Annotated in this window: 95 protein-coding genes, 1 tRNA gene and 2 pseudogenes; 13 read left to right on the top strand and 85 right to left on the bottom strand. The window is 46.4% G+C overall.

Features of this window, described 5'->3' with window-relative positions:
• Together BUB85_RS04015 and BUB85_RS22405 are read left to right on the top strand one after the other, a co-directional pair.
• A partial coding sequence (locus tag BUB85_RS04015) for an IS66 family transposase (RefSeq protein WP_143160656.1) occupies positions 1 to 320 on the top strand: 320 nt, incomplete at its 5' end.
• A gap of 17 nt (positions 321 to 337) precedes the next feature.
• A pseudogene (locus tag BUB85_RS22405) lies at positions 338 to 517 on the top strand (6-phosphofructokinase); the annotation flags it as partial.
• Positions 518 to 767: 250 nt separating this feature from the next.
• On the opposite strand, the gene BUB85_RS20920 reads toward BUB85_RS22405, so the two are convergent.
• The 6 genes from BUB85_RS20920 to ttdA form a co-directional block, all read right to left on the bottom strand.
• Positions 768 to 3,269: an Ig-like domain-containing protein gene (locus tag BUB85_RS20920; protein WP_084533904.1), complete on the bottom strand. Its 2,502-nt coding sequence runs from the start codon at positions 3,267 to 3,269 to the stop codon at positions 768 to 770.
• Entirely contained in the window at positions 3,242 to 4,633 is a 1,392-nt protein-coding gene (locus BUB85_RS04000) for a protein kinase family protein (RefSeq protein WP_073105509.1), read from the bottom strand. Before BUB85_RS04000 ends, BUB85_RS20920 begins: the two co-directional genes overlap by 28 nt.
• 580 nt (positions 4,634 to 5,213) lie before the next feature.
• On the bottom strand, positions 5,214 to 5,612 hold the full coding sequence (locus BUB85_RS03995; RefSeq protein WP_073105505.1) for a GtrA family protein: 399 nt from the start codon (positions 5,610 to 5,612) through the stop codon (positions 5,214 to 5,216).
• An 8-nt stretch (positions 5,613 to 5,620) separates the two neighbouring features.
• Positions 5,621 to 5,791: a hypothetical protein gene (locus BUB85_RS21395; protein ID WP_159434615.1), complete on the bottom strand. Its 171-nt coding sequence runs from the start codon at positions 5,789 to 5,791 to the stop codon at positions 5,621 to 5,623.
• A gap of 135 nt (positions 5,792 to 5,926) precedes the next feature.
• Positions 5,927 to 6,553 carry a L(+)-tartrate dehydratase subunit beta gene (gene ttdB / locus BUB85_RS03985; protein WP_073105498.1) on the bottom strand — a complete coding sequence of 209 codons (627 nt, stop codon included), beginning with the start codon at positions 6,551 to 6,553 and terminating at the stop codon, positions 5,927 to 5,929.
• Complete coding sequence (gene ttdA, locus BUB85_RS03980) at positions 6,553 to 7,452, bottom strand: L(+)-tartrate dehydratase subunit alpha (protein WP_073105495.1); 900 nt, start codon at positions 7,450 to 7,452, stop codon at positions 6,553 to 6,555. The genes ttdB and ttdA overlap by 1 nt, the downstream gene beginning before the upstream one ends.
• A gap of 159 nt (positions 7,453 to 7,611) precedes the next feature.
• Between ttdA and BUB85_RS22575 the strand changes: the two are divergent.
• Together BUB85_RS22575 and BUB85_RS03975 are read left to right on the top strand one after the other, a co-directional pair.
• A pseudogene (locus tag BUB85_RS22575) lies at positions 7,612 to 7,710 on the top strand (helix-turn-helix domain-containing protein); the annotation flags it as partial.
• 36 nt (positions 7,711 to 7,746) lie between these two features.
• Complete coding sequence (locus BUB85_RS03975; protein WP_334293100.1) at positions 7,747 to 8,469, top strand: LysR family transcriptional regulator; 723 nt, start codon at positions 7,747 to 7,749, stop codon at positions 8,467 to 8,469.
• Here the strand turns inward: BUB85_RS03975 and BUB85_RS03970 are convergent.
• The 16 genes from BUB85_RS03970 to glf form a co-directional block, all read right to left on the bottom strand.
• Positions 8,466 to 9,101, bottom strand: a complete 636-nt coding sequence (locus tag BUB85_RS03970) for a helix-turn-helix domain-containing protein (RefSeq protein ID WP_073105487.1) — start codon at positions 9,099 to 9,101, stop codon at positions 8,466 to 8,468. The genes BUB85_RS03975 and BUB85_RS03970 overlap by 4 nt on opposite strands.
• Complete coding sequence (locus tag BUB85_RS03965) at positions 9,082 to 9,750, bottom strand: DUF3990 domain-containing protein (RefSeq protein WP_073105483.1); 669 nt, start codon at positions 9,748 to 9,750, stop codon at positions 9,082 to 9,084. Before BUB85_RS03965 ends, BUB85_RS03970 begins: the two co-directional genes overlap by 20 nt.
• A gap of 215 nt (positions 9,751 to 9,965) precedes the next feature.
• Positions 9,966 to 11,684: an urease subunit alpha gene (ureC, locus tag BUB85_RS03960; RefSeq protein ID WP_073105479.1), complete on the bottom strand. Its 1,719-nt coding sequence runs from the start codon at positions 11,682 to 11,684 to the stop codon at positions 9,966 to 9,968.
• A gap of 37 nt (positions 11,685 to 11,721) precedes the next feature.
• Positions 11,722 to 12,087, bottom strand: coding sequence for an urease subunit beta (gene ureB, locus BUB85_RS03955; RefSeq protein WP_073105476.1), 366 nt, complete (start codon positions 12,085 to 12,087; stop codon positions 11,722 to 11,724).
• Between the two features lie 15 nt (positions 12,088 to 12,102).
• Entirely contained in the window at positions 12,103 to 12,417 is a 315-nt protein-coding gene (gene ureA, locus BUB85_RS03950) for an urease subunit gamma (protein WP_073105473.1), read from the bottom strand.
• Between the two features lie 21 nt (positions 12,418 to 12,438).
• Positions 12,439 to 13,068: a cytidylate kinase-like family protein gene (locus BUB85_RS03945; protein WP_073105470.1), complete on the bottom strand. Its 630-nt coding sequence runs from the start codon at positions 13,066 to 13,068 to the stop codon at positions 12,439 to 12,441.
• Positions 13,069 to 13,095: 27 nt separating this feature from the next.
• Entirely contained in the window at positions 13,096 to 14,178 is a 1,083-nt protein-coding gene (locus BUB85_RS03940) for a response regulator (RefSeq protein WP_073105467.1), read from the bottom strand.
• Between the two features lie 16 nt (positions 14,179 to 14,194).
• Positions 14,195 to 14,887, bottom strand: a complete 693-nt coding sequence (gene urtE / locus BUB85_RS03935; RefSeq protein ID WP_073105464.1) for an urea ABC transporter ATP-binding subunit UrtE — start codon at positions 14,885 to 14,887, stop codon at positions 14,195 to 14,197.
• Positions 14,874 to 15,659, bottom strand: a complete 786-nt coding sequence (gene urtD, locus BUB85_RS03930) for an urea ABC transporter ATP-binding protein UrtD (protein ID WP_073105458.1) — start codon at positions 15,657 to 15,659, stop codon at positions 14,874 to 14,876. Before urtD ends, urtE begins: the two co-directional genes overlap by 14 nt.
• Positions 15,660 to 16,739 carry an urea ABC transporter permease subunit UrtC gene (gene urtC, locus BUB85_RS03925; protein WP_073105455.1) on the bottom strand — a complete coding sequence of 360 codons (1,080 nt, stop codon included), beginning with the start codon at positions 16,737 to 16,739 and terminating at the stop codon, positions 15,660 to 15,662. It abuts the gene before it with no gap.
• Between the two features lie 12 nt (positions 16,740 to 16,751).
• The gene (gene urtB / locus BUB85_RS03920) at positions 16,752 to 17,645 is read right to left on the bottom strand and encodes an urea ABC transporter permease subunit UrtB (RefSeq protein WP_073105451.1); all 894 of its coding nucleotides are present in this window, start codon (positions 17,643 to 17,645) and stop codon (positions 16,752 to 16,754) included.
• Between the two features lie 24 nt (positions 17,646 to 17,669).
• The gene (gene urtA, locus BUB85_RS03915; protein ID WP_073105447.1) at positions 17,670 to 18,902 is read right to left on the bottom strand and encodes an urea ABC transporter substrate-binding protein; all 1,233 of its coding nucleotides are present in this window, start codon (positions 18,900 to 18,902) and stop codon (positions 17,670 to 17,672) included.
• A gap of 191 nt (positions 18,903 to 19,093) precedes the next feature.
• A complete protein-coding gene (locus BUB85_RS03910; protein ID WP_073105444.1) occupies positions 19,094 to 19,849 on the bottom strand; it encodes a response regulator transcription factor in 756 nt (251 codons plus the stop codon).
• Positions 19,850 to 19,854: 5 nt separating this feature from the next.
• Positions 19,855 to 22,605: a hybrid sensor histidine kinase/response regulator gene (locus tag BUB85_RS03905; RefSeq protein ID WP_073105441.1), complete on the bottom strand. Its 2,751-nt coding sequence runs from the start codon at positions 22,603 to 22,605 to the stop codon at positions 19,855 to 19,857.
• 162 nt (positions 22,606 to 22,767) lie between these two features.
• Positions 22,768 to 26,238, bottom strand: a complete 3,471-nt coding sequence (locus BUB85_RS03900) for a C1 family peptidase (protein WP_073105437.1) — start codon at positions 26,236 to 26,238, stop codon at positions 22,768 to 22,770.
• A gap of 27 nt (positions 26,239 to 26,265) precedes the next feature.
• The gene (gene glf, locus BUB85_RS03895; RefSeq protein ID WP_073105434.1) at positions 26,266 to 27,363 is read right to left on the bottom strand and encodes a UDP-galactopyranose mutase; all 1,098 of its coding nucleotides are present in this window, start codon (positions 27,361 to 27,363) and stop codon (positions 26,266 to 26,268) included.
• Between the two features lie 215 nt (positions 27,364 to 27,578).
• Between glf and BUB85_RS03890 the strand changes: the two genes are divergently transcribed.
• On the top strand, positions 27,579 to 29,504 hold the full coding sequence (locus tag BUB85_RS03890; protein WP_073105431.1) for a bifunctional metallophosphatase/5'-nucleotidase: 1,926 nt from the start codon (positions 27,579 to 27,581) through the stop codon (positions 29,502 to 29,504).
• 142 nt (positions 29,505 to 29,646) lie between these two features.
• Here the strand turns inward: BUB85_RS03890 and BUB85_RS03885 are convergent, their stop codons facing one another.
• The 25 genes from BUB85_RS03885 to BUB85_RS03765 form a co-directional block, all read right to left on the bottom strand.
• Complete coding sequence (locus BUB85_RS03885) at positions 29,647 to 30,738, bottom strand: DUF3048 domain-containing protein (protein WP_084533902.1); 1,092 nt, start codon at positions 30,736 to 30,738, stop codon at positions 29,647 to 29,649.
• 121 nt (positions 30,739 to 30,859) lie between these two features.
• Positions 30,860 to 31,810 (bottom strand): glycosyltransferase family 2 protein, encoded by a 951-nt coding sequence (locus BUB85_RS03880; protein WP_073105424.1) that lies wholly within the window; start codon positions 31,808 to 31,810, stop codon positions 30,860 to 30,862.
• Between the two features lie 61 nt (positions 31,811 to 31,871).
• Positions 31,872 to 34,328 (bottom strand): YfhO family protein, encoded by a 2,457-nt coding sequence (locus BUB85_RS03875; RefSeq protein ID WP_073105421.1) that lies wholly within the window; start codon positions 34,326 to 34,328, stop codon positions 31,872 to 31,874.
• Position 34,329: 1 nt separating this feature from the next.
• Positions 34,330 to 35,958: a DUF6020 family protein gene (locus tag BUB85_RS03870; protein WP_143160655.1), complete on the bottom strand. Its 1,629-nt coding sequence runs from the start codon at positions 35,956 to 35,958 to the stop codon at positions 34,330 to 34,332.
• 299 nt (positions 35,959 to 36,257) lie between these two features.
• Complete coding sequence (locus BUB85_RS03865) at positions 36,258 to 38,084, bottom strand: hypothetical protein (RefSeq protein ID WP_073105413.1); 1,827 nt, start codon at positions 38,082 to 38,084, stop codon at positions 36,258 to 36,260.
• Positions 38,085 to 38,181: 97 nt separating this feature from the next.
• Positions 38,182 to 41,490: a DUF4214 domain-containing protein gene (locus BUB85_RS03860; RefSeq protein ID WP_073105404.1), complete on the bottom strand. Its 3,309-nt coding sequence runs from the start codon at positions 41,488 to 41,490 to the stop codon at positions 38,182 to 38,184.
• Positions 41,491 to 41,515: 25 nt separating this feature from the next.
• Positions 41,516 to 42,151 (bottom strand): DUF1919 domain-containing protein, encoded by a 636-nt coding sequence (locus tag BUB85_RS03855; protein WP_073105401.1) that lies wholly within the window; start codon positions 42,149 to 42,151, stop codon positions 41,516 to 41,518.
• Between the two features lie 63 nt (positions 42,152 to 42,214).
• Positions 42,215 to 43,219 carry a glycosyltransferase gene (locus BUB85_RS03850; protein WP_073105397.1) on the bottom strand — a complete coding sequence of 335 codons (1,005 nt, stop codon included), beginning with the start codon at positions 43,217 to 43,219 and terminating at the stop codon, positions 42,215 to 42,217.
• Positions 43,219 to 44,196 (bottom strand): SDR family NAD(P)-dependent oxidoreductase, encoded by a 978-nt coding sequence (locus BUB85_RS03845; RefSeq protein ID WP_073105393.1) that lies wholly within the window; start codon positions 44,194 to 44,196, stop codon positions 43,219 to 43,221. Before BUB85_RS03845 ends, BUB85_RS03850 begins: the two co-directional genes overlap by 1 nt.
• A gap of 40 nt (positions 44,197 to 44,236) precedes the next feature.
• Complete coding sequence (locus BUB85_RS03840; protein WP_084533905.1) at positions 44,237 to 45,412, bottom strand: Coenzyme F420 hydrogenase/dehydrogenase, beta subunit C-terminal domain; 1,176 nt, start codon at positions 45,410 to 45,412, stop codon at positions 44,237 to 44,239.
• Complete coding sequence (locus tag BUB85_RS03835; RefSeq protein ID WP_073105387.1) at positions 45,387 to 46,655, bottom strand: lipid II flippase MurJ; 1,269 nt, start codon at positions 46,653 to 46,655, stop codon at positions 45,387 to 45,389. The genes BUB85_RS03840 and BUB85_RS03835 overlap by 26 nt, the downstream gene beginning before the upstream one ends.
• Positions 46,636 to 47,781, bottom strand: coding sequence for a polysaccharide pyruvyl transferase family protein (locus BUB85_RS03830; RefSeq protein WP_073105384.1), 1,146 nt, complete (start codon positions 47,779 to 47,781; stop codon positions 46,636 to 46,638). The genes BUB85_RS03835 and BUB85_RS03830 overlap by 20 nt, the downstream gene beginning before the upstream one ends.
• Complete coding sequence (locus BUB85_RS03825) at positions 47,781 to 48,800, bottom strand: glycosyltransferase (RefSeq protein ID WP_073105380.1); 1,020 nt, start codon at positions 48,798 to 48,800, stop codon at positions 47,781 to 47,783. Before BUB85_RS03825 ends, BUB85_RS03830 begins: the two co-directional genes overlap by 1 nt.
• A 6-nt stretch (positions 48,801 to 48,806) precedes the next feature.
• Positions 48,807 to 49,853: a glycosyltransferase family 2 protein gene (locus BUB85_RS03820; protein ID WP_084533901.1), complete on the bottom strand. Its 1,047-nt coding sequence runs from the start codon at positions 49,851 to 49,853 to the stop codon at positions 48,807 to 48,809.
• Between the two features lie 15 nt (positions 49,854 to 49,868).
• Entirely contained in the window at positions 49,869 to 51,176 is a 1,308-nt protein-coding gene (locus BUB85_RS03815) for a UDP-glucose dehydrogenase family protein (protein ID WP_073105378.1), read from the bottom strand.
• 177 nt (positions 51,177 to 51,353) lie between these two features.
• Entirely contained in the window at positions 51,354 to 52,748 is a 1,395-nt protein-coding gene (locus BUB85_RS03810; protein WP_073105375.1) for a flippase, read from the bottom strand.
• Positions 52,749 to 52,810: 62 nt separating this feature from the next.
• Positions 52,811 to 53,869, bottom strand: a complete 1,059-nt coding sequence (locus tag BUB85_RS03805) for a glycosyltransferase family 2 protein (RefSeq protein ID WP_073105372.1) — start codon at positions 53,867 to 53,869, stop codon at positions 52,811 to 52,813.
• Positions 53,870 to 53,957: 88 nt separating this feature from the next.
• On the bottom strand, positions 53,958 to 55,439 hold the full coding sequence (locus BUB85_RS03800) for an O-antigen ligase family protein (protein WP_073105368.1): 1,482 nt from the start codon (positions 55,437 to 55,439) through the stop codon (positions 53,958 to 53,960).
• A complete protein-coding gene (locus tag BUB85_RS03795; protein ID WP_073105366.1) occupies positions 55,439 to 56,434 on the bottom strand; it encodes a glycosyltransferase family 2 protein in 996 nt (331 codons plus the stop codon). Before BUB85_RS03795 ends, BUB85_RS03800 begins: the two co-directional genes overlap by 1 nt.
• Positions 56,435 to 56,436: 2 nt before the next feature.
• Positions 56,437 to 57,528 (bottom strand): glycosyltransferase family 2 protein, encoded by a 1,092-nt coding sequence (locus BUB85_RS03790; protein ID WP_073105363.1) that lies wholly within the window; start codon positions 57,526 to 57,528, stop codon positions 56,437 to 56,439.
• A gap of 38 nt (positions 57,529 to 57,566) precedes the next feature.
• On the bottom strand, positions 57,567 to 58,859 hold the full coding sequence (locus BUB85_RS03785) for a glycosyltransferase family 4 protein (protein WP_073105360.1): 1,293 nt from the start codon (positions 58,857 to 58,859) through the stop codon (positions 57,567 to 57,569).
• A gap of 19 nt (positions 58,860 to 58,878) precedes the next feature.
• Entirely contained in the window at positions 58,879 to 59,574 is a 696-nt protein-coding gene (locus BUB85_RS03780) for a sugar transferase (protein ID WP_073105358.1), read from the bottom strand.
• A 244-nt stretch (positions 59,575 to 59,818) separates the two neighbouring features.
• On the bottom strand, positions 59,819 to 61,057 hold the full coding sequence (locus BUB85_RS03775) for a DegT/DnrJ/EryC1/StrS family aminotransferase (RefSeq protein ID WP_073105354.1): 1,239 nt from the start codon (positions 61,055 to 61,057) through the stop codon (positions 59,819 to 59,821).
• 157 nt (positions 61,058 to 61,214) lie between these two features.
• Positions 61,215 to 63,194 (bottom strand): polysaccharide biosynthesis protein, encoded by a 1,980-nt coding sequence (locus BUB85_RS03770; RefSeq protein ID WP_073105543.1) that lies wholly within the window; start codon positions 63,192 to 63,194, stop codon positions 61,215 to 61,217.
• Positions 63,195 to 63,224: 30 nt separating this feature from the next.
• On the bottom strand, positions 63,225 to 64,880 hold the full coding sequence (locus tag BUB85_RS03765) for an LCP family protein (RefSeq protein ID WP_084533900.1): 1,656 nt from the start codon (positions 64,878 to 64,880) through the stop codon (positions 63,225 to 63,227).
• A 263-nt stretch (positions 64,881 to 65,143) separates the two neighbouring features.
• Here BUB85_RS03765 and BUB85_RS03760 point away from each other — a divergent pair, with 263 nt between their 5' ends.
• Both BUB85_RS03760 and BUB85_RS03755 read left to right on the top strand, forming a co-directional pair.
• Entirely contained in the window at positions 65,144 to 66,385 is a 1,242-nt protein-coding gene (locus BUB85_RS03760; RefSeq protein WP_073105350.1) for a 6-phosphofructokinase, read from the top strand.
• A gap of 118 nt (positions 66,386 to 66,503) precedes the next feature.
• Positions 66,504 to 66,577 (top strand) — tRNA-Arg (locus BUB85_RS03755).
• Between the two features lie 181 nt (positions 66,578 to 66,758).
• Here the strand turns inward: BUB85_RS03755 and smpB are convergent.
• From smpB to phnG, 20 genes are all read right to left on the bottom strand, one after another.
• Positions 66,759 to 67,226, bottom strand: a complete 468-nt coding sequence (gene smpB / locus BUB85_RS03750) for an SsrA-binding protein SmpB (protein ID WP_073105347.1) — start codon at positions 67,224 to 67,226, stop codon at positions 66,759 to 66,761.
• The gene (rnr, locus tag BUB85_RS03745) at positions 67,189 to 69,528 is read right to left on the bottom strand and encodes a ribonuclease R (RefSeq protein WP_084533899.1); all 2,340 of its coding nucleotides are present in this window, start codon (positions 69,526 to 69,528) and stop codon (positions 67,189 to 67,191) included. Before rnr ends, smpB begins: the two co-directional genes overlap by 38 nt.
• 590 nt (positions 69,529 to 70,118) lie before the next feature.
• Positions 70,119 to 70,361, bottom strand: coding sequence for a preprotein translocase subunit SecG (secG, locus tag BUB85_RS03735; protein WP_073105340.1), 243 nt, complete (start codon positions 70,359 to 70,361; stop codon positions 70,119 to 70,121).
• 172 nt (positions 70,362 to 70,533) lie between these two features.
• Complete coding sequence (locus BUB85_RS03730; RefSeq protein WP_073105334.1) at positions 70,534 to 71,709, bottom strand: mandelate racemase/muconate lactonizing enzyme family protein; 1,176 nt, start codon at positions 71,707 to 71,709, stop codon at positions 70,534 to 70,536.
• Positions 71,710 to 71,788: 79 nt separating this feature from the next.
• A complete protein-coding gene (locus tag BUB85_RS03725) occupies positions 71,789 to 72,577 on the bottom strand; it encodes an ABC transporter ATP-binding protein (protein WP_242945343.1) in 789 nt (262 codons plus the stop codon).
• Positions 72,541 to 73,320, bottom strand: a complete 780-nt coding sequence (locus BUB85_RS03720; RefSeq protein WP_084533898.1) for an ABC transporter permease subunit — start codon at positions 73,318 to 73,320, stop codon at positions 72,541 to 72,543. The genes BUB85_RS03725 and BUB85_RS03720 overlap by 37 nt, the downstream gene beginning before the upstream one ends.
• Positions 73,321 to 73,389: 69 nt before the next feature.
• Positions 73,390 to 74,499: an ABC transporter substrate-binding protein gene (locus BUB85_RS03715; RefSeq protein WP_073105535.1), complete on the bottom strand. Its 1,110-nt coding sequence runs from the start codon at positions 74,497 to 74,499 to the stop codon at positions 73,390 to 73,392.
• A 77-nt stretch (positions 74,500 to 74,576) separates the two neighbouring features.
• Complete coding sequence (locus BUB85_RS03710; protein ID WP_073105321.1) at positions 74,577 to 75,245, bottom strand: DUF1847 domain-containing protein; 669 nt, start codon at positions 75,243 to 75,245, stop codon at positions 74,577 to 74,579.
• A 519-nt stretch (positions 75,246 to 75,764) separates the two neighbouring features.
• A complete protein-coding gene (locus BUB85_RS03705) occupies positions 75,765 to 76,436 on the bottom strand; it encodes a YkgJ family cysteine cluster protein (RefSeq protein ID WP_073105317.1) in 672 nt (223 codons plus the stop codon).
• 214 nt (positions 76,437 to 76,650) lie between these two features.
• On the bottom strand, positions 76,651 to 78,378 hold the full coding sequence (locus BUB85_RS03700) for a putative 2-aminoethylphosphonate ABC transporter permease subunit (RefSeq protein ID WP_073105312.1): 1,728 nt from the start codon (positions 78,376 to 78,378) through the stop codon (positions 76,651 to 76,653).
• A 62-nt stretch (positions 78,379 to 78,440) separates the two neighbouring features.
• Positions 78,441 to 79,463, bottom strand: a complete 1,023-nt coding sequence (locus BUB85_RS03695) for an ABC transporter ATP-binding protein (protein ID WP_073105308.1) — start codon at positions 79,461 to 79,463, stop codon at positions 78,441 to 78,443.
• Between the two features lie 13 nt (positions 79,464 to 79,476).
• Positions 79,477 to 80,559 (bottom strand): putative 2-aminoethylphosphonate ABC transporter substrate-binding protein, encoded by a 1,083-nt coding sequence (locus tag BUB85_RS03690; protein WP_073105305.1) that lies wholly within the window; start codon positions 80,557 to 80,559, stop codon positions 79,477 to 79,479.
• A gap of 144 nt (positions 80,560 to 80,703) precedes the next feature.
• A complete protein-coding gene (locus tag BUB85_RS03685; RefSeq protein ID WP_073105301.1) occupies positions 80,704 to 81,519 on the bottom strand; it encodes a PHP domain-containing protein in 816 nt (271 codons plus the stop codon).
• Positions 81,519 to 82,232: a phosphonate C-P lyase system protein PhnL gene (locus BUB85_RS03680; protein ID WP_073105297.1), complete on the bottom strand. Its 714-nt coding sequence runs from the start codon at positions 82,230 to 82,232 to the stop codon at positions 81,519 to 81,521. The genes BUB85_RS03685 and BUB85_RS03680 overlap by 1 nt, the downstream gene beginning before the upstream one ends.
• A gap of 9 nt (positions 82,233 to 82,241) precedes the next feature.
• Complete coding sequence (locus BUB85_RS03675; RefSeq protein ID WP_073105294.1) at positions 82,242 to 83,522, bottom strand: alpha-D-ribose 1-methylphosphonate 5-triphosphate diphosphatase; 1,281 nt, start codon at positions 83,520 to 83,522, stop codon at positions 82,242 to 82,244.
• Positions 83,523 to 83,535: 13 nt separating this feature from the next.
• Positions 83,536 to 84,366 (bottom strand): ATP-binding cassette domain-containing protein, encoded by an 831-nt coding sequence (locus tag BUB85_RS03670; RefSeq protein WP_073105291.1) that lies wholly within the window; start codon positions 84,364 to 84,366, stop codon positions 83,536 to 83,538.
• On the bottom strand, positions 84,366 to 85,211 hold the full coding sequence (locus BUB85_RS03665; protein WP_073105288.1) for an alpha-D-ribose 1-methylphosphonate 5-phosphate C-P-lyase PhnJ: 846 nt from the start codon (positions 85,209 to 85,211) through the stop codon (positions 84,366 to 84,368). The genes BUB85_RS03670 and BUB85_RS03665 overlap by 1 nt, the downstream gene beginning before the upstream one ends.
• Entirely contained in the window at positions 85,212 to 86,333 is a 1,122-nt protein-coding gene (locus BUB85_RS03660; RefSeq protein ID WP_073105284.1) for a carbon-phosphorus lyase complex subunit PhnI, read from the bottom strand.
• 11 nt (positions 86,334 to 86,344) lie between these two features.
• A complete protein-coding gene (gene phnH, locus BUB85_RS03655) occupies positions 86,345 to 86,956 on the bottom strand; it encodes a phosphonate C-P lyase system protein PhnH (RefSeq protein ID WP_073105281.1) in 612 nt (203 codons plus the stop codon).
• 3 nt (positions 86,957 to 86,959) lie between these two features.
• A complete protein-coding gene (gene phnG, locus BUB85_RS03650; RefSeq protein WP_073105277.1) occupies positions 86,960 to 87,382 on the bottom strand; it encodes a phosphonate C-P lyase system protein PhnG in 423 nt (140 codons plus the stop codon).
• Positions 87,383 to 87,650: 268 nt separating this feature from the next.
• On the opposite strand from phnG, the gene BUB85_RS03645 reads away from it, so the two are divergent.
• Positions 87,651 to 88,358 (top strand): GntR family transcriptional regulator, encoded by a 708-nt coding sequence (locus BUB85_RS03645; protein ID WP_073105530.1) that lies wholly within the window; start codon positions 87,651 to 87,653, stop codon positions 88,356 to 88,358.
• 3 nt (positions 88,359 to 88,361) lie between these two features.
• Here the strand turns inward: BUB85_RS03645 and BUB85_RS03640 are convergent, their stop codons facing one another.
• The 15 genes from BUB85_RS03640 to proC all read right to left on the bottom strand — a co-directional run bounded on the left by BUB85_RS03640 (position 88,362) and on the right by proC (position 104,545).
• Positions 88,362 to 89,183, bottom strand: coding sequence for a metal ABC transporter permease (locus BUB85_RS03640; RefSeq protein WP_073105273.1), 822 nt, complete (start codon positions 89,181 to 89,183; stop codon positions 88,362 to 88,364).
• Entirely contained in the window at positions 89,176 to 89,886 is a 711-nt protein-coding gene (locus BUB85_RS03635) for a metal ABC transporter ATP-binding protein (protein ID WP_073105270.1), read from the bottom strand. Before BUB85_RS03635 ends, BUB85_RS03640 begins: the two co-directional genes overlap by 8 nt.
• Before the next feature lies 1 nt (position 89,887).
• Entirely contained in the window at positions 89,888 to 90,883 is a 996-nt protein-coding gene (locus BUB85_RS03630; RefSeq protein WP_073105266.1) for a metal ABC transporter substrate-binding protein, read from the bottom strand.
• Between the two features lie 46 nt (positions 90,884 to 90,929).
• A complete protein-coding gene (locus BUB85_RS03625; RefSeq protein WP_073105263.1) occupies positions 90,930 to 91,895 on the bottom strand; it encodes a carbohydrate kinase family protein in 966 nt (321 codons plus the stop codon).
• 46 nt (positions 91,896 to 91,941) lie between these two features.
• A complete protein-coding gene (locus tag BUB85_RS03620; RefSeq protein WP_073105258.1) occupies positions 91,942 to 92,889 on the bottom strand; it encodes a TIGR03943 family putative permease subunit in 948 nt (315 codons plus the stop codon).
• A 3-nt stretch (positions 92,890 to 92,892) separates the two neighbouring features.
• Positions 92,893 to 94,134, bottom strand: coding sequence for a CobW family GTP-binding protein (locus tag BUB85_RS03615; protein ID WP_073105255.1), 1,242 nt, complete (start codon positions 94,132 to 94,134; stop codon positions 92,893 to 92,895).
• Positions 94,135 to 94,397: 263 nt separating this feature from the next.
• Complete coding sequence (locus BUB85_RS03610) at positions 94,398 to 95,150, bottom strand: exodeoxyribonuclease III (protein WP_073105252.1); 753 nt, start codon at positions 95,148 to 95,150, stop codon at positions 94,398 to 94,400.
• A 13-nt stretch (positions 95,151 to 95,163) separates the two neighbouring features.
• Positions 95,164 to 95,910 carry a tRNA pseudouridine(38-40) synthase TruA gene (gene truA / locus BUB85_RS03605; protein ID WP_073105251.1) on the bottom strand — a complete coding sequence of 249 codons (747 nt, stop codon included), beginning with the start codon at positions 95,908 to 95,910 and terminating at the stop codon, positions 95,164 to 95,166.
• A gap of 79 nt (positions 95,911 to 95,989) precedes the next feature.
• Positions 95,990 to 96,442: a transcriptional regulator NrdR gene (gene nrdR / locus BUB85_RS03600; protein WP_073105248.1), complete on the bottom strand. Its 453-nt coding sequence runs from the start codon at positions 96,440 to 96,442 to the stop codon at positions 95,990 to 95,992.
• Between the two features lie 97 nt (positions 96,443 to 96,539).
• Positions 96,540 to 96,797: a PRC-barrel domain-containing protein gene (locus BUB85_RS03595; protein WP_073105527.1), complete on the bottom strand. Its 258-nt coding sequence runs from the start codon at positions 96,795 to 96,797 to the stop codon at positions 96,540 to 96,542.
• Positions 96,798 to 96,931: 134 nt separating this feature from the next.
• Positions 96,932 to 98,755, bottom strand: a complete 1,824-nt coding sequence (locus BUB85_RS03590) for an ICP22 family protein (RefSeq protein WP_073105245.1) — start codon at positions 98,753 to 98,755, stop codon at positions 96,932 to 96,934.
• A 354-nt stretch (positions 98,756 to 99,109) separates the two neighbouring features.
• Entirely contained in the window at positions 99,110 to 100,027 is a 918-nt protein-coding gene (trxB, locus tag BUB85_RS03585) for a thioredoxin-disulfide reductase (RefSeq protein ID WP_073105238.1), read from the bottom strand.
• Positions 100,028 to 100,129: 102 nt separating this feature from the next.
• Complete coding sequence (locus BUB85_RS03580) at positions 100,130 to 102,496, bottom strand: ribonucleoside triphosphate reductase (protein WP_073105233.1); 2,367 nt, start codon at positions 102,494 to 102,496, stop codon at positions 100,130 to 100,132.
• A gap of 391 nt (positions 102,497 to 102,887) precedes the next feature.
• Positions 102,888 to 103,583, bottom strand: a complete 696-nt coding sequence (locus BUB85_RS03575) for an anaerobic ribonucleoside-triphosphate reductase activating protein (RefSeq protein WP_073105227.1) — start codon at positions 103,581 to 103,583, stop codon at positions 102,888 to 102,890.
• Positions 103,584 to 103,744: 161 nt separating this feature from the next.
• Positions 103,745 to 104,545, bottom strand: coding sequence for a pyrroline-5-carboxylate reductase (gene proC / locus BUB85_RS03570; protein ID WP_073105522.1), 801 nt, complete (start codon positions 104,543 to 104,545; stop codon positions 103,745 to 103,747).
• Between the two features lie 402 nt (positions 104,546 to 104,947).
• Here proC and BUB85_RS03565 point away from each other — a divergent pair, with 402 nt between their 5' ends.
• Positions 104,948 to 105,550, top strand: a complete 603-nt coding sequence (locus BUB85_RS03565; protein WP_073105209.1) for a cytidylate kinase-like family protein — start codon at positions 104,948 to 104,950, stop codon at positions 105,548 to 105,550.
• A 123-nt stretch (positions 105,551 to 105,673) separates the two neighbouring features.
• On the opposite strand, the gene BUB85_RS03560 is transcribed toward BUB85_RS03565, so the two are convergent.
• The 3 genes from BUB85_RS03560 to BUB85_RS03550 are packed head-to-tail and all read right to left on the bottom strand — an operon-like array spanning position 105,674 to position 107,550.
• Positions 105,674 to 106,327: an ABC-2 transporter permease gene (locus BUB85_RS03560; protein ID WP_073105203.1), complete on the bottom strand. Its 654-nt coding sequence runs from the start codon at positions 106,325 to 106,327 to the stop codon at positions 105,674 to 105,676.
• Entirely contained in the window at positions 106,324 to 107,172 is an 849-nt protein-coding gene (locus BUB85_RS03555; protein WP_073105517.1) for an ABC transporter ATP-binding protein, read from the bottom strand. Before BUB85_RS03555 ends, BUB85_RS03560 begins: the two co-directional genes overlap by 4 nt.
• Positions 107,173 to 107,178: 6 nt before the next feature.
• Positions 107,179 to 107,550 carry a GntR family transcriptional regulator gene (locus BUB85_RS03550; protein WP_073105199.1) on the bottom strand — a complete coding sequence of 124 codons (372 nt, stop codon included), beginning with the start codon at positions 107,548 to 107,550 and terminating at the stop codon, positions 107,179 to 107,181.
• A 414-nt stretch (positions 107,551 to 107,964) separates the two neighbouring features.
• Between BUB85_RS03550 and aroF the strand changes: the two genes are divergently transcribed.
• From aroF to BUB85_RS03530, 4 genes are all read left to right on the top strand, one after another.
• On the top strand, positions 107,965 to 108,978 hold the full coding sequence (gene aroF / locus BUB85_RS03545) for a 3-deoxy-7-phosphoheptulonate synthase (protein WP_073105192.1): 1,014 nt from the start codon (positions 107,965 to 107,967) through the stop codon (positions 108,976 to 108,978).
• A gap of 119 nt (positions 108,979 to 109,097) precedes the next feature.
• Positions 109,098 to 110,162 carry a 3-dehydroquinate synthase gene (gene aroB, locus BUB85_RS03540; RefSeq protein ID WP_073105185.1) on the top strand — a complete coding sequence of 355 codons (1,065 nt, stop codon included), beginning with the start codon at positions 109,098 to 109,100 and terminating at the stop codon, positions 110,160 to 110,162.
• 211 nt (positions 110,163 to 110,373) lie between these two features.
• Positions 110,374 to 110,571, top strand: a complete 198-nt coding sequence (locus BUB85_RS03535; protein ID WP_073105183.1) for a helix-turn-helix transcriptional regulator — start codon at positions 110,374 to 110,376, stop codon at positions 110,569 to 110,571.
• Between the two features lie 84 nt (positions 110,572 to 110,655).
• Positions 110,656 to 111,078 (top strand): hypothetical protein, encoded by a 423-nt coding sequence (locus BUB85_RS03530; RefSeq protein ID WP_073105180.1) that lies wholly within the window; start codon positions 110,656 to 110,658, stop codon positions 111,076 to 111,078.
• The last annotated feature ends 416 nt before the right edge of the window (positions 111,079 to 111,494 follow it).

Genomic DNA, 111,494 nt, shown 5'->3' with positions numbered 1-111,494 from the left:
CAGAAGTCACAACCAAAAAGCGTGGTCGAAAGAAAAAGACCAAGGTACTAAATCTAATTGACAGACTTGTGAATTACAAGGCATCAGTCTGCTTATTTATAAAGAATCTCTGTGTTCCGTTTGATAATAACCTTGCGGAACGTGATTTGCGCATGATTAAGGTTAAAACCAAGGTCTCAGGATGTTTTCGCAGTGAGGAAGGCGCACAGGAATATCTTACAATCATGAGCTATATTGGGACTGCTCATAAGCATGGAATAAATGCTTTTACAGCAATCAGAGAAGCCCTTTTAGGGAATTCCGATATCATCTTTAACTAATGGAGTTCTGAACAGTTACAAAAGATGTAAATAAAATCTGCAATGAAGAAAAAACAGTTCCATTAGACTGGATCAGCAGCGACGGATCCGATGTGAACGAAAAGTTCATCGCATACGCCAGGCCATTGATTCAGGGAGATGTTGAAATTCCCAAAAAGGACGGTATGCCGGATTTCGCTTATCGCAGACAATGTTAGTTTTTTAGCGAAACAGGTGTTCATAATTTATTCATATATCATTAAAAAAACCTTCATCTAATTAACATTAATTCTTCACGACTCTTCAGTATACTAAGTATATCAAATGAAGGAAATAAATTAAAAACACCATTATCTAGTATTACAATACTATTTGGAATAAACTTTTTCATAATACATGCCGGGAATCCGAAAGGATTACCCGGCATCCTCCCTTTCTAGACATTTTTTGTCGGATGACTGCTCACAATTAATCTGCTTTTCTGCTTCTTCTATGCAACAACAGAAAACCTCCTCCCAGAACGCCTCCCAGTATGGCCACACCTATTACTCCATAAATAATTACCCGTGCCAGTATAGAAAAAGAGGACTTTTCCGCCTTTTTTTCGTTCTCCTTTTCTGTCTTTGAAGGACGTCTGGTAAATACTCTTCGAATCGGCTGCACTACCTTCGCCGATAGTACGGACTGCTCCCGGATGCGAAAATGCACGCTCTGCTCTGTACGGTTACCTGCGATATCCTCCGCTTTTACTGCCACCGAATAATTTCCTTTTTCCTGAAACGGGAACCGAAATACCTGGCTGCTTTTATCTATCTGCTGCTTTTCCCCGTCTATCGTAATCTCTGTTATTTTATCAGAAGCATTTTTCAGGCTGACTGCCAGCGTAACATTGTCCTCGTAGACTGCCCCATCCTTTACATTTCCAAACACTACAGAAGGTGCTGTGTGGTCAATTGTAAATTCGGCATGCTTCTCCGCCTCGTTTCCTGCGGCATCTGTGGCTCTGACCTGAAGGGTATGGCGGCCTTCTCCCGTGATTTTCTCCCCAGTACGATAGGCTTTCCCGTCCAGCTGCATCTCATACGTGTAGGAGGTATGATCCTGGATCATTTCTCTCAGCTCGTAGTTCCACTGGAAGTAGCGCAAAAAGTTTCCATCCAGCTGTTCTACATAACGGATGACCGGGTTCTCCTTATCAATGAGAATCTGCCTGTTCTTTGCGACGCTATGACCTGCCGCATCCTCCGCCGATACAGTGATCTGATACACTCCGTTTTCCTCCAGTTTCAAATGTGCAGTCTGTTTTCCTTCCTTACTGTCCCAGATGGCTTCTGGTAACTCTCTGGATGTTTCCTCAACATCCGTCAGACTTCCTTGGACTGATGCACCTTTCAACACATTTTCCTCGCGAATCTCGCAGATGACATCAAGGCTTCTGCTTGTAATCATACAATCCTCCACTTGCTTTCCGTCCTGATCCTTCACCTCAATCTCCGGTTTTTGCTTGTCTATATGCAGTAATTCTGTGTGGCTGTTCACGTTGCCGGCCCTGTCTGCCGCCTCGACAATGACCGGAATTACACTTCCTTTTTCGGAAACCTCCTGAACCGGGATTGCAACAGTCGCGACATTCTCATTCTCCCATACCGGCGGATGATTCTGCGTCACCTGAACACCGTTCACAAAACACTTCACATTCTCCAGCCCTGCTGAAAGTCCGGTATCCTCCACACGCACCTGTATCTGCGTCTCCTGGTCATACCATGTCTCAAATCCTCGCGGTGCCGTCATCGAAATCGCTGGTTGAACCGACTCACAGAGGAATACCACCGAAGTGACCGGTTCACTGCGGTTTCCTGCCTTGTCCAGTGCTGATGCCTGTACCGTTCCATAAAAGCCCAATGGCAGTAAAAGCTCCACTTCCTCATTTTCAGCCAGCTGCTCCGGCTCCTCACCAATCTTATAACAAATTCCCTTCAGGTCCTCCTCATTTCCACTTTTCCGAATCACCAGCCTGGCCGGAGTATTGTAAAATAGTATGCCCTCACTCGGATCCCGCTCATAGCTTAGCGACACTTTGCCCGGGGCTTTAGTATCTATTCGAAATATATGCTGCTGCACACTTTTCTCAACAACTTCCCAGACTATTACCGGGGCAGGATCGGGATCGGGCTTGGGTTCTGGCTCCGGATCTGGCTCTGGATCTGGCTTGGGCTCTGGATCGGGATCGGGCTTGGGCTCTGGGTCGGGCTTGGGATCTGGCTCCGGGTCGGGGGCAGGATTGGGATTGGGCTTGGGCTCCAGCTTTGGGTTGGGAGCCGGGTCGGGCTTGGGCTCCGGTTCCGGATTGGGAACTGGGTCGGGTGCGGACTCTGAATCTGGCTTCGGGTCGGGAACCGGGTCGGGCTTGGACTCCGGCTCTGGGTCAGGTTCTGGCTTCGGGTCCGGTTCCGGCTCCGGGTCAGGATCTGGTTCTGGATCGGGCTCCGGGTCGGGATCCGATATCACCTCATGGGGTGCCTCCATCCATACTTTCAGGCTGTTCTCCCCCTCCTTCATACAGTTCGACGCAATAAGTTTCTTATCTCCTGCACGTTTCAGTTCCCCGCCTACTGTTTTCCCCTCTGCATCTGTAAATTCGTACTTTGTAACTGCCGTATCATCTTTTGTCCGAATCGACACCTCCGGTTTTTCTGTATAATATCCAAAACTGCCCGGCTTTCTGGAAATTTCAAGTTCGTATTGTTTTATCTTTCCAGAGTCCTCATATTCGCTCCTTCGTTTTGTTTCCTGCGCTTTCACGTATCCAACGCAGTTTATGGTGGAGGTACAGGTCATGAGGCATGTCATTCCGATCACCATGTAAAGACAGACCCGTTTTCTGATTTCACTTCTCCCTGGCATCCGTTTTATCTTTTTGTATTTGCGAACCTTTTTTAGTTCTATTCTTTTTCTTCTTTTTCGATCCATACCTTATCTCCTTCCACCTGAACTCCCTGCTCCCTCTGCAGTTTCTGAAATGCTTTCTCCGACAAAATGCCCGGGGCGCTCTCAACAATCTGCTGCAGATATTTATTTTTCTCCTCCACAGACAACGACGTATCACCGCAGATCATGCCTGCGAACCGGACTCCGATTGTTTGCGTATTCTCCAGCTTTTCCATTGCTTCACTGTATGTGCTGCGAGCTTGCTCCGGCTTTCCGGCTTTTTCTTCCAGATCTGCCCTGCGCTGGTAAAGCTGTTCTAAGATTGTTCCATCCGTCTCGATCGCACATGCCTGCCCATACGCTGCAATCGCTTCATCCACCATTTCTTCCCGGTCATAAGCCGTCGCCAGATACCGCAGCAGCTTACTCTCCAGGCTTCTCGCCTGATCAATCACGATCTTGTTATCTGCCGTCGTATTCTGCTGTATGGCCTCCTCGATCTGCTCCAGTTCCGTCTGCATGTTCTTCATTTCTTTCTCGACGCCACTATTTTCTGCTGTTTTACTATCCTGCACTGTTTTGTTGTTCTGCACAGCAGCATCCTGTCCGGTATCCTCCTGCCCGGCATCTTTCTGCCCGGCATCTTTCTGCTCAGCATTCTCCTGCCCGGCATCCTCTGCTTTCGTGATCGTGCTTTCCTCCGGTACTGTCACGGCTGCACCTGTGACTGCACTGCCCTCGCTGTCGCCACCGCCTCTCCCTGTCAGATGATTCACACCTGCTGCCACGACCAACAGCACCAGAACTGCTGCCACTGCCTGTTTTTTTATTTTTTTGATTTTTGGATGTTGGATCCTTGGAATTTCCTTTTGGATCTGATTGAAATCCTGATATGTTCTTTTGGGGTTCTCCCCTAGACATTTTGAAATGATTTTTGATAATTGGTGCTCTTCCGTTCTGCTTAATGGTGGTTCCACCTGCGTGTGTGCAAGAATATACTGCATTGACTTTCCCAAACTGTACAAATCTGTCTCCAGCCTGGGATTGCCACTCATCGTCAGCACTTTTTTCACAAAATGCCTCCGCATGACTCTCTTCTGCATGTCCCGTATGACAAACTCGTTACTGACCGCTGCCAGATCCAGAAACAGCAGCTTCTTGTCCTCCCGCACCAGAATACTCTCCGGATTGAGATAGCGGTAACACTGGTTTTTTCTGCACCTGTGATACTGTTCAATCTGCCTTGCCAGACTCCGCAGCCATTCAAACAGCTGCGCTTTCGTCACCTGGGGTTCCTCCTTCAAATGCCGGATCAGGAGTTGCCCCTTCACAAAATCCATAGACACGTGGCACCTTCCATCATGCTCCAGAAAGCGGATCACCTCATAACCTTCCAGCTCTTCCATGTAAATTCCTCCCTTTATTCCGTTTACTTTACTGCCTTTTGTTTCTGTCTTGATTCTGATTTGAACCTGTCTTGATTCTGATTTGAACCTGTCTTGATCCCGATTTGATCCTGATTAAAACCTGTTTTGAACCTGTTTTCTTCCTGCTTTAAACTTGTTTTTCCCGGTCCTGTCTACATCGCTGGTTCCGTCTACGAAAGATGAACTCCTACGGGTGCTTTCCCTACCAGCCCGCACCCACCACTTCGTGTTCTTCACACTTGAAGTGGGGGACTTCCTTGATGAGGTTAAACAAATAAGCAGGCGAAAACACTCTCGCACCTGGTAAAGTAAACGATCAAAATTTTGCAATGTTTCGTAATGAAAATGCGGATAGAATATCATCCCGATTGCTCCGGCCTTCCGTTTTATGAAAAACGCCTCTGCAATATAATTTGAAAATGCAACTCACTGTGAATGTGAATCGAAGTAATTAGTATATTACTGCAAGCAAGAAAAAAAAGCAAGCACTTTTTTGTGCCTGCTTTTCCCTCTGATTGATTTTATTTAACTAAAATTATCTTTTTTCCAACAAAAGCCTTTATTTTCCGTTTTCCAGAAAAACCTTTCTGGTGATAAAATTATATACCATCACGATTGCAGTTGCACCAATCTTGGTGATCATGTAGTTGATCCCGAATTTCGTGACACCGATCCACATCACCAGTGAATTAATTCCAAGTCCAATAATACTAAGCACGATAAACACTGCAAAATCCTGTTTCTGGCTCCGCTCTCCGGTGACATTGAACACCCATTTGACACTTAATATATAATTAAATATAACCGAAACGGTAAATGAAATGGCACTGGATAACAGGTAGTTGATTCCTACGACTTCTGTCAGGAAGACCATAATTCCATAATCTATGACAAACGCGCCGCCTCCAACGACTCCAAAACGGAGTATCTGCTGAAATAATGATGTTTTCTTTTCCATAATTTGATTTATTTCTCCTTTGCTTTCGCCAGTGCACCGACATATCCACAATGCACACCAGCCACAGCATATAATACACCATTCTTTACCTCTAAGTCAAATTCATTTTTAAGGATTGCCATGTATTCCAGATCCGCCTGAGTATACGTGGTATAGCTTTGATTTCTTGGATCTGCCATTTCGGTAATCCAATCCGTCAAAGAATAAAAGAAATGACTGGTGAATACAAATGACCATGCATAAGAAGTGGCAATTCCTCCCATACATGGTCATTGTGGCAAATTTTGATTGTTTTTCGTTGACTTGTATTACTATTATTTGATAAATCCTACATGTTTACAGATTTCTTCAATTGCTTTATCTTTTTTCTCATTGAAAATCACTTTGTTTTCTTCAAAAAGGTTCCTTCCCTCTGTATCGATTGATACGATCAGTGGCCCAAATTCTTTTACGCGGCAGTGCCATAAGGTCTCAGGCATTCCAAGGTCTCTCCACTGTGCGTCAACAATTTCTTCTACCTCCGTGGCTGCGACAACGGCATTTCCGGCCGAAAATACACAGTGAATTGCTTTGTAGTTCTTGCATGCATATTCTGTATTCGGTCCCATACCACCCTTGCCAATGATTACTTTTACGCCAGTCTGCTCAACAAATTCTTTCTCAAATTTTTCCATACGCATACTGGTTGTCGGTCCTACAGAAACCATCTCGAATTTGTCATTCTCCAATGGACGGATGATGGGGCCTGCATGGAAAATGGCTGCGTCTCTTACATCTACCGGAAGCTCACGTCCCGCTTCCACCAGCCTTCTATGCGCCACGTCTCTGCAGGTAGTCATGCTTCCGTTTAAGTAAATAATATCTCCAATATGAATGTCAGCAAGATCTTCTGCTGAAATTGGCGTTGTCAAAGTTTTCTTTCCATCTTTCATTTCCAACATTATAACGTCATCCCCGAATGTGTTATGATTGTGTAGTTAAGATCCTTATCAAAAATGATGTGTCCACGTCTGTGAGACCAGCATCCTACATTTACAGCAACTCCAATTGCAGATGGATGTCTTGCTGTGTTTTCGATATGAACACCCATAACGGAATAGTTTCCGCCCATTCCCTGTGGTCCTAAACCGATGGAATTGATTCCATCTTCCAGCAGCTTCTCCATGGATGCTGCATTTGCATTGTCATTGTGGCTTCCCAGTGGTCTCATAAGTGCTTTCTTGGAAAGCAGTGCTGCTGTCTCGACTGACGTTGCTACGCCAACTCCTACTAAGAGTGGTGGACATGCATTCAGACCATAAGACGTCATAACATCCATAACGAATTTTGTTACACCTTCGTATCCTGCCCCCGGCATTAATACCATTGCTTTTCCGGGAAGGGTACAACCGCCGCCTGCCATGTAAGAATAGATTTCACACTGATCGCTGTCCGGAACGATATCCCAGAATACGGTTGGTGTCCCTTTTCCAACATTCTTTCCGGTATTGTACTCATCAAAGGTTTCTACGCTGTTGTGACGAAGTGGTGCTTCAAATGTAGATTTTACAACTGCTTCTTTTAACAGTGCCTCTAACTCACCGATCAATGGAAATTTTGTTCCGCATTTTACCCAAAACTGTAATACTCCGGTGTCCTGACAGCTTGGTCTGTTCAGCTCTTTTGCTAAAACCTGATTCTTTTTCATGGTCTCATAGATAACCTTAGAGAGAGGGCTGTCCTCTTTTTCTGCAAGCTCATCTAATTTCTCAATAATGTCATCCGGCAGCACTTTTGCAATGTAAGACACAAAATTGGCCATATAATTGGTAAGCTGCTCTACTTGTTCTTTCTTATCCATTTTTAATCTCCTTCTCTTTTTTATTATTTTTCAAACCACATTCCAAATCCTATAATTTCATCCATCATGGGAAGAATGGAAATGCAATTGGAAGAATAACCATACTCACAACAGTAGCAATAATAATCAGTGGGAAACCCGCTTTTGCATAATCCATAAATTTGTATCCGCCGACATCACAGTATCGCACAGGCTTCCCAGCAATTATTTGTAACACCACCTGCGATTTCAAATGCAATCAATGAATTGGAAAAAGAGTTTTCAGTCAGCCTGTTTACCCGCACAAAGAATCACATGACACTGACAAAAGAAGGGGAACTCTTCTATCAGAAAGCCTCCAGGTTATTGAAGACCATTAATCAGACCTCCTCTGAATTGACTGACATCGGAAAACAGGTGATTCCAATCCGAATTGGGATTCCGCCTCTCCTTAGCACGATTTTCTTTCCGGATATGCTCATTGAGTTTCAAAAACAATATCCGGACATTCCTGTGGAACTGTTTGAATATGGGTCCATTCGCGCGGCAAAGCTGGTGCAGGAAGATGTTTTGGATCTGGCACTTGTTAATATGAATTTTTATGAAATTGATAAATTGAATTCTTATAAGATTTTATCTGACAAGATTATATTCTGTGTCTCACCAGAACATCACCTCGCGGATGAAAAGAGCATCACAATAGAGATGCTGAAAGATGAACCGATTATGATGTATAATACCGACTCTGTACAAAACAGTATGTTCCACAAGCTCTTTGAAAATGCAGGAATCGCCCCCAACATCATCATGCGTGCGAGCCAGCTGCATACCATTCGCAATTTTCTAAAGCATAATCTGGGCGGTGCCTGTCTTTATTCTTTACTCCTTGATACGATGCCTGAAAATATCGGAATCCCGATTTCACCGACAATCGAACAGGAAATCGGGATCGTATGGCAAAAGGGAAAATACGTAAACAGCCGTGTGGAAAAATTTATTGCGTTCACGCAGGATTATGCGAAACGCTGGTTATTCTAGCATACAAGATCTTCCATCCTGCATCCAAGTACGTTTGCCAATGCCCGTATTGTTCCCCCCGCCGCCTTACTTATGTCCTTCGTCTGCGTTTCATACTGTTGGATCATACGAATACTGACACCTGACTTTTCTGCAAGCTCCCGCTGTGAATATCCGCTTGCCTTGCGAAGCTGTTGAAGCTTCGTGGCATAGCTTAACAGCCGGATTCTTTCACTGATTGCACCGATTACTTTCTGCTCCGGTGCTTCATGCAGTGGATGATAGAGATTCGCCAACTCATACATTTTCATATATTTGTAGATTTCCTGAAAAGGCATCCCAATGTTCCATTGATAATAAGCCAATATCCAACCAGACCAATACTCCGGTGAATAGTCATATTCCACCTGTGGCTTAGGAAATTCCATCTCAATTCCTATTTTCCGGAGCACTTCGTATACCAATTCTGTCCCTGAATGTCCACAAATAATCTTCGGATTTCCAACCTCAAAGGAATGTGCATAGCCGCTCACCAAAAACATTTCCCAGAATTCATCGATGTCCAAATGACACGCATTCACTGCATAGTCTACCATCTCACCCAAATTTTCTCTTGCATCATCCAAATAGTGCTCACTGTATGCGTGGGTCATCCCTGCTCACCTCATTTCTGATTAAATCCATCACATAAGTTCCTTCCATATCCGCTTTGTTCATTTCCCTGAAAAAGGCTTCACGTGCATCATCATCTCTGGACTTTCGTTTCACGAAGTACTCTTCCCGTTCTGCCCGAATTGCATCCACAAACTGAATAGTACGAAACGCCTTCTCACTCTTTAATACATATTGTTCTCCCAGTTTTCCCAGTCTCATAGCATAGGACAGCTGCCCAAAAGATATTGTATTATTAAGAAAAGCTCTTGCAAAGCTAAAATAGGAATCATCTGCACGATATCCAATAATCACATCATATTCCTGAATGTCAAGATGATAGTTGCTCTGCAGCCACTGATATGCCTGCTTCATAACCGGTGTGGACAATCGAATCTCCCGGTATTCCGTTAACAACGCAAGCCAGCAAAGCGTCGCATCCTTTTGGGTGAAAAGATTCAGTATTTTCATCTGGTTTAAATCAAACTCATACTTATTTGCATAGCCGTCCTGTTCCTCTGTACAGGCCCATTCTCTGGCTAATTCCATATGCTCTGTACAGTAAAATCCTTTTCCATAATCATTATATTCTTTTCCTTTCCCATATATGGGCTTTTGGATAATCTCACTCGAACCGTGGTATAAAATCATATTGCCGGACTCCCTCCCATAGCTATATAATCGAAAATATGCACATACAACAAGCGAAAGGTTCTCCAGACCTTTACTTCCATGCACGGTAAATAAAAAGACTTTGTTTTTATCAGTATACACCTACAGCTGTATACTTTCAACAAAGTCTTTTCCATTTCAGCGGTGAAGAATTAATTTTATGTTACTGTTTATACGCCAATGTCCTAAACTACTTAAAACAAATAGTATAACTGCGTCATTGGAAGTGTTTTTGCCGGCTCTGATGTAATTTCCACTCCATCTGCCTTCACTTTTTTGGTTTCAGGATCAATCTCAATTTTTGGAAGTGCATCATTAAAAATCATATCTTTCTTACTGATTGCGCGACACCCTTTTACTGGTAACACTACCTTCTCCAATCCCAGTTCTCCTTTGATATCATTCTCGTATGCCAGTTGTGAAACAAAGGTAACACAGGTTTTTGCACGGGCCTTTCCATAAGCACCAAACATCGATTTCATGATAATCGGCTGTGGTGTTGGAATCGAAGCATTGGCATCTCCCATTTTTGCCGCAATCATAAATCCACCTTTGATGATTACTTCTGGTTTCACGCCGAACATATCTGGTCTCCAGACCACTAGGTCTGCCATCTTTCCCACTTCAACAGAACCGATATAATCGGCTGTGCCTGTAGCGAGCGCTGCATTAATCGTATGTTTTGCAATATAACGTTTTACGCGGAAATTGTCATTCCCCTCCATATCCTCCGGAAGTTTACCGCGCTGCTTTTTATTTTTATCTGCAAGCTGCCAGGTTCTTGTAATGACTTCAGCAGGTCGTCCCATTGCCTGGGAATCTGAATTAATGATGGAAATTGCGCCCAGATCGTGCAGAACGTCCTCTGCGGCAATGGTTTCCTTGCGAATCCGCGATTTTCCAAATGCGATATCATCCGGAATATCACTATCCATATGGTGGCAAACCATCAGCATATCCAAATGCTCATCATATGTGTTTACCGTATAAGGAATGGTTGGCGTTGTGGTAGAAGGAATCACATTCGCCTCGCCTGCCATTACCATAGTATCCGGCGCATGTCCGCCGCCGGCTCCCTCTGTGTGAAAGGTATGGATGGTACGTCCATTGTATGCCTCGATCGTATTTTCCACATTGCCACATTCGTTAATAGAATCCGTATGAATCGCGATGGAAATATCATATTGATCCGCAACGGACAATGAGCAGTCGATTGCTGCCGGTGTGGTCCCCCAATCCTCATGAAGCTTTAATCCACATGCTCCAGCCGCAATTTGTTCGACCAGCGCATCCGGGTGTGAGGAATTTGCTTTACCCAGAATCATAAAATTCATGGGCAGCTCATCCACCGCCTCCAGCATTCTTTTGATATTCCATGGTCCCGGTGCGCATGTTGTGGCAAAAGTTCCGTCTGCAGGCCCATCCCCACCGCCATACATGGTTGTCACACCGGAATACAATGCTGTCTCTGCCTGCTGCGGACAAATGTAGTGCACATGAGTATCAATCGCACCTGCCGTGACAATCAATCCCTCTGCCGATAATATTTCAGTTCCGGTACCTATGACCATCTTTGGATCTACACCGTCCTGCGTATCTGGATTTCCTGCTTTTCCAATTCCGGCAATCAGTCCGTCTTTAATACCAATATCGGCCTTATATATTCCTGTATAATCAATCACAAGTGCATTGGTCAGACAAAAATCTAATGCCCCTGCTTTATTTGTCATACCAGACTTCTGTCCCATTCCATCTCGAATCGTCTTGGAGCCGCCAAATTTACATTCTTCCCCATAAACTGTATAATCCTTTTCCACTTCTACAATCAAATCAGTATCTGCCAGTCGTACCTTATCTCCTACCGTTGGTCCATACATTCCGCCATATGATTTTCTGTCTATTGTAAAACTCATATTTTCTGTCTCCTTTCACATTCCGTAAATGAATCATTTACTCCTGAATAAAGCCTTTTAATTTCGCATTTAACATTGCCTGTCTCTTATTACAGTCAGAGATCTGACCATTGGTAAGATTATTCAAGCCTTTCACAACCTGCCTGCCTCCAAATGTAACCAGTCTTACTTTCTTTATCTCCCCCGGTTCCCAGCGAATTACCGTTCCTGATGGAATATCCAGTTTAAATCCAAACGCAGCCTCCCGCTCAAACTGCAAAAACTTATTCACTTCAAAAAAATGCATATGGGATCCAACCGCGATTGGGCGTTTATCTGGATTTTTCACTTCTAATTCGATTGTTTCTCTTCCTATATTCCCTGTAATATCTTCATTTTTATAAAACACTTCTCCTGGAATCATATAAATTTCCCCTTTCTATCCCTGTTTTCTTATGGGATTATGAATCGTAACCTGTTTTGTGCCATCTGGAAATGTCGCTTCGATCGATACGGATGGCAGCATCTCAGCTACTCCTTCCATAACGTCCTCACTGGTCAGAAGTGTCGCACCATACTCCATCAGTTCTACAACACTCATGTTACCGTCACGGACCCTTTCATAAATATCGGCGGAAATGTATGCAATACTCTCTACATAATTCAGCTTCACACCTCTTGCTTTCCTTCTTGCTGCCAGATCTCCCATGGTAGAGACCATCAATCTTTCACTCTCTCTTGGTGTTAAATGCATAATAATAAACCTCCTTTTTGTTTATAAATTCTGTTTTTTCTTTGTATACCATTCCAGAACATCCACACAGTTCTCTCTTCCCACGCGCGCACTGTTGAGTGTCAGGTCATAGTTGACTGGGTTGGTCCACTTTGCACCTCCGGTATAGTAACGGTAATATGCCGCGCGGTAACGATCCGTCTTCTCAATCAGCTGATCCGCCTCCTCCCGGGACACACCCAGCTTTTTGACAATAGAGTCCACACATTCTGTGCGCGGAGCCTCGATGTATGCACTGACCACGTTTGGAAAATCCTGTAGAACATAATCTGCACATTTTCCGACAATCACACAGGATTGCGACTTTGCGAGTGTCTCAATGATGCGTTTCTGGATATTAAATAGATTTACATCTGAGGTAAATTCTTTCATATAAGGTTCTGCTATGGATGTAAAGGGAACCTTCTTTAAATATCCCAGAATCGTTTTTCGCTGCGTCAGTTTTTCATCGGCCTTATAGAACAGAGACTCATTGATTCCACTGTACTCCGATGCCATTTTGAGTATCTGCGACTCATAGCAGGGAATCCCCAGTCTCTTTGCAAGTTTATTTCCGATCTCTTTTCCACCGCTGCCAAATCCTCTGGCTATCGTAATAATATAATGCTCCATACACATATCCTCCTTTTCGCTTTTCTTTTATACATCGCTTGGAAAGATGAGCCATACGCTGGTTCCTTTCCCCGGTTCTGATTCGATCTTTACATTTCCGCCATGACGGAACATGATTCGTTTTACTGTGGCAAGTCCGATTCCTTCCCCCTCATATTCTTCCGGTGAGTGAAGACGTCTAAAAATCTGAAATACATCTTCCGACTCTGTCTGCTTCATGCCGATCCCATTATCGGTGATACCGTATTTCACACAATCATGCGTCTTCCTAAAACTTACAGAAATACGCGCCACCTCACATGTTCTCGTAAATTTTAATGCGTTACTCAGTACATTCTGAATTACCAGCCTGACCAGCACAGAATCACCCATCAATGATGGAAGCACTTTTTTCTCGAATTGAATTTCCCGATTTTCTTCCAGCATCGACAGTTCTTCATAAACCTCTTCAAAAATTGTATCCATATCCACTTTTGTTTTATCAACCGTCTCATAGAGTGCTTTTGAAAAATGATGCAGACCATCGGTCATATTCGCTGCCCCGGTCGCCTTTTCCAGAATCATATTGCTGATCTTGACTGCTTCCTCCGGATCTCCGCCACTGACTTCATTCTTTAGAAGTTCGGCAAGCTGTCTGATCACATAAAGCGGGGCCCGGATATCATGAGACAGGGTATAGCAGAATTTATCCAGCTCCGCATAGGCTTCCTGAAGCTCAATTCGCTTTCTGGACAGCCGGATACGAACCTTCACACGCTCTAAAAGCTCTTCCCGGATAAATGGTTTGACGAGATAATCGCAGCCTCCTGCCGCAAATCCTTCCCCGATATAATCAGAATCATGATATGCTGTGGCAAACATAACCGGAATATCCTCCGTCGTCTGATCCGCCTTCAGACGGCGGCACATTTCGAATCCGTCCATATCCGGCATGACAATATCCAGAATAATCAGATTCGGAAGGCTGTGCTCAAGGATTTTAAACGCAGCCTCGCAGGAAGTTGCCGCATAAATCCGGCACCCCTCTGCTTTTAATATTTCACTGATGTAACGAATCTGTTCCGGGCTGTCATCAACGACCATCACGGAGTACACAGCTGTTTCGGGCATACCACTATCACCTCTTTTATTCTGTCATGATTTTTTGAATTTCTTCTACCGGAAGTTCCTTCGTCTTCCCCTGCATTACGATACTTCCCTTTTCCATAATGTAGAGCTCATCTGAGATATCAAGCACAAATTCCAGATACTGTTCCACAATCAGAACCGTAATTCCAAGCTCCTGATTGACACGCTTGATTGCCCTTCCAATGTCCTGAATGATTGACGGCTGGATTCCTTCCGTCGGCTCATCGAGGATCAGAATCTCAGGTCCCGTGACGAGCGCACGCGCAATCGCCAACTGTTGTTGCTGCCCTCCGGAGAGGTCTCCGCCTTTTCTTTTCGCAAATTCTGGAAGAATCGGAAACAGATCGTAGATATAATCTGGAACTTTTTTCTCTTTTCCCGCTGTATGAAGCCCCAGTTCCAGATTCTCCTGAACCGTCATCTGCGGAAAAATATCACGTCCCTGCGGCACGTAGCCGATTCCAAGCTTCACACGGTCATAAGTCGCCATCTTCATCATCTCAGTACCATTCAGCTTGATGCTGCCTGACGGTGTGTTTACCAGCCCCATAATACTTTTTAAGGTTGTACTTTTTCCAACGCCGTTTCTGCCAATCAGACACACAATTTTGTGATCGTTCACTTCCATGTCCAATCCTGAGATAACACTGCTCTCACCATAACAGGCATTCACCTGACTAATGTTCAGCATTTCTCTCACCTCCTCTTCCCAGATAGACCGCCTGAACCGTCTGGTCCGCCAGAACATCTGTAATATCACCTTCCATCAAAACCTTCCCCTCATGCAGAACAGTTACGGTATCTGCAATCTGTTTTACAAACTCCATGTCATGCTCTACCACAATAACCGTACAGTCTTTTTTGATTTCCTGTAAGAGCTCTCCGGTTCGGAATGTTTCCGGTTTTCCCATACCGGCTGCCGGTTCATCCAGCATAATGATCTCCGGTTTTTGTACCAGCTGCATTGCGATCTCAAGCCACTGTTTCTCACCGTGGGCAAGAGATCCTGCCGGAACATCTCTTCTGCCTTCCAACCCAACTTTTTCAAGCACCGTCATAATCTGCTTCTCCTCCTCTTTCGAGAGTTTATAAAAAATAGAATTCCAGACACCTTTGTGCCCCTTAAGTGAAAGCATCATATTTTCTATCACAGTCAGTTCGACAAATACCGAGGGAACCTGAAACTTTCGCCCGATTCCTTCATTTACGATCTTATACTCCTTCATCCCTGTCAGCCGCAGATCGCTGCCGTTCTGCGGATAAAAATGAACAGTTCCTGATGTCGGTTTCGTCTTTGCGCAGATGATATCAAGAAGCGTCGTCTTGCCGGCGCCGTTTGGTCCGATAAAGAAATGGATTGTATTTCGCTTCACCTGAATATCTACATCGGTCAGCGCCTTAAAACCATCAAATACAACCGATATATGCTTAATATTCAACACATTTTCAATTTTCGTCTGCATTTACGCCACCTCCTCTTTCCCTGAATGCCGTTTGATCAGGGCTGGCAGCTGCGTCTTAAAGATTCCAACAATGCCCCCCTGGAAGAATACAATCGTGACACAGAAGATAATTCCGATAATATACTGCCAGATGACCGCCAGAGAACCTGAGCTTAAATTATATTCACACATATTGATAAAAAATGCTCCGATCACAGCTCCAATAATGGTTCCACGGCCTCCCACTGCCACCCAGATGACCATTGTAATCGAATAGGAAATGGTCATTTGCGACGGTGTAATGCTGCCGTTGAAATTTACAAAGAGTGCTCCGCCGATTGCCGCAAGGATCGCCGATAATGTGTATACAAAGTTCTTATAATTATTGACACAATATCCGGAGAAGAAAGTACGATTCTCCCCATCACGTATCGCGATCAGCAGCTTTCCGAATTTCCGGTTCACAAGAAACATTGCCAATACGTACACCATAATGAGCACAAGCAGTGTAACCCAAAATAACAGGAGAAGATTTGATTTATTTGCAGGTCCTCTCGTATTTCCAAACAGGGAGGAAACGTCTGTAATTCCGTTATTTCCACCCGTATATTTTGAATTTGCAATAAAAAGAGAATATGCTGCCCACGTCAATGCCTGTGTGATAATCGAAAAATACACGCCCTTGATTCTGCTTCGGAATACGAAGAATCCAATGACTCCGGCGAGAACACCGGGCACCAGTATGATTGCAATCATCGCAAGCGGCAGGGATTCAAATGGTTTCCAGAATGTCGGAAGGTCACTTAATCCTCCCGTCTGCATGAAATCCGTGATTTTTCCGCCATTATCCCGAAGACGAAGATACATTGCCATCGCATAACCGCCCAGACAAAAATAAATTCCATGTCCAAGACTGAGCATTCCGGTATACCCCCAGATCAAATCCAATGCAATTGCCACAATGGAGTAGCACATACATTTCCCAAGAAACTGTACCATAGATGTAGAAGAAATCAAAAGAGGGCTGATCGCCAGCAGCAGTACAATCACCGCAAAACAAATATGACTTCCTTTTTCTTTGTATATCGCTGTTTTTTTCATGCTCTCTCCCTCCTATTCCTCATCCAGACTTCTGCTTCGAATGACAAATAATCCTTTTGGTTTAAACTGTAAAAATATGATGATGATCAGAAGTACAATTGCTCGCGCAATCGATGCGCTCTGGTATGCTTCCACGAAAATGCTGGAAAATCCGATAATCATTGCTCCGATAACTGTACCGAGCAGATTTCCGACACCGCCGAGTACTACCGTCATGAAAGAATAAACGATATAGTTCTGACCGACCGTAGAATCCACGGAGCCAAGCAGCGCCACAGAGCAGCCTGCCACCCCCGCAAGTCCAGAACCAAGTCCGAAGGTGATGCAGTCAATCTTTTTCGAATTGATTCCCATACACTGCGCCATCGCACGATTCTGCATGGTCGCTCTCATCTTTGCTCCAAAAACAGTCTTATTCATCAGAAGCCATACTGCCACAAGACATACGATGACCAGTCCAATGATAAAAATACGATTAAATGCAAACGTAACTCCACCAATCGTCAGCCCGCTTTTCAAAAATGCCGGAGCATTCACGTTCACTCCCTGTGACCCAAAGATGGATCTGGCTGCCTGCTGGAGAATCAGGCTGATTCCCCAGGTTGCCAGAAGACTGTCTATTTTTCTTCCATACAGTCTTGTAATCAATGTCTTTTCTAAAATACATCCCAGAAGGAATGTGATAAGAAATGCCACCGGTATCGACAGCAGATACGCCACACTGCCATTTCCACCGATTATTTTCTGTGTAATATAGGTCATATATGCGCCAATCATAATAAATTCTCCATGCGCCATATTAATGACACCCATCAGGCCGAAGGTCACTGCCAGTCCAAGTGCAACCAGCAGATAGATAGAACTTAAACTCAGCCCGTTAAATAGTGTAGTGATCAAATCTGTCATCCCGAGCATCTCCTCTCTTTTGTCTTATTCTAATGGTTTAATTCCTGCTTTGACTGCCCAGTCATACGTTGTCAGATATGGGTCTGGCTCGACTGGTGCATCTGTCGAATAGACTTCATAAATCAAACCGTCATCCTGAACCTGCCCGATACGGACCGGTTTTGAAAGATGCTGATTCTCTCCATCAATGGTAACGGTTCCTTCCGGCGCATCAAAAGAAATTTTTCCACTGTCGATTGCCGCGAGTACATCCTTTACTTCAAAGCTTTCTGCCTCTTCACACGCTGCCTTCCAGAGATAGACTGCATCATAGGCTGCCTCAGCCGGATCGCTCGTCACACGGTCCTCGCCGTATTCTGCCTTATATGCCGCAACAAATTTTTTATTCTTTTCTGTGTCTGTTGTCTGATAGTAATTCCAGGAAACCATATGTCCGTTTAAAATATCTGCTCCGATTGTCGCAACTTCTTCCTCTGCGATGGAGAATGACATTGTCATATAGTCCTCACTTGTGTAATTTTTCTCAGACATCTGTTTAAAGAAGGATACATTTCCTGTTCCGTTCAATGTGTTGATGATGACATCCGGCTGTGCTGCCTCGATTTTCGCAATGATTGCTGCAAAATCTGTCTGGTCCATATCAGCATATTCCTCACCGGCAACCGTCTGTCCGGCTGCTTCTACCTGCGCTTTGATGATCATGTTGGCGGTACGAGGAAATACATAGTCAGATCCAAGCAGGAAGAACCTGGTATATCCCTGATCCAGTAAATACTCAATTGCCGGTACGATCTGCTGGTTTGGCGCTGCTCCTGTATATACAATATTGCTGGAAGATTCCATTCCTTCATACTGAACGGGGTAGAATAACAACGCATTATAATCTTCAAAAATAGATTTTACTGCCTTTCTGGAAGAAGAGGTCCAGCATCCGAATACAGTCGAGATTCCATCCTGATCCACTAATTTCTCTGCCTTTGTTGCAAATGTAGATGCATCCGATGCTCCGTCTTCTTCCTGGTACTCAATCTGCTTGCCGAGTACACCGCCATCCTCATTGATTTCTTTGATTGCAAGTTTTTCTGCATCCAATACCGCCTGCTCTGAAATTGCCATAGAGCCTGTCATGGAGTGCAGAAGTCCCACCTTTACCGTATCACTCGAACTGCTGTCCGATGAACCGCAGCCTGTCATCCCTACGACCATTGTCATTGTCAGCATTGTTGCTATCAATCCACTGATTACTCTCTTTTTCATAACTTTTACCTCGCCTTTCTATGCTGCCTTTTGCTGCCGGGAAAAAAAGAGGCCACTGCCGTATCGGCAATGACCTCTTTGTCTCTCCCATTCATCAATATTGTTTTGATGTTGTATAAAATTTATCATAGAAATTTGAAAATTCAAACCTTAAAAATCCGACATTTACCATGAAAATTCCGTAATCTTCATCATTCTCGTCCCCGCTTATACTCTGCCGGCGTCATTCCCACACTTTTCTTGAACAGCTGGGAAAAATAGTCTGCCGAGGTATAACCGAGACTGTCACTGATTTCATAAATCTTCTGGCTGCTTTCATGGATTAAATCCTTCGCATACTCCATTTTCAGGCTGTTGTACAGGTTTCGAAAGGTATATCCTGTCCTGAGTTTGAGCTGCTTTCCGAGATAATCCCTGTTCATATTCAAATATTCTGCCACATCCTCCATTGTCAGATTTTCCGATAAATGTTCCTCCAGATATCCGCACAGATTCGCCAGCAGAGAGTCTTCTTCGTTCACCTCATTTTTACTGATCATGATCAGCTTCTGAAGCATTCCTCCCTCGGATGCATCATCTAAAATAACCTTTGCCCGTTCCAATACTTCTAAAAGATCTTTCTCTTCCATCGGTTTTGTGATATAATCCAACGCCCCGAGTTTCAATCCTTCTCTGGCATATTCAAATTCATTATAGGAACTGATCAGCACGAACAGCATCCCGGGATATAGCTCCTTCATCTGTTTCATCATCTCGATACCGTTCATAAGCGGCATTCTGATATCTGTAAATATAATATCCACCGAATGTGTCCTCAGCATCTCAACCGCCTGACTCCCGTTTGCAGCCTCGCACTCAATGGTAAATCCCTGCTTTTCCCACTCCCTCATTCTCGAATAGACATATCTCACTGTGCGGTCATCCTCAACCAGCATCACTCGGTACACAAGCCTCAACTCCTCTCTGCCAATTCGATCAGGCACTCCTTCATTCCTTCAAAATCATACTGCAGACAGCACCGCTTCAAATTCGCTGCCTGTTCTTTCGTCAGATACTTCCGCAGATATTCCAGCTCTCTTTCTGCCATTGTAATCGCCTCTGTATCATATTGATTGCAAAGTGCAATAATATTTGCCACAAGCTCTCTTTTGTTGCTCTCTGCCTGCATTTTCGTAACTGAATGCATCTGCTTTTTTTGCTGCGGAGCTTCTGCCTGTGAAAGCAGGTATGTATCCAGCACCTGAAGCGTAGGCTGCCACAGTGAGACGAAATGCTGCCATTCTTCATATTTCTTTTCTAAAAGTTCTTTCTGCAGTTTCCCACAGGATCTCGACAACGGCATACAACTCAGGTTTCCGGTAACTCCCTTTAATGTATGAACAAGGATCTCTGCCTCCTTATAACATCCCTGCTCAAGATAATTCTTCAGTATTTCTTCATCGCTGCGATGCAGTGAAAGAAAGGATTCTACAATGGCTGCCATTGCCTGTCTGTTTCCGCCAAGCTGTCTTAGACAGTGTTCCTGGTCAAACAATACATTCGCATCTGTATCTTCCTCCATACTCTGCTGATCCACTCCGAGCAGATAATGGCTGAGCCGTGCAAACAACTGACTCTGTCTAATCGGCTTTAACAGGCAATCATTCATTCCTGCCTGGCTCGCCTTCTCACGTACCGCCGGCATCGCATCTGCCGTCAGCGCCAGAATCGGTATTTCTTTATATCCCGGAATCCTACGGATTCGCTGCGTTGTTTCATAACCATCCATATCCGGCATACGAATATCCATCAGGATCAGGTCTATATCTGTCTCGTTTTGAAGAATCTGGATTGCTCTTTCTCCACTGGCTGCTGCGCGCACCTTCGCATGACACATCTGTATCATCTCTGTCTCAACCTGAATGTTGACATCATTATCATCTACCACCAGCAGTTTTTTTCCGCTTAAATCTATCTCCGTAATCGCTATTGCTGTTTTTTTCAGCCTTTCCTTTGATGAGATGGGAAAATCCATACGAAAATAAAAGTCAGAACCCTTTCCCTCTTCGCTTCGCAGATGCAGACGGTGGTTCTGGGTTCCGGCAAGTGCAATAATCTGGCTGCAAATTGGAAGACCCAGCCCGGTTCCACCGTATTTCCTTGTCACAGAGCTGTCACTCTGCATAAATGGCTGGAAAATAATTTCTCTGGAATCCTTTGAAACCCCGATTCCGGTATCAATCACATCAAACCGCAGTGTACACTCCGCTTTCTTTTGTGTCTCTAAGATCATTCGGACTGTGATGCCCCCGCTCTCTGTAAATTTTACTGCATTTCCAATCAAATTTAAAAGTAACTGGCGAATACGAAGCGGATCTCCAACCAGGACTTCCGGGATGGCATCATCCAATTCCATGTGCAGATACAACCCCTTTTTCTCAGCCTGATTTTCCATCACTCCCCTGATTTCTTTCTCAATTTTACGAAGCTCAAAATCAATCTGCTCCAGCTCGAACCGACCGGACTCTATTTTTGAGAAATCAAGAATCTGGTTGATGAGTTCTAAAAGTCCACCGGAAGAATATCGAATATTCCGTACATATTTCTTCTGTTCTGCATTCAGATTGGATCTCTCCAGCATGTAGGTATACCCGTCAACCGCATTGAGTGGTGTGCGAAGCTCATGCGTCATCTGTGCCAGGAAAATACTTTTTGCCTGATTTGCAAGTTCTGCCTCATTTCGCGCTCTGCGCATGCTCTCCTGTGCATTTTTTCTCTGGCAAAGTTCCTGAAAGAAGCAGTCAATCAAATGATTGAAGGATTCAGCAAACAGGACCAGTTCCTTCGCGCCGAAGGGAACGATCTTGGCGTCCAGAATCTGCAGCGCACCGTCATCACTCTCCCCGGTTTCCCTCAGATAATCCGCATCTTTGATCTCCTGCGTATATTTTTTGAGTGGAATCACATACAGGCTGTTCATAAGACTCAGTATAAAACCGATGGCTCCGATTGAAATCACGGCAAGAATGATCTGAATAGCCGTCGCAATCTTCGTGTTGCGCTTTCGACTCTCGACCTCACCATCCAGCCGATTATTCATCGTCGACTGAAACTCTTCGATGGGAGTCATAATCTCCGCCTTATATGCCTCATAATTTTCATCATACAGGATTGCGATGGCTTTCTCCCGCATCTCTTCCGGCGAGAGGCCTGCTGTTTCTTCCGGCCATTCATACGCCATCACTTTCTCAATATATGCCCGCATATTCTCGTCCTGTGGATAGTCCTCCTTCGAGACGTTCATCGCAGTCAAAACCATTTTCATGGAATACATCTCTGTCTCGACCAAAAGGTCTGAGTATTCCTTTGCCGTTTCCAGAAGTGCTTTTTCCTCCTGCGGCGGATTCGTACTCTCAAAATTTTCAATTGCCGTTTCCCGCTGCCTGCTCTCGTATATCTCATACCAATAGTTATAAAAATGCTCCATCTGTCCCGTGACGGCATAATAACGCACCTCTGCGGTCAAGTAATCAGATGCATCGGCAAGTGTTTCCCCCTGCTCACGGTACTGGTTTCTTCTCGTCTGTGCATCTTCCTCCTGCGTAATTGACGTATTCATATAGCAGGTACTAAAGATCATGGACATCGCCACGCCTGCAAATATAATCATCGAAAGAATCCAAATATACCGGCTGCTCTGCAGGCGGCTTTTCAAAGGTTCCATGCTATGTCCCATCTCCTCCAATCACACAATCCAGAAATAAAAAAGAATTTCTATCGAAGTTATCGCCTTTGATAGAAATTCTTTAAAAATACTTATACTACATTTTTAGAAAAAAAGCAAGTGCAAGACAAGGGAGTCCGATTTGAAAACTAGAACAAACGATCACATTGCTGCCGCCACTCCGTATGTATCTGCCCAGCCGCTGTATACTTTGACATTGTTCACCGTACGGTAAGCCCTTATCCGGAAATAGCAGGTGGAACCTCGCTTCAGGCCGGTCTTCTGGTAGCTGACCGTGTTGGATTTCAACGTCACGGTTCCTCCCCAGGCTGCACGGGGAGAGGTCCTAAACTGCATCTGGTATCCACTCTCTCCGCTCACATTTTTCCAGGTTACCGCGACTTTTCCTGCACTCCCCCGGACTCCCGTAAAGGACGTCTTCGCCGGTGCCGTTCCACAGGCTGTATACGCAGAATAGACGCTCCATCCCTTCTGTGAGCCGACCGCACGGTATGCCCGGACTCTGAAGTAATAGGTTGTTCCATTTGACAGGCTCTTTACCGTTGTCGCCGTACCGCTATTTACGCGGATCGTTGACTTCTTTGTGTAGGTGTTTCCGGATTTCGTGTAAACATATACCTGGTATCCCGTCGCACCGGTAGTCTTTGTCCAGTTCAGGACTGCCTGGGCGCTGCCGCCGGCTGCAGAACTGATTGTCGGTGTTCCCGGAACGGTAACGCCGTAGGTCTCAACCCAGCTGCTGCACACATTGACGCTGTTCACCGTACGGTAAGATCTTATTCTGAAATAGCAGGTGGATCCCTGCTTCAGACCTGTTTTCCGATAGCTGACCGTGTTGGCTGCAAGTGTCACAGTACTGCTCCACCTCGCGCTGGCCGAAGTCCGGTACTGAATCTGGTATTTGGACTCTCCACTGCTGTCCTTCCAATTGACCGTCACTTGTCCGGAACCGTTCTTGACTCCGGTGATGGAGGTCTTTACCGGCGCCGTCCCACAGCTGATATAGGAGGAATAACCGCCCGTTGCTCTGTGAGAGCCGTCCGCCCTGTACGCCCTCACCCGGAAGTAACAGGTTGCCCCATAGGGAAGGCCTGTAACGGTTTTCTGCGTCACATTTCCCACGTCCGTGCTCATCCTCTGCGTGTACGTGGTTCCGGATTTCGTATAGGCGTAGACCTGATACCCCGTTGCGCCGGACACCTCATTCCATTTTATCAGTGCACTGTTTGTTGTATGTACACCTGCCGCAGACGTGATCTTCGGCGTGGACGGGCTGGTGACTCCGACCGCAGTTTCACTGACCGGACTTTGTAATCCTGTGACAGTATCTATATACCAGACTTTGATATAGTACGTTCTGCCGATTTCAAGATCTTCTATTGTATAGCTCGTCGTTCCGGCAGCAATTTCAGCAGATTTACTATACGTTCCATCCTTACGGACTGCCCATGCGACCTGATAATACGCTGCGGCATCCACATTTTTCCAGGTCACTTTGATCTGACGCGCCCCGGAGCCGATCTTTGTAATCTCCGGTGCCGAAAGCTCTATGATCGTGTAACTCCAGCTCCCCACTCTGCTGACCGTATTCGGATCTGCCGGGTCATATGACACTGCTTTTAATATCGTCGACTGCATAATCTGTATCGGTCCCGTATAGGTGGTTCCATTCGTACCGGCCGGGTCCGGATCGGTTCCATCCAGTGTATAACAAATCGAATCGTTTCTTGGCCCACAGCTCAGTTCCACCTGCTGCGCACCTGCATACTGGCCCGCTGCTAACGATACTTTCGGCGTGACCGGCCTGGACTCATTTCTTGTCATCGCCTTGATTCTGGCACATTTTAATTCCGATGCGAAATCTGTCCATTGGTTATTGTCCGGGTTATATAAATAAAAACTCTGCTCCGCTTCTACCTGTGCTGTGAATCTTACCCAGTCTGAATTGGAATATGTTCTTTCTATCCCAAAATATATTCTTTCTGTATTCGCCTTTGAAAGTGTAATCTCAACCGCATATTTTTCTCCCGGATACAGCGCAATGGGCTCTATCCCATACTCGTCAAAATTAACCGTATAGACGCCGTATTCCTGCGTCTGCCCGGTCAGTGGATTCGCCAGTGCTGCCGTTCCGCTCCTCGGATTTTGTACATCTGTAACATCCATATAAATCTGAATGCTGTAATCAATCTCATCGGTACCCGTGGAAAACTGAACCGCATTCAGAATTTCCCCTTCCCCGCCGTTCGCTTTCGCCTCAAAAACATTCGCAATGCTGCCGCCGTTCAGCACATGATCCTCAGCTGCTCCATCCGTGCCATCGTATTCATAGACATTGTCATATGCTTTGGCAGGTGATGCCGACAGGCCGGCCACGTAGCTGATCGGTGTCTCATAAGAAATGTAAAAATAACCATTTTCGCCCCATAGGTCTCCCCAGCTGTTTTTTACGATCCACGCCCCATCTGCCTGTGGCTGCTGAGTGCTGCTGAAATTCTTTTTCGAGTAGGTATCGTCCCAGCCCACAACGGTAATCGCATGATTCGCACCGGCTTCAGGACTATTGTATGCTGCCGTTTCATAATTCATATATGAATCCAGATGTTCATACGATACCACGAGTGAACCATAGTCCAGGATTCCCTGTTTTAAATCCGTCAGCGTGGATGCGCTGTCATAAATATGTGCCTCTTTCAGAACAGCTTCATCCTCATATGCGACACCGTCATCCGGTGCCGCTGAAATCGACTCATAGGGAACAAGAGACTCTCCCGCTGCTCCGAGCTGACTTGCCAGCGCATGCATGGTAAACAGAATATTGCCTCCCAGCGACAGATACGAAGCCCCGGGCCTCGTGATATCATTTGAATCTCCGATGGTATTCCCCAATGGATTGGATAGATAATGATAGAAAAAATAGACCAGATGTGCCTCCGAATAATCTACTCCAGCATCGGCGAACCCCGCTTTGATCGCGGCCGTCTCCATTGCGGATATGGCCGAAAACGCCCAGCAGGTCCCATATGGACTCTGGTTTTTGACCGAGGTCACATATCCGTCATCTGCAGCGTTATAATACGGTGCATAATCGCTGGTTTCATCGCTGTAAACGGAGAGGTTCCGGGATAAATCTATGGTCTCCCCCTCCGGAACCGTCATGTCATGCAATTCCGGCTGCATTGCCTCCTGCTCCGCTTTTTCTTCCTCTGTCATGGGCCGGCCCAGTATGTATCTCACGCCCTCATCGGAAGGAACATCTTCCAAAGCATTCTGCTCTTCTGGTGCTTCTCCCTCCGACGCGGCCTGCTCTTCCTGCACCCCCTCCGAAGTGCTCTCATCCGCAGGCTCTGTGACGCCCGCCGGATTCTGCTGACTGTTTTCTACATCTGTGGATTGCTCTCCGGCCTGCATTTTGCTGTCTTCTGCATCGGTGAGCTGTCCCCCGGCCTGCATTTTGCTGTTTTCTGCATCAGTGGATTGCTCCCCGGCCTGTATCTCACTTCGAGTCTCTGGTTCCCGACCCACCGCGATGGCCTCTGACGGACAAAGAGACAGCACAAGAAGCAGTATCAGCCCTATCGAAATTACCCTTTTCCGGTTTCTGTACTGCATTCCCGCACCTCCCTCTCAGGTTCTCAATTACAATTGTTCTGCGACTTTCAGTGCCGCTTCAATCACCTTATCCATGTCATAATACTTATAGTCGCCAAGTCTCCCTCCAAAAATCACGTTCTGCTCCTGCTCTGCCAGAGCTTTATATTTTCCAAACAATGCATCATTCTGTTCATTATTCACCGGATAATATGGTTCCATCCCGACTTTCCACTCCGAAGAATACTCTCTGGAAATGACTGTTTTCGGCTGCTTTCCGAACTCAAAATGTTTGTGCTCAATAATTCTGGTATAAGGAACTTCACGCTCCGTATAATTCACCACCGCATTGCCCTGGTAGTTCTCCTCGTCCAGAACCTCTGTCTCAAAACGCACAGACCGGTACTCCAGCGCGCCAAGCTTATAGTCAAAATATTCATCGATCATGCCGGTAAAAATGATCTTATCCGCAATATCTGGATTCTCTTTTCTGAAATCAAAGAAATCAACTCCGGTTCTGACTTCCGTCCCTTCCAGCATCTTCTCCACGACTGCAGTGTAACCGCCGATCGGGATTCCCTGGTATCTGTCGTTAAAATAGTTGTTATCATACGTAAAGCGAAATGGCAGACGTCTGATGATAAATGCCGGAAGTTCCCTGCAGTCTCGTCCCCACTGCTTCTCTGTATAGCCTTTGATCAGCTTTTCATAAACGTCACGTCCCCCCAGTGACAGCGCCTGTTCTTCCAGATTCTGCGGATCTGTGATCCCCGTCTCAGCTACCTGCTCCGCAATCTTTTCCTGCGCCTCTTTCGGCGTACGGATTCCCCACATCCGGCTGAATGTGTTCATGTTGAACGGGAGATTATACAATTCGTCCTTATAGACCGCGATCGGGGAATTGATATAATTGTTGAACTCCGCGAACTGGTTAATGTAATCCCACACTTCTTTATTCGAGGTGTGGAAAATGTGTGCCCCATATTCATGCACATTGATTCCTTCCACATTTTTACAGTAAATATTCCCTGCAATGTGGTCTCTCCGGTCAATCACCAGACAGCTCTTTCCTTTTTTCTTTGCCTCATACGCCATAACTGCTCCATACAGCCCGGCTCCTACAATCAGATAATCGTATTTTTTCATCACAGATCTCCTATACTTTTTTGACATATTTATAAGAATTATACCATTTTGTCCCATAAAAGTATACGGAAAATCCTCCTTCTCCTGCCCGTTCCCGCATGATTTTTGTGGTTCCATACATCAGCATTTGTTTCACGCTTGCCGTTTTTCATGAAATGACGTATGATTAAACTATATTATTAGCCGCTGAGCCGGCTGGAACAGGAGCACAAAATATGAAACATTTTCCAAAACGAATCTTGCAAACCGGGCTTCTCCTCGCATTGCTGTTATCCCTATTCACCTTCGCCTCCACGGCAGGTGACGCAAAGACACTGGATGTCCTGTTCACCCACGATATCCACTCCCATCTGGATACATTTTCCACCGTCGTAAATGGGAACAGTGTGCGTACAGGCGGACTGTCACGGATTCAGACCCGCATCAATGAACAGCGTGAGAAAAATCCCGATACCCTTCTGGTGGACGGCGGTGATTTTTCCATGGGAACACTGTATCAGACCGTATTCGAAGAGCAGGCTGCAGAGCTGCGCACGCTCGGTGCCATGGGGTACGATGCGGTCACGATCGGAAACCATGAGTTCGACTACCGCTCAGAGGGACTCCACAACATGATGGAGGCGGCGGTCGCAAGCGGCGATCCTCTGCCTGCCTTCGTGCTGAGCAATGTCGACTGGGATGCCTCCACCAGCGCCGGTGCCAAAAGCATCAAAGAATCCTTCGATGACTATGGTGTAAAAGATTACATCGTGGTGGAAAAGGGTGATGTGAAGCTTGCAATTATGGGAATATTCGGAAAGGATGCACTCGACTGTGCACCGACCTGTGAACTCATTTTTCAGGATCCCATCGAGGGCGCCAGGGAAACAGTCGCTGAAATCCTGAAAAAAGAAGATGTGGACATGATCGTCTGCCTCTCCCACAGTGGAACCGGAGACAGCATTCCGGAGCCGGAGGATGAGAATCTGGCAGAATCCGTGCCGGAAATCGATCTAATCATAAGCGGCCACACACACAGAAAGCTGGAAGAGCCGCTCGTTGTCGGCAGCACTTCCATCGTATCCTGCGAATGCTATGGCAGCTGCCTCGGAAGTCTCTCTATGAAGGAAGATTCTGAAGGGAACTGGGCCGTCAGCCGATACGATTTGATTCCGATCACAGAGGACACCGATCAGGATCTCGCCATTCAGAAAAAGGTCGACTCCTTCGGTTCACTGGTGGACAGCGATTATCTGGAACAGTTTGGATATACGAAGGACCAGCTTCTGGCTGAAAACTCTTACGTGTTTGATGACATTCAGTCATTGTATGACAATCATCAGGATTATACGCTTGGTAATCTGATGGCTGACGGCTTTGCTTATGGCGCGGCAGACCTCGGCGCAAACGATACCAATCCTGTGGATGTCGCGGTAATTCCGTCTGGTGTGATCCGCGAGACTTACGCGCAGGGCAAGCTCACCGTCAGTTCCGTGTTCAACTCCTTCTCTCTCGGAATCGGGCCGGACCGTGTTGTGGGCTACCCGCTTGTGAGCGCGTATCTGACCGGAAAAGAGCTGCGGACCGCGGCAGAATTCGATGCCTCCTGCTCGGATCTGATGCCCTCTGCAAGGCTGTATACATCCGGATTGTCTTTCACCTTCAACCCGAACCGGATCATCCTGAACAGGGTGACGGACGTGCACTTGACCGGCGCAGATGATGAGCGGATCGAGCTCCAGGATGATAAGCTGTACCGCGTGATATTCGACTACTATTCCGGGCAGCTCATCGGTTCCATCAAATCTCAAAGTGCCGGACTGCTCTCCATCGTACCGAAGGATGCCGACGGCAATGAGGTCACCGATTTCGACACCTGCATCGTGCGGGACAAAAACGGCAATGAAGTGAAAGCCTGGCAGGCAATCGCCGATTACATGCAGTCTTTTGAGGATGGCGAAGACGGCATCCCTGCCATTCCCGAATACTACAGTACCACCCACGAGCGCAAGGTGGTGGATGACAGCACGGATCTGGTCAGCCGGTTTAAAAATCCGAACCGTTATGTGGCGTTATTTGCCGCGGTTATTATTGTTTTGATACTGATCATTGTTCTTCTGGTTCTGCTCATTCGGAAAATTGTAAGACGGATTCGAAGATAATATCGAAGTGCTGTTGCTATCTTCGCAGGAGCCCGCAGCTCCCGCGAAGACAAAGATGTCCCCCGCTTCTAAACGAAGCGGGGGACATCTTTTGTATAGTCATCGTAAGTAATGGTCACTCTCTCAGAGCATTTCTGCCAGCTTACTGAAATACAGCCTGTCCAGGGTAATTGAATGCAATATAACTCTTTCCTCTGTTGATGGACAGCGGATTCCCATTTTCGTCCGTAAACTGCAGATAAGAGCTTTCATTTCCGGGATCCTTTCTCCAGTGAATCGTCTGGATTCCACCATTGGAAATATAGTGGCCTGTATAGGTGTCTCCGCCTTCCCAGTTAACGCTCTTGTGTCCGACGTCATCCCGCACGGAGATGTCTGTCTCCAGAACAAATACGTTCGTAAACGCCAGTTGATTGTTCGTTCTGCCATCCACCTGTGGACCGTTATCAAGCGATTTCAGGTAAACCTGGTTCGCTGCATCATATGTAAACTGGGAGGACTGTGCGCCAAAGTTGATATCCACACTGCCGCAGTCTCCACCACTCGGCTTCACCTTCTCATTCATACCGTTAAAGTTAAACGCAGTTCCCTTTTTATCTTCGGCCAGATCCGTCCGGCTGCCATTGCTGTTGACCACATTGGCAAACTGTGTCCCATCAAAAAAGGCTGTATGCTCCAATGCATACCCTGCATTCAGCCTGTCCTGATCTCTTCCGAAAAGTCCGTTTCCGTCAGTCATTCCGTCATATTGATCCAGCCCCAGCTGCTCCAGGTACTCTGCGATTGTATCATCAATCCCCCAATTGCAGTAAAATGCATCAAATCCCTGTGAAATTGCCGGAAAATAATAACGGCAGCTTCTGACCGCACACACCACCGGCATAGCCGTATAATCTGCGTACAGCGCCATAAACCTCGTCTTATCCCCCTCAACCGGGATCTCAAAAATAAGATCCGCCTGCTCTACGCCATACTGCGGCATCGCCTCCGGCACATTGTTGACCATGACAGCCACAGGACGTTTTCCGATTGCTCCGTCAGACAGATTTCCAAGCCCAGTCAGAAGATTCTGATTCGCAGGTACTTCCTCCGCAGGTTTCTCCTCTTTCTTTTCCTCTGCTTTTTCCACTTTTTTGGTGGTAGTCTCCTTCTTTGGAGCCTCCTTCTTACAGCCGGTAACTCCCAAAATCATCACTGCCGCCAGCAAAAAACACACTACTTTTTTCCTTTTCATAATATCCCTTCTTTCCCCGTATTTTCAGAAGCCCGGCAGATACTCGAATGTCGCCTGCTTCCTCGTAATCTTCCGCATCTTTACGCTCTCTCAGTCTGTGTAAAACGGACGGTAAAAATAGCTACCGAATGCGTTTCACATCGCTGCTGTTCGTCTCGCCCACGATAAAATGTGGTCTTTTCTTCACCTCCATATACGTTTTTGCAATATACTGTCCCATAATTCCAAGGCAGAACAGAATGATTCCCCCGATGAAAATAATAATGCATACCTCCGAGGCCCATCCGCTCACCGGATCTCCATATAGCAGCTTGCGCACGACAATAAATATAATCATCATAAATGAGATTACGGTGAACAGCAATCCCATCCCGGATGCGATTGCAATCGGTGCCTGCGAAAAATTGATAATCCCATCGACAGAATATTTTAACAGTTTCCAAAAATTCCATTTTGTCTCTCCGGCCGCCCGCTCCGTGTTCTCATAGGGCAGCCATTTCGTCCGGAATCCGATCCAGCCAAAGATTCCTTTTGAAAAACGGTTAGACTCTCCGATTGCAATAATTGCCTCCACCATATCCCGCTTCATCAGACGGTAATCCCGGGCTCCATCCACGATGTCCACATCTGCGATCCGGTTGATAATTTTATAGAACATTCTCGCAAAAAATGAGCGAATCGGCGGTTCCCCCTTTCGCGTCACTCTCCGCGTCGCCACACTGTCATAATCTTCCTCCTCCAGACACTTCACCATCTCAGGGAGAAGTGCCGGTGGGTCCTGCAGATCCGCATCCATCACCGCCACATAGTCTCCGGTGGCATTGCAGAAGCCGGCATACATGGCGGCCTCTTTTCCGAAATTGCGGGAGAATGATATATACACCACACGCTTATCCTCCTCCCCGAGTTTTCGCATGATAGAGAGCGTTCCGTCCTTTGATCCGTCATTGATAAACAGCAGTTCAAATGCATACTCCGGCATGCTGTCCATTACCCGCTTCATTTCCTGATAGAATATATTTAATACCTCTTCCTCATTATAGCAGGGGATTATAATTGACACTTTTTTCATCCTTACTTCTCCTTCTCTGAAACTATTATACCTGTCTGAACACTCTCTGTGAATCCCCCAATTATACTTTTTCCTGGAAATGCACAGCACATGATTTCGCATCCTTCCGGCATCCCGAAGCACGCCATGCACTGCGTTCCCTCAGCTGCAGTATCAGCAGCACGACCGCCGCCAGCAGCGCTGTGAAAAGTCCCGGAATCAGTCCCGGCAGCTTATACCGCAGCTCAATCTGGTTCTCCCCCTGTGAAACCGGAATGACCATCAGGCAGTTCTCCATTGTCTCCGGCGTTATCTTCTCATCGTTTACTTTGATCTCCCATCCGGCATCATATGGAATATTTAACAGCAGCTTTCCTTCCTCCGCTGATTCGTATGTTCCCGAAACCACACCATCCTCAAACTGCGTAGTTTCCATGCTCTCCTGATTCAAAGTGTCGGATACTGATGCGAGAACATCCAGATCCAGAGTGTATATCTGCACATCCTCCACCCTACTGAGCGCAGAGTCCGATCTGAGCTGAATCTGATGTTCCTTCCCGTCCGCCTCGCAGACTGGAAAGACCTTGTAAGCCATCCATGAAGTATAATTTCCCCGATCCTCACCATCCACAAACAGATGTACATCTTCTTTATCGGTCTCAGTTGTTATATATGCATATACGATACCACGATTTTCCGGTGCTGTAAAACTATATTCCACCATATTCTCCTGCTCTGTCTTCGAATATGCAGCCGCTCCATACAGCGGTGTCTCCTCCCCCAGAATGTTGGTAAACAATTGATTCTGATATAGAAACGGATTGGTTTCTTTGACCGGTTCTGTCACAGAAGCCTCTGCTTTTACTCCCAGTCCCAGACTATAAGGATTCTCATACACTGTTCTTGTCCCATCCCCGATCTCCGTCTTCTCATATCCCGGACATTCGCTCTCCGACACCATATATTTCACACCCAGCAGGGCATCTGAGGAAAGAATCGGATAGTCAAACACGGACATCATATCATAGTCTGAATATCCCAGCTTTGAAATAAACACATTCGTATTATAATCAAATGTTGAACAATAGTGATTGATGCTGCTGTAGCCATAAGCCATACTCTCGTTCAGCACAGTATTCAGGTTATTTCCTGTACCACAGCGTGAGTCCGTCGTGTCTACACGATAAAATGCTGCATCCTCCCGCTCCTTTATCTCGTCAGTCAGCTTCTCCTCCGCTGCCGTATAGGTCTTATATTCATTGATATCCACGCCATACAATCTCTGGTAGATGTACGACAGATTGAATAAAGTCTCACAGAGCACCCATGTGACACAGACTGCGCTGACTATGCGTGCAGCAGCTTTTTTCTTTTCAGCCGCCCGCCCATACTTTTCCATCAGACTCTCGGTCTGCACCGCTGCCAGATACAAAAGTAAAAACAGCACCACAAACCCATACCGATACAGGTAACTGTACACAAATCGCAAACCGCTCCAGATACAGTTCAGTGGTCCGAACAGCACGGAAAATAACATAAATCCAAGGAATAAAAAGGTATATCCCCGTTCTCTCTTTGAGATTCTCCGATTCAGGAAAAACGCAATACCGAGCAGCAGCATCAGTATTCCCGGTGCCACTGCAACCTCTCCATTCTTTCCCCACTCAAACACGAAAAATCCGCGAAGGAACTGCCCCTGTGTGCAGGTGAACTCCGGATGGAATATCTCCATGGAAAAGGAACCTTTTCCATTTGTAAGCTGCATGATATTTGGAAGAAAAAGCGGCATCGTCAGCCCGACACCGAGCAGCATCCTCCCGGCGAAGCCCAGAGTGCTCTTGATATAGGCATTAAGATTTCCCCTCCACCGCCAGTCGAAGGACCGCAGTTTTTCATAGAGAAAGTACAGGCACGCAAACAGGCAGACCATGTATCCGCTGTACCAGTTAAACAAAATGCTCGCGGCCACCGTTCCAACCAAAAGTCCGTGGCGTCTCTGTGTCACATAACGATAGACTCCGAGCAGCACAAGCGGGAGCATATACACTCCATCAATCCACATCAGATTGCTGATCTGGAGCAGGTTATACTCCATAAACGCATACGAAACTGCAAATATCCATATCTGCCACGGCAGAAGTTTTTGAAAGCGCTGTTTCAGATAAATTCCCATCGTGAGACCGCACATCGCCATCTTCAGGCCGCTGGCCAGCACAACAAAGCTCTGCAGATTTTCTTTCGAGAAGAGCAGAATGAAAAGATTAAAGGGACTCATCAGATAAAAAGACCACAGGGAGATCATGTTGCCACCCAGCGATTTTGTAAAGGAATACAGGATTCCCACATTTCCACTCAGAGCTTCTTTAAAATATGCAAAATAGTCGATATACTGAAGCTGCATATCCCAGAGTAGCATCGAACGGTCACCAAACGGGAAAAAGCCGCCATGCCATAATCCGGTCAGGAATATGGCACCACAGCTTATCATAATCACTACATAGAAGCCTATCTGGTTTAAATAATCTCTTTTACTCTTCATCTTAGTCCTCTGTTTCTCTCCCGTTCTTCATCTTTTGCTGCCTGCCGGAGACCCGCACTCCATCCTGCGTCCTGTCTTCACACGCTTTCTTTTGCAGAGGGATGTTTTTTGAAACCGCCGCACCGGAGGCACGGCAGCACATGCACAGTACAACCGGCATGCTGATCATCATCGGGTACGCATACCGCATCAGCACGACCGGAGACAAAATCAGCGTCATCCACAGGCCCACCAGGATACTGAGTGGAACTGCCATTCGATAATACTTCCGATATACACACAGTGCAATGGCAAATACTATCACCCAGAAACTGAAACCCGGATTAAATAACATCGAAATGACCGGAACATACTGAGCAATTGTCTGGTAGGCAAATGTACTGTAAAACTTCGATAATGCGGGAAGATAGGACGTCCGCTCAACAAAAACATACTCGTCCGGATCATATTCCCCGACGTCGGCCGTCGCCTTATCAAAATTATTGTATTCCATATATGGATGCCATGCACCGGGATCGCGGTAAATCATATCCGGATACCAATACCCCAGGTTCAGAGATGCAAATGCATCCAAATAGGTTCTGGGGCATTTCAGACCCACGTCAACCCATAAGCGGATAAATTCCAGTTTATTTTTATCGAACAACTCCTCGTTAAACGTATTTTTTACAGAATCAGAAATTCTCGCCTGATAACAATCCCATGTCGGGAGGTACTCTTCTATCTCCTGGATCTCGTCCTTGCTCAGATTTTTCTGTTCGTCACGCATCGCCCGTGCAAGCTGCTGTATCGGAACACTCAGCGCCTCCGCAGTGCGGCCTTTTTCCACGCCCAGCATATTGTACACCGGTCCCGTGTAAAGATTCCACAGACATATACACGCCACAGAGATAAGAAGTGCTCTCTTCCAGTACTTTCTGCATATAAAAACAAATATGGGCAGCATACACAGCAAAGCGTAATAACCGTTATTGCGAAATGCACACATAAGGAATATCAGCCCCACAAAATAGATCTGACGCCATTTGCTGCCGAAAAAGGACTCCATATTCTCCACAACCTTATAGCATTCTATCACTAATATTGCAAAAAGCCCTGCAAACAATGCGTCTTTTGTCGCACTAAATGACATTAATACATTGTGTGGGAGCAATGCACCGCAGATAAATACGGTTACCGCCACCACATTTGGCAGCTTCTTGCACACAAATTTTCCAATATACGCAAACGCAAATGACATTGCCGCCATCTGGATCAGAGAATACAGCAGCATTCCCAGCTCGTATGAGCCCAGGTACCGTTCCCCTATTGTAATGCAGGCACCCAGAAAATACGTGTGCAGTATGGGGTGATGACTGCTCATCAGTCCCCTCTGGAACCAACGGACCTGATAGATTGCATCGTAACCGTAAATCCCCGGAAATGTGGCTAACAGTCCTGGAATCCAACAGAGAAATGTGAATCCCCACAGCATAATAAAACTTTTTCTGCTGCCTGTTGTAAAACGCCTGCACTTTTCCTCTATCCAGCTTTGTTTCATCCGTTCTGTGCCATAGCCCCACCAATATATGAGATTTGCTATCCCTGCGGCCAACACCGGTGTCAGTTCCACAATGGCAATATAAGTCATAACATGCTTCCATTCCCCATTGTCGTATAAATACATTTTTGTTCCAATTATCAACATGGCAGAAAACAGAAATCCTGTTACGAGAGAGCAGGCTGCAAGCCTCCTGTCAAGGATCCGAAGGGTCCTTTTAAACAGAAAAAAAAGTCCGGGAAATACGAAAAGTGCAAGTATACTATTACTCAGTGCAAGGCTGGCCGAATCAGATTTGATAACATGCGCCAACCCTTCTGTTCCTGTAAAAGCAAAAAAGATTAATATTCCCTGTAGACATCCTGTTTTATGAGTATCATAAAATTTTTTCACTGTAATTCAACTCCCTGTTCTTCCAACTGTTTCTGTAATTTATCACCTTTTACAAAAACCACTTCATTGTCGTCCAGAATCACATACTTATATCCCCGTTCTTCCCATTCCGGATATTGACCATATGAATTATTCGAAAAAACAACCGCCTCCTCTACCGAATCCTCCGGAATATCAGTCTGCACCTGATAGCGGCTCAGCAAAAGCTGGTATTCATAAAAAGTCTGATGATTCAGCATCTTCCTTACATCTTCTATATATATCTTATCCGGGAAATCGACTTTCTCTTCCAGTTCATACACAAACTCACTTCCTGCATTGCCAAAAGAATATCCCTCATTCATCCCTTTCAAATCCCATGTGATTCCAAGAAAGATATATGAATACATCAGAATCGCACTGAGAATGATCAGCCACACATGCTCTAGTCTTTTTTTAAGCAGAAACCATAATAAGAATGCCATAGCAAACAACATGACAGATGCCGGAAGCAGCATTCTCACACGAGCTTCTTCTCCCAGAAGGTAAAATGAAAACGGTGCGTAAAATTCAAAACCGACGGTCTGACCCGTGTGACTCAGAAACGGGACAATAAACAGAAGCCATATCCCACCCACTGTCATCACCGCTGCGATTCCCGCTTTTATATACCCCAGGACCATATCACGCTTTAGATACAGATAAGCACAGCACATCAGAAGCAACGGACCATAAAATGGTGCAGAGTATCGCACATACGTTATTCCTTTAATCCCATAGGCACTATTATAGTATCCTTCCTGAAGCGCAGATGATACGTTAGACAGCCAGGTTATGGATACTCCCAAAATAATAATGGCGATTCCCGCCAGTGAAAAAACAACGACCGGCATGATTCTCTGTTCCACCGGGCTGCTCACAATCTGTTTTTTTCTCAGAATCCCAAGCCACAGCCGATGCACAAATATAACCAGAAAGATAATTCCCAATCCTCCTGTCATTACTCCGATCGTATGAATCTGTCCGATCAGAATACTCCCCAGTGCCTGCCAGTTATCAACATCCAGAAGTCTTGCGACTCCACCGTCTGCCACAAGTGTTGTATTGCGCAGTGTCTCTCCGCCCCCTGCCAGCCACAGCCTGTTCTGGGACATCTCTATAAAGGCTTTCGCCGCAATATAACCTGCTCCCCCGGTGATAAATGCTGTTGGCAGCGACACAATACACACATGGTAAATCCATGCATACAGAAGTACTGTAATCCCAAATGCAAGCCACAGACTAATTGCACGTGTATGCAGTGTCAGGGAATATGCAAGTACAAGACTGATCAATGCCGTGTAAAAACAGCGTTCTTTTTTATTATTCTGTTTTCGAAGTAATTTTGTCATCAGCCAGACAACCAGCCAGACACACAAAATCAAACCATGCTCATTAAAAATCAAAATTCCACGGTTTGCAACAAGATAAGCACTTGCAACAGAGGCTGGTACCAGATATTTTTTATCCTTAATTTCTAAAAAATCTTCTAAAATCGAATACGCCATCAAAGCCGTCACACTCTGTGCCAGAGTACAGGCAAAGCCAATCAGCCTATACAGAATAACCGGATTGTCTGTACACCAAAAGAACGGCGCCATAAGCGCCGTAAATCCGGTTCCATAATACCCTGCCTGCGATACTACCGCTGACCAGTCCAGATTTGTCAGCAGAGTGGCTCCTGATATTGTCGCCACCTCGTCCGACAGGACACTGACTGGATAAGCAAATAGACATAATGAAGCTTTGGGAATCAATACTATTAAAAATGCCAGCCATTTATATATATTTATTTTTTTCTTCATAGCCCGTATCCCCATTCTGCCTGAATTATTGCCAACACCACTGCCATAGATGCCTTCGCCCCAACACTGAGGCTTTGCATTTAGAAGTCAGAGGCAATTATAATCTGTCTTTCAATTCATATGAAACAATTCTCTCCTGAAATTCTTCTGTCTCCATCAGTTTTTTCACACATTCATCTATCACATCCGTCACGTTTTCCCCCTGAGAGATTCTATTCACATAGTCTCTGCTTTCGTCATCCTCGGGAACCCGGTTCAGCAGCCCCTGATATAATTTTACGACCTGATCTTCCGGAGATGTATTTCCATGCAAAAATTCCTCTGACTGCAGCAGGAGAAGCAAGAAGTCATTTATCTTGTCTGGATCATTTCCGATTTCTTTTCCCCAATAGCACAGTTCACTGTTCAAGGCTTGTCTTGTAAGTATTCTCGCATAGCTGGTTTTTATGAATGCCATTGCATTCTTTGTGTTTGGATAGTAGGAAATATATTCTTTCCCTACGCCGATTGGTCTGCTTGTGTAGGAGTATATCTTTATCCCCAGCACACTGCCTCCCACAGAAGCATACTCAAATGTATAGTCCTGCGTGGCATCCGCATCAATTGGCAAGGTCTCAATCTCTTCTCCATCCCTATTCAGCGAAATATAGCCCTGATCTGCTTCCGCTTCAGGCAGCACGCTCACCACATACACACCGTCAGACAGCGACATATCATAATTATAAGAAAAGGCTCCGTTATCCTGCTGAGCAAAATACCGTAATTCAATCTTATTGCCATCTGACATGGGTTCAATACCACTGTTTTCTACAACGGGAAGCATCTGCTCACTGTTTTTCACCAGCATCGTATATGATTTTGTCTTGTTTATAATCATATATTCCGGCAGCAACTCAAAGATTTTCTCATAATCATTGTCAATAATCACATACTGTACATCTGAATTTTTCCGGTCTGAAAACTCTGAGTAAGTAGTTCCGCTCATTGTCATTCCATCTAACAGCCCATTTATATAGTCGTATTTCACGCTGTCAATCACATGCTTGTTATCTGCTGATACATAGACGATATCATTTTTCAGCCCCAATTGATTATAGGTTCCCGCAATTACAGATGCCTGCGCCTGATCCTCCGAAATAAAATCATATTTATCCGATACATACTGATACTCGATCCCTGTCATTTTTAAAACTGTGCCTTCGTTTACGTACACGCAGATATCCATCCCGCTCACATTGTTACATGATACAGAACCTTCGAAATGATATTTTCCGTCTGCATCGAAATCGGACTGCGTGATCGGTATTGTTTTTATCACGCCGGATGTCTCATCCTGTCTCATCGAAAATTCTCCGACTTCATTCTTCGCTTTTTTTATCAATTCCAGATCAAACGATACCTTGTATTCTCCTCGCTGCAGATCAATATTCGTTTCATAACTCAGGTATCCTGCCGCACCACTTGATTCAAGCACATCTTCCTTGTAATTCTCATCGTAATATACAGACCCTGTCTGCGTAGAAATATCTGCTGCCCATATTTTGCTGGTGTAGGCAGTAAAACTCTCCAATGGGATACCTGCATCAATAAACTTCTGCTGCAGTTTTGCTCCCTTTACATAAACGTATTCGTTATCATCGAGCTGTGCGACCATGTAGTCCTTACTAAGGTCTACCTCTTCTTCATCCCTGATATTATTCGACAGCAATACTGCTTCATCATCTTCCGTCGACGGAAGAGTATAGGAAATTTCTTTATCCAGCATCTCAAACTGAATTGCATATACTGCAAACCCATTATCTTTATAATATAGTTTCTTAAACGCATCATCTAATTCCGGATTATCATAAACCTTTTCCAAAAATCCATTCATAAGATCATAATATGCATTTGCATCCTGCACTGAATTTGTAATATTCAGATAGCTATATTCATATACTAACAGCAGAAGCATTACCAGGGAAATCAACCATACTTTTCTTTTTTTCAAAAATACATAGTACGCGCAGAGCAAACACAGGACAATCACTGTGCACACGAAAAAATGACGTTGCGTCAGATACTCTCCAGGCATTCGAAGACTCAATGCTGAAAAGTATTGTGATTTGTCCAATTGTAACGTTGGCCCTGTAATCACGGTCGGCACAATATACAAAAAGATATAAATCGTACATAAAACAAAAGCTGCGACTACTATCAGCCAGTATTTCTTAAACAGATTGCTTTTTTCTTTCAGTACACACATGGCAACCATAAATGCCGGAGAAATATAATAAAAGAAATAACGCAGATAAAAATATGATTTTGCTCCCGATCCTGCCTGAACCGAAATAATCGCACCGTTAAGGCTGAGAAAACCATGCATCAAAATTGTCGCCACAATGCATGCCAGACAAATCAACATAACAATGGAATACTGTCTCACATTATCATTTGTCTGTACATCAGCTTTCTTCTTATGCCATAACAGATACTTGAAATTTTTCACTCCCAGAAATACACCCACACAGAAAATCAGGATAAATATCCCACCAGTGTATATGGTCGCACTGAAAAACTGACCAAGGCATATATTGAGAAAACCCTTTATTCCATCATTGCTGAACAGCAGCTTGATGCTGTCGAACCCGCTCAAAAGCGTAGACTCTGAATTTTTCAGTTCGCCACTTGAGACTACACTCCAGATTTTCTTTACAATGATGCTGTTATACTGTTTGCTCGCGAACCACATCACTGCTGTCGTCACGCCAAATGGTATGACGCTGATTATCCACTTGCGGTATACAATATAATATACAGCAACCGTCAGCACGACTGCAATGATCAGTGTAATGGCTCTTGTATGGATCGTTAATGAATATCCCATCAAAAGAGCGATCAGGACAGAATATATGATTCGTTTTTTCTGGTCCTCGGTGTGATACATCGCGATGAGCATGTACAGCACGATCCACAGGATCAGAGTGAGCGGATGCTCATTAATTGCCACACTCGTCCTTGCTACTGAGAGAAAGGAAACCGTGATGGACACAATGACCGCATACGCACCATTCGTAATTTTAAAATACTGCGTCATCATTCTATAGCAGAGAATGGATGGAATGCATGCAATCACAACAACAATTGCCAATAAGACCTGATGAAGGACATAAGAATTTTTTATCAATAAAAACAGCGGGAAAAAGAGGGAAAAAAATCCAGTTCCATAGTATTCCGTACTGGCCATCAGACTTGACCAATCATATCCTCCCAATCTGGACGCAACAGAAAATGCTGCCAATTCCGTTGGAATGGATGTAATCGTACGAAGCAGCGGATTAAATATCTCGTGCATGCAGAAGCATACTATAAATATAAATATCTGATTTTTCTTATTTTGATCCAGTTTTTTTAAACGTTTTAACATTCTCTATCTCCTGTAGGGCGCAGATTCACTTCTTGTTTAGCCACGTAATATAATCAAATTGTTTTGCATACTGATACATGCGCTTTCCCGTTGCTCCAACCACGTTCGTAATGACTCCGACACATCCTTTATCGTGCCATTTCGTAACCTGACGGCATGAAGCAAATTCGGGATACTCCTTTAACGTAAAACACACCTTATTCTTAAAAGGCAGATTTTCAAATTCCTGCAGTGTACTGTATGGACAGCACCAGCGATCTGTCATCATGACATAGACATTATCCCAGTTGATTCTTTTTTTTCTGTCATCCCATTTTTCACGTGCCTCATCTATCGTTTTGAAATGTTTGAAAAAGATGATAATATCATCAAGCTTTCCGACCGGATAGGGAAGAGTGCTCTCACATTCCACGATGTCTGCTGACAAATAGTAATCAAGATTTTTCAGCATTTTCACAAAGTCAAACGGGCGAATATACAGGTTCACAGTTGGGGACAGGAATCTCAGTCCCATATCATGGGATATGACTCCCCCGATGCAATTGTTGCATAAAATCGTAAAATCAGTATTTTGCAATCTTTTTTTTTCGGCAGCATTCCGCCATTTTTTTCTATTCATTTTTCCGATTGTTGCAATTACTCCACGATATATAGCTTTCATACTTTTCACTCTTCTGTCCCCATTAATTCAAAATAAAACTTTTTTATACCCGCATCCTTAAGGTTATGCAATTTCAATACCGAATAATCTATTTAGAATCTCGTATACTTTAAAGAAAAATGCCGGGCAGATTGCCATCATTACAGCTCCGCCTCTCTCTTTTATTCCATAGAACGGTCTTGTCAGAAAAGCCAGCAGATTTCTTCGGATTCCATTTCTTCCAAGCTTTTCCAGCTTCTTATCCTTGTTGTTGGCATAATACAGATTGACAAGGAGACGCATATAGGTGCAGACACAGCGTCCCTGATAAGCCCGCGTCACTCTTTTGCTGTCGTTTCTGATAATCTCGCCGGCCCGTTTGTGTGCCGTCAGAGTAATGAGGCTTTTTTTATTGAATACACCTGTCGAACGAGCTTTCCGGCACACGGAATCTTCATTATAGCAATAATAGTATATCGGTGTCGGATCATATGATATCTTCGTACAGCACTTCATATACTGACATGCCCAGACCAGATCCTGCGTCATTCTCAGTTCCAGATCAAAGTACACATTGTTCTCCCGGATGATATCCAGCCGAAAGATCTTATTCCAGGAATATGCTCCAAAGCTATTCTCGCAGAACAAATATTCCATAGCCTCATCATATTCAAAAATGGATTTTTTTCCTGCTGTATTTCTTGAAACCACTCCATTCCCTTTGTCCTTGAAGTACCCGCATACAGCCACATCTGCCTGCGTCGCCACAATGTTCGTATGCAATATTTTCAGATAATCACAGCTAATGTAATCATCTGAATCGATAAAGGTCAGGAATTTTCCATTTGCCTTTTTAATTCCTTCGTTTCGCGCTGAAGATAAGCCTCCATTCTCTTTATGAATTACAGAGACCTTTTCCTGCTGCTGTGCATATTCATCGCATATCTGCGGACTTCCATCTGTAGAGCCGTCATCCACCAGAATTACCTCGAAATTCTGATATGTCTGTTTCAGAATAGAATCCACACATCTGCGAAGATATTTTTCTGTATTATATACCGCTACTGCTACTGTAATTAAGTCCTGCATTATTTGAATGTCTCCTTTTTATACCAATCCACAAAGTTTGAAATTCCCTCTTCAAAAGATGTTTCCGGTTTGTATCCAAGCACTCGCGTGGACTCTGTTATATCCGCACAGGTTCTCTCCACATCTCCCGGCTGCATGGGAAGATATTCGATCTTAGCTTTGCTGCCGATTTTGTTTTCGATAGTTTTTACCATCCGGAGCAGATTGATCGGCTCATCACCCCCGATATTAAACACACCAAAGCGGTGTTCCCCGGTATTTATCCATTCTGCTGCTTTTTTGATTCCCTGAACAATATCCATTACATAAGTGTAATCCCTTGATGTCGACCCGTCACCGTAAAGCGTGATCGGCTCATCGTTTAAAATATTTCTTGTAAATTTGTTAATTGCCAGGTCCGGACGCTGCCTTGGGCCAAAAACTGTAAAAAGTCTGAGGCAGACAATATTCATATCATGGAGATGATAATACGTATGGCAAAGTAATTCACCAGCTTTTTTGGTTGCCGCATACGGGGAGATTGGAGCATCTACTTTGTCTGTAGTTTTAAAAGGCACACTTGGATTATTTCCATAAATAGAAGAGCTTGAAATAAAAACAACCTTGGAGACCTCCTGCTTTTGACACTGTTCCAGAAGATTTCTTGTTCCCATGATATTGACATCCCAGTAAAGCTGTTCATTCTCAATGGACGGACGCACACCTGCCATCGCGGCAAGATGAACAACGACATCCACTTTACTATTAAATACCGGACTTAAATCATCGGCATTGCGAATATCGCCTTCAAAGAACTCATACTTTGCACCAGCCTTTTTTGCTGTGTCTTTTACGCATTCAAGATTGTTCTTTTTTATAGCCACGTCATAATAATCACAAAAATTATCAATCGTAACTACATCATGTCCTTCTTTTAATAAACTCTCACTAAGATGTGAACCGATAAATCCAGCTCCTCCTGTTATAAAATACCTCATTTTTTTCCTCCCTGATCCAATACACTTCATCAAACTCCGTTTATTTTTTTCGAAGCAGTACCAGAATACTGTCCTTCAGATACTTCAGCGGCTTTTTGTATGCTGCCGGTTCTAAATGCTTCTTTTGTGCATATTCATAGCCCTTTGTCATGTAATCTCTCATAAAAGCTTCTCTGCCAGCCATGCTATAGCTTCTTGGCTTTAGATTTTTTTTACAGCTGATCACATCATCCAGCGAGACCTCATTGCACTTCATATATTTCTCAGAACTTTTCAGTAATTTTTTTCCTCTTTCAGTGTAGACAATGATCATGGATACGCCGTCATAATCATCATATCTTTTATCAACTTCGCGAATCTCCCAAAAATCAGCCAAAACTATATCTGAAGTTCTTTCCACGGTCCGCATCTGGCAGTCGTAGCAGGATCTTCTCAATATCTTATTTTTAAAGAACCCATATAAAAATGGATTATTATAGCTATTTGTATCCAGATTCTTTCCATTATCCAATTGAATGTGAATTGTATTCCTCCGCCAGCTCAGGCGCTTGGTATGAAAATCATACTTTTTCACCCTGGCTTTGGTTTTCTTTTCCACATGCCTTATGTGTTCCGCAAACACGGCCTGTGACGGCACTCCGTGGCAGATAAACTCACCCGTATACAGGTTCGTCGCATCACCAAAGTACAGCTTCACGCTCCGCGCCTGACACGGTGTCCCCACAAACAGAACCGGTACCCCCGTCTCGAGTGCTTCTTTGATCTGCCGATAAATTCCTGTCATATTGCTCTGCAGATACTTTGCCCGCAGCAGCGGCTTCAGTTCTTCAAGCGTTGCCGCCCTCGAATGATACACATGAAAATCACTGTCCATTCCTGCTGCGAAAACAACTCCGTTCTGCTCCAGAACCACTTTTGCCAATGCCGCAAATGCGCCGCCCGAACTGCTTTTTCCGCACACCTCTTTTTGTAAATGTTTCGCTGCATACGCCGCCTGCGGTTCAGTCCGCTCCACCTTTTTATCGGTGACAATAGGACAGGATCTTTCACACATATGGCATTCCACACATTTTTGTGTGTCCCGGCTCGGAAACAAAAACCCCTCATTATCATATTTCATCTCTATACAATTTTTCGGACAGGAATCTGCACATGCTGCACATCCTGTACATTTCGCTTTCGACGCCAGACTAATCAATGTTTTTTTCCTTTCCATGCCTGTTTAAAATCGTTTTCACATCTGCTACGGTCGGAATGAACAAACGGAAAAATGAAACTCTCGCAACTTTTGAATAGATAATCAGAAAAACCAGGCCGCAAATTGAATAGCTGATAATAGACGCTATCGCCGCACCGCTAATCCCCATTTGGGGAATCATCAGTGCATTTGCAATGATATTGATCGTAGTACTGATAAATAAAACAACAAAACCAATGGACTTTTTCCCCTGTGCAACAAACAGTGTATTAATAATCTTAAACCAGGCCATCGCAGGGATTCCGCAAAACAGTAATACCGTCACTGAATAGGACTGAACGAAAGATTTTCCGTATAAAATATAAATCGCCGGTTTTCCCAGCACAATCAGCCCTGCAATCACAATAACAAGTATCAGATTAGAGATCCGCAGTGCCGCTGACACCTGATCATAGTTGTTATCCTTTGCTGTTTTTGAGAACAATACTTCCTTGAAAATATCCGGAATCAGCCATGCGATCTCCGCAATAGAAACTCCCGCAGCATAATAGCTCAGTTGAACGGCATCTATATTGCTGGCTTGTTTCAGCATCAGTACGTCGACACGATAATTCAGTGTCACCAGTAAGAAAGAAAACATCGGCAATATTCCAAACTTGATTTTCTCGAATATTTTTTTCAGGCTCACACTGAAAGGGTTGATTTTCACATGCATCTGTCGTGTGTAAAATACAGTGTAAAACAGCTTTGTTGAAATCAAAACAGCCGCACCGCCCACAACCGAAGCCGGTGCACAAATCAAAAGAACCGCGCTGAGAATAAAATTGATAACTGCTCCCTGCAGCAAAATCCGGTTTCTTTCTTTTATGTTGTCAATTAAAAGAAGCATGTTCATCTGTTGGCTGATCGTATCCACGATCGTCATCACTGCGATCAGAATCACTGTTTTTTCAGGAAAAAGGATAATCAACACAACGGCGATCACACAGTAGACCAAAGCCTGCAATATAAACATATTCACATACTGTTCGTTTATATTTTCTTCGCCTTTTCTTCTATAAAATGCAATTGACTGATAGATTCCCAGTCCTGCAACGATAGCAATGATGCTCGACACGCTCGTCACCCAGGTGTATTCGCCTTTGTACTGTGTACCGAGATACCTTGTTAAAATCGCTGTCGCAATAAATGTAATTATACAATAAAACATCTTCGTGTACAGCGTATTAAAATAGTCATTCTTAAATAGTGCTTTCTTCATCAATAACTTCCTTAACCTTTTTCATGCTGTCATCCAGCACATCATATGCTATTCTCAGATTATCCGTGAAATCATAAGATTGTTCTCCCGACAAAACACTTTTTGTCCAGGTCGCAATCTCCTCCAGCTTAGTCTCATCGTATTTCAGATAAGAGCGGAATAACTCAGGAAGTTCCAGGCGTGTCAGCAGATCCTTCACCTTGCTCTCCCTATGTAAGTACTTTTCAAACGTGTCAAATCCCAACACCGGTGTCTGATTTTTCAGGCTGAAAATAACTCCATGAAAGAAATTGGTAAAGACAATATCAAATTCCTGAAACACACACGTAAACTGCTCCGGTGAAATCGGTAAAAAAGTTGTGTTCTTAACCAACGTAAATATAGAATAACACTCTATGTCCTCTGTATCCAACCGCTTGAGAAGTTCTTCCGGGAAATCATTGTGAGGTCTTGTAAAAACAAAAGCTATTTTCTTTTTTCTGCTCTTTGTCAGTTTTTCCGGCAATGCAGTCTTCTCAAAATCTGTGTATAAAGTCGGATCAAAGATCAAGTCCGGCGTGCTGTCCTTTGCGATTGACTCAACCAGCCTTTTCGTCAGCTTGTCGCGAACCCCGATGTATCCATAATTCTCAAAGGTTTTTTTCAGCCATTTTCGCTCTGCATCTGTAAATGTATGGTTTCCGTTCGCTGACGGTGTAAACGCGATACACTTTGCCTGTATTTTTTCAGGCAGAAAGTAAATGCTGGGCGGTGCAATCTCTTTTGTTCTTGAACTCCAGATTTCGTCGCTGCCACATACCACCGCATCATAATTCCGTGAATTGACAAAGTCTGTCATCTTATCAGTTGATGACGTGATCAGATGCTTTGTTGCCGGAAGGTATCTTTTGGTAAACCTGATCATTTTCACCGCCACAATATATTTGTACACCCATTCCTTCAATGACGCACTGTGGCCCACGATACGGCCCAGACAATACTTATAGTACCTTTTCGGATAGTCGACGTCAATCATCTCCACCTCATACCCTGCGTCTTTAAAGACCTTGTACATTGCATACCCCTGTATACGGGCACCATAATTATTAGATCGCAAATACGTCACGATGCCGATTTTTTTTTTCATTATACGTTTTCTCCATTATTTCTCATACAGTATATCTTCCGGATGCAGTCTGAAAGTGCCTGCGCATCCCCGCGTGGAACATAGAAATTTTCCTTTGCATCTTCCTCAAACAATTCTCTGTTTGCAGCAGAATCACCCAATATCACTGGCTTTTTCATAGCTTTATAAATATAAGTCTTTCCTGCGATTGTGCGATTTGCCTTCCCGATCGTTCCGCTAAAGTGGCCTGCCAGGCATAAATCCGCTTCCATGATCTTTTTTGCCAGTTCCTGCTGTGGCAGCCAATCTATAAATTCTGTGTTTTTCATCTTCCTCTTTACTTCATCATATTTCTTTTCAAGAGGGCCGATAATAACAAACTTGATTTCATCCTCATCCTGCAGCTTATGTGCTGCCTTTAAGATCACATCGACCCCCTGCAGCGGCAGAATGCTTCCAAAATAGAGGACATTGAACTTTCCTGTATTACTTTTTTTCTCCGCACACGCTGCACTGCTGTAAATGGAAGTGTCTGCCTCCAGATAATAAACATTAAATTTACTCTGGTCCTCACCAAATTCATCCACAAAGTAGTCCCTGTGTGCTCTGGTATCACATACGATATGATCCGCCTTTTTCAGAACATATTTATCCATAGAATGTAATATTCCTGCGATGACTGATCCGGCCTTCACCTTTTTCCGGTCATCTACAAAGGTATCGTACATCGAAATGAAGAAGTCAATAATGACCGGTTTTTTCATAAACGCATAAAATGGGAGCAATAACTGAGGCGCAAAACCAATAAAAATAACATCATATCTCTTTTTTATTAATGTCCTCAGTAAATGCCAATAAACATACAGCACTCTTTTTACATAAGAGCTGCTGCCGCTTGCAATCACCTCACAGTGCTCAGCCTCTCCGGTCAGGAGATTGATTTCCTGCGTATTTCTTATATAATCCTTATTTTTTGTGGATACAAAGACTACTTTTTTTCCTTTTATGCACTTTATTATGTTTTCTATATTATTATTCAACTAATGTTATTCCTCGCAGTCGTTCTCTTCTTTATTCTCCGCGTGACCTTTTTCGTTCTCTTCTTTATTCTCCGCGTGACCTTTTTCGTTCTCTTCTTTGCTCTCCTCGTGACCTTTTCCATATTCCATTTTTCTCACGGAAAACTGAATGTCTTCCAACAGCTTTCTGTTGGCTGATATCACATCTGCCAGAAGCCCGATCACCCCGGCCAGAACTGCGATTATGATCAGCATACTTGCCAGTACCAGAGACTGTATGTGTCCGTTGCCACGGCCCTCGCACAGATACACAAGAAATCGAATGCCTAACGCAACACCTGTCACGCCAAAAATACCGGATATCCAGCTGAAAAAGAACAGCGGTTTGTACATCATAAACGCCCGCCCTATTGTCAGCATGGACTTTTTCACATATCCAAACATGCTGCTGAATAGTCTCGACGGTCTCAGTTCTGCATTTGTACGAATCGGCACAGATTTAACTGCCATCTTCTGACGCCCGGCCTGTACAATTGTCTCAAGCGTGTATGTATATTCATTGATAACATTCATACGCATCGCAGTGTGTCTGCTGTATGCACGGAATCCGCTCGGCGCATCCGGAATATCCGTTTTCGATGCTTTCCGTACCACCCAGCTGCCAAAATGCTGTAATTTTTTCTTCAGTGGTGAGAAATGTTCCGTCTCATCAATCGGTCTTTCTCCGACCACCATTCCAGCCTCCCCGCGAAGAATCGGCTTCACCAGCTTCTCAATGTCCGCACCGCAGTACTGGTTATCTGCATCTGTGTTTACAATGATGTCCGCACCATTCCTTAAACACGCGTCGAGACCTGCCATAAAACCTCTGGCAAGCCCCTTATTGTTTCGGAAGTTCACGACGTAATTTACGCCCCAGTTTTTTGCTACTTCGACTGTATTATCCTTACTTCCGTCATTGATAATCAGATACTCTATCACATCAATGCCATCTATATGTTTTGGTAGATCATTCAGTGCTACCTCTAATGTCTCCGCTTCGTTATAACACGGAATCTGAATTATCAGCTTCATTCGTTCACCCTCGCTTTATCTGTCATTCACTGTAGGTCTGCCTACAGAAGCATATGTTATCCCTGTGTTTTCAAACGCATCCAGCCCGTAGCAGTTTCTTCCATCCAGAACAATTGGCGTTTTCATGAGCTGTTTGTATTTTTGAACATCATATTTCTTTACATCATCCCACTCCGTAAAGATAAAGCATATATCTGCATCCACCAGTGCCTCATCAATACTCTCACAGTACTGGATTTTTTGGTTTGGTATTTTCTTCCGGAAATTATCTGTGCCCACCGGATCCCAGATTCTCACATGTGCGCCATCCTCCAGCAGCAGTGGAACGTTCACCAGTGACGGTGCCTCGCGCAGATCATCCGTTCCCGGTTTAAATGTGCATCCAAGAATTGCTACATTCAAAAACAGAAAATCCTCATAGTATTTTTTCGCTTTTTTGATCAGCTTGAACTTCTGACTGTCATTCACTTCTATTGCAGCCTTCACCGTGCGGATCTCTTTATCATTGAAGCTTGCCAGCCAGCTAAGTGCCTTGGTATCCTTTGGAAAACAAGATCCTCCGTAACCAATTCCCGCGTTCAGGAAACGGTCACCGATTCTGGCATCATAGCCCATGCCTTTTGTAACCTCTGTGATGTCTGCACCTACTGTCTCGCACAGATTGGCAATTTCGTTGACATAACTGATTTTCAAAGCGAGGAAATCATTCGAAGCATACTTCACCATCTCGGCGCTTCTTCGCTTTACGATCAGCTTCGGTGCTTCAAAGTCAGCATACACTCTCTGCAGGATCTCTCCCGGCTCCTCAGACTCCACGCCAATCACGATTCTGGATGCATGCAGTGTGTCCTTCACGGCCGTTCCCTGTGCAAGGAACTCCGGATTCGAAGCTACATAGATGTTGACATCTGCTTTCTGCTTATCATGAATATAAGACTCCAGTTTATCGTTTGTCCCAATAGGCACCGTTGATTTTACTACAACCACGCAGTCGCGCTTTGCACTCTGCGCAATCTGTTTTGCCACCTGATAAACATACGTCAGATTTGCGGATCCATCCTGCTTCTCCGGCGTTCCCACACCGATAAAGATTACTTCCGCGTCCTTGTAAGCTGATACATAATCTGTGGTAAATGTCAGATGCTCCATGTTCTCTTTCATCAGCTCGGATAATCCCGGCTCATAGATCGGTGAAATTCCCTGTTTCATTACCTGTACTTTGTCTTCATCAATATCCACACATGTAACATCATGCCCTTTGCTTGCCAGACATACCCCAGTAACCAGTCCAACGTACCCTGTTCCTGCTACTGCTATCTTCATGATTTCTTCCTCTTTTCGTATTTTTTACATTTTTATTACATTTCTTAATATTTATCGTCATATTATACCATATCCTGCTTGTGAATGCTACCCTTTTTCCATGCATATGATTTCACGCCAAGCCGCTAAAATCAAGCACTACACCGATTATACAGCTCCCAAAGCATTCGCTTCCTTTTATTTCCATACTCCCTTCAGCAGCAATGCCTCAAGATACATTTTGCAGAGTGGTCTCGTCTTTTTATATGCTCCTGTTGCAATAAATGAAGATACTACTTCTGTCACAAGCGTTGCCACCGCCGCACCTGCCGCACCTATTTGCGGTATCAGAACCGCATTCAGCACCACATTGACCGCCGCGCCCAGACCGATGAAATATTTGATATCCTTTTCCTGTTTTTCACATAGCATCCATACGCTCCGCACAGTTCCAAGCAGCGAAAACAATCTTGACCAGATCAAAATTCGCAGCACAGTGGCTGCTGCCATAAAGTCTTTCCCAAAAATAATCCATACCACAAAAGTACCTGCAGCACTGAAAAATACCCCCGCCAGTATGCTGACCCAGATAATGCCTGCACTCAGCTGCTTCATTCTTTTCTGATATTCTTCCTCCCGCCCCTCCGCTTTCAGTGTCATAATAAGGGGGCGTCCGGAATCAATGATTGCATTCGGAATAAAAATCCAGAGATTGGCAACAAGCATTCCAGCCGAGTAAAGTCCCACCTCCGTCTGGGTGGACAGATACCCTACCATCAACTTGTCCATCTGTGTATAGATAGTCACCAGCAGACTAACGGCAATAAAGTGATAGCTATGGCTCATCAGATACCGGGTCATAGACATTGAAAACTTTAATTTGTATCTTTTTGTTCCCGCCAGCGTCTGTGTTCCATCATCTCCGTCCACCGGTTCTGTATTCGTCAGTACCGCTTCGTCCAGCCGGAGCTTTGCAGTGCTCTTGTAATAAAAGTATACCAGCACAATTCCGATTGTTACCGCATCCAGCACGGTTGCCCAGGCAAACCACGCGACCTGTGCTTTGACAAGTACCAGAATCAAACGCAAAAGGCAGACCAGCGGATAGGATATGCTTCTCGCCAGCGCCACGTATTTTGACTGCAGCACCGACTGAAAATAATAGTCCAATGTATCAAACGCCACAAAAATCAACGAGACAGACTGAATCATGGTAATCGCAAGTATCACCATCTTTCCCGGATTCAGCACCCACACAAAAACAGCTGTCAGTGCGAGCGACAGGAGGCTGGAAATCAAACGGAGCACAATTGTCGTCCCTAATATTTCTCCATTTTTTTCTCTTTGCTTCACCAATTCATTTACAATAATTCCATCAATTCCAAGTTTACAGACAATGGTGAAAATCTCTATGAATGCCAATCCATAACTAAGATAGCCATACTTTTCTGTACCGAGATAACGAGACACCATTCCAGTGACCACAAGAGACAGCGCCATATGAAAGACCTTGTCAAAAATCAGCCATCCTGTATTTGTCAGAAATTTTGCCGCATATGGATTTTTCTTTAGTTTTTCCAACAGCTTACTCATCTGTTTTCCTTTCTGTCGTTTTGCTTCACCGACACAGCATTCTGCGCGCCTTCACGGTCAGATTATCTGTTCAACTTTTCTTTTAGTCTGTAAAATATACTTCCACATTTTGTTTTCAGGAATGCCTTCATGCGCATCCAGACTCTCATCCGTCCAAAATGACGACTTTCAAACAGACGCAATGCGATCCGCGCATATTTCCCAGCATACCGTTCTTTGGCGAGCATGCGCTGTGTCAGCTCATCCCGGCGAATCCGCTCTATATCTTTGTATTTTTCTCTCACCGGCTTTTTCCAGCACGACTGCAGCATGTTCTCAAGACAGCACACCAGATCATTCTGAAAATAACTCACCATGCTCTTCTCACTGGCTCCAATGTCGCGCCCCCAGCGATCCAGCGCATCATAATATTGATTCACGAACACTTTCATGATCTGAAAAAAATCATAGGGCAGCTTTCCCTGCTCCACCTGGCCGCTTGCCCGGTAGCAGTATGAGGCTGTCCCGATGATCTCTGCGCGATCGCACCGTTCAAAAAACAATACGTTAAAGATACCGTCCTCCAGCCTCCGCATCTTCGGAAACTCAATACAGTACTTCTGTATAATTGACGCGCGGTATAGTTTATTCCACGGGAACCCCAAAAGTCCCTCCGGATAATGTTCTATAAAAAAGTCTCTCACTTCTTCGCTGTCAGAGAGTGTCTGCTCCGGATACGCCGTCCTCCCGCGGAACCGATTGCTCTCTTCGTCCACGAACTCTTCAAAACCGGCAACGACCACGTCTGCATCGTGCTTTTCCTGTGCAGTCACCAGTTCCTCCAGCATAGCCGGTCTGTAGTAATCATCGGAATCCAAGTACGCGATAAAATCGCCCTCTGCTATCTGCGTCCCTCGGTTTCTCGCCTCTCCTGCACCTCCGCCATTCTCCTTTTCCAGCACGCGAATCCGGCTGTCTTTCTGTTCCCAGGTTCTGCAAATGACTCCGCTGCTGTCCGTGGAACCGTCGTTGACTAAAATCAGCTCCCAATCAGTATAAGTCTGTCCGAGGACAGACTTAATGCCGTGTTCTATGTATTTTTCGCAGTTGTAGACCGGTACGATTACTGATATCTTTGGCATATCTTACTCCTTTTCACGCCTGCTCTGTCTTCCTCTGTCCCGGGTGCTCTTTGAGCGTTCCGTTCCCAGACTCTGTCTCTTTGCCGCGTTAATGATTTTCATCAGATTTCTCCTGATCTTCTGCCTGTACGAAATACATGGTATATCCATAGATCATGAAAAACAGAACATAGAAAATACCTACCCTGTACAGTATTCTTGCCTCCATAGTCTCCATTACTGCCATGGAAAACAGAATCGTCACGCTTGCGAGAAATAAGTGGTTGTCTGTAAAGCCCTGCTGTTTAAACCCATAACGGCAGATTCCTTTGAGTGTCAGGATTACGAACACTGCAAAAATCAGAAATCCAACAATTCCGGATGACACCAGAATCGTCAGGTACATGTTATGCAAACCACCCACATCCAGACTTGCCAGCCATATCTTACTGGTGATGTAAGACTTGCATCGGTCGTATACATTCTCCCTGCCGATTCCAAACACAGGCGTCTTCTTAAATTCCTGCAGTCCGGCATTCCACAAATCCGTACGCCCGGTGAGCATGCCGCCTTCCCGATCCTCCGTCTTTTCTTTTCTGGTAAGACTGACATTCCTGTTCTTCGCCTTATGAACCTTCACCGTACCCGGCAGCAGCTTGCTCTCAACCAGATCTGTGCTTACCTTCCTCGGTGTTTCCGTTAAATTATAACAGACATGCGGTACATAGCAGAGCCCATTTCTTACGCTTCCTTCCACGCCGAGCAGCACCGCGATCATTACCAGTGCCACCACCGCTGCCTTCGCATAGTGTCCAATCGTAATCAGTCCTGTCTTCGCCAGTTTTTTTGGAAGCAGTACAATAACCATGATCCCCACTCCCATCAGCAGAGAAAACGTCGGCGCCCTGGATCCGCACAGCACCAGACACAGGTACTGAAGTATTAGATTGAAGATTAAAAAGACACGTTTTCCTTTGTATTTTTTTATTTTATTCTGTTCCAGAAGTGCAGCCAGTGTCAGAATGATCGAAATAACATTCAGGGTCGCACCTGTATTCGGATTATAAAGTCCCCACAATCGATTGTCATACAAACCGATGTGCATCTCTGCCCCCTCAATCTTGTACATCACATTGAGCTGGATCAGAAATGTCCAGAAGCAGACCAGTGAGCAGACAAATGTCGAATAGATTATCGTCCTGTAGACACATCGGATCTCTTTGATCACAGTCTCCCTCGGGCGGGTCATGTCCACGCCGAAAAACAGGACCAGAATGATGATCATGTGGCACCATGCTTTCACATTTTCAGAAAAATGTCCACTTCGATTGATCAGAATCGTGATTCCATAGGACGCGATAAACGCACACAGACACCAGACATACTTTGAACGCAATACGGGCGGACAGCTTTTGCTCTTCCAGCCCTTATAAACCTCATACAGCAGCAGCACTCCCCCTACCGGAAGCAGGATCTTAATATACTGTGAATATTTCTCATGTAAAAAAGGCACTGCACTGATCAGCATGGCTATAATAAACACACATTTATAAATTACGTTAATCTGGTTCATTGCTTTATCTAACTTCATTAATTTCTCCCCATTAATTTGTTTAATTTTCTGTCGTCAAATCCCAAATAGTGCAGGATCACTGCCTGGTGATAGCGCTTGTCCGTCGCCTGCGCATTTTGCGGGTAGTTGGTTTTCAGATATGCCCGCAATTCCCTCGCCTGCTTTATCCCCTCTTTTCTGTCCGGATTGAAAATCAATGCGATGTTATACTGTGTATGAACAATCAGATTTACCTTCCGCTCCAGATATGCTTTCCTGGAACCTGTATAGTCTTTCGATGCCGCAAACCGCAGCATTTCTTTTGTCACCTGATCGTGGTGGCTGTAGCGCTTCACATAATTCGCCGCCGCCACGCTCTGATTTGCATTGCCCACCAGATACTGGTAGATTTCAATTGGCAGGAACGTGATCGTCCGGCTTTCGCAGGTCGCCTTTACAATATATTCGTAGTCCACATAAAAAATGTGTTCCAACAGATGAATTTTGTATTTTTTCAAAACCTCAAGTTTCACCGACAATGTGTGGATCATAATGTAGGATCCAATGTCCTCTCGGCTGCATATATCCGCAAACTGCAGTGTTTTGTTTTTTTCAACATAATCCGGCAGCTGAAAATGCTCGGTCTCTCCAGTCACCATATGTACTTCCCGCTTTTCGTCAATGACGATATCCGTCTCCAGTGTTTTCATCTGCTCGATCAGGCTCACGAGATTGTCCGTATTCACCCAGTCATCGCCATCAATGACACGGAAATATTTCCCGGTGGCATGGTCGATCCCCGCGTTCACCGCCGAGCCATGTCCACCGTTTTCCTTGTTGATCAGACGGAAGATTTCCGGATATTGCTCCACATAGGTCTGTGCAATCTCCGCCGTCCGGTCTGTGGAACCGTCATTGACAATCAGTACCTCCAGCGTTTCCTTTAAACGGTCATCCGCATAGGTCGGTAAACCTTTATTCAGATATTGCTCCACATTGTAGCTTGGAACTGCAATGGATAGTATTTTTCCCATAATTATCTCCCTGATTTTACTTTTGAATAAACCATCGGCAGCGCTTCCCGCGCGATGTAAACAAACCGCCCCAGTGCCAGACAGAACATTGCTTTTTTCCATTTCAGACAAAACAGTGCAACCGCCAGGCTGACACTTCCACTGGATTTTGCGCAGGGAATCAGCTCATTGAAGAGTGAACTGGCGAACACTTCCCTGCACCATTTGTAGCGTTCTTTGTTGTGCATACCAGACCGCTTATCGCAGTTTCGCACCAGCGCGGACACAATATACCGCCCGTAAAGACTGCCCAGAATGCTTCGCACCTCCTGGGTGTCCATGTTCCAGTAATTGTATTGGTCAAATATGATGTCAATGCGCCGTTTGTGAAGTGCATAGTAATCCGGTACAAACTTATTCGTCAGATTGGCCTCCATTCGTTTCGCGTAGTGATACGGCGTGATGGGCAGCAGATTCATCCGTTCAATGTCCGTACAGAATTTCACATTGAACACAATATCTTCTATGAGCTTCACATTCTCATACTGCAGATTCAGTGTACGCATATACGAAAGATCATAAAATTTGTTCCACGCATATCCGTAGAGCGTCTCCTGCTCCAGATAAATCACATTTTTACGGAGTCCTTCCGCTGTCTTGTAATAAGCTTCCTGCGGTGCAACCTTATGGCTGTAGCTGAGATTTCCTTTTTTATCGTAATACTCCTCGATCAGACCAAACACGACAATCTGTGCTCTGTTCTTCTGCAATGATTTGTACACCTCTTGCAGAAGACTGTCATCCACATAGTCATCCGGATCCATGAACCAGATATATTCTCCGGATGCCGCTGCGGCACCTGTATTCCGGGCAGGACTTAAGCCTTTGTTTTTCTCGTGGTGAAGCACCCGGATTCTCGCATCTTTGTCTGCATACTCCTGCGCGATCTTCGCACTGTCATCTGGCGTACAGTCATCTACCACAATCACTTCCCAAGCGGTAAATGTCTGTGCAAGAATGCTGTCTATTGCTTTTCTGATGTAATTTTCCACACCGTAGGTCGGCATCACAATGCTGAAATACGGTCTCTGCTCTGACTTAATTTGCTGTTTCATAATTTTTCCTCTGTATCGTCATTGGTTTTCTCGAGCGATTAGCCGTTCACACCTTTTGACCGGTCGATTACGGTTTCAATCAACTCTGCGATTTTTCTGTAAGACTTCGGTCTGTCAAACTGCTCAGCGGCAATTTTCCGTGCCGTCATTCCCATCCGTGTTCTCGTCTCCTCGTCATTGTACAGGCTTTCGATCGCATCCGCAAGGATTGTTACATCCTCAGGCATAATATTGATTCCGAATCCATCCGTCTCCACTTTTTTCCGGAACTCCGGACTCATGCAGGTATTGATCATGGGCCTTCCCGCTGCAAGGTAATCGCCTATTTTTGTCACGATGCTCTGGGGTGCTTTTTTGACAAAGGAGTTGACCAGAATATCGGATTTTGCCAGATACGCGGCCATCTCCGGATAGGGTGCATAACCCACAAATTCTACATTGTCACACTTCCGCTCCTGTGCAAGTTTCTCTAATTCTTCTTTGAGCGGTCCTCCCCCGAGAATCTTGATGCGGATATTGCCCGGATCTTTCTTTTTCATTTCGTCTGTGGAATAAAGTGCTGCCCGCTTTTTCAGTTCCTCGCCCGCCAGCACCATGGTTCGGATGTCATAGCTCGTCCCGATTGTTCCGGCGTAGGATACCCAAAATTCATCGGCACCTTTCTTCGCTTCCACTTCCGGACCGTGCTCTGCGACTCCCGCGTCGAACTCTGCCAGTTCATTTCCCACGTACACCGTTGCTTTCGGCACGCTGAGCTTTTGGTTTTTCAACGGCCGATCTCTGTATTCGTCAGAGGTTCCAATGATTCCACTCACCAGAGAATATACTTTTTCCGCATCTCTCTGCAGCGGATGGAACAGGATATCGCTGACTACAGGGACGTCCAGCACCATCCGCATAGCCTCCGGCCACAGATCGTTGACATCCGGAACAAACGGGATGTTGTGCGCTTTTGCGTACTCTGCTGCCGCGAGTGCCACATCATTCGGCGGGATCTCACAGTAGAGCAGATCGTAATCCGGCGTCTCCTCCAGAAGCTTTGTCAGATTTTTTGCCGCGATACTGTGGCTCTTAACACGCTTCAGATCAATATTTTTCCTGTACCCCGGCTCATAGATAAATTTCAGGCCAAACGGATACACACCCCCATCGATGTCTTTCTGAATCCGCTCCATATCACGCTGCTCTTTCTCCCAATGCTGGAAGGTCGTCGTGATCAGATCCACCTCATATCCGGCCTTTACCAGAAATTCACTCAGATAACGGAATCTCGTATAGCCCTTCTCATCATTTAATTTTACGCCCATCGTAATGACTGCTATTCTTTTCATAGTATTCTTTCCTACCTTTTTATCGAAGTACGGCAAGAACCGTCTTTATCATAATGCGGATATCATTTTTTATGCTCATACTGCGGATATCCTCCAGATTGTATTTCATCTTTTCGGGAAGAGCACGCTTTACGTATGCCTCTTCCATATTCATGCCTTCTGCCATGCACTGCTCCAGCACGTCATCCTCATCCTTGTATGCGATACTCGCCGTGGAGGTCACCCCCGCCGGTAAAAGCAGTGTTGCATACATCTCATCAGTATACTGCTCCACGTACTTCATCACCTCCGGTCTGGTTCCCACAAAGGTCATATCCCCGGCGATGATGTTGAACAGCTGCGGAAGTTCATCCAGCCTGCACTTGCGCAGTTTATTTCCCACTTTTGTGATTCTTGCATCCCCGGCTCCAGTCACAAGTGGTCCTTTTTTGTCCGCATCGGTCACCATCGTCCGGAACTTGAAGATCCGGTAGATTCTGCCGTACTGCGTCACTCTCTCCTGCCGGTAGAACACCGGTCCGCGGCTGTCCAGCTTTATTGCAATGGCTGTAATCAGCATCACAGGGGACAGGATCACCGTCAGGAAAATAGCAAGAAAGAAATCCAGCATGCGCTTTAAGCGCAGGTCAGACTCCTTCTTACGTAATAGTATATAATATGGCTTTACAGCCTCTCTCTTCATTTTCCCAGGTAGTGCAGACCACTTATTCAGCATGGCAATCGCTCCTTTTGCTTTTCGATTTCAATATATAATTCCAGTTGTTCGCAGAGCCGTTCGACAAATGTAGACGCTTGGCTCTCTTGCGGGCTTTGTATCATGAATTAAAGTGCCAATTCATGATCGTCATCCGCCGTGCCGTTCGATTCCGCTCTGCTTCATCTCACTCGCGGGCTTTCGCCCTATCAGCAGGTGACGACAAGTATTTACTTATGTGCAAGCACAACGTAAACACTTGTCGTCACCTGCTGGCACTGCTCTTTGCTGTCGCGTACATTATATCACAAAATGTGTTAATAACATACTCTACTTGTTCATCCTTCAGACAGGTGTGGAGGGGGAGGGTGATTTCATTCTCAAACTGGCGGAACGCGTTTGGGAAATCTGTTATGTCGAACCCCATATTTTTGTATGCTGTCATCATCGGAAGTGGCTTGTAATGGACGTTCGCTGCGATTCCTGCCTCTGCCATTCTGGTGATGACCTCGTTGCTTTCTTCTCTGGTCTTTCCGTTCATGCGGACGAGATAGAGGTGGCCGCTGGAATGTGTCTTTTCTGTGTAATGCTCCAACACAGTAACATCCAGCTCTTTAAACGCTTCGTCGTATCTTTGAATAATTTCTTTTCTTCTTCTCAGGAGCTCTGGATAGCGTTTTAACTGTGCCAGCCCGATGGATGCCATGATGTCCGTCATGTTGCACTTGTAGTACGGTGCCACGATATCGTATTCCCAGGCGCCGAGCTTCGTCTTAGCCAGTGCATCCTTGGACTGCCCGTGGAGGGAGAGCAGCATAAATTCATGGTAAAGCTCTTCGTTGTCGATGCCATCCCGCCTCGGCCAGATCACGGCTCCGCCTTCTGCTGTCGTCAGATTTTTTACAGCATGGAAGGAGAAGCACGTGAAGTCCGCAATCTCCCCTGCTTTTCTGCCGCCGCGGGCTGCTCCGAACGCATGAGCCGCATCTGCCATGACGAGGATTCGCCCAAAAGCGCGTTGTCTGTCATTTCCTGCGGTGAAGAGCGATTTTTTCCGCTCCGCAATCTCCATGATCTCCTGGTAGTACGGATATACAATTCCCGCAAGGTCTACACAGATTACCGCCTTGGTCTTCTCCGTAATTGCGGCTTCAACCTGTGCCGGATCCATATCGAACGATCCCGGCAATGTATCCACAAGTACCGGAGTCGCCCCAACATGACAGATCACACTGCAGGTCGCCGTATATGTATATGCCGTGGTGATAACCTCATCTCCCGGTCCGATTCCCATCACGCGGAGCGTCATCTCCATACAAGCGGTTGCCGACCCGAGTGCCACTGCCATCAGGGACGGAGCTCCCTCCGTCTGGCAAAATTGTGCCATCTCTTTTTCAAAGCGCTTGGTTTTTGGTCCCGTGGTAATCCAGCCGCTCCTGAGAGCGTCTGCCACTTCGTTTATTTCAGCTTCTGTGATATCCGGTGGTGAAAACGGTATGTTCATTGTGCTGCTCCTTTTTTCTGATATTTCATTCATTGTGTTTTGTTTTTTATGGGTAACGTTTCCGGGAATCTTCTGTACATAGCAATGCATTCCCACAATCAGATTTGGGGACGAGTTAAAACCTGTCCCCTTCTGCCTGTCTTATTAATATTCGTTTTTATTTTGCTGCGGGAGTATCCGCGATTCCCTGCTCCAGAAAATCGCTTGGCAGATCTGAGCTTACATCTGGGAAATCATCTTTCAGACTCTCCTGAATCAGGCGGTCACGGATGATATCCGCTTCTCGCAGATGATAAGTCGGCACAATCTTGTGAACGATCCTCTTCATATGGTCTGTCTCACCGTACGCCTCTTTGTAGAGAGCCGCGAGATCAGCCTGAAATTCCTTCTCATCAAAATCAATCGGTTTCCCGATATGAATCAGATTGTTCTCCGTTGCCTGAAGGCCCTCCTCGCTCATGAGCATTTCCTCGTAAAGCTTCTCCCCCGGCCGGAGTCCGGTGTACTTGATCTCCATGTCCACCCCGAGCGTGTAGCCTGAAAGACTGATCAGATTTTTCGCCAGATCAACAATTTTAACCGGCTGCCCCATATCCAGAATAAAGATTTCTCCGCCTTTGGCGCTTGCACCGGCCTGAAGCACAAGGGACACTGCCTCCGGGATTGTCATAAAGTACCGAATGATATCGGGATGTGTCACCGTGACCGGTCCACCTGCCTCAATTTGTTTTTTGAAAAGTGGAATCACACTTCCGTTGCTTCCGAGTACATTACCGAAGCGCACCGCCACATATTCAGTTTTGGAATGGTTGTTGAACATCTGTATAACCATCTCGCACATTCTCTTGGTGGCTCCCATGATGTTGGTCGGGTTTACCGCCTTGTCCGTTGAGATGAGAACAAACTTCTCCGCTCCAAATTTATCTGCTGCCAATGCTACTTTATATGTTCCGAAAACATTGTTCTTGACTGCCTCGTTCGGGCTGTCCTCCATGAGCGGCACATGCTTATGCGCTGCCGCATGATACACGATGTCCGGACGGTACTGTGCAAACACACTGTTGATCTTGCGTCCGTTTCTCACCGAACCGATCAAAACTACCAGATCCAGATTCGGAAAATCCTGCTTTAATTCCTGTTGAATATCATACGCATTGTTTTCATAAATATCAAAAATAATCAGTTGTTTCACTCCGTTTGCCACGATCTGGCGGCACAGCTCGCTGCCAATGCTCCCGCCGCCTCCGGTGACGAGAACCACTTTGTCCGAAACATAACGACCGATTTTTTCTGTCGTAATCTGAACCGGCTCCCTGCCCAGAAGATCTTCTATCTCAACCGTTCTAAGCTGCGATGCACTGACCTCGCCATTCACCAGCTGATAAACACCCGGAAGAATCTTGAGTTCACAATTTGGCACCTGCTGACAGATCTGAAGTATCTGCTGCTGATCCCTTTTTCCTGCACTCGGAATTGCAACGATAATCTCTGTAATTCCAAACTTTTCTGCATATTTCAAAATGTCATCACGGCCGCCGACAATCTTGATTCCATGAAGATATGTCCCGTGTTTTCTTTTGTTATCATCAATAATGCAGCAGATCTTTGCATCCAGCTCTGTGCTGAGCTCCAGCTCTTTCATAACCATGTTGCAGGCCTCGCCTGCTCCGATGATCATCGTATTTCTTGCATGTGCTCCGTGAATGTTCCCGCGGTAAAGAAGTCGAACCAAACGATACGAAAACCTGCTGACACAGGTCAGCAAAAACAGTGCCGTTGCATAAATCAAAAAGTAACTTCTGTAAATAGTCCTGTATGTCAAAAAGTAAAACAATACATTGGCCAGAACAGACGCCGCACAAGCTTCCATAATATAAACCAGCTCTTTGATGCTCGCGAATCTCCACAGGCTGGAATACAGCCTGAGAAGCGCAAATATCACCAAAGTTGCAAGGGTGTTAACCCATGCGACATCCCTGACAGATGTCATATATTCGATCGGGATCTCGGATGTGTGCATATTAAAGCGTATCCACAACGCCAGAAAGGAACTCACATTAATGAATATCGCGTCCAGTATCAGATACAGCAATTTGTATACAAATGAAAGATTCCATCTTTCTGTGATTTTTTTCATCATGTCGCTCTTCTTTCTTTTTCTTGTTTTTTACTCTCCGCTCAATGTTGCCGAATCCGTCAGTGCCTCGCCGCTATGAACGGCTGTAATTTCTGCCTGAATCGCATTAATCGTATCCATATTCGGCTGCGTAACATATAGCAGCTCTTCGCCGGAAGAGAAGCATGCCTGTTCATCCGCTGTTCCATCTGCCGCCACCGACTTAATGCTCCATGTCGGATTTGTATCAAGCTGCGTCTTGATCAGCTGCTGAATCTGCTCCTGTGACATGTTCGTATCTATATTGCCGCTGACGCTGGAAATAATGCCGTTCGCTCCTGTCAGCATCGCCGGAGAGAGCATCTTTTTGATCATCGCTGTAATCACAAGCTGCTGATCGACACCTCTCTGATTATCTCCGCCTTCCACGTTCTGTCTCTCACGGGAGAAAGCAAGAGCCTGTTCACCAGTAAAGTGGTTCATTCCCTGCACAACATCCATCACCAGTCCGGAATCCTCACTCGTTGTAAATGTCTGCGGCGAATCTACGTCCACCCCGCCCAGTGCATCTACGATCTGTACCAGCGATGTGAAGTTCACGCGGGAATAAAAGTCAATCTGTGTGTTATACAGCTGTGCCAATGTTGCCATGGAGGCATCCACCCCGTAAATTCCAGCATGCGTCAGCTTATCACACTGTCCCCCGGATATCCCCGGAATCTGTACATAATAATCTCTCGGCGTCGTGACCAGAAGAATCTGATGTGATGTCGGATTGACCACTGCAATGATATTCACATCACTTCTGCTGCTGGTCGAAATATCTCCGTAAACATCAATACCACTGATGTACACTGTAAATGTATCATCCACCGTTGCGTTGGTCTCCTCCACAGACACCTCGCTCTTTACCTTATTTGTATAGATAATGCGGACGTTGTCTGAATAGCCTTCCACCGAATCTTCTAACAGACTCGTGTATGCCTCATTGTAAATAATCGCCTGCACCTCTCCATTCATCAATGCATTGGCCTGCTCCGGCAGACTCTGGTATTCTGTTGTCGTAATCTCAGAACCCAGCTTTTTATTGATCGCAGCCACTGTCTCATTTGTGTTCTCCGGCTTCATTACATACTGAACACCAAAATTATAACTCTTGGCATCTTTTATCTTTTTCGCAGAGTCTTCTGTCTTGACCGCTACTACGATATTATCGGTTTTGTAATTCCCATCCGAACTGCTCTTTGTAATCTTCGAAACCGCGCTGTTTGCTCTAATCACATAAAAAGAACCTGCCACAAGAACAATAATCAGAATCACACTGACAACCTTCCCTGCGATTCCATTTTTCCGCGACAAAAACTGACTGATCCCAATCAAAATAAGTAATACGAGAAGGACTCCGCCGACTGCAATCAGATATTTATTCGGCAGCATATTCAATACCAGGAGCGATCCCATGAACACAAGTGATGCCAGCAGCTGCAGCGCACACAGCACAAGTCCGACTTTTTTGCCAATCTCATTGTTTCCACCCGAAGACCTGCCGCTGCTTTTCCCGGATCTTCTGCCCCTCGGCTCCCCGGTGTAAGACTTCGCCGGGTTTCCTCCGTTTCTCGCCTGACGCTTTTCCAATTGACGTTTTTTCTGTTCCTGTGCTTTCTTATAGTTCTCACGTTCCTGCCGTTTTGAACTTCCTTTTCCCATAATTGTTCCCTTTCCCCTGTCGCATAGTGATCATATATTGACATTATTCCATATCTTTTACCTTTTCACGCACATGTTACATATGCCGATATAGTTTATCATCTTTTGACGTTTTTCGCAAGCCGACAATCTCTATCTTCACTAAATTTTAACATTTATGTTTTTTGCATTTTTCACAACTTTTTTCTATTTTCCATTTACAAATACAGCAAAATGCACTAAACTATTTATAAACGACTGACTATATTAGGAGGGTACAAGGTATGAAAGGAAATGTAATTGTAGGACAATCCGGCGGACCGACCGCTGCAATCAACTCAAGTCTGGCGGGTGTTTACCGCACCGCCAAGGACCGTGGTGCCAAAAAAATCTACGGTATGCTGCATGGAATACAAGGATTGATGGATGAACGCTACATCGATCTCTCTGAGCATATTACAAATGAACTGGATGCGGAGCTGCTGAAGAGAACACCGGCTGCTTATCTGGGCTCCTGCCGCTATAAGCTGCCGGAAATCCATGAGAACGGAGAAGTATATGAGAAAATCTTTTCTATTCTGGACAAACTGGAGATCGAAGCATTCATCTACATCGGCGGCAATGATTCCATGGATACAATTAAAAAATTATCTGACTATGCTATTGTGACCGGTCACCCGACCAGATTCGTCGGCTGTCCGAAAACCATTGACAATGATCTGGCTTTGACAGACCACACTCCGGGGTACGGCAGTGCTGCCAAATACATCGGAACTTCTGTAAAGGAAATCATCCGGGATGGTTTTTGTCTGGAATATCCGCACGGTCTGGTCTCCATCATCGAGGTCATGGGGCGCAATGCCGGATGGCTCACAGGTGCGGCGGCTCTTGCGCAGGGCGAGGACTGTACCGGACCAGATCTGATTTATCTGCCCGAACTTCCGTTTGATCTGCAGAAATTCAGCGAGCGTGTAAAATCGCTGCTGAGCGAGAAAACCTCCGTTGTAGTCGCTGTCTCCGAGGGAATCAAACTCGACGACGGACGTTACGTCTGTGAACTCGGACAGAGTGTTGATTTTGTGGATGCATTTGGTCACAAACAGCTATCCGGAACCGCAGCATATCTGGCCAGCTTCATCGCCGGTGAGATCGGCTGTAAGACGCGTGCTATCGAATTTAGCACACTGCAGCGTTCCGCATCACATTCTGCTTCCCGCGTGGATATCCTCGAAGCATATCAGGTAGGCGGTGCCGCTGTAAAAGCTGCCGACGAGGGAGATTCAGGCAAGATGGTTGTCATCAAGCGTCTCTCCGACGATCCTTACCAGAGCGGAACAGAGGTAAAAGATGTTCACAAGATTGCCAACGATGAAAAACTGGTTCCAAGAGAATGGGTGAATATAGAAGGAACTTACGTAACCGACGAATTTGTTAATTATGTGAAGCCTTTGATTCAGGGTGATGTTTCTCCTGTTATGGTAGATGGTATCCCAAGACATCTGTATAAACCGAAAACGCAAAAATAATTTGAGAGCTTCTGTCACTGCATCTCAAAAAGTTTTTATTTAATTTCAAAAAATCATTGACAAATATCCGCTGATGCTATAGAATAAATCTTGCTGTGAAACGAAAGTTTTATCGCATGTGCGTGTAGCTCAGCTGGATAGAGCGTTTGGCTACGGACCAAAAGGCCGGGAGTTCGAATCTTCTCACGCACGCTCACAAATCCTGTAGGATCTTTTCCTACAGGATTTTTTGTTTCAGATATTTAGCCAGGGACTTCATTTAGGGACAGGGCAAGGGGCAATTGGGGACGTAGCAAAGCTATCACTTTGCTACGTCCCCAATTGCCCCTTGCCCTGTCCCTAACTGCGCTTTACCCTGTCCCTGGTAACACGTTTAATCGAGATTACGCACTTTAAAGTCTCGCTGCGCCTCTCTCTGCTGATCTTTCTTCGCTATATCCGCACGCTTATCATACATCTTCTTCCCCTTCGCGAGACCGATCTCTACTTTGACAAGACTTCCTTTGAAATACACTTTCAGCGGCACGATTGTGATTCCTTTTTCTTTCGTCTTTCCGAGGATCTTGTTGATCTCGTTCTTGTGAAGCAACAGTTTTCTCACACGGAGCGGGTCTTTGTTAAAAATATTTCCCTTTTCATACGGGCTGACATGCATGCCGTAGATAAACATCTCGCCGTTCTCCACACGGATGAACGCTTCTTTGATGCTGCACTGCCCCATACGTAGGGATTTCACCTCCGTGCCATGAAGCACGATTCCCGTCTCATATTTTTCTTCTATAAAATAATCATGGTAAGCTTTTTTATTGTTGGCGATTAGCTTTCCTTCTGTCTTTGCCATCTCTTAACCCTCTCTTTCCGCCCTTTTTCTTCGCGGAGTTCTTCCCATATTTCTTTTTATTTTTATCTGACTCTCTGCCGGGACGTTGCTTTTCCGTTTTTTTACGGCTGTTCTCCGGACGGAAGGTTCGCACTTCACGATGCATTCTGTCCGGATTTTTCTCTCCCGGAATCGCATCTTCATCCGCAAACAGAAAATCAATCGTTCTCTGCAGCTTGTCCACGCCCATCAGTTCAACTTTGACAGGCTGTCCCAGTTTATATATATTATGCGTGCGCTCACCGATTAATTCATACCGGTCTTCTATATATTCATAATGATCGTCGCGCATGTTCGTCACGTGCACCAGACCTTCCACGGTATTCGGCAGTTCTACATATGCACCCCATTTGGTGATGCCGGATATCACACCCGTGAAGACTTCCCCGATGCGCTCGTGCATGTATTCTACTTTTTTCAGTTTGATTGTCTCCCGCTCGGCCTCTTCCGCCCGACGTTCCATCTGGCTCGCCTGCAGCGTCACACCCGGCAGAATCTGAGTATAGTGATCCGCGCGCTCTCCCTTTAACCTGCCGCGGATATTTTCCTTAATGATCCGATGGATCTGCAGGTCCGGGTACCGGCGGATGGGCGACGTAAAGTGGGTGTAGTACTTTGCTGCAAGCCCGAAATGTCCTGCATTCTCCGGAGTGTATCTCGCCTGCTTCATGGAACGGAGCGCCAGACGGCAGATCAGTGCCTCCTCCGGCGTATCAGAAACCTTCGCCAGAAGCTTTTGTATCTCCTTCGGCTGCACTTCTCCGGTACCCACATGGATATGATAGCCAAAATTATTGATAAATGTACTCAGTGTCTTGATTTTTTCCTCGTCCGGTGTCTCATGTGTTCTGTATACAAAAGGAAGTTCTCTCCAGAAATATTCCTCCGCAACCGTCTCATTGGCCAGAAGCATGAAATCCTCTATAATTTTCGTGGCAATATTTCTGTCATACGGCTTAATGTCGATCGGTTTTCCATTTTCATCCAGAATCACTTTCGTTTCCGGGAAGTCAAAATCGATGGATCCCCTCTGTTCACGTGCCTTGCGGATGATCCCGGACAATTCTTCCATAAGTCCGAACATCTCCACCTCCGCCTCGTAGCGCGCTATCTCCTCCGGATCGTGATCCACAAGAATCTTCGCCACACTGGTGTAGGTCATACGCTCATCTACTTTTATCACCGTCTCTGCGATTACATGGTCTGTCACAACACCTTTATTATCCACATTCATAATGCAGCTGAGTGCAAGACGGTTCTCCCCCGCATTGAGGGAGCAGATTCCGTTGGACAGCTTGTGCGGCAGCATGGGAATCACGCGATCCACCAAATACACACTGGTTCCACGCTTGAGCGCCTCTTTGTCCAGTGCGCTGTTCTCCTGCACGTAATTCGACACATCTGCGATGTGCACACCCAGCTTGAACCCGTCGCCGTCCCGCACAAGCGAGATCGCATCATCCAGATCCTTGGCATCCTCACCGTCAATGGTCACCATCTGCCAGTCCCGCAGATCCATGCGGCCCGCCATATCCGCCTCGCTCACTTCATTGGACACGCGTTCCACCTGGTTCATGACCTTCTCCGAAAATTCGACCGGCAGGTCATACCCTTTGACAATCGACATAATATCCGTTCCTGGATCGTTAATGTGTCCAATGATCTCAATGATTCTGCCCTCCGGCTTCGTATTGGCATCACCGTATGCTGTCAATTCCACAACCACCTTGTGACCGGTGACCGCATCATTGGATAATTCGTTCGGAATATAAATGTCCCGGCTGAATCTCTGATTGTCCGGCTTCACAAACCCAAAGTTCCGGCTCTTCTGATACAGACCGACCAGCGTCGTCGTGCCGCGCTCCAGGATTTTCACAATCTTTCCTTCTTTTCTGCGCTCCTCCGGAGACTTTGTCACAATCACTTCTACTTTATCTCCCTGAAACGCCCCGTTCGTATTCTCCTCGGAAATGAAGATGTCATCCGACTCTTCCTCCTCCAGAATCACGAAACCAAAACCACGCGCGTTGGCCTGATACATCCCCACCAGGTGTTTGCTTTCCCCCTTCAGGTAATTTCCTTTTTTGGAGATTGTGATTCTGCCTTCCTCCACGAGGGAATCCAGCACCTCGCGCAGTTCTCCCCGCTGCTCCTTCGGTACATCCAGAAGCATTGCCAGTTCTTTTGCCTTCATTGGCACATAAAAATCATCGCATATTAAATCATATATTACTTTTTTTCTTTTTTCAAATGTATTATTCATTCTTGTTTTCTTTCCTCGTTTTCTCTCCTGCACAGCTTTTTTGTGCAGATCTCCATGATCCGCTCTGCTGTATATAAACTAGTATAATCGTTTTTCTTCTTTATTATATCATGATTCGCACTTTCAGTGCTTGACGCTGCTTTGCAGCTATCATGATCGCCATTCATTGTTCGCCAAATGCAAGCGCTTGGCTCACTTCTATTCATTATATCCTTTTCTGACAGATTCGTCACCCTGTGTTTACGATTTTTCTTCCGTGCGAGCACAATTTCGACCGGCTCATTGTCAGCGATCGAGCCTGGACCTTGCTCGATCGTGTGCTGATTCACCATCTCACAACTGCGTTGTTCGATGATGGACATTCGCCGGATGAAATTCGTGCAAGCACGATTTCGACCGGCTCATTGTCAGCGATCGAGCCTGGACCTTGCTCGATCGTGTGCTGATTCACCATCTCACAACTGCGTTGTTCGATGATGGACATTCGCCGGATGAAATTCGTGCAAGCACGATTTCGACCGGCTCATTGTCAGCACAAAAAAAGACACTCCATATTGTTACAGAGTGTCTTTGTCATCTTCATTCACTTGTTAGTTAAACACACCTAAGTTCAAAACCAATGCCAATGCTAAAAATAAAACAGCCAAAAACTTTGTCGATTTTACTAAAGCGCCTTCCATGGAACGGCCTTTGTTCTGTCCCCAGTAACTGTCAGCAGCTCCGCTGATGGTTCCAAGTCCTGCTGATTTACCTTCCTGAAGAAGGATGATAGCTGATAATGCAATACAATCTATTACGAATATGATAGTTAATACAATTTTCAAAATTTCCATTTGTTCATACCTCCTGCAAATACGCAAGTCTCATTTTAGCACAAGTATCCGGTTTTCGCAAGTGTTTTATTGCATCCTTCTCAATATCGTGATTTGAAAAAGAAAAAAAATAATATATAGCTACGTTTTCATCATAAAAACCTGTAGAAAGCTTTACTGATTTCTCGTAACTTTACTCCAGTACGAACCGGTCCGAATGCTCGTAGACATACGGCGTGATGTCAATCCCGATTCCGGGGGCTTCGAGCGGCCGGTATCTGCCGTTGACTGGCTGGTAATCCACAGTCACCAGTTCTCTGTACTCATCCAGAAATGCTTTCTGGTGATGCTCATGAATCACAAAATTCGGTATGGAGATTTCCGCGTGGACCGCCGCCGACTCCATAATGGCTGTTCCAGCCACATGTGCCTGGATCCCCACGTCGTAAACCGCTGCAGCGTCACTGATCTTTTTAAATTCTGAGACACCTCCGCAGCTTCCCAGATCCGGCTGCAGCAAATCCAGCGAGCGCGCTCTGAGAAATGGGAGATACCCGTATCGGGAGTATATCCGCTCTCCTGCCGCAAGCGGAATGCTTGTCTTTTCTTTTACCCGCTCCGTGAGCTCCGGATTTAGCGGACTGTTCACTTCTTCATAATATAAAATCCGGTATGGTTCGATCGCCTTTGCAAATTCAATCGCAGAGGCCGTATCCGTATTTCCGTGATTTTCCACGATGATATCCGCATCGTCACCGATCGCCTTCCGGATTGCCGCGACACGCTCTGCCCCCAGCTTCACGACAGCATGGGGAATGGCGCCTCTGGTTGCTGTAATAGGAGCTCCATTCTGGTCTACTGCCAGCACATCCGCCTTCACACAGTCATAGCCTTCCGCTACGGCCTTTTTCGCATAAGCGGCGTACTCCTCTGTTTTGGAGAGCATTCTCCTGCCAGGTTCATTCCAGGTAAACTGAATCTGCGATGCGTAGACTCTCAGATCTTCCTGCACCTTCCCTCCCAGCAGCCGGTACAGAGGCACTCCGAGGCTTTTTGCCTTGATATCCCACAGCGCGATATCCAGAGCACTGATTCCGGAGAACATCACGGTTCCCCCGCCCTGTCCCCAGAATGTTTTCGTCAGAAAATCATTCCACAATTTCTCTGTGTCAAATGGATCTCTGCCCAGCACATATTTTGCCAGATCCTTTATGATTGCCGCCCCGGCGTGACCTGCAGCGCCGTATGCAAGTCCCACTTCTCCCAGACCGTAGATCCCGGCATCGGTATCTACACGAACGATGATTGGTCTCTGTCCGGTTGTTTTTCTTGTATGTATATGAAATACTTCTATTTTTGTTACCTTCATTTTTCTCCTCCTGTATCAATCCGATACTATATCATGAATTAAAATGCAAATTCATGATCGGCATTTGCTGTCGCGTACGCTATATCATGAATTCTATCTTTTTTTCTGGAACGCTGTCTCTTCCAAGCACGCGGTTTAAAATACGGTCCTCAAAGTATGCGAAATCGCTGTCCCTCTCTCTTGGTCTTCCCAGTGTGATCCGCTCATCCATGGTGATCCCGCCTTCCTCGATCAGTACCACCCGGTCCGCCAGATAGACGGCCTCGCCCACATCATGTGTCACGAGAATCACGGTCAGTCCATTTTCCCGCCACAGTTCCTCGATCAGTATCTGCATTTCGATACGGGTCAGTGCATCCAGTGCACCCAGCGGTTCATCCAGCAGCAGGACCTTCGGATCCGACGAGAGTGCTCTCGCCAATGACACTCTCTGCTTCTGCCCTCCCGACAATGTCTCCGGCCACGCGTCTGCCTTGTCTTCCAGCCCGACGGCGTGGAGTGCTTTCACTGCCGCCTCCCGGCTTTGATCAGGAGACACCAGTGCGATGTTCTTCCACACCTTTTTCCAGGGCAGCAGTCTTGCCTCCTGAAACAGGAACTTAACGCCCTCCTTTTTCGTCTCGCGCTCTCCGTCCATGACCCGGATACTCCCGGAGTCCGATTCTTCCAGATCGGTAATCAGGCGGAGCAGTGTGCTCTTTCCGCATCCGCTCTTTCCCACAATGGCGATAAACTCGCCCGGCTTTATATCAAGATTTACATTTTGTAAGACCACATGCTCCCCGAACTTTTTCTCCACATTCTGAATCTGTATTGCATATCCTCCCGACATCATGATCTCCTTTCCGCAAGATATTCCCACCTGCACAGCCTTTTCTCCAGCCAGATGATCACACCGTCCGACACGGAGCCGAGAATTGCGTACAGCAGCAGTCCTACCACGATGATGTCCATCAGCATAAATTCCCTGGCATTGGTAATCATGTAGCCGATTCCTGATTTAGAAGCGATCTCTTCTGCCACGATCAGAATCACCCACATCCTTCCGATGGACTGCTTTAGCCCGACCAGAATGGACGGCAGTGCCCCCGGGAAAATGACATGGAGATACAGGTCTTTATTTTTTATTCCATAGTTTCTCGCCATCTCGATCAGCTTTCCGTCGATCATGCGGATTCCGGAATAGGTGTTTAAGTAAATTGGAAAAAAGGTTCCGATTGCAATCAAAATCGTTTTCGTCTCCTCCCCGATTCCAAACCACACCAGAATCAGGGGCATCATTGCCAGATATGGCACATTTCGAATCATCTGGATGGTATTATTTAACAGTCGGTCCGCCTTCTGTGATATTCCGTTCAGCACGCCCAGTCCCAAACCGATCAGTCCACCAAAGAGCAGCCCCTTCATTCCTCTGTATGTGCTGATCTTTATGTTTTCCACCAGTGTACCGTCCTTCAGAATCCGTAAAAATCCACTCCACACTTCCGGGATTGTGGGGAGAAATCCTGTATTTCCGGAAGAACATACTCCCCAGACTGCCCAAAGCAGCAGTGCGATCACCGGTAACAGCCAGCCGACCAGATGACTGTCGGAAATCTTTTTCTTATTCATGTCTGTACTCCTCATCTATTCGCAATTATTTCTTGGCAATTTTCTCTTGAACTTTTTTCTCATCCCTTTTTAGTCGTATTTCGTAAACCCTTCTACGGCCTCCGTAAATGAATCATCAAACAGCTCTTTCACATCCACATGGCTCGTCAAGGTTCCGAGTCCTTCCAGCGTATCTGCAATATCCTGCTCATCTGCAATCACCTCGTCCGTAATCGGCTTGCAGGCATATATCTTATCCCCATTCTGCTCCCGGAACTGTTCCAGATACTCGTCTACATCCTGACTGACTGTCGGTGCATAAAATTCTGCCCACTTCTCATCATTCTCTCTCGCCCACGCATGTGCCTCGTGCCATCTGTTCAGCCAGTCCTCGATTGCCGCATGCGTCGCTTCGTCCTCAATAGCCGCAGGAGTTGCATAAAACAGATAGTTTCCGGAGAGGATGTCCTGTGCACTTTCGATTGTCTTTGAACCATTTTGCTTCGGAACACGGATAGAATTGTCGTAGCTTGCCCATGCATCAATGTCACCGGTCAAAATGGCGGTTGCACCGTCCGAGGTGGTAAATGCCTGAGCATCGATATCATCCCAGCCAAGCCCTGCACTCTCGAGCATCTTTGCAAGGAAATACTGTGCAGTCGTATTCTTCACATAACCAACCTTCTTCCCCTTCAGCTCCTCCACCGATGTAATCTCTGAATCCGGTGCCGCAATCAGCTCCTGGTTCAGTGTCGACCCGTACCGGACTGCAATAATCTTAAAATTCCCCTGATTCGATGCCTGAGAAGCGGCAAGCGGCGGGATCTGGCTCCCCGCACCCAGATCGATCTGATCTGCGGCGAGTGCTTCCATGACCTTGTTTCCTCCCTGGAGAATGGAAAACTCAACCTTATAAGGTGTATTGTCCAGGCCTGCCGCCTCAATAACAGTCTGACCATTTGTTCCGGATGCCGCAGCGATCCGAAGGGTCACACCGGATACATCCACCGTCTTTCCTTCTTTCGTAGTAACCGTTTTGTTGTCTGATTCCCCGGATCCTGATGTATCTTTACTCTCTGATGCGCTCCCTGTTTCTGACGTCTTTGTATTCTGATCGGCGACCTTGCCTGCACAGCCAGTCAGCAATACCGCCAATAACACTATCCATGCTGCTGTCTTTTTATATGTACTCTTCTTCATTTTTGTTCTCCCTCGTTTTCTTTTTTTGAACTCGTATTTATCTTTTTTCACATTGATGTAAAAATGCTTACAGATGTTCAATCTATCTCTTCCCCTACCGGGGCCAGCAATAACTTCTTGTAATATGCACGTGCCTGATACAGTGCACCGACCGGATTATGCGCCAGCACTCTGTCTTTGGTCACCAGTGTAGTTGTCAGTCCATTTGCATATTTATAGAACAGACTGTCATGTCCTACACATAAGCCCACAACAACATTCAGATCAACCTTTTCCTTGTTTAGAAGCTTTGCCTGCAGGATCGGATTGCACATAACCGGACCTGTCACACAGGTAAATTTTTCATCCACTCCAACCGTTGTTTTGTTGACAGAGCCAACTTTACAGCTGATCCCGTAAACCTCGAATCCATTCAGCTTCAGGATTCTCGCAAAGATACGGCTCTCCTCCAGTAATCCGATACACGTTGCAATTCCAATCTTTTTCGCCCCCATGCGTCTGGCAAACTCAACGATTTCCTCCACACGGGTATATTTTCCATAAAAACTCCCCTCTATCTCGGCCGATATTTTTGATACCTTCCTGTTCACACGATTATTCAGATACAGATTGGTTACTTCTTCTATCTCTTCCTCTGTCAATGCTGCTGTCGGACAAAACTCCGGATATGAGCCCGTTCTTTTCGAGCAGTTCATCACACCGCAGTCTGTACAGCTATGACATGTTTTTTTCTGTTCTTCTTTCATACTTTCTTCTCCTAAAGTTATCTTATGAATTTAAGTCTGTCACACAAAAAGGCGTAAAAAAAGCCGGGGCCATCGAAGCTCCCGGGCAATTGACCTGCAGCACCTGTATCTAATCGCTGCACAAAGACGCACCACAATGTAGACGAATGCACCTGGCCATATGATATGCCCGGGAGTGAAACATTCGACAACAATACATTCTGCTATTCTGATATGTTACATTTAACTTTTTCATTGCATTTACTCCCTTCTTGTTATTTGTAAATCGGACGTTCAATATTTTTACTCAAATCCGATATTGGGATTATATCCCTTTTATCCCAGTATGTCAATAGGAAATATATGAAATAGTTTTTCTAATGCCGTCCAACTCTGTGTCACAAAAAAATCAGGCAGCAACAAGTGAATCTTTCTTGTTGCTGCCTGTAGATCGGACATTCAATGCATCCCCTCTCTGATATATTTAATTACATCACACAGAAGGAAGTAAACCATTCGCCTTCGTATCAGTCATATTTTCTAATGTATTTGTCTCATCATCATGCCCGCTCCCTGCAGTCTCGCCTCAAACTGTTCATAGAAATCTTCTCCGCGCTCAAACGGATTCATATAGAAATTCTGAAGAATATACATACTGACGTTCTTCGCCACGGACTCTTCCTCCGACTCCTTCAATTTTTTCTGAAGCTCTTTCAGGAAATAGTGCCACTCGTTGACAAACGTTTCATTCCGTTTCAATTCCGGCGTATCGATCCACTTTTTCACCTTCACCTTTGTCTTATTCGGCATGGGACATTCATGTACCTGCAGGAAATACCGGAATCCTTCATTTTCATAAAATCTTCCAAGGGGAAATAATCGACAGATTCCCGGACGGATTGCATGGATCCTGCAGCGGCCTTCCTCATCTAAAAAGGAACAGCTCTCTGTCGGTCCGCTCATTTTCAAATTCGGGAGAATCACACCGTCCACTACATTCAGTTCGATATGTTCTGCCAGCAGTTCTTCAAAGCTCTGCTGCAGATGTGCACTTAGTCTGTGCACGTCCAGCGGATCAAGGACAATCGAATGCCCCATTCCCCTGCAGCATGCCGAGCAGCCCTTACATCCGTTGCAGTCGGCTTTTACCATATCATTGCTTCCGTATAATTTTCCATCTGATATTTCTTTGAAATCCACATTTCTTTCCATAATTATTCCGCCTTGTATTGATTTTATGATCACTTTTATTTTTTTGATGCACAGTACATCGTTTCCTAAATACCTACCGCATTAAGCTTGTCTGTATTTTCAATTTCTTCACTTCCGTCTTTAAGCCATATTGTACCATGGTCCAAACAGATATCCAATACATTTATTCTTTTATAATTCCAGTCAGCACAAGTGCTGTCACATCATCGCGATTTTATCCACGCGATACTCCCACCCTCTTTTTCTTATTCCAATACACTTTTATTCCTTCGTACAGCAGCCGGACTAATAAATTGATGAACAACAGCAGCATACACATCGCGACTGCCGGAGCCGTCTGTCCTGCCCCTTCCATACTCACAATGATCACGGATGCAATCGGAGCGGTCGGTGATGCCAAGAATACAACTGCAGATACGGTCACTAATGAATTTACGAAAAAATACACCCACATTTCACAGATAGCCGGCAGGCAAAGGGGTAATGTCACCTTGCGCAGAGTTCTGTAGAATGGTACTGCCAACGATTCCGACACAGTCTCAAATTCTTTATCCAGTCTCTTCAACGATGTCATTGCTGTGGAAAACGGAACCGAATAAAAATGAATCATATTCGCCAGTACTATAATCCAGATTGTCCCATAAATCCCATGAAACGGGTTCTGAAGCACATACCCCTCCAGAAAGGGGATATTGAACTGCGACGCATTAAAAAACATAATAAAGCTGAGTCCTATAACCGTTCCCGGAATTGCAAGCGGTGTGATTGAAAGAAAGTAGGCTGTCTTTCTGCTCGCCCCGAACTTCTGGTTTTTTTCTATCATATAGGCACCCACAAATGTCACAATTGTCCCCAGCACTGCGGTAATAAGCGAGATCAGAATGGAGTTTTTAAACGCCGTAAATCCACTTCCGGACGCAACCTTTGTTAAATCGTAATTCGAAATAGTGAAGGTCAGATTATATGGCCATAGTTTGATCAGCGAAGCAAAGAGCGCAACCGCGAAAAATACTACCATTACCAATGTAATGCAGATACAGAATGCGGTCGCCAGAGCATCGCTTTTCTTGTCCGGCTTGATCTGATACGGTACCGATTTTGAATTGATTGCCGCGCTCTGTTTCTGGTTTGTGATCCGGTCCACCACAAAGGACAGTACCGCCGGAAAGAGGAGAATAATTCCGACCACCGCTCCCATATTGAAATTCTGCTGCCCGACCACCTGCTTATACACGTCCGTCGCAAGGACATTATAATTTCCGCCGACAACCGAAGGTGCACCAAAATCCGTAAAGCTGTATGTAAATGCCACAAAAAGTGCACTGATCAATCCATACTTCACATTTGGGATCGTAATTGTCATCATCTTTCTCAAGGTGGAAGTTCCCATTGTTTCCGCCGCTTCATACAGCCGGTTGTCCGCCGCTGAAAATGCGACCATCAATATTGTAGTTGCCACCGGAAAGCAGTAGATACTCTCCGCAATAATAATTCCGACCTTTCCATAGAGTGCCACCTGTAGTCCCAGTGCCGTGAAAATTCCTTTGTTTCCAAACAGATAGATCAGGGCAATACCAAGCAGCATCGTCGGTGCGAAAATCGGAATCATTCCAATATACTGAAACAGTCTTTTGCACGGCACATTCTTTCTGGAAAGTGCATAAGAAAAGAAAAATGCCAGTGTGACTGAAATTATGGTAGACATAATTGCAATAAAAAAAGTATGGCTGATCGACTGAATTAAAGACTTGCTTTGAAAATACTTTATGAACTGTGCAAATCCTACAAACGCACCTTCTTTATTTTGAAACGCCTTTACAAACAATGTGCACAGCGGACATACCAGAAAAACGAACAGAAACACAACCACCGCATATATCGCAATTGCTCTGATAACGTCCTCTTTTGTGCAATGCATTATTTTTTGTTTTATTTTTTTCATTTTACTCTTATTTCCTTTCCAGGGCGACGCGGACAGTGAAGCAGAGAATTACGCCTCCACATCTAAGCTGTCTTAAATCCAAGCAGTTCTTCTCTTGGCAGGTTGACATAAACCATCTCGCCCAGCTGAAACTGCATTGTTTTTACCATACGGAAAGGCACATCTACCAGTAAAAACATATCTCCGTGGACCACATGGCTGACGCACACTGTGATCCGGTCATAAAACCCGCGAAATTCGATTTCTCTAATCTGTGCCCGCAGTGATGTTTCTTTTTCCGTTCTGCTGAGTTCGATTTTTTCCGGACGGATCGCCGCCTTTTCATGCTCGCACAGATTGTACAGCTTACACTTTTGGGAATCAATAAAATTGATGGATCCTATAAAATCCGCTACAAATGGATTCTCAGGACGCTCATAAATTTCTTCCGGGGTGCCTTCCTGCATCACAACGGATTTGTTCATGACAATAATACGGTCCGCCATAGTCAGTGCTTCATCCTGATCGTGGGTAACCATAATCGTTGTCAATCCCAGTTCCTTCTGAATACTGCAGATTTCTTTGCGAAGAGAGATTCGCACTTTGGCATCCAATGCCGAAAGCGGCTCATCCAATAACAGAAAATCCGGTTCTGTCGCAAGTGCTCTGGCCAGGGCAACACGCTGCTGCTCTCCTCCAGACAGCTGTGACGGGAGCCTGTTCTTTGCACTGTCAAGTTTAATCATTTTAAAGAGTCTGTCCACCCGCGCCTCAATATCCTGGTTTCTCATCTTTTTATTGCGAAGGCCATATGCGACATTCTCATACGCTGTCAGGTTCGGAAACAATGCATAGGACTGAAACATGATTCCAAAATTTCTTCTCGCGGGGGGAAGGTTCGTCACATCCCGGTCATTGATATAGATCCTGCCTTCATTAGGCTTATCTAATCCTGCAATCAGTCTCAATAATGTCGATTTTCCACATCCTGATGGACCAAGCAGGCAGACAAATTCGCCTGCCTGGATTTCCAAACTCACATTATTGAGTGCTATGTTTTTTTCAAATACTTTCGAGACATTGCTTATTTTCAAACTCACACTCATAATTGTAATACTCCTATTCTTGCTCGGCGCTCTTTGAATCATAACGCTCTGTCCAGGTTTCCAGTATAGATTCTCTGTTCTTTGCCGCTTTCGCAAAATCCATATCCGGAATCAGCTGGTCGATTGGATTCTTTGCATATCCTTCTGGAATATTGTCACCCACACCTGTTGCGACGATCGGATAGTTTGTTGCGTATTTTTTCATGATGTTATCTGAAATTGCCCAATCCAGAAATTTCTTGGCAATCTCCTTCTGATTATCCTTTTTGATCAGCGCATTGGCTTCCAGATCCCAGCCAGAGCCCTCTGTCGGGAATACTGCTTCACAGATATCACTTCCCACTTCCTCAGCGGACTGGATGCAGCGATAGCCAAAGGAAACACCGATTCCATATTCACCTGCTGCAGTTGCCTTTGCCGGCTGTGAACCAGAATGCAGATATACAGCTACATTTTCATGGAGCTTATCCAGGTAATCCCAGCCCTTGTCATCACCATACAAATTTAGGATTCCGTTTACAGTCAACAGCCCGGTTCCGGAAGATGCCGGATTAGACATTGCGATCAGTCCCTTGTATTTTGGATCTAATAAATCTTCGTAAGATGTCGGTACTGTGTCAATTCCTTTTGATTTCAATACCTCTTTATTTACAATAAATGCAGTCTCCCATGCATCGATCCCAACCCAGGTCGGAACCTCTGCATCATCCTTAAATTCCGGAAGAATCCGGTCTACCCCCTCCGGTGCATAAGCATCCAGCATCCCATCCTGTGCAAGAACCAGAAGGCTTGTTGCTGACAGCCCCCACACGACATCCACTACCGGATTGTCCTTCTCCGCTAAAAGCTTTGATGTAATGACTCCTGTCGATTCTCTTGTGACATTTACCGTTACATCCGGATTCTGCTCCTTGAACTCGGTCAGATAATCCGCTACCTGCTCATCCTCCAATGCCGTATATACATTGAGCACATTTTCATCACTGTCTGCTGCCACGGCTGTACTGCCGTTTTGTCCCTCTGCCTTTTTCACACATCCAGTCATTGCTGTCACTGCCAACAACGCTGCCATTGCAAATACCACAATTCTTTTCATAATAACCTCCATAATTAAATTCTTTTTTTCCACTATAATGTACCAGTTCCTCATATAATTCATGTTGTCTGTTTGTTGAATCCATGTTAAATTTCTGCATAAATATTTTTCATTCACTTTTCAGTAAAACAGTCTTCTGCGCTCTCACATATTCTGAAACATCACGGCGCTGCTTTCGTGTGCCGGATACTGCCCCAGCGCGGTCTTCGTGTTCTCATATCTCCCATGGAAATCACTTCCGCCTGTCATAAACAGATGATATTTTTTGCATAATTCTTCTATTTTGTTCCTGTCCGGCTGCCCGTTAGATGGATGATTCCACTCCATTCCCGCAAGTCCTGCATCTGCCAGTCCGGGAAGTGCCGCATAATTATCCTGCTGCCCCGGATGCGCCAGTACCGCATATCCGCCATCCGCTTTAATCGCCCGGACCGCGTCCTGTGCAGCAGGATAGGTGATGTCAAAATCACAGGGACCACCGTTTTTGAAAATATTCTGGTATACCTTTCCAAATATGGCCTCACTTTGTCCCGTTTTCACCAGATAATCCAGTATATGCTGTTTATAAATGCAGCTCCCGCCAAGTTTCTCGATTTCAGCGACCTCGATCCGATACCCCAGATCTTTCAGAATCTCAATCTGCCTTCGGCAGTTCTCATCCCGCCGTTTTAAGGTTTCTTTCCCAATTGCCTCGATGTGCGCATTGGACTGATACCCGTATCCCAGAATATGTACTTTCTTTTCATTTGCAAAATCGTAAGCGGACATCTCCACCCCCGGAATTGCCGTGATTCCATAGCTTTCCGCCAGTTCCACATGCTCCGCGGCCCTCTGCGTCGTGTCATGATCCGTAAATGCGATATGTGTCAGCCCCCGCATCGTTGCCAGTTCAAGAATTTTCTCCGCACTCATACTGCAGTCTGAAACCGACGTATGAATGTGTAAATCTGCCTGATACATCAAGATACCTCCCGGGATTTTTGAAAACTGCCCTGGGAAATGTTATATACCTGGTCACACAGGCCCTCCATAAATTCCAGATCATGGAAAATTCCCACCATGGATGTCCCTTCTTTTTTCAATTTCATCAGCAGTTCCTTGACCAGCAGCTTCGTATTGTTGTCCAGAGAAGCCGTGGGCTCATCCAGCAGCAGAAGTCTGGGCGCTTTTACCATGGCGTGGGCCAGATTCAGGCGAAGCTTTTCCCCGCCGGAAAATGTATTTGGATAGATATCCCAGAGCGTTTCACTCAGGCGGAAGTAGCGCAGCATTTCCTCTGCTTTGACCACCGACTCCTCATATGAAAATCCGGCATCCAATGCCCCGTCAATCACATGCTGTTTTGCGGTTGTTCTCGGCATGATTGTTAAAAACTGTGACACATATCCGATTTCCACTTTGCGCAGATGAATGATCTGGCGTTCGTCAGCTGTCACTAAATCCAGCTTTCCATAAGAGAGGGAATCGTAGACCACACTTCCCTGCGTTGCCAGATAGGTCCGGTAGATACATCGTAATACGGTAGATTTCCCCGCTCCGGATGTTCCCACAATTCCAATAAATCCTCCTTTGGCTAACGTAAAGGAAATATCCTTGCAGCTTTTAATTTCCCGTCCCTGTTCGTGAAGGAAAAACTGTTTCGCCAATCCTTGTATTTCTAATATTTGTTCCATCTTCTCCTCCTAATCCGCCTTGCGGTATTGACAGTTCATGATACATTCCCCATCTACGAATACACGATTAAGCTGCGGATATCCCTCTTCCAGCTTTACACACAGGATGTCTGCCTTTTTTCCCGCTTCTATGGAGCCAAGCTCCCGCTCCATTCCTACCGCTTTTGCAGGATTCAGTGTCACATACCGGACAGCCTCAAAGAGAGGAATCCCCTCCTGCCGGTACAACCGGAAAACTGCCTGAAGAAGTGCCTGTGGATAATAATCCGATACCAGAACCGTGGCCGCACCTGCGTTGATTGCCTCCAGTGCCGACAGATTCCCCGAATGGGAACCTCCCAGCAGAATATTGGGCGCTCCGAGCACGGTCTGTAGTCCGCTCTCTACTGCTGCCTCCGCCACCTCCATGGTGATCGGAAATTCGCTGATGGTCACACCCAGTTCCTGATTTACCTTCAGTTTTTCTACGGTGTCATCATCATGACTTGCAATTTTGATTCCATATTTCCTTGCACAGTCCGCAAGATCCATCAGCTGTTCAAAGGATACCATCTCTTTTTCAGCTTCCTGTCCGATCAATTCCTGAAATGCTTTTTCCGTCAGATCCCTGCCTTCATTGGGCTGATGCCTGCGATATATCTCCAGATTCTTATACTGTCCCTGCCCCGGCGTGTGGTCCATAAATGACAGCAGATCCACCACCCCGCTTTGGATCATCTCCATGACATCATCATAGCAGGCTATATTATCAATCTCATATCTGAGATGATAGCGATGGCGGATCAGCCTCGCTTCATGACGGTAGCCCCCCACCAGCCCAGCCAGTTTCCTGACCTGTGGTGCCTGCCGAATTTCCTTCACATCCCATGCACCCTCCCGAAACATCGAAATGGAGTGAAACATGGTCGTGATTCCGCAGCTCATCAGCACGCGCTCGGCTTCACGCAGCCCCATAGCGAAATCCATGACTGCCGTGCTTCTGGGCTGAATAAAGGATTCGATCATGTCGGAGTGAATGTCAATGATTCCGGGCATGATATATGCGCCCCCGACATCTATCTCCTCTGTATCTTTCTCTTCTACATCGTTTGTTTCTGTATCGTTTACTTTTGCATTTTCCGCTTCGTCCTGTCCACTATTTTTGATTTTCGCAGGACCTTCACCCGCTATAGGATTTCTGCTTTTCGAAGCTGTGATTTCTGCAATCCTGCCATTTTCTATCACAAGCTCGCAGTTCTCCAGAACCTGATTTTCCAGAACAATTTTCCCGTTTTTTAAAATCTTTCGCATCAAATGTTTCCCCCTATAGTAGTGAATGTACCAGCTGCTGTGTGTACGGCATCTGCGGATCATCCAGAATCTGATCCGTCAGTCCCTGTTCAATAATTTTTCCGTCCAGCATCACAATGGTTCTGTCCGCCAGCATGCGGATAACCGCCAGATCATGGGAAACCAGCATAATGGAAATGTGAAATTCCTGTCGAATTTTGCGGATAAGCTCCAGCACCTTTGCCTGAACCGATAAATCCAGGCCGGTCGTCACCTCATCTAAAAGTAAGATTGCCGGATTGTTTGCAAGCGCCTTGGATATCTGTACTCTCTGCTGCATTCCTCCACTGAAGTTTTTCGGAGGTTCTTTCTTTCTGGACTGGAGGATTTCCACTGCATCCAAAAGTTCTGCCACGCGCTCATTCATTCCATCGTAGCTGCGGTGTCCTGCCGCGATCAGCTTTTCTGCGATATTTCCCGCGCTGGAATAGTCCATTCGCAGACCCAACATCGGATTTTGATATACCATTCCCATAATGTGGTTTTTAATGTATTTTTTCTGCTGCAGGCTCTGGGCGAATATATCAGATTTTCCATCCTCAAAATTCTTCAGATAGCCCTCTCCCTCTGTAATATCAAAGTCAAAATACAGGCTTTTCATCAACGTTGATTTTCCCGAGCCTGATTCCCCTACAATCCCGAGAATCTCTCCTTCGTACAGCGAGACATCGACGTCATTGCACGCCCATACTGTTTTACAATGCGGACAGGTGTTCTTATCCAGCTCCCCTCCATTGCGGCAGTACTCACATGTTTTTCCATAGCGCACTGTCAGGTGATCAATCTTTAATACTGGATTTTCCATTAGCTGATACGCTCCCTTCTCCCACGGCAGAATCCGGTGTCACTGCATTCATACACTTTTTCTCCTGTTTTTTCATCTATAATTTCATCCAGATATACTCCTGCTGCACCACAGAGACGGCAGTGTTTTCCCTCAAAGTTCTCGGTGCGGAACGGCACATCATCAAAGCACATGGATACCACCTCTGTGTGCGGCGGAATTGCATAGATCTTTTTCTCACGTCCCGCTCCAAATAGATACAACGTCTCGCTGTCGTTGAGCTTCTGGTTGTCATAACGCGGAATCGGACTCGGATTCATCACATATCTGTTTTCTACCATAACCGGATATTCTGAGCTGATGCTGATTTCGCCGTACTGCGTCAGATCCTCAAACAGTGACAGCCACATTCCGCTGTATTCCGCTTCTGCATGCATCTGCTTTGTGACAGCCTCCCTTGGCTCCACAATACGAAGCGGCTCCGGTGTCGGTACCTGCAGCACCAGGATCTGATCATTCCTCATCGGGATTTCGGGAATCCGGTGACGGCTCTGGATCACACTGGCTTTCTCCGAATCCGTGGTAATCTCGACGCCGGTACACTCTTCTACCAGTTTTTTGATGTTGACCGCGTTGACACTCTCATCACTTCCCTGGTCGATGACTTTCAATACGTCTTCTTTTCCAATGATGGACAGTGTGATCTGAATCCCTCCGGTTCCCCATCCACGTCCGATCGGCAGTTCCCGCGAACCAAACGGTACCTGATAGCCGGGAATTGCAACTGCCTTCAGTATACTTCTCCGGATTTCTCTTTTTGATCCTTCATCCAAAAACGCAAAATTATAATGCCTCTCATCTATCATTTATACTTCCTCCTTTGTTCTGACACGGTCAAGCTTGGATTGGAAGGTCACATAATGCGGCAGCTTCAGATGTGAGATGAATCCGCTCATTTCCAGACAATCCCCGTGAGTGAGCACAAATTCTTCGTCCTGTGACGGAGTGTCTCCCGGTTTTTCAAGGCTCGCATCCGCTATGGACATGGCAATGGCTTTATTCTCATTTCTTCCGAAAATAAGACCGTATCCACCGGACAATGTCATCTTGTCAAATTCCTCCTCACTCTCCGTGTGGGATGGCACCAGCGCCTCCACTTCCGTCACCAGAATCTCACCGATACAGATCTCTTCATTCTCGTCCATCACATAGGGCACGCAGACCTCTACATAACCGGACCGAAGTTCGGAGACTGTCGGATGCACTGCACCGTAGCCACGCATGGAACTGTATGCGACTCCACCGAGAAATCCCGCATCGCTTCTTGCAAAGGTCTGAAGCCTTGCACTGCGCGGTGCCGGAAATGTGATCAGATTGCTGGTCACATCAAACGGCGGCGTGTCATCCTGCGGGACATCCTCCAGCACATGCTCTGCTTTCAAAAGATCGGTAACTCTCTGGCAGCGGATATCTTCCCCCGATACCTCTTCTGCCAGTCCCTCTGCTCCTGGTGTCCCGGATGTTTCCTTTTGTTCTCCGGTTTCTTCTGCTTGTGAGTCTTTCGACTGTAAGTCTTCCACCTGTGACTCTTCCGCAAGGGAAAAATCCAGAAGACGATGAGAATAATCATAGGTAGGTCCCAGGATCTGTCCGCCCGGAATATCCTTAAATGCTGCTGAAATTCTTCGGATCAGCCTCATATCCGCGGTGTCAATGGCATTGGAATAATAATTTCTCGGCAGCGTGGACCGGTAAGCCCGAAGCAGAAAAACCGCTTCTTCGACACTTCCTTCGCACTGTTTCAATGCCAGTGCCGCATACTCTTCTGAATAAAATCCGGCTTCGCTCATGATCTTATCTATCAGAAGTCCCATATTTTCTCTGATACATTTTACACTCAGATCTTCCTCACTTTTTCTAAATATCTCCAGCAGCTTAAGAGACTGTTCGATTGCCTCTTTTCCGCCGGTTACTGCTACATAAGCCATGTTCTTCTCCTCTACTCAACTGTAATTTCTTCCGTTACTTTGCAAAGACGGGGAACCCCCATCACGTTACCGGTCTCATCTGCGAACACCAGGTCGACACCCAGCGGATATTCCACATGCAGATGATCTCGAAGCTGAATTACTTTCTTTATATAAGGACGTACAGAAATCGTAAGGCTGTCCTTAATTCCGGGTCCCCGCAGTGTCATTTCCTCTGTGCCCTCCACACATTCACAGAGCAGAAAAATGGTTGCCGACGAATGCGGATCTGCATAAGTGCCCTGTTTCACATTCTTTAATATCTGACTCATGGAGCCGTAATTCATCTCCGATGAAAGAAACACATAATCCGCTTCACACAGGTCTGACTCATGTGCCAGTGTCAGGCTGTGAAGCTCCGACGACAGATTTGGATTTTTCTCCACGTACATCGTTTCCTCATTGTCAAGCAGCGTACATCCCAGTGCCATCAATGACGTGTAGCTGCCGTCAAACTTCTGACTCTGCTGCGTGATTTTCCTGATTGTGCCCGGATTCGCCATTGCATCCAGCAGTTCCCGGAATACCTTTTGACCGTCATGAACAAAATCAAATTCATATGCCAGCTTTATTTCCTTTATCATCACTTATTCTCCCATCACATTAAAGTTAACTTTTGACTTTTTAAGTTCTTTGTTTAATTTTTCTCTTCGGGCTCTCTGCTTTTCACTCAGACTTTTTATCTCCTGCAGCACCTGTGCCTTCTCGTTCTCCTGCCCGTTTAAAAAACCATCAATAATCGCTGCATCCGTCACCTTTTCGAAATCATCACCGGCCATTACGCTGATGCCTTTCATTCCATTTACAGTCACCATACACTCTGTCGCAAGGACCTCGCCAAGATAAAATAACGATTTCTGAATGGATTCCCTTGCTTTTACCATAACCAGTGTTTTCTGTGGCTGCTTCACAATTCGTATCTGGCACCGTTCCTTGATGCTGCCTGCAATTTGTCCTACCTCATCCCTGGATGCCTGTGCCAGAATCCCCGACACTTCCCGCTTTTTCATAATGGTTCCTCCTCGAAATACTGTTGTTTTATTTACTTTTTACATCCTATTGGAGTTATGTAAAGTTGCCAACTAGGTTATGTAAAGTTTAGGTAAGGTTGGCCGCTTTGTGTTGTATAACATTTTTTCTGTTGTTATAATAGAAAAAACTGTGCAGCCATACGGACTGCATTTGAACATCTGTAAGCATCCCCCCACTTCAAGTGCGTAGAGCACTAAGTGGTGGGTAAGGGGGATGCTTTACTATGGATTCGGAAAGGAGACAGATATGAAACAGAATTGGAGTTGGGAAACGATTGCAGATTCTTTGATACAGGATTTTCAGAAAAAGGTCTATGATAAAGGCGAAAAGATGCCCAGCGAAAACAAGCTTGCCGCGCGTTTTGGTGTTCCGCGCAGCGAGATCCGCAAGGCTTATGAACGGTTAAAGGAACTGGGATATGTATATTCCATGCAGGGTTACGGAAGTTTTTTCTCCGGGAAACGGGAAAAAATCCGCTTATCCATGAGTGATGAGAGTTTTTCAAAGAAATTGTCCGCTATGAATGTTTCTTTTGAGACCAGAAATCTCGGCTGCCGCAAACTGCATGATGATTCTCTGATCCAGACCATGCTGGGACTGGACAGTGACGAGGCCATTTATAAGATTACCCGCCTGCGGATTCTAAATGATGAGCCAATCGCCATTCACACAAGTTATCTGCCACTGGATCTGTTTCCCACTATCCGTGAGGACGGAAAAACAATCACATCATTATACGATTACATGCATAGCTGTGGATACCTGAATTTACACAGCGAAAATGTCCAGCTCACTGTTTCTTCACTCAAAGATAAAGAGCGTACCCTTTTGAATATCAAAGGATACGCCCCCAGTCTTATTTTGACAGAACGATGTGTCTCACTTCCATCCGGCATTATTCTGCAAGTAGCACGTACCGTTTATCGAAGTGATAAATTTATATTTGAGCTGTAAAAGCTATATTCTCCTTCTCACGGCTCCAACCAGTGTATAGACCGCAAACATCACCATGTTCACCGCCACGACACTGGCTCCCGTCGGCGTCGCATAGACATAGGAAATCACAATTCCCACAAAGAAGCAGACCACCGACAGCACCGCCGAATTGATGATCACCGCCTTAAATGTCTTACACACTCTCATGGATGTCAGCGCCGGAAATATGATCAGGCTTGAGATCAGCAGCGCTCCCATCATACGCATTCCCAGCACGATCGTGACTGCTGTCAGAAACGCGATCAGCATGTTGTAGAATCCTGTCTTGATTCCCACCGCGTGGGCAAAGGTCTCATCAAATGTAACCGCAAATATCTTGTGATAAAAAACAATGAACAATATCAGCACTACTGCTGATAAAACCATGCTCAGCCGGACATCACTCCCGCTCATCGCGAGCACACTTCCGAACATGTAGTTGTAGACGTCGGTGTTCATTCCCGTCGTCATCGATATGGCCAGAACACCAATGGCCAGCGCACTGGTGGAGATCAGACCGATGGCCGCGTCCCCTTTGATCGCACTGTTATTGCTCACGCGCAGCAGCAGAAACGCCGCTGCGATCACCACCGGAACCGCCACTGCCAGCGGGGCCACATTCACCGCCGTGGCGATCGCCATGGCACCGAATCCCACGTGGGACAGGCCGTCCCCGATCATGGAATACCGTTTCAGAACCAGGCTCACCCCCAAAAGTGCGGAGCAGAGTGACACCAGGCTCCCCACCACGATTGCCCTCGTCAGAAACGGATAAGAAAGCATCTGTTCCAATATATCAATCATCGCAGTCACCTCGCATAAATTTCTTCCCGAGATCGCTGTTCAGATACTCTGCTGTCGTCCCGTAAAACAGCTGCTCATTCTGCAGATGCAGGATATGGCTGGCATACTTCACGGCACTCTCGATGTCGTGGGACACCATCACCACCGTGATTTTCAGTTCCCGGTTGATCTTCTCGATCAGCTGGTACAGCTCATAGGTCACCACCGGATCCAGCCCGGTCACCGGCTCATCCAACAGAAGCATCTTCGTTGTCGCACAGAGTGCCCGCGCAAGCAGTACCCGCTGCTGCTGTCCGCCGGACAAATCCCGGTAGCACTCATTTTTCAGATCCAGGATTCCCAGCTGCTCCATGTTCTTTCGGGCACTCTGTTTCTGTTCCCTGCCGTAAAATGGCCGCAAACCGCTCTGGTTCAGACACCCTGACAGCACCACCTCACAGACACTGGCCGGGAAATCTTTCTGCAGCGCCGTCTGCTGCGGCAGGTAACCGATCTCATTGGCGCGGAGCTCGTCTCCCATAATGATTTTCCCCACCGCCGGGCTCATCAGCTGAAGCAGACCCTTGATCAGTGTACTTTTTCCCGAACCGTTTTCCCCCACGATACACAGGTAATCTCCGCTGTCCACCGTGAAATTCAGATTCTCGATCACGGGCTTGTTCTCGTATGCAAACGCCGCATTTTCACACGTAATCAGACTCATATCAATTCAACGCCTCCTTCAGTATTCCAACATTTCGCTCCATCAGTGACAGATACGTCTCGCCGTTTTTGTAATCCTCTGCGGAAATGTTGTGGCAGGTATAAAAGGTCTCTACCTTCGCCCCCGCCGCCTCCGCAATGGAGCCGGCAATGTTTCCGTTGCTCAGTTCTATCTTGAAGACCACCGGAATCTGGTCTTCCTTTACCTTGTCAATCAAAAATGCGATGGTCGCCGCACTCGGCTCCGTGTCCTCCGCACATCCCGGGAACGCCGCATAGTAGTCCAGCCCGTATTCATCCACGAAGTAGCGCAGTGGGAACCGGTCACCAAAGACGACTTCTTTCCGCCCGGCGCCAGATACCACATCACGAAATTCCTGATCCAGCGCAGTCAGTTTCTGCGTATAAGTTTCTGTGTTATCACGGTAATCTGCTTCATGGACCGGATCCGCCTGGATCAGAGCCTGCGCAATATGTTCTGTGATGTGTACTGCGTTGACCGGGGAGGTCCAGACATGCTCGTCGAACTCCGCCTGGTCATGGTCATCCCCCTCGAACTCCGTGTGCGTTTCTGCCTCGCCGTGTTCATGACTCTCCCTGCTGAACATTCCTTCCTTCACTTCTTCCTCCACCGTCTCCACACAATCGGTCATGGAGATGATCTGCATCTTCGAAGTGTCCATGGATTCCAGAATGCTGTCCACCCAGGTATCATTCTCTCCGCCGGTGTAGACAAAGACGTCGCAGTTCTGGATGGCGATGATATCCTGCGGAGTCGGCTCATAGGAATGGCTCTCCGCCCCCGGCTTCAGGAGCATCCGGATATCCGCATAATCTCCTGCAATCTGGCGCACAAAATCAAATGGTGGAAAAATCGTCGTCACGACCTGCACTTTTCCACCATCTCCGGTATCTGTATTCGATTGTTTCTGCACGCACCCGCCTGCCAGTAATATGACCGACAGGCAAATGCTGATTATCCGAACTACCTTTTTCATAAACAATCCTTTTCATTTTTTACTACTGCTTTTATCTCTGTTGCTCTTATCTCTGCTCTTTTATTAACGCCAGTACTTCCTCCCGTGCCGGCATCGCCTTGATTGCACCTTTTCTGGTGGTGACAAGAGCTGCTGCCGCATTCGAAAATGTCAGCATTTCCTTAATATTCTGCTCGGTCAGATTCTCGAAATCATGATCCAGCAGATAGTTCAGTGAACTGCCACAGAATGTATCTCCGGCACCAGTGGTCTCGATGGTCTTGCAGGAAAATCCCGCGCATTCCACTCGCATATCTTTATAGTAGACACGGCTTCCGTCCTTGCCCAGTGTCAGCATGATAAACGGAATGTTGTACTTCTCGCGAAGATACGCGATTCCTTCGTCATAATCCTCTTTTCCGGATACGAACTGAATCTCATTGTCTGAGATCTTCAGAATATCGCAGAACTGGAATCCGTACTCCATCTGTTCCCTGGCCAGTTCCAGCGAACTCCACAACGGCGGTCTCAGGTTCGGATCAAAGGAAATCATGACACCGTTTTCTTTTGCCGCCTTCAGCGCTTTCTTCGTCGCCTCGCGCACTCCGTCATGGGTCATGGACAGTGTACCAAAATGGAACAGCTTCGCCTGACCGATGAAATCTGCATCAATCTCATCTGCATGGAGCATCATGTCCGCACCAGGATTACGGTAGAATGAAAATTCTCTGTCTCCATCCGGAAATGTATGAACAAACGCCAGTGTGGTATTGACCTGCTCGTCCTTCAACAGATGTGAGGTATCGATTCCTGCCTCCGCCACAGTGTCTGAAAGCAATGTACCGAACTGGTCACTTCCGACTTTACCGTAAAATGCCGTCTTTTTTCCCATTTTCCCAAGCATCGCAAGCACGTTGCATGGCGCACCTCCCGGGCATGCCTCAAACATATTGTTCCCCTGCTCACTCGTTCCATTCATGGTAAAATCGATCAGCAGCTCTCCCAAAGCGATCACATCAAACTTTTTTTCCATTCTTTACAATCCTCCTATGATTTTTCTTACAACAGATACATTTCCATTAATTAAAATAAACCATTGCCTCGATCGGCTCGGCTGCTTCTACGGATTCCGCCTCCAGAACCGGCCCCTTTCCTCTGTAGACAGACACATGCTTGAACACGACTTTCGCGCGGACTGTCACCCACTGTCCAATCTTTAATTCCGGCGCCTTCGGCGTTCTGCACACATATCCGAGAAATGAAGTATCATCCGCGCAACAGGTCATTGCCATACGCCCCGGAACGATCATGTCTTCCGGTGCCCCCTTGAGCTTGCGCACCTTGGCGGTGATTTCCACTGTTTTCCCCTTATAACGATCCGGGTTGTCCATCATATCCACATACCAGATTCCGTAATCCTCATCGGCGATCCGGATCACCGGTGCCTCCAGATCATAGGGAACATCGCCGTCGAAAATGTCATCAATCTCGCCGGTCTCATTTTCAAACACGACCTCAGCCTGCTGACTCACGACCTTGACGCTCCTGCGATAACCCGCCAGCGGCTTCAGGTCGCTGCAGCGATTGAACAGTACCAGTTCCGCGTCCCTGACCATCTCCACAAACAGTGGCTTCAGGTTCGCCATATACGCCTGAAATGTGCTGGCATCCACTGTAGTCAGCTTCTGGGTGATGCCCCAGCCTGTCGGCAGCGGCGTCTCCTCGAAATCACTGACTTTCCACATTCCGTTATACTCGACGATCACACGCTCCGGATGGTATTTATCCTCCATTGACTGCAGCCACTTAAAGTTCAGCTCCTCCGGTTTCTTCACGCGCTCCACAACGGTATTCGACTGCTTCAGCAGTTTTTCCTCATATTCCTCCTCGCCCTCTTCGCAGAGGATGAGAAGGGTCTTTCCCTCTATTTGAAAATACTCCTGACCGATCGTGAATTTCAGGAACTGGGTCTTACCGCTGTCCAGGAATCCCGTCATCAGGTATACCATTACTCTTGGTTCTTCCATCTCTTACACCTCAAATAAATCTGCAATTTTACTTTCATCCAGCTCCGCACCGATCACACATAATCTTCCCGTGTATTCCGGAGAGCCGGTTCTCACTTCATGTTCACCCGGTACCATATCAAAGTAGATCCACGTTCCGTCCTCGCCTTCTACCATACCCTTTGCACGCAGAATATTGCCATAGGCTTTGTCGGATTCCAGCGTTTCCAGAATATGCGCGATGCCGTCCTGCGTATATTTTTTGATGGTCTCTCTTCCCCAGCTTGTGAACACGTCGTCTGCATGGTGATGGCCGTGCGCATGGTCGTGGCCGCAGCCGCAGTCATGTTCGTGGTGGTGATCATGTCCACAGCCGCAGTCATGGTCGTGTCCTTCATGATCGTGGTGCCCATGACCTTCGTGATCGTGATCCTCATGATTGTGCGCATGTCCTTCGTGATCGTGATCTTCATGATTGTGCGCATGGCCCTCGTGATCGTGGTCCTCATGATTGTGCGCATGTCCTTCGTGATCGTGGTCCTCATGGTGGTGCGCATGTCCTTCGTGATCGTGGTCCTCATGGTGGTCATGGCCACATCCGCAGTCATGATCATGCACCTCCCCGCATTCCGGGCATATCGCCTCGGACATCAGCTCTTCCTCAAGAGATTTGCTGTGCTCCATCGTCTCCAGAAGCTTTTTGCCGTCTAACTGCGCAATCGGAGTTGTGATGATCGGCGCTTTCGCGTTTAGCTCTCTGAGCATTGCCACACTGGCATTCGTTTTCTCCACCGCAGCCTTGTCGGTTCTGCTCAGGATGATTGCTCCGGCATACTCGATCTGGTTGCTGAAGAACTCCCCGAAATTGTTCATATATAATTTGCATTTACTCACATCCACTACAGTCGAGAAGCTGTTAATCTGAATATCCACCTGATCCTGAACATCCTTTACCGCTTTCATAACGTCTGAGAGTTTTCCAACTCCGGATGGCTCGATCAGAATACGGTCCGGGTGATACGTATCCACCACTTCCTGAAGAGATTTCCCAAAATCTCCCACCAGTGAACAGCAGATACAGCCGGAGTTCATCTCCTTGATCTCGATCCCTGAATCCTTCAGAAATCCTCCATCAATCCCTATCTCACCAAATTCATTCTCAATCAGAACCACCTGTTCACCGGTAAACGCTTCTTCAAGCAGTTTCTTGATCAGAGTTGTCTTTCCTGCACCCAGAAATCCTGAAATAATGTCTATTTTTGTCATGTTATTGCCTCTTTTCTTTCACTCAATACCTGTTGTCAATATTTTTTCACTTTTCCGCAAAAAGTCTATTATTATCTTACCGCGAAATTTCAAATTGTCAACTGCAACACCGCATAATGTGTTTATCTTCTCAATATGAACATCTGTAAGCATTCCCCCACTTCAAGTGCATAGAGCACTAAGTGGGGGAATGCGAATGTCCGCTTTACATTTAATGATGTAAGGGGCAAAAGGTATTTTGACCCTTGATACCTACGGATTATTTATTTTATGTCCAGTTCCACCGGGCAGTGGTCCGATCCCAGCACGTCCGTCAGAATCTTCGCGTCTGCCAGCCTGTCCTTCATACATTCGGATACACAGAAATAGTCGATTCTCCACCCTGCATTCTTGGCCCGGGCACTAAACCGGTAAGACCACCAGGAGTATACCCCTTCCGTGTCCGGATAAAAGTAACGATAGGTGTCAATGAATCCGGCCTCCAGAAGTTCTGTGAACTTTGCGCGCTCCTCATCCGTAAATCCGGCATTCTTCCTGTTTGTCTTCGGGTTCTTCAGATCGATTTCCGTGTGTGCCACGTTCAGATCCCCGCAGAACACCACCGGCTTCTTCTCCTCCAGCTTCTTCAAATACGCCAGGAAATCCTGCTCCCACTGCATTCTGTAGTCCAGTCTCTTGAGCTCGGTCTGGGAGTTCGGCGTATAGACGGTGATAAAATAAAAGTCCTCAAACTCCAATGTGATTACGCGCCCTTCCTGATCATGCTCCTCGATCCCGATTCCATAGTTCACCGAGAGGGGTTCCTGCTTTGTAAAGATTCCGGTTCCAGAATACCCCTTTTTCACCGCATAATTCCAGTACTGGTGATATCCGGGAAGCTCCAGTTCCAGCTGTCCCTCCTGCATCTTGCTCTCCTGAATACAGAAGATATCTGCATCCGCCTCCTTAAAAAAATCAAGAAATCCTTTCTGCACGCAGGCACGGATTCCGTTTACATTCCATGATATTAATTTCATCTGCATTCTCCCTCTATCGTTCTTTATTGTAATACACTTCCCTGAGACACAGCCCCAGTGCCGGCGCAAGCTGTCCCGCGCGCTGTCTGTCCTCTGCCTCAAGAATCGCCCTAATCTCCTCCGGTTTGACCCGGCCGGTTCCGACATCCAGAAGCGTTCCCGTCAGAATCCGCACCATATGGTACAAAAAGCCGGTTCCCTCATAGTGAATCATCAGTTTTGACCCCGTTTCTTCTATATCAATACGATATACTTTCCGCACCTTTGACTTCTCGTCATCCCGGTCTGTAAAACTGGTAAAGTCATGAAGTCCGGTCAATGCCTTCGCCGCACACCGCATCTGCTCCACATCCAGCTTGTCTGGAAAATGCCACGCATACTTCCGGGTAAACACATCCGGCCGCTCGCCTCTGTCTATGGTATAAATGTAATGCTTTCCTTTCGCCTTGTATCTGGCGTGGAATCCGTTTTTCACCAACTGCACATCCAGAACTCGAATATCCTCCGGAAGCTGTCGGTTCAATTCCCCGCGGAACCGAAGTTCTTCAATCTGTCCGGCCAGCACGATGCTTGCAGTCTGCCCGGATGCGTGCACTCCTGCATCCGTTCTGCCGGAGCCGTTCACCTCCACCTCATAGCCGACCTGCCCCGATATAATTCGCTCCAGTATCCCCTGAATGGTCAGGTCCGTATCCGGCTGACGCTGCCAGCCTCTGAAACGGGATCCGTCATATGCTATGGTTAACTTGTATGTTCTCATATTCCGGCTCCTTTCCCTAACATCTCAGCTTACATTACAGTAAAGCGGATGTTCAAAAACAGCAAGGGAAAGCCCCTTGCTATTTGTCTAAAATCTTTTTCAGTTCCGACATGAACGTATTCACGTCCTTAAATTCTCTGTACACCGATGCAAATCTCACATACGCAACCGGATCCAGGTCCTTCAGTTTGTCCATGACGATCTCTCCGATTTCGCTGCTCGGGATCTCTTTCTCCTCACGGTTAAACACTTCGATTTCTACCGCCTCGACCACCTTCTGAATATCCGCCGCCGATACCGGCCTCTTGTAGCAGGCCCTGAGAACTCCGGCCTCGATCTTGGCACGGTCATACTGCTCTCGGTTGTTGTCTTTTTTTATCACGATCACTGGAATCGTCTCAACCTTTTCATATGTTGTAAAACGTTTTCCACACTCATCGCAGGAACGTCTTCTGCGGATGGAACTTCTGTCTTCGGCTGGTCTGGAATCAATCACTCTGGTATCCGGGTAACCACAATAGGGACATCTCATCTGTTTTCCGCCTTTCTCTCGCTCTTCATCAGACAATTTACATACGGTTTATTATACACAATATCCCCGACTTTTGCAAAACTTTTTTCCTCGCCTGTCAGCTGCATTTTTTCAGGAACTTCTCCTCTCGGATTTCCACAAGAATGATATCCGGGCCGATTTTGCAAATACAGGCAAATGGTATGACGTACTCGCTGTCCGCCGCCAGAAAACCGCAGATTTTTCCCGGTCCCGGGACTATGATTGCCTCAATCTGACCACTGCAGGAATCAAACTCAATGTCAACCACACAGCCCAGACGCTTGCAGTCACAGGTATTGATCACTTCTTTTTCACGCAATTCACACATCCGCATATCATTCACCGCCAGTTCTCCATGCCTAAATGGATACTTCCTCACTGTTATCATACGCCTTTTCCTGTGAAATGTGTCTGTCCCGGGATAGAACTCCTGCCGGGCGGGTCCATGCGCAGCCTCAAACGATTTTCTTATGCTGCCGGTGCAATTTTTCCACCATCACTCAGGGTGAGTGTCTTTGCTCCCAGCCATTCATTCTCGCTGTCCGACGCATTGTAATAAAGCGTATGGCCGTTCGATATAATGTTGCTGCAGGTTTCATCCTCATCGGTCAAGGTCGTCACATGGGAATCTCCTGTCAGCTCCAGTGTGGAGTCCTTATCCAGTGCTACATGGACTTCTTTTCCGGCATTGTCTGCATTGACTGCACCTTTGTAGGCAGTTTTTTCTGCCAGATTCAGCGTCACGGTACTGATACCGTCACAGGTAACCGCACCCTCGAATTTCTGATTTTTTCCATTCAGAATAAAGTTGCCGCCATTGCTGCCCACGGTACCCCAGTTATTCGTATTGTTTCCAGATACTTTTACCAGCGTTCCGCTTTCAAACTTTAATTTTGTGTTCTCAAATGTCGCCTGCGCATCTGTGTTGGTCACGTAGATCATGGGACCGTCGGATGTCGTGGAAATAGTGGAATCCCCGGCTGTGAGTTCTGCTTTCCCCTCCTGTGCATCACCGGATGTACTCTGATAGAGCATCAGCCCATTCTCCCCCGCACCGGTCAGCGTGGATTTTTTCAGCGTGACCCTGTTTTTCCCTTCCACAACCAATGCCTGACTTCCGGTTGCTGTCCCGGTCACATTCCTGGCTGTGATATCCCCGGTCGAGTAGATGCAGGGACTTCCGTCCCCCGCCGCATTTAAGGTTCCGCCGTCCACGGTAACAGTTCCGCCGCCGCGGTCTGTGGCGATTGGTGCACTGTGGTCACCAGCGGTCGCGATGGTCACATCCGTGGCATCAATGGAGCCGCCGTATGTGGCATCCAGCCCTCTGGATGAGTTGGAGATCGTATTAATGTTAACATTTTCCACATGAATCTGGGCCTTTTCCCCGGTTGCAAAGATTGCATTCGCACCCTCAGCACCAGAAGCCAGTGTCGTATCACTGACACTGGCCTCACTTCCGCTGGTTACCGCAAAGACTGCGTTTAATCCATAAAAATTGCTTTCATCCGCACTGCTTGTATCTCCGGACTTGTCCAGGATTCCATTTGTCATGGTAAGTGCACCGCCGTTGGATACCAGCACTGCACTCTCATTTTCCTTCGCGGATTCGAAGGTCTCTTTGTCAGACGCTTCGCTTGTTCCGTTCACCGTGTACACTCCCGTCAGTTCGATGTTTCCTGTAGTCGTGCCATCCGTACCGCCGGCTCCATCATTTGCTCCACCGCCCTGGATTGTGATGGATGCTGCGGTATCATTTTTCATCGTCACCGTTACGATGACACCTTCGATAATGTCATCGATGGCTGCGTCCTCCGTCTGCTGCTCCATATCGCCGGAGGGCTGGCCTTCCGGTTTTTCACTGTCTGTGCTGGAATCTGAGGGCTCTGTCCCAGCCTCGTCGCTGCCCGGTGCCTGACCTCCGCCCATGGACTGTTTCTTGATTTCCGTATCATCCGTGATGGTGATCGTCTTATCCTCCCCCGTCAGTGTGAGCTCCGGACCGCCGCCCGGCTGACCGTCTCCCTCCGGAGCTTCGACGCCGGAACCTGCTGTGCTGTCGTCCGGTTTCTCCGGTGCTTCACCCGAGCCATCCCCGCCCGGTGCCTCTCCCTCCGGCTTCTCTCCCTGCGTTGGCTCCTCTGCCAATGCAATCGTAATCTTCTTGCCATCGACCGCTGTCACCTTCCCGTATAAAGTTGTCTCCTCCGCAGATGAAGTCTTAGAACACCCGCTTGCCATCCCAACGGCAAAAACCATTGTCATCAAAAAATACAATACCCTTTTTTTCATCTAACCACCCTTTCATGTAATCAGCACGGAGTTTTCAATCCGCTGTACTGCCCGCCAAATGGTCAAAACGGATATTCGCAATCCGCTTTGCTACTTGCTCATAACCTCATAGCAGCTACGCTGCTTGTCAGCAGGCGCTTGAACTCCTACTGACACAAGCAAGTCCCCACCCACCACTTAGTGTTCTTCACACTTGAAGTGGGAGACTTCCTTGATGAGATTAAATTATAATTCTTAGGTATTGTATCGAAGGAATTTGAAGAGAAAATATCCATTCTGTGTTTTTTATGTGTAACGCCGCACGGGAAGTTCCCTTGTCACCTGCACGGTATCTCTCCGTACAAAGCACAGACTTTAATGGCACTGCTCCTCTATATACCGGCATGCTGCAAGCGCCGCAACTGCGCCGTCCGCGGTCGCGGTCGTGAGCTGTCTCACCTCTTTTTTCCTGCAGTCCCCGGCGGCAAACACCCCCGGCCGGGATGTCACGCAGTCCTCCGCCGCAAGAATAAACCCGGCCTCATCCAGCTTCACAATATCCTGAAACACCTCATTTTGCGGAATTTGTCCGACGGCAATAAACACACCCTCTACCTTCCGTTCAAACTCCTGTTCCTTTTTCCGATCGCTTAAAAGCAGCGCATCCACCATCTGATCTCCCCGGATTTCTTTCACCACAGCATTCAGCACAAACTCTACATTCGCCTTTGCCTCCAGCGGCTTCACCAGCCCCTGCTCCCCGCGGAATGCTTCTCTGCGGTGGATCACATACACCTTGCTGCAGTAATTCGAGAGAAAGGCCGCATCCTGCAGTGCCGTGTTCCCTCCGCCCACAACCGCAACTTCCTTTCCCTTGAAAAATGCCCCGTCACAAGTGGCACAGTAGGAGACACCGGCCCCTGTCAGCCGCTCCTCCCCTGGAACTCCCAGATGTCTGTGAGTCACTCCGGTGGCGATGATCACCGTCCGGCAGGGATATTCCTTTCCGGTGGTCTCAATCACCTGGATGCCTTCCTCCTCACTTCGGATTCCCGTCACCTGCTCCAACTCCGTCTCCGCCCCCAGGTTCATGGCCTGATCCAACAGATTCGTCGCAAATTCACTTCCGCTCATGCTCGCGATTCCCGGGTAGTTTTCCACCTTGGGAGAAGCCGTGATCTGGCCACCATAATTCATCGCTTCGATGATAAGAACTCTCTTTCCTGCCCGCGCTCCGTAAATCGCTGCGGTCATTCCGGCCGTTCCACCTCCGATAATTCCGATATCATACATACTTATCTCCTCCATTTTCTACGCTGTCTATAGCATTTGCTGTCCGATTGACTACTTTTATCTGTAAAAAGCGGAAGGCATCTGACCACCTCCCGCTCACTCTTATTGTTGCTGTGTATACTCTTTTATATTCGATGCATTGGCAACTTTTTTCACACCATCCTGACCAACAATAATCAGAGTCGGCGCCTGTCTCACACCGTACCGCTCCACAAGCTCTGCGTTTTCCTCCGCGTCAATCAACTCGTAGGCGATATTTGCCTTCTCCAGCATCCCCTTCGCGATCCTGCAATTCGGACATGTCTTTGTCGTAAACAAGAATGTTTTTGTCTGCTCCTCCGCCACGTGTTCTTTGGTCTCGGTCTCCTCCGCTGCCGCGGATTTCGCCTTCAGATGCGAGTGGGATATGTCATACACCTTTCGTTCCTTGAACTCCTGTGCCTTTCCGTCATTCCAGTTCTGAACCGGACGGTAGTACCCGGTGATTCGGCTGTAAACCTCAGTCTTCTCCCCGCAAATCGGGCAGGTATACTGCTCCCCGGAAATATATCCGTGGTCCTTACAGATAGAGTAAGTCGGTGACAGCGTGTAATACGGAAGCTTATAATTTTCCGCAATCTTTCTCACGAGTGATGCCGCCGCCTTCCAGGTCGGAAGTTTCTCTCCTAAAAATGCGTGGAACACGGTACCTGATGTATAACGCGTCTGCAGCTCATCCTGCACATCCAGTGCGTCGAAGATATCCTCGGTGTAGCCAACCGGCAGATGCGAACTGTTCGTGTAGTACGGAGTTCCGCAGTCCTCCGCCGCTGTGATGATATCCGGGAACTGTGCCACATCATGCTTAGCCAGACGATAAGTCGTGGACTCTGCCGGTGTTGCCTCCAGATTGTAAAGATCGCCGTACTCTTCCTGATAATCAGACAGGCGCTCACGCATATGATCCAGCACCTCTCTCGAGAACTGCTGTGTCTCCGGCGCAGTCATGTCCTTTCCGATCCATTTGGCGTTCAGGCCTGCCTCATTCATTCCAATCAGTCCGATGGTAGAAAAATGATTATCAAAGGACCCAAGGTAATGCTTTGTATACGGATACAGCCCTTCATCGAGAAGCTTGGAGATGACCGTCCGCTTCGTGTGCAGTGAGCGCGCGGAAATGTCCATCATACGATCCAGTCTCTTATAAAAATCGGCTTCGTTATGTGCAAGATATGCGATTCTCGGCATGTTGATCGTCACCACGCCCACGGAGCCTGTGCTCTCTCCACTCCCGAAGAAGCCACCTGATTTTTTGCGGAGTTCACGGAGATCCAGGCGCAGTCTGCAGCACATGCTCCGCACATCGCTCGGCTCCATATCACTGTTGATATAATTTGAGAAATAAGGTGTACCGTACTTTGATGTCATCTCAAACAACAGCTGATTGTTCTCAGTATCTGACCAGTCAAAATCCTTCGTAATGGAGTAGGTCGGAATCGGATATTGGAATCCGCGTCCATTGGCATCTCCCTCAATCATAACCTCGATGAACGCTTTGTTGATCATATCCATCTCTTCCTTGCAGTCTCCGTAAGTGAAATCCTGTTCCTCGCCGGCGATAATGGCCGGAAGATTTTTCAGGTCATTTGGCACAACCCAGTCCAGGGTAATGTTGGAAAATGGCGCCTGTGTGCCCCACCGTGACGGAATGTTCACGCCGTAGATAAAGGATTCAATGCACTTTTTCACCTCCGGATAGGACAGATGATCGTACTTCACAAACGGTGCAAGATAGGTGTCAAATGAAGAGAACGCCTGCGCTCCCGCCCATTCATTCTGCATAATGCCAAGGAAATTGACCATCTGGTTGCAGAGCACGCTCAGATGTTTGGCCGGTGCAGAGGAAATCCTTCCCGGAACTCCGCCCAATCCCTCCTGGATCAGCTGCTTCAGAGACCACCCTGCGCAGTATCCGGTCAGCATGGACAGATCATGAATGTGAACGTCCGCATCCCGGTGTGCCTTGCAGATCTCATCGTCATAAATCTCGGACAACCAGTAATTGGCGGTAATCGCACCGGAATTGCTCAGAATCAGCCCACCCACAGAATATGTGACCGTGGAATTTTCCTTCACACGCCAGTCCGTCACCTTGACATAGCTGTCAACGATCTCCTTGTAATCCAGCACAGTAGACTTCAGATTCCGAATCTTCTCTCTCTGTTTTCTGTATAAAATGTACCCCTTTGCCACATCTGAATAGCCAGCCTGCACCAGCACTGACTCCACGCTGTCCTGAATATCCTCCACCTGAATCCTTTTGTCCTTGATCTTCGGCTCAAAGTCTGCCGTCACCTTCAATGCGAGCAGATCAATAATATCCGGATGATAATCCTTCTCCTGCGCGTCAAATGCCTGACTGATTGCTTTGCTGATTTTAGACAAATTAAAGTCTGCGATTTTTCCGTCTCTTTTCGTAACCTGATACATACCTGCGATGACCTCCCCATCTGAATCTTACCGTAAATATAGTTGCTACGTTCACTCTTATCCTATATTTTTGCAAAGTGGATTTTTTTGAAAACCGCTCTGCTGTTTTCTTTATAAATATCCCACATCTGTCCTGACAAACGGGAATATTTCATAAAATCAGAATATGAGTGCCCGTCATCTCTCTCGATGCGGGCGTTGATATCATTGTATCATCGCGCTGCTCTGTTGTCAACAAAAATAACAACATCTAGTGATTGCCATCTTTCCAATCAACTAGATGTTGTTATTGTGTTGAAACGCCCTGTTTTCAAGGGTTTGCGGATTTGTCAGAAAATTCGCTCTATTTCCTCTGCTATCTGTTATCTTTTTGTGCCAACGGCGCCAAACCTCAGTCAACGCCCCGTAATTCAACGTTTGGCACATTTTTTCGAATTATTTCTGCTGCCTGCTCCAAAATTTCTTTAGAATAATCATGCAGACCACTTTGGATCAGATCGCCGGAATCTTGAAAGTTCTGTAAAAAATATGGCTCCCCGCCCTTGATCCATCGGCCGATTGCCGCAAAATCCGAACGCTGATGAAGTTCCCGTACCACCGTGGTGCGAAATTCAAACGGCACGCTCCCATTCATCAGAATGTCCACACTCTGAAGAACCGGAGCGATATCGTATCTCTCGATTCCAATCGTCTTCCCATAGCTGTCCGGAGCGTTCTTGATATCCATAGCCACATAATCCACAAGCTGCGCCTCCACAAGCTGCGCCAGCCGCACCGGAAAACTGCCGTTGGTATCCAGCTTCACGGCGTACCCCAGTTCCTTGACCTGCGCGGCAAACTCCATAATATCCGGCTGCATCAGCGGTTCCCCCCCGCTGATGCACACCCCGTCCAATATGCCCTGCCGTTTTCGCAGAAAGTGTACGATCTCCTCCTCGGAAATGCACAGACTGTCATCCACATGGGTCACCAGCGACGCGTTATGGCAAAATGGACACCGGAAATTGCAGCCCGCCGTAAATATCGTACAGGCCACCTGTCCCGGATAGTCCAGCAATGTTAATTTCTGCAGTCCCTGAATCTTCATAATACGCCTCCCCGCTATCGCGCTATATGCTTCTCACTATTTTCCTGCATGCCCCAGCTCCCGGCATGCTTCTTGCTGTTTCCCCGCATGCCCCAGCTCCCGGCATACTTCTTGCTGTTTCCCCGCATGCCCCAGCTCCCGGCATACTTCTTACTATCGCTCTACACACCTCTTGCTTTATCTGTGCACGCTTTCATCGCTTCGATCACCGCACTGCGCATTCCTCGCTCTTCCAGCACACGCACTGCCTCGATGGTCGTGCCGCCCGGTGAACATACCATGTCCTTCAGCTCACCTGGATGCTTTCCGAGCTCCAGCACCATCCGAGCGCTGCCCAGAACCGACTGTGCCGCAAACTTGTACGCCTGCGCTCTCGGCATCCCATCCGCCACCGCTGCGTCCGCCATGGCCTCAATAAACATGAACACATACGCGGGCGAACTACCACTGACTGAGACCACCGCATCCATCATGCTCTCCGCCACCACTTCGTATTTTCCAAAGCCATCAAAGATTCTGCCAGCTGCCTCCCGGTCATTCTCCGTCACATATTCGTTGTAGCAGACTCCTGTCATGCCCTCACCTACGAGTGCCGGTGTGTTCGGCATGGTGCGAACCAGCTTCACTTTCAGCATACCACCGAACTGCTCCTGCAACCACTCCAGCGTCTTCCCTGGCGCGATGGAAATGACCAGCTTTTTCTCATCCATCTTCGATGCAATCTCTTTGATAACTTTTTCATAGAGGTAAGGCTTCACGGCCAGAACCAGTACATCTGACTTTTCTGCCACCTCGGCGTTATTCAGCGTCGTATTGACCTTCAGTTCTTCCGACACAGTCTCCAGCGTGCGCTGGGAGGCTGCAGATACAAGGATGTCCCCCGCCTCAACCACTTTATTTTTGATCACTCCGCCAATCATGGCCTTTGCCATATTGCCGCAGCCTATAAAACCTATCTTCATATTCTTTCCCATTCCTTTCTCATATTTTGCGGATTCCAAATCGATGCTTTTTTACGCTTGCATGAAATGCATCGACTTTGAATCCTGGCGATACCTATGGATTGCTCCGCACTTCGTGCTCACGCTATCCATAAAATATTCGAAATCCGCCCTATCGGGCTCCTTTCTCATATTTTGCGGATTCCAAATCGATGCTTTTTCATGCAAGCATGAAAAGCATCGACTTTGAATCCTGGTATCCTACATTATAAACGCATACTTTTGGTTTTGCTATAGTTTCTGATTTTTTTATAATTTTGTACTTCTTTTTCGGTGGCTAGTCCTTGTTATTCGTGTTAGAATAGATGTAAGAAGAAACTGTTTTGCTACGTCTGCTTTATGAAAAAACAAGGAGGTCTTTTTATGAATAATAAGAAAATTGTTATTACCATCGGACGGGAATATGGCAGCGGCGGCCATGCCATCGCGGAGCTGATTGCCAAGCAGCTGGATATTCCGCTCTATGACCGCAATATTCTGGCACTTGCTTCATCAGAGACGGGAATTGAGGAGAACGAGCTGTTGGACGGTGATGAGCGTGTCATCAATCCATTTTTTGAGCCTTATTTTGCCAATCGCTACGATTTCAACACTGTCAGTGACAAGCTGTACCTCACACAGGCTAAAATTATCCGTGAAAAAGCATCGGAAGGCTCCTGCATATTTGTCGGGCGCTGCTCTGACTATGTCCTTGCCGACACCGAGGACTGCTATCACTTTTTCATCTGGGCACCCAAGGCTGCCCGCATTGCCCGCATCATGAAAGAAGAAGACATCAAATCCGAGGCTGCTGCGGAGAAGATATTGAAGATGATCGACCGCCAGCGCAAATCATACTACCAGCTCTATACAGACCGGAAGTGGGGCAGCTATATCGGAAAAGATATGGTAATCAACAGCAGTACACTCGGAATCGCCGGAACCGCACAGTTAATTATTGACTTTGTGAATAAGGTCATCAACTAAAACAGACTTTGTCAGCGGTATCTGCATATATCAAATAGAGATCAGGGGCATACGCAAACCGACCGTTTTTGTATGCCCCTGATCTCTATTTGATATACCTGTTTTCCACTGCTTATTTTTGCACTAAAACTCTCTCTTTTCCATCACCCGCATGCTGACCAGTATCGACACGACCAGGAGCACCGCACTGACCGCAATCATGACAATCCAGCTAATGCCCGGACTCAATGCATTTTCCAGAAAATGATTCACATCCACGTTTTTGGTAATTCCGGTCTTGTTGATCAGAATCAGCAGCCCGAAGATGGAAAAGAACATTACGATAAATACAATCCTTCCCTTTTCCTGACCGTATTTCAGGAAAAGCGGAAGCATAACTGACATAAACACAATTCCGATGAACTCACACCCTGCCACAGTCGCCAGATACGAGGACACATGGATGGTGCTCTTCGCCATCAGACTGGCCACGCACCCAATTCCCAGGACCAGTGCTCCTCCGACCAGACTCAGCATAACACCATATACATATTTTTCTACCACATACATTCTTCTGGTACAGGGCATCGTAAAAAGGAATGCCGTACCCTTCCCCGCATCATCGTAAGAAATGCTGCTCGTGGCAATCGTCGTGGACAACAGGATCACATAGCCTGCCACAAAGCTGATATCACCCTTGTTCTCTGTCATCATCATTACCGATATAAACAGCATCAGCACCAGCAGCATCTTCTGCTCTCTCAGTATGATCACATCCTTCAACAATAAACCTTTCATATTCTCTCCCCCTTGATCGTCATCAGAATCACTTCATCCAGATTGCCATTTTCTACCACAATTCCCGGATAATTTTCCAGATAGAACTGTTTATTCTTTGTCAGACATCTGTAGCCAAATGTCTCCTTCTTCACCTGAGAAATGTATTGCCTGTCAAGCTTCGCATAAGTCTCTTCATCCACCTTCAGCACTCCGTATTCACTGAGCAGCACATCCGTCTCTTCATGGAGAACAATCTTTCCCTCGTGGATCATATAGAAGTCATCGCAGATTCCTTCCAAATCTGTCGCGATGTGGGAGCTGATCAAAATCCCCCTCTCGCCGTCCATCATATAGTCTCTGAGCATATCCAGAATCTCATCTCTCGCAACTACATCCAATCCGGCGGTGGGCTCATCCAGAACCAGAAGATCTGTATCATGGCTCATGGCCGCCAGCACCTTCAGCTTCGCCTTCATTCCGGATGAATAATCCTTGATCTTTTTATCCTGCTGAAGACCAGACCGGTCACATCTCTGCAGAAAATTCATTTTATCAAAATCCGGATAAAAGGCACTCATGACCGATGCCACGTTCTTCACCGTCAGATATTCATTAAATCCGCCGTCTGACAGAACCACACCGATTCTTGTCTTATCCGACGGGAGCAGCTTTGACGGGTTCTTTCCCAGCACGGTAATCTCACCGCCATCTGTGCTGATCAGTCCCAGCACCGCTTTGAATGCCGTCGTCTTTCCCGCACCGTTCTGTCCCACCAGGCCGGTGATCCGCCCGCTCTGTATCTCCATCGTACAATCCAGCTCAAACTGTTTATAATGCTTCTTCACATCTTTCATCTGCACAATCATCTGTTATCCCTCCATGATCAACTCAAATAATTCTCTTAGTTCCTCGTCGCTGAGTCCACAGCTTCTTCCCTTCACGATCACCTGCTCCAGATCCGCCTCCACCTCCCGGCGGTACTCTTCTGCCAAAAGCTCCCGGTTCGTGCTGGCCACATAGCTCCCTTTGCCGTGTACCGTCACGATAAATCCTTCCTCCTCCAGGTTGTCATAGGACTTTTTCACCGTCAGGGCACTGATCTTCAGCTCCTTCGACAGCACCCGGACTGACGGGAGAATGTCATGTTCCTTCAGCGTTCCTTCTATAATTAGTGATTTCACCTGAGATACAATCTGTTCATAAATCGGTTGTTGTGAAGAGTTATTGATTATTATTTTCATTCCATCTCCTCCTGTTGTATAAACAGTATACAACAGTACATATCAGTTGTCAATGTGTTTGTATGAAAAATTTGACTTCTGCAGCATATTTCGTTATAATTTATTCCATATTTTCATTATAATAATCTCGGAGTCAGGGTACCTTTTGACCGCGGCATATTAAACGTAAATGCGGATATTCACTGTCCATTTCACTACTTATTCATGATCGTCTATCATTTCCTTTATAAGTATTGACATTTCCCCAAAACCATTGTACTATTAGCAATAGTTCAACGCTTTAAACAACTAAAATTTTACAGTGTGACTATGATTTGTGTTAAGATTTTGCAGAAAAACTTGACATGTTGCGTTGGCCCATTTGCTGAGAGCAAATTTAAGATGGGCTGATGTTCTTATACGGAGGAACTTACTATGATTATTGTATTAAAACCACATGCAACAAAAGAACAACTCGCCCATGTAGACAAACTGGTCAAAGACCGCGGGCTTGACACTCATATTGTCGAAGGACAGGACATGACTATCATCGGATGCATCGGCGACACCACTATGATCGACCCGAAACTCTTCGAGGTAAATGAGGCTGTCGACAAGGTCATGCACGTACAGGAGCCCTATAAACTTGCCAACCGTGCATTCCACCCTGAGGATTCCATCGTGGATGTCTCCGGGGTTAAGATCGGCGGCGACCATCTGGCTCTCATTGCCGGTCCATGCTCTGTGGAGTCTTACGAGCAGGTGCTTGAGATTGCCCAGGCAGCCAAGGCTTCTGGCGCAAACCTTCTGCGCGGAGGTGCATTTAAGCCGAGAACCAGCCCCTACGCGTTCCAGGGACTCGGAATGGAAGGACTTGACATCTTATGTGCTGTCCGCGAGGCAACCGGACTTCCGGTCGTAACCGAACTGATGTCCCCCAACTATCTTGACGTATTTAACGAGCGCGTTGATCTGATCCAGATCGGTGCTAGAAACATGCAGAACTTTGATCTGTTAAAACAACTCGGACAGGTAGACCGCCCGATTCTTTTAAAACGGGGATTGAACGCAACCTATGAGGAATGGATTATGTCCGCAGAATACATCATGGCATCCGGTAACGAGAATGTCATCCTCTGCGAGCGCGGAATCCGCACCTTTGAGACCTACACCCGCAACACACTGGATCTGCAGAGCATCCCGGTTCTCAAGAGACTGACGCATCTTCCGGTCGTCGTGGATCCAAGCCACGCAGGCGGAAAATGGTGGCTTGTTGAGCCGATGGCAATCGCCGCAGTTGCAGCCGGTGCCGACGGACTGATGATCGAGGTTCACAACAATCCAGAATGTGCACTCTGCGACGGCGCACAGTCACTGAAACCGAAAAAATACGATATGGTATTGAACTCAATCAAACAGATTGCCCCGGTTGTCGGGAAACAGGTATAGCCCCAGACGTCTGTGCTCTGCCGAGCACTCTTTACCACTGGAGTGTAAGCCTGCTTAATCAGACAGATCAGGTGACTAAAATCTGTCAATCACTCTATATAACAGAAATGAGGGAGAATATGGAATTAAACGTAAAACTGGCTCACAAAACTTATCCGATTTATATTGAAAATAACCTGCTGCAGTCTGCCGGTTCTTATATTGAACACGCATTTCAGGGCAAGCGGATCATGATCATCTCCGACGATAACGTATACCCGCTCTACGGCGATCTTCTGACTGCGCAGCTTGAAGGGCGATATCAGTGTTCGCACTATGTGCTGCCACACGGCGAGCCCTCCAAAAGCTTCGACATGCTTCCGGGCGTCTACAGTGCTCTGTTGGAGGCAAAGCTTTCACGCAGCGACCTGATTATTGCACTGGGCGGCGGCGTGGTGGGAGATCTCACCGGATTCGTGGCCGCCACCTATCTGCGCGGCATCAAGCTGGTTCAGATTCCAACCTCACTGCTCGCACAGGTAGATTCTTCCGTCGGCGGCAAGGTTGCGGTGGATCTGCCACAAGGCAAAAACCTGGTGGGCGCTTTCTATCACCCGGATATGGTACTGATCGATCCGCTGGTTTTAAAGACCCTGCCAGAACGCTTCATCAACGACGGAATGGGCGAAGTTATCAAATATGGCTGCATCGCCGATGCGAAACTTTTTAAAATTCTGGAAAAATGTGGATCCTTCGAGGACCTTGAGGACTATCTCTCCAACATCATCTACACCTGCGTAGACTGCAAACGCCGCGTTGTGGAGGAGGATGAACGTGACACTGGCCGCCGCATGCTGCTGAATTTCGGGCACACACTCGCCCACACCATTGAACAGCATTTCCACTATGAGCGGGAAAGCCACGGAGAAGCTGTTGCCATCGGCATGTACCAGATCTGCCGGTTTGCACAGCTGCGCGGGCTGACCGCACCGGGAACCGCAGAGCAGATCAAATCTATTCTGATCTCCTACCATCTGCCTTTTGAGTGCGCACTCCCGACCGATGTTCTGCTGGATGCCATTTTGTTGGATAAGAAGAATCTGAACGATCATCTGAACGTGATTCTTCTGCACACCATAGGCGACAGCTACATTTATGAGACAACTGCAGAATTTTTCAAGTCGGAGCAGATCACGCAGATTTAATTCCATAAAGCAACCTTTGACATTCGTTTCGCATCCGGACAACTCTGTAAGTCCCCGCCTGCCACTCAGTGCTCTCTGCACTCCGAGTGGTGGGCGGGGACTTTTTTACCGTTGCGGCGGTCACACAGGATGGAAAGTTCACTTGACATTTCCTCCAAACATAGTATACTAAAGAAAAGGAAAGCAAGCTTTCCATCTGGAGGACTCGAAGATGAAAAATCGATTGGAAGAGTTGAGAAGGGAGCGCGGTATGAGCCAGGAAGAGCTGGCCGCAATACTGGAGGTTTCCAGACAGACCATCGGCTCACTGGAAAACGGACGATATAACCCCTCCATACTGCTCGCCCATAAAATTGCAGACTATTTCGGACTGACAATTGAAGATGTATTTTTATTTGAACATCCTTAAGCAGTCCCCGCTTCTGGTACGCAGAACACCAGGCGGCGGGTCAGGGAATAACAAACACCATTTCACATGTGAGGAGGATAACACATGAAATCAAAATCCGGTTTTTATAAACTGCTATGTCTGGCTGGTTTTCTGTTGAGCATGGTTGTAATTACTTTTCATTCCATGGGGCTGCTTCCACGGAATCTGTATATTATGCTCCATGGATTCTGCAGCTGCATTTTTATTATCGGTCTGATTTTTACAATCCGAAACGCCCTGGAAGGCCATGATCCTGCCATGCGAAAACTGCGGACAATCGAAGACCAGGACGAACGGAACATTCTGATACGACGCCAGGCTGCCGCTGTATCGGGAAATGTACTGCAATGGCTCCTCATGATTGCCGCACTGATATGCATCGGTCTGGGTGCTCCCATTTGGATCGGATTCCTCATGATAGGATTATCCCTGCTCAAACTCGGAGTAGAATTTTGCCTTTCCATCTATTACGGGGATAAGCTATAGATCTCTCAAACCCTTGTAAAATGGGGGATGAGCAGCTTCTATCTGAGCCTTTGACAAAGTTTCTACAATTTTTTTCAAAAAAATAAAAAAAAAGCTGTCAAGCGTTTTTGAAAATGTCCCAAAATAAGTGAAACATTAGCCCCGGTTTTTACTGGGGCTGTTTTAATAGAATTAAGTAGTTCTTGTGTTAAGGTAAATTAGTTTCAAAATTATTTCTTGGTATCACAACTAAGCCCTTTGGTGGCATAGGGATCTGCCCTATGTACCTTCAAGGGACCAGTCTCTTGACCCATAATCCCTCGCCGGGATGGCAGGGAAAGGGACGGTGTTCCGTTCCTGATCAAGAGGGGAATCCACGATTCTCTTGATATAAGATTCCGCTCTGCCTATTTAAGCAGATATTTGTTCATCGTCAT

The organism is Hespellia stercorisuis DSM 15480 (assembly GCF_900142165.1).
Taxonomy (GTDB): Bacteria; Bacillota; Clostridia; order Lachnospirales; family Lachnospiraceae; genus Hespellia; species Hespellia stercorisuis.
The sequence above is the reverse complement of the archived record's forward strand: the minus strand, read 5'-3'. Positions and strand labels throughout refer to the sequence as shown.

Excerpts from the sequence above, each read along its gene's own strand:
- BUB85_RS03620 (WP_073105258.1), bottom strand. The coding sequence starts at position 92,889 with ATGGAAGAACCAAGAGTAATGGTATACCTGATGACGGGATTCCTGGAC.
- BUB85_RS03535 (WP_073105183.1), top strand. The coding sequence starts at position 110,374 with ATGAAAAATCGATTGGAAGAGTTGAGAAGGGAGCGCGGTATGAGCCAG.
- urtB (WP_073105451.1), bottom strand. The coding sequence starts at position 17,645 with ATGACAGATTTGATCACTACACTATTTAACGGGCTGAGTTTAAGTTCT.
- trxB (WP_073105238.1), bottom strand. The coding sequence starts at position 100,027 with ATGTATGATATCGGAATTATCGGAGGTGGAACGGCCGGAATGACCGCA.
- secG (WP_073105340.1), bottom strand. The coding sequence starts at position 70,361 with ATGGAAATTTTGAAAATTGTATTAACTATCATATTCGTAATAGATTGT.
- BUB85_RS03765 (WP_084533900.1), bottom strand. The coding sequence starts at position 64,880 with ATGGGAAAAGGAAGTTCAAAACGGCAGGAACGTGAGAACTATAAGAAA.
- BUB85_RS03865 (WP_073105413.1), bottom strand. The coding sequence starts at position 38,084 with ATGAAGAAAAAAATAAATATATATAAATGGCTGGCATTTTTAATAGTA.
- BUB85_RS03840 (WP_084533905.1), bottom strand. The coding sequence starts at position 45,412 with ATGGAAAGGAAAAAAACATTGATTAGTCTGGCGTCGAAAGCGAAATGT.
- BUB85_RS03810 (WP_073105375.1), bottom strand. The coding sequence starts at position 52,748 with ATGAGTAAGCTGTTGGAAAAACTAAAGAAAAATCCATATGCGGCAAAA.
- urtD (WP_073105458.1), bottom strand. The coding sequence starts at position 15,659 with ATGCAGACGAAAATTGAAAATGTGTTGAATATTAAGCATATATCGGTT.
- BUB85_RS03675 (WP_073105294.1), bottom strand. The coding sequence starts at position 83,522 with ATGCGAAAGATTTTAAAAAACGGGAAAATTGTTCTGGAAAATCAGGTT.
- BUB85_RS03965 (WP_073105483.1), bottom strand. The coding sequence starts at position 9,750 with ATGATTTTATACCACGGTTCGAGTGAGATTATCCAAAAGCCCATATAT.
- BUB85_RS03800 (WP_073105368.1), bottom strand. The coding sequence starts at position 55,439 with ATGAAGTTAGATAAAGCAATGAACCAGATTAACGTAATTTATAAATGT.
- BUB85_RS03780 (WP_073105358.1), bottom strand. The coding sequence starts at position 59,574 with ATGCTGAATAAGTGGTCTGCACTACCTGGGAAAATGAAGAGAGAGGCT.
- BUB85_RS03645 (WP_073105530.1), top strand. The coding sequence starts at position 87,651 with ATGAAACAGAATTGGAGTTGGGAAACGATTGCAGATTCTTTGATACAG.
- phnH (WP_073105281.1), bottom strand. The coding sequence starts at position 86,956 with ATGATAAAGGAAATAAAGCTGGCATATGAATTTGATTTTGTTCATGAC.
- urtA (WP_073105447.1), bottom strand. The coding sequence starts at position 18,902 with ATGAAAAAGAGAGTAATCAGTGGATTGATAGCAACAATGCTGACAATG.
- BUB85_RS03705 (WP_073105317.1), bottom strand. The coding sequence starts at position 76,436 with ATGGAAAGAAATGTGGATTTCAAAGAAATATCAGATGGAAAATTATAC.
- BUB85_RS03760 (WP_073105350.1), top strand. The coding sequence starts at position 65,144 with ATGAAAGGAAATGTAATTGTAGGACAATCCGGCGGACCGACCGCTGCA.
- BUB85_RS03860 (WP_073105404.1), bottom strand. The coding sequence starts at position 41,490 with ATGTTAAAACGTTTAAAAAAACTGGATCAAAATAAGAAAAATCAGATA.
- BUB85_RS03580 (WP_073105233.1), bottom strand. The coding sequence starts at position 102,496 with ATGTATCAGGTTACGAAAAGAGACGGAAAAATCGCAGACTTTAATTTG.
- proC (WP_073105522.1), bottom strand. The coding sequence starts at position 104,545 with ATGAAGATAGGTTTTATAGGCTGCGGCAATATGGCAAAGGCCATGATT.
- BUB85_RS03670 (WP_073105291.1), bottom strand. The coding sequence starts at position 84,366 with ATGGAAAATCCAGTATTAAAGATTGATCACCTGACAGTGCGCTATGGA.
- BUB85_RS03900 (WP_073105437.1), bottom strand. The coding sequence starts at position 26,238 with ATGCAGTACAGAAACCGGAAAAGGGTAATTTCGATAGGGCTGATACTG.
- BUB85_RS03690 (WP_073105305.1), bottom strand. The coding sequence starts at position 80,559 with ATGAAAAGAATTGTGGTATTTGCAATGGCAGCGTTGTTGGCAGTGACA.
- BUB85_RS03880 (WP_073105424.1), bottom strand. The coding sequence starts at position 31,810 with ATGAAAAAAGTGTCAATTATAATCCCCTGCTATAATGAGGAAGAGGTA.
- BUB85_RS03565 (WP_073105209.1), top strand. The coding sequence starts at position 104,948 with ATGAATAATAAGAAAATTGTTATTACCATCGGACGGGAATATGGCAGC.
- BUB85_RS03730 (WP_073105334.1), bottom strand. The coding sequence starts at position 71,709 with ATGAAGGTAACAAAAATAGAAGTATTTCATATACATACAAGAAAAACA.
- BUB85_RS03665 (WP_073105288.1), bottom strand. The coding sequence starts at position 85,211 with ATGATAGATGAGAGGCATTATAATTTTGCGTTTTTGGATGAAGGATCA.
- BUB85_RS03560 (WP_073105203.1), bottom strand. The coding sequence starts at position 106,327 with ATGAAAGGTTTATTGTTGAAGGATGTGATCATACTGAGAGAGCAGAAG.
- BUB85_RS03850 (WP_073105397.1), bottom strand. The coding sequence starts at position 43,219 with ATGCAGGACTTAATTACAGTAGCAGTAGCGGTATATAATACAGAAAAA.
- BUB85_RS03790 (WP_073105363.1), bottom strand. The coding sequence starts at position 57,528 with ATGAAACAGCAAATTAAGTCAGAGCAGAGACCGTATTTCAGCATTGTG.
- ureB (WP_073105476.1), bottom strand. The coding sequence starts at position 12,087 with ATGATTCCAGGAGAAGTGTTTTATAAAAATGAAGATATTACAGGGAAT.
- BUB85_RS03795 (WP_073105366.1), bottom strand. The coding sequence starts at position 56,434 with ATGGGAAAAATACTATCCATTGCAGTTCCAAGCTACAATGTGGAGCAA.
- ureA (WP_073105473.1), bottom strand. The coding sequence starts at position 12,417 with ATGCATTTAACACCAAGAGAGAGTGAAAGATTGATGGTCTCTACCATG.
- aroF (WP_073105192.1), top strand. The coding sequence starts at position 107,965 with ATGATTATTGTATTAAAACCACATGCAACAAAAGAACAACTCGCCCAT.
- BUB85_RS03715 (WP_073105535.1), bottom strand. The coding sequence starts at position 74,499 with ATGAAGAAGAGTACATATAAAAAGACAGCAGCATGGATAGTGTTATTG.
- nrdR (WP_073105248.1), bottom strand. The coding sequence starts at position 96,442 with ATGAGATGTCCCTATTGTGGTTACCCGGATACCAGAGTGATTGATTCC.
- BUB85_RS03945 (WP_073105470.1), bottom strand. The coding sequence starts at position 13,068 with ATGGAGCATTATATTATTACGATAGCCAGAGGATTTGGCAGCGGTGGA.
- BUB85_RS03890 (WP_073105431.1), top strand. The coding sequence starts at position 27,579 with ATGAAACATTTTCCAAAACGAATCTTGCAAACCGGGCTTCTCCTCGCA.
- BUB85_RS03680 (WP_073105297.1), bottom strand. The coding sequence starts at position 82,232 with ATGGAACAAATATTAGAAATACAAGGATTGGCGAAACAGTTTTTCCTT.
- BUB85_RS03940 (WP_073105467.1), bottom strand. The coding sequence starts at position 14,178 with ATGCCCGAAACAGCTGTGTACTCCGTGATGGTCGTTGATGACAGCCCG.
- BUB85_RS03830 (WP_073105384.1), bottom strand. The coding sequence starts at position 47,781 with ATGAAAAAAAAAATCGGCATCGTGACGTATTTGCGATCTAATAATTAT.
- rnr (WP_084533899.1), bottom strand. The coding sequence starts at position 69,528 with ATGAATAATACATTTGAAAAAAGAAAAAAAGTAATATATGATTTAATA.
- BUB85_RS03845 (WP_073105393.1), bottom strand. The coding sequence starts at position 44,196 with ATGAGGTATTTTATAACAGGAGGAGCTGGATTTATCGGTTCACATCTT.
- BUB85_RS03685 (WP_073105301.1), bottom strand. The coding sequence starts at position 81,519 with ATGTATCAGGCAGATTTACACATTCATACGTCGGTTTCAGACTGCAGT.
- BUB85_RS03995 (WP_073105505.1), bottom strand. The coding sequence starts at position 5,612 with ATGGAAAAGAAAACATCATTATTTCAGCAGATACTCCGTTTTGGAGTC.
- BUB85_RS03875 (WP_073105421.1), bottom strand. The coding sequence starts at position 34,328 with ATGAAGAGTAAAAGAGATTATTTAAACCAGATAGGCTTCTATGTAGTG.
- BUB85_RS03905 (WP_073105441.1), bottom strand. The coding sequence starts at position 22,605 with ATGGAACCTTTGAAAAGCCGCCTGCAGAGCAGCCGGTATATTTGGATT.
- glf (WP_073105434.1), bottom strand. The coding sequence starts at position 27,363 with ATGAAAAAATACGATTATCTGATTGTAGGAGCCGGGCTGTATGGAGCA.
- BUB85_RS03660 (WP_073105284.1), bottom strand. The coding sequence starts at position 86,333 with ATGGCTTATGTAGCAGTAACCGGCGGAAAAGAGGCAATCGAACAGTCT.
- BUB85_RS03575 (WP_073105227.1), bottom strand. The coding sequence starts at position 103,583 with ATGAAGATTCAGGGACTGCAGAAATTAACATTGCTGGACTATCCGGGA.
- ureC (WP_073105479.1), bottom strand. The coding sequence starts at position 11,684 with ATGAGTTTTACAATAGACAGAAAATCATATGGCGGAATGTATGGACCA.
- BUB85_RS21395 (WP_159434615.1), bottom strand. The coding sequence starts at position 5,791 with ATGGCAGATCCAAGAAATCAAAGCTATACCACGTATACTCAGGCGGAT.
- BUB85_RS03885 (WP_084533902.1), bottom strand. The coding sequence starts at position 30,738 with ATGAAAAGGAAAAAAGTAGTGTGTTTTTTGCTGGCGGCAGTGATGATT.
- BUB85_RS04000 (WP_073105509.1), bottom strand. The coding sequence starts at position 4,633 with ATGGAAGAGCTGGAAGGTTATGAGGTGATCCGCTTTCTGGAGCATGAT.
- BUB85_RS03530 (WP_073105180.1), top strand. The coding sequence starts at position 110,656 with ATGAAATCAAAATCCGGTTTTTATAAACTGCTATGTCTGGCTGGTTTT.
- ttdA (WP_073105495.1), bottom strand. The coding sequence starts at position 7,452 with ATGGATAAGAAAGAACAAGTAGAGCAGCTTACCAATTATATGGCCAAT.
- BUB85_RS03610 (WP_073105252.1), bottom strand. The coding sequence starts at position 95,150 with ATGAAATTAATATCATGGAATGTAAACGGAATCCGTGCCTGCGTGCAG.
- BUB85_RS03630 (WP_073105266.1), bottom strand. The coding sequence starts at position 90,883 with ATGAAAAAGGTAGTTCGGATAATCAGCATTTGCCTGTCGGTCATATTA.
- phnG (WP_073105277.1), bottom strand. The coding sequence starts at position 87,382 with ATGAAAAAGCGGGAAGTGTCGGGGATTCTGGCACAGGCATCCAGGGAT.
- BUB85_RS03695 (WP_073105308.1), bottom strand. The coding sequence starts at position 79,463 with ATGAGTGTGAGTTTGAAAATAAGCAATGTCTCGAAAGTATTTGAAAAA.
- urtE (WP_073105464.1), bottom strand. The coding sequence starts at position 14,887 with ATGCTGAACATTAGTCAGGTGAATGCCTGTTATGGTGAGAGCAGTGTT.
- BUB85_RS03550 (WP_073105199.1), bottom strand. The coding sequence starts at position 107,550 with ATGAAAATAATAATCAATAACTCTTCACAACAACCGATTTATGAACAG.
- BUB85_RS03975 (WP_334293100.1), top strand. The coding sequence starts at position 7,747 with ATGACACTGACAAAAGAAGGGGAACTCTTCTATCAGAAAGCCTCCAGG.
- BUB85_RS03590 (WP_073105245.1), bottom strand. The coding sequence starts at position 98,755 with ATGAAAAAAAGGGTATTGTATTTTTTGATGACAATGGTTTTTGCCGTT.
- BUB85_RS03815 (WP_073105378.1), bottom strand. The coding sequence starts at position 51,176 with ATGAAGATAGCAGTAGCAGGAACAGGGTACGTTGGACTGGTTACTGGG.
- BUB85_RS20920 (WP_084533904.1), bottom strand. The coding sequence starts at position 3,269 with ATGGATCGAAAAAGAAGAAAAAGAATAGAACTAAAAAAGGTTCGCAAA.
- BUB85_RS03835 (WP_073105387.1), bottom strand. The coding sequence starts at position 46,655 with ATGAAGAAAGCACTATTTAAGAATGACTATTTTAATACGCTGTACACG.
- BUB85_RS03710 (WP_073105321.1), bottom strand. The coding sequence starts at position 75,245 with ATGAAAGAAGAACAGAAAAAAACATGTCATAGCTGTACAGACTGCGGT.
- BUB85_RS03625 (WP_073105263.1), bottom strand. The coding sequence starts at position 91,895 with ATGGAAAAAAAGTTTGATGTGATCGCTTTGGGAGAGCTGCTGATCGAT.
- BUB85_RS03770 (WP_073105543.1), bottom strand. The coding sequence starts at position 63,194 with ATGAAAAAAATCACAGAAAGATGGAATCTTTCATTTGTATACAAATTG.
- BUB85_RS03855 (WP_073105401.1), bottom strand. The coding sequence starts at position 42,151 with ATGAAAGCTATATATCGTGGAGTAATTGCAACAATCGGAAAAATGAAT.
- urtC (WP_073105455.1), bottom strand. The coding sequence starts at position 16,739 with ATGAAAAAAACAGCGATATACAAAGAAAAAGGAAGTCATATTTGTTTT.
- BUB85_RS03775 (WP_073105354.1), bottom strand. The coding sequence starts at position 61,057 with ATGAACATACCGTTTTCACCACCGGATATCACAGAAGCTGAAATAAAC.
- BUB85_RS03870 (WP_143160655.1), bottom strand. The coding sequence starts at position 35,958 with ATGACTTATATTGCCATTGTGGAACTGACACCGGTGTTGGCCGCAGGG.
- truA (WP_073105251.1), bottom strand. The coding sequence starts at position 95,910 with ATGAGAACATACAAGTTAACCATAGCATATGACGGATCCCGTTTCAGA.
- BUB85_RS03595 (WP_073105527.1), bottom strand. The coding sequence starts at position 96,797 with ATGCGGATGTGTGAATTGCGTGAAAAAGAAGTGATCAATACCTGTGAC.
- BUB85_RS03635 (WP_073105270.1), bottom strand. The coding sequence starts at position 89,886 with ATGAGTCTGATTACGTGTGAAAATGCGGCGTTTGCATACGAGAACAAG.
- BUB85_RS03720 (WP_084533898.1), bottom strand. The coding sequence starts at position 73,320 with ATGAATAAGAAAAAGATTTCCGACAGTCATCTGGTCGGCTGGCTGTTA.
- BUB85_RS03615 (WP_073105255.1), bottom strand. The coding sequence starts at position 94,134 with ATGACAAAAATAGACATTATTTCAGGATTTCTGGGTGCAGGAAAGACA.
- ttdB (WP_073105498.1), bottom strand. The coding sequence starts at position 6,553 with ATGTTGGAAATGAAAGATGGAAAGAAAACTTTGACAACGCCAATTTCA.
- BUB85_RS03970 (WP_073105487.1), bottom strand. The coding sequence starts at position 9,101 with ATGACCCACGCATACAGTGAGCACTATTTGGATGATGCAAGAGAAAAT.
- BUB85_RS03785 (WP_073105360.1), bottom strand. The coding sequence starts at position 58,859 with ATGAAAAGAATAGCAGTCATTACGATGGGCGTAAAATTAAATGATGAG.
- BUB85_RS03700 (WP_073105312.1), bottom strand. The coding sequence starts at position 78,378 with ATGAAAAAAATAAAACAAAAAATAATGCATTGCACAAAAGAGGACGTT.
- BUB85_RS03640 (WP_073105273.1), bottom strand. The coding sequence starts at position 89,183 with ATGATTGATATATTGGAACAGATGCTTTCTTATCCGTTTCTGACGAGG.
- BUB85_RS03820 (WP_084533901.1), bottom strand. The coding sequence starts at position 49,853 with ATGAAGCTGATAATTCAGATTCCGTGTTATAACGAAGCGGAGACATTA.
- aroB (WP_073105185.1), top strand. The coding sequence starts at position 109,098 with ATGGAATTAAACGTAAAACTGGCTCACAAAACTTATCCGATTTATATT.
- BUB85_RS03805 (WP_073105372.1), bottom strand. The coding sequence starts at position 53,869 with ATGCCAAAGATATCAGTAATCGTACCGGTCTACAACTGCGAAAAATAC.
- smpB (WP_073105347.1), bottom strand. The coding sequence starts at position 67,226 with ATGGCAAAGACAGAAGGAAAGCTAATCGCCAACAATAAAAAAGCTTAC.